At 63.8% G+C, this 104,209-nt stretch carries 110 protein-coding genes; 60 read left to right on the forward strand and 50 right to left on the reverse strand.

The features are described 5' to 3' along the window. The 4 genes from NKG59_RS23860 to NKG59_RS23875 form a co-directional block, all read right to left on the reverse strand. A partial coding sequence (locus tag NKG59_RS23860) for a xanthine dehydrogenase family protein molybdopterin-binding subunit (protein ID WP_253542149.1) occupies window positions 1–1,060 on the reverse strand: 1,060 nt, incomplete at its 3' end. After that, window positions 1,057–2,079, reverse strand: coding sequence for an FAD binding domain-containing protein (locus NKG59_RS23865; RefSeq protein WP_253542152.1), 1,023 nt, complete (start codon window positions 2,077–2,079; stop codon window positions 1,057–1,059). The genes NKG59_RS23860 and NKG59_RS23865, both read right to left, overlap by 4 nt. Before the next feature lie 9 nt (window positions 2,080–2,088). Beyond that, on the reverse strand, window positions 2,089–2,829 hold the full coding sequence (locus NKG59_RS23870) for a 2Fe-2S iron-sulfur cluster-binding protein (RefSeq protein ID WP_253542155.1): 741 nt from the start codon (window positions 2,827–2,829) through the stop codon (window positions 2,089–2,091). Between the two features lie 164 nt (window positions 2,830–2,993). Further along, complete coding sequence (locus NKG59_RS23875) at window positions 2,994–4,304, reverse strand: M20/M25/M40 family metallo-hydrolase (protein ID WP_253542172.1); 1,311 nt, start codon at window positions 4,302–4,304, stop codon at window positions 2,994–2,996. Between the two features lie 183 nt (window positions 4,305–4,487). Here NKG59_RS23875 and NKG59_RS23880 point away from each other — a divergent pair, with 183 nt between their 5' ends. Next, on the forward strand, window positions 4,488–5,282 hold the full coding sequence (locus NKG59_RS23880; protein ID WP_045206643.1) for a DUF1835 domain-containing protein: 795 nt from the start codon (window positions 4,488–4,490) through the stop codon (window positions 5,280–5,282). 101 nt (window positions 5,283–5,383) lie between these two features. Here the strand turns inward: NKG59_RS23880 and kefC are convergent, their stop codons facing one another. Together kefC and kefF are read right to left on the reverse strand one after the other, a co-directional pair. Further along, complete coding sequence (gene kefC / locus NKG59_RS23885) at window positions 5,384–7,324, reverse strand: glutathione-regulated potassium-efflux system protein KefC (protein WP_045206646.1); 1,941 nt, start codon at window positions 7,322–7,324, stop codon at window positions 5,384–5,386. A gap of 23 nt (window positions 7,325–7,347) precedes the next feature. Next, a complete protein-coding gene (gene kefF, locus NKG59_RS23890; protein WP_253542175.1) occupies window positions 7,348–7,905 on the reverse strand; it encodes a glutathione-regulated potassium-efflux system oxidoreductase KefF in 558 nt (185 codons plus the stop codon). A gap of 399 nt (window positions 7,906–8,304) precedes the next feature. Here kefF and NKG59_RS23895 point away from each other — a divergent pair, with 399 nt between their 5' ends. The 9 genes from NKG59_RS23895 (at window position 8,305) to NKG59_RS23935 (ending at window position 15,439) form a co-directional block, all read left to right on the forward strand. Beyond that, a complete protein-coding gene (locus tag NKG59_RS23895) occupies window positions 8,305–9,000 on the forward strand; it encodes a GNAT family N-acetyltransferase (protein ID WP_232041261.1) in 696 nt (231 codons plus the stop codon). A gap of 257 nt (window positions 9,001–9,257) precedes the next feature. Beyond that, window positions 9,258–10,892, forward strand: a complete 1,635-nt coding sequence (locus NKG59_RS23900; protein ID WP_301288256.1) for a methyl-accepting chemotaxis protein — start codon at window positions 9,258–9,260, stop codon at window positions 10,890–10,892. A 16-nt stretch (window positions 10,893–10,908) separates the two neighbouring features. Then, window positions 10,909–11,556, forward strand: coding sequence for an adenylyl-sulfate kinase (cysC, locus tag NKG59_RS23905; RefSeq protein WP_253542178.1), 648 nt, complete (start codon window positions 10,909–10,911; stop codon window positions 11,554–11,556). Continuing rightward, window positions 11,553–12,659: a sulfotransferase family protein gene (locus NKG59_RS23910; RefSeq protein ID WP_253542181.1), complete on the forward strand. Its 1,107-nt coding sequence runs from the start codon at window positions 11,553–11,555 to the stop codon at window positions 12,657–12,659. Before cysC ends, NKG59_RS23910 begins: the two co-directional genes overlap by 4 nt. Window positions 12,660–12,793: 134 nt before the next feature. After that, complete coding sequence (locus tag NKG59_RS23915) at window positions 12,794–13,285, forward strand: cupin domain-containing protein (protein ID WP_253542184.1); 492 nt, start codon at window positions 12,794–12,796, stop codon at window positions 13,283–13,285. A 124-nt stretch (window positions 13,286–13,409) separates the two neighbouring features. Continuing rightward, window positions 13,410–14,153: a LysM peptidoglycan-binding domain-containing protein gene (locus tag NKG59_RS23920; protein WP_253542187.1), complete on the forward strand. Its 744-nt coding sequence runs from the start codon at window positions 13,410–13,412 to the stop codon at window positions 14,151–14,153. After that, entirely contained in the window at window positions 14,144–14,557 is a 414-nt protein-coding gene (locus tag NKG59_RS23925) for a hypothetical protein (RefSeq protein WP_253542190.1), read from the forward strand. Before NKG59_RS23920 ends, NKG59_RS23925 begins: the two co-directional genes overlap by 10 nt. 21 nt (window positions 14,558–14,578) lie before the next feature. Beyond that, entirely contained in the window at window positions 14,579–15,016 is a 438-nt protein-coding gene (locus NKG59_RS23930) for a hypothetical protein (RefSeq protein WP_253542193.1), read from the forward strand. A 36-nt stretch (window positions 15,017–15,052) separates the two neighbouring features. Next, entirely contained in the window at window positions 15,053–15,439 is a 387-nt protein-coding gene (locus tag NKG59_RS23935; RefSeq protein WP_253542196.1) for an SgcJ/EcaC family oxidoreductase, read from the forward strand. A 14-nt stretch (window positions 15,440–15,453) separates the two neighbouring features. Here the strand turns inward: NKG59_RS23935 and NKG59_RS23940 are convergent, their stop codons facing one another. After that, window positions 15,454–15,942, reverse strand: a complete 489-nt coding sequence (locus tag NKG59_RS23940) for an Lrp/AsnC family transcriptional regulator (RefSeq protein ID WP_024977367.1) — start codon at window positions 15,940–15,942, stop codon at window positions 15,454–15,456. Window positions 15,943–16,099: 157 nt separating this feature from the next. On the opposite strand from NKG59_RS23940, the gene hppD reads away from it, so the two are divergent. Then, window positions 16,100–17,206, forward strand: a complete 1,107-nt coding sequence (gene hppD / locus NKG59_RS23945; RefSeq protein WP_045206669.1) for a 4-hydroxyphenylpyruvate dioxygenase — start codon at window positions 16,100–16,102, stop codon at window positions 17,204–17,206. A 219-nt stretch (window positions 17,207–17,425) separates the two neighbouring features. Here hppD and NKG59_RS23950 read toward each other — a convergent pair whose 3' ends face one another. Together NKG59_RS23950 and NKG59_RS23955 are read right to left on the reverse strand one after the other, a co-directional pair. Next, window positions 17,426–18,040 (reverse strand): EF-hand domain-containing protein, encoded by a 615-nt coding sequence (locus NKG59_RS23950; protein WP_253542199.1) that lies wholly within the window; start codon window positions 18,038–18,040, stop codon window positions 17,426–17,428. A gap of 139 nt (window positions 18,041–18,179) precedes the next feature. Then, the gene (locus tag NKG59_RS23955) at window positions 18,180–18,863 is read right to left on the reverse strand and encodes a type II secretion system protein N (protein ID WP_045206674.1); all 684 of its coding nucleotides are present in this window, start codon (window positions 18,861–18,863) and stop codon (window positions 18,180–18,182) included. Window positions 18,864–19,038: 175 nt separating this feature from the next. Between NKG59_RS23955 and gspG the strand changes: the two genes are divergently transcribed. The 11 genes from gspG (at window position 19,039) to gspF (ending at window position 30,529) form a co-directional block, all read left to right on the forward strand. Further along, on the forward strand, window positions 19,039–19,509 hold the full coding sequence (gene gspG / locus NKG59_RS23960) for a type II secretion system major pseudopilin GspG (protein ID WP_024977363.1): 471 nt from the start codon (window positions 19,039–19,041) through the stop codon (window positions 19,507–19,509). Window positions 19,510–19,540: 31 nt separating this feature from the next. Next, window positions 19,541–20,035: a GspH/FimT family pseudopilin gene (locus NKG59_RS23965; protein WP_253542202.1), complete on the forward strand. Its 495-nt coding sequence runs from the start codon at window positions 19,541–19,543 to the stop codon at window positions 20,033–20,035. Beyond that, window positions 20,032–20,430, forward strand: a complete 399-nt coding sequence (gene gspI, locus NKG59_RS23970; protein ID WP_045206679.1) for a type II secretion system minor pseudopilin GspI — start codon at window positions 20,032–20,034, stop codon at window positions 20,428–20,430. The genes NKG59_RS23965 and gspI overlap by 4 nt, the downstream gene beginning before the upstream one ends. Then, window positions 20,411–21,142 carry a PulJ/GspJ family protein gene (locus NKG59_RS23975; protein WP_045206680.1) on the forward strand — a complete coding sequence of 244 codons (732 nt, stop codon included), beginning with the start codon at window positions 20,411–20,413 and terminating at the stop codon, window positions 21,140–21,142. The genes gspI and NKG59_RS23975 overlap by 20 nt, the downstream gene beginning before the upstream one ends. Window position 21,143: 1 nt before the next feature. Next, window positions 21,144–22,229 (forward strand): type II secretion system minor pseudopilin GspK, encoded by a 1,086-nt coding sequence (gene gspK, locus NKG59_RS23980; RefSeq protein WP_253542205.1) that lies wholly within the window; start codon window positions 21,144–21,146, stop codon window positions 22,227–22,229. Between the two features lie 161 nt (window positions 22,230–22,390). After that, window positions 22,391–23,827 (forward strand): type II secretion system protein GspL, encoded by a 1,437-nt coding sequence (gspL, locus tag NKG59_RS23985; RefSeq protein ID WP_253542208.1) that lies wholly within the window; start codon window positions 22,391–22,393, stop codon window positions 23,825–23,827. A gap of 10 nt (window positions 23,828–23,837) precedes the next feature. Continuing rightward, window positions 23,838–24,404, forward strand: a complete 567-nt coding sequence (gene gspM, locus NKG59_RS23990) for a type II secretion system protein GspM (RefSeq protein WP_045206687.1) — start codon at window positions 23,838–23,840, stop codon at window positions 24,402–24,404. Between the two features lie 17 nt (window positions 24,405–24,421). Next, window positions 24,422–25,264: a type II secretion system protein N gene (locus NKG59_RS23995; protein WP_253542211.1), complete on the forward strand. Its 843-nt coding sequence runs from the start codon at window positions 24,422–24,424 to the stop codon at window positions 25,262–25,264. Between the two features lie 37 nt (window positions 25,265–25,301). After that, window positions 25,302–27,722, forward strand: coding sequence for a type II secretion system secretin GspD (gene gspD / locus NKG59_RS24000; RefSeq protein ID WP_253542214.1), 2,421 nt, complete (start codon window positions 25,302–25,304; stop codon window positions 27,720–27,722). Between the two features lie 16 nt (window positions 27,723–27,738). After that, entirely contained in the window at window positions 27,739–29,295 is a 1,557-nt protein-coding gene (gene gspE, locus NKG59_RS24005) for a type II secretion system ATPase GspE (RefSeq protein ID WP_045206770.1), read from the forward strand. 22 nt (window positions 29,296–29,317) lie between these two features. Then, complete coding sequence (gspF, locus tag NKG59_RS24010; protein ID WP_045206694.1) at window positions 29,318–30,529, forward strand: type II secretion system inner membrane protein GspF; 1,212 nt, start codon at window positions 29,318–29,320, stop codon at window positions 30,527–30,529. Window positions 30,530–31,136: 607 nt separating this feature from the next. On the opposite strand, the gene NKG59_RS24015 is transcribed toward gspF, so the two are convergent. Beyond that, window positions 31,137–31,811 carry a pyridoxamine 5'-phosphate oxidase family protein gene (locus NKG59_RS24015; RefSeq protein ID WP_253542217.1) on the reverse strand — a complete coding sequence of 225 codons (675 nt, stop codon included), beginning with the start codon at window positions 31,809–31,811 and terminating at the stop codon, window positions 31,137–31,139. A gap of 93 nt (window positions 31,812–31,904) precedes the next feature. Here NKG59_RS24015 and pdxR point away from each other — a divergent pair, with 93 nt between their 5' ends. Continuing rightward, window positions 31,905–33,374: a MocR-like pyridoxine biosynthesis transcription factor PdxR gene (pdxR, locus tag NKG59_RS24020; protein WP_253542220.1), complete on the forward strand. Its 1,470-nt coding sequence runs from the start codon at window positions 31,905–31,907 to the stop codon at window positions 33,372–33,374. A gap of 3 nt (window positions 33,375–33,377) precedes the next feature. Here pdxR and NKG59_RS24025 read toward each other — a convergent pair whose 3' ends face one another. From NKG59_RS24025 to NKG59_RS24035, 3 genes are all read right to left on the reverse strand, one after another. Then, a complete protein-coding gene (locus NKG59_RS24025; protein WP_253542222.1) occupies window positions 33,378–34,040 on the reverse strand; it encodes an N-acetyltransferase in 663 nt (220 codons plus the stop codon). Continuing rightward, the gene (locus NKG59_RS24030; protein WP_253542225.1) at window positions 34,037–34,900 is read right to left on the reverse strand and encodes a hypothetical protein; all 864 of its coding nucleotides are present in this window, start codon (window positions 34,898–34,900) and stop codon (window positions 34,037–34,039) included. The genes NKG59_RS24025 and NKG59_RS24030 overlap by 4 nt, the downstream gene beginning before the upstream one ends. 155 nt (window positions 34,901–35,055) lie before the next feature. Then, window positions 35,056–35,196 (reverse strand): hypothetical protein, encoded by a 141-nt coding sequence (locus NKG59_RS24035; RefSeq protein ID WP_253542228.1) that lies wholly within the window; start codon window positions 35,194–35,196, stop codon window positions 35,056–35,058. Window positions 35,197–35,557: 361 nt separating this feature from the next. Here NKG59_RS24035 and NKG59_RS24040 point away from each other — a divergent pair, with 361 nt between their 5' ends. Then, on the forward strand, window positions 35,558–39,130 hold the full coding sequence (locus tag NKG59_RS24040) for an indolepyruvate ferredoxin oxidoreductase family protein (RefSeq protein WP_253542229.1): 3,573 nt from the start codon (window positions 35,558–35,560) through the stop codon (window positions 39,128–39,130). Between the two features lie 75 nt (window positions 39,131–39,205). On the opposite strand, the gene sbcB is transcribed toward NKG59_RS24040, so the two are convergent. Continuing rightward, window positions 39,206–40,645, reverse strand: coding sequence for an exodeoxyribonuclease I (gene sbcB / locus NKG59_RS24045; protein WP_253542232.1), 1,440 nt, complete (start codon window positions 40,643–40,645; stop codon window positions 39,206–39,208). A 147-nt stretch (window positions 40,646–40,792) separates the two neighbouring features. Between sbcB and adhP the strand changes: the two genes are divergently transcribed. Further along, the gene (gene adhP, locus NKG59_RS24050) at window positions 40,793–41,815 is read left to right on the forward strand and encodes an alcohol dehydrogenase AdhP (protein ID WP_253542235.1); all 1,023 of its coding nucleotides are present in this window, start codon (window positions 40,793–40,795) and stop codon (window positions 41,813–41,815) included. Window positions 41,816–41,874: 59 nt separating this feature from the next. After that, a complete protein-coding gene (locus tag NKG59_RS24055; RefSeq protein WP_253542238.1) occupies window positions 41,875–42,870 on the forward strand; it encodes a 2-hydroxyacid dehydrogenase in 996 nt (331 codons plus the stop codon). Between the two features lie 9 nt (window positions 42,871–42,879). Here NKG59_RS24055 and NKG59_RS24060 read toward each other — a convergent pair whose 3' ends face one another. Continuing rightward, window positions 42,880–43,509, reverse strand: a complete 630-nt coding sequence (locus NKG59_RS24060; protein WP_045206706.1) for an HD domain-containing protein — start codon at window positions 43,507–43,509, stop codon at window positions 42,880–42,882. Between the two features lie 128 nt (window positions 43,510–43,637). Between NKG59_RS24060 and NKG59_RS24065 the strand changes: the two genes are divergently transcribed. From NKG59_RS24065 to NKG59_RS24075, 3 genes are all read left to right on the forward strand, one after another. Next, window positions 43,638–44,369: a Crp/Fnr family transcriptional regulator gene (locus NKG59_RS24065; RefSeq protein ID WP_253542241.1), complete on the forward strand. Its 732-nt coding sequence runs from the start codon at window positions 43,638–43,640 to the stop codon at window positions 44,367–44,369. A gap of 103 nt (window positions 44,370–44,472) precedes the next feature. Next, window positions 44,473–45,714, forward strand: a complete 1,242-nt coding sequence (locus tag NKG59_RS24070; protein ID WP_413412155.1) for an MFS transporter — start codon at window positions 44,473–44,475, stop codon at window positions 45,712–45,714. 180 nt (window positions 45,715–45,894) lie between these two features. Then, window positions 45,895–46,707 carry a ferritin-like domain-containing protein gene (locus NKG59_RS24075; protein ID WP_253542247.1) on the forward strand — a complete coding sequence of 271 codons (813 nt, stop codon included), beginning with the start codon at window positions 45,895–45,897 and terminating at the stop codon, window positions 46,705–46,707. An 82-nt stretch (window positions 46,708–46,789) separates the two neighbouring features. Here the strand turns inward: NKG59_RS24075 and NKG59_RS24080 are convergent, their stop codons facing one another. The 4 genes from NKG59_RS24080 to NKG59_RS24095 form a co-directional block, all read right to left on the reverse strand. Then, window positions 46,790–48,778 carry a methyl-accepting chemotaxis protein gene (locus NKG59_RS24080; RefSeq protein WP_253542249.1) on the reverse strand — a complete coding sequence of 663 codons (1,989 nt, stop codon included), beginning with the start codon at window positions 48,776–48,778 and terminating at the stop codon, window positions 46,790–46,792. Between the two features lie 120 nt (window positions 48,779–48,898). Beyond that, window positions 48,899–51,658: a bifunctional glycoside hydrolase/polysaccharide deacetylase family protein gene (locus NKG59_RS24085; protein ID WP_253542251.1), complete on the reverse strand. Its 2,760-nt coding sequence runs from the start codon at window positions 51,656–51,658 to the stop codon at window positions 48,899–48,901. 120 nt (window positions 51,659–51,778) lie between these two features. Next, the gene (locus NKG59_RS24090; protein ID WP_253542253.1) at window positions 51,779–52,006 is read right to left on the reverse strand and encodes a hypothetical protein; all 228 of its coding nucleotides are present in this window, start codon (window positions 52,004–52,006) and stop codon (window positions 51,779–51,781) included. A gap of 197 nt (window positions 52,007–52,203) precedes the next feature. Then, window positions 52,204–52,992 (reverse strand): SDR family NAD(P)-dependent oxidoreductase, encoded by a 789-nt coding sequence (locus NKG59_RS24095; RefSeq protein ID WP_253542255.1) that lies wholly within the window; start codon window positions 52,990–52,992, stop codon window positions 52,204–52,206. Window positions 52,993–53,262: 270 nt separating this feature from the next. On the opposite strand from NKG59_RS24095, the gene NKG59_RS24100 reads away from it, so the two are divergent. After that, on the forward strand, window positions 53,263–53,751 hold the full coding sequence (locus tag NKG59_RS24100; RefSeq protein WP_045206711.1) for a MarR family winged helix-turn-helix transcriptional regulator: 489 nt from the start codon (window positions 53,263–53,265) through the stop codon (window positions 53,749–53,751). Window positions 53,752–53,833: 82 nt separating this feature from the next. Here the strand turns inward: NKG59_RS24100 and NKG59_RS24105 are convergent, their stop codons facing one another. The 4 genes from NKG59_RS24105 to NKG59_RS24120 all read right to left on the reverse strand — a co-directional run bounded on the left by NKG59_RS24105 (window position 53,834) and on the right by NKG59_RS24120 (window position 56,942). Continuing rightward, a complete protein-coding gene (locus NKG59_RS24105) occupies window positions 53,834–54,532 on the reverse strand; it encodes a response regulator (RefSeq protein ID WP_045206712.1) in 699 nt (232 codons plus the stop codon). A gap of 144 nt (window positions 54,533–54,676) precedes the next feature. Further along, complete coding sequence (locus tag NKG59_RS24110) at window positions 54,677–55,615, reverse strand: S1C family serine protease (RefSeq protein WP_420804050.1); 939 nt, start codon at window positions 55,613–55,615, stop codon at window positions 54,677–54,679. After that, the gene (locus NKG59_RS24115) at window positions 55,612–56,199 is read right to left on the reverse strand and encodes a hypothetical protein (RefSeq protein ID WP_253542257.1); all 588 of its coding nucleotides are present in this window, start codon (window positions 56,197–56,199) and stop codon (window positions 55,612–55,614) included. The genes NKG59_RS24110 and NKG59_RS24115 overlap by 4 nt, the downstream gene beginning before the upstream one ends. A gap of 134 nt (window positions 56,200–56,333) precedes the next feature. Further along, window positions 56,334–56,942, reverse strand: coding sequence for a TetR/AcrR family transcriptional regulator (locus NKG59_RS24120; RefSeq protein WP_045206714.1), 609 nt, complete (start codon window positions 56,940–56,942; stop codon window positions 56,334–56,336). Window positions 56,943–57,046: 104 nt separating this feature from the next. Between NKG59_RS24120 and NKG59_RS24125 the strand changes: the two genes are divergently transcribed. Continuing rightward, on the forward strand, window positions 57,047–58,513 hold the full coding sequence (locus NKG59_RS24125; RefSeq protein WP_253542260.1) for an MFS transporter: 1,467 nt from the start codon (window positions 57,047–57,049) through the stop codon (window positions 58,511–58,513). A 7-nt stretch (window positions 58,514–58,520) separates the two neighbouring features. On the opposite strand, the gene NKG59_RS24130 is transcribed toward NKG59_RS24125, so the two are convergent. After that, on the reverse strand, window positions 58,521–59,120 hold the full coding sequence (locus tag NKG59_RS24130) for an undecaprenyl-diphosphatase (RefSeq protein ID WP_253542263.1): 600 nt from the start codon (window positions 59,118–59,120) through the stop codon (window positions 58,521–58,523). Between the two features lie 243 nt (window positions 59,121–59,363). On the opposite strand from NKG59_RS24130, the gene NKG59_RS24135 reads away from it, so the two are divergent. Together NKG59_RS24135 and NKG59_RS24140 are read left to right on the forward strand one after the other, a co-directional pair. After that, a complete protein-coding gene (locus NKG59_RS24135) occupies window positions 59,364–60,731 on the forward strand; it encodes a GGDEF domain-containing protein (protein WP_253542265.1) in 1,368 nt (455 codons plus the stop codon). A 24-nt stretch (window positions 60,732–60,755) separates the two neighbouring features. Continuing rightward, window positions 60,756–61,664 (forward strand): dienelactone hydrolase family protein, encoded by a 909-nt coding sequence (locus NKG59_RS24140; RefSeq protein WP_253542267.1) that lies wholly within the window; start codon window positions 60,756–60,758, stop codon window positions 61,662–61,664. A gap of 328 nt (window positions 61,665–61,992) precedes the next feature. Here the strand turns inward: NKG59_RS24140 and NKG59_RS24145 are convergent, their stop codons facing one another. Beyond that, a complete protein-coding gene (locus tag NKG59_RS24145) occupies window positions 61,993–62,910 on the reverse strand; it encodes a LysR family transcriptional regulator (protein ID WP_253542269.1) in 918 nt (305 codons plus the stop codon). Between the two features lie 198 nt (window positions 62,911–63,108). Between NKG59_RS24145 and NKG59_RS24150 the strand changes: the two genes are divergently transcribed. Together NKG59_RS24150 and NKG59_RS24155 are read left to right on the forward strand one after the other, a co-directional pair. Beyond that, window positions 63,109–63,858: an SDR family oxidoreductase gene (locus NKG59_RS24150; protein ID WP_253542271.1), complete on the forward strand. Its 750-nt coding sequence runs from the start codon at window positions 63,109–63,111 to the stop codon at window positions 63,856–63,858. Between the two features lie 248 nt (window positions 63,859–64,106). Next, window positions 64,107–65,228 carry a PAS domain-containing sensor histidine kinase gene (locus tag NKG59_RS24155; protein WP_253542273.1) on the forward strand — a complete coding sequence of 374 codons (1,122 nt, stop codon included), beginning with the start codon at window positions 64,107–64,109 and terminating at the stop codon, window positions 65,226–65,228. A 170-nt stretch (window positions 65,229–65,398) separates the two neighbouring features. On the opposite strand, the gene NKG59_RS24160 is transcribed toward NKG59_RS24155, so the two are convergent. Then, complete coding sequence (locus NKG59_RS24160) at window positions 65,399–65,938, reverse strand: aspartate carbamoyltransferase (protein ID WP_253542275.1); 540 nt, start codon at window positions 65,936–65,938, stop codon at window positions 65,399–65,401. A gap of 237 nt (window positions 65,939–66,175) precedes the next feature. Here NKG59_RS24160 and NKG59_RS24165 point away from each other — a divergent pair, with 237 nt between their 5' ends. Then, window positions 66,176–66,391 (forward strand): DUF2061 domain-containing protein, encoded by a 216-nt coding sequence (locus tag NKG59_RS24165; protein ID WP_232041305.1) that lies wholly within the window; start codon window positions 66,176–66,178, stop codon window positions 66,389–66,391. 306 nt (window positions 66,392–66,697) lie between these two features. Here NKG59_RS24165 and NKG59_RS24170 read toward each other — a convergent pair whose 3' ends face one another. The 3 genes from NKG59_RS24170 to NKG59_RS24180 form a co-directional block, all read right to left on the reverse strand. Continuing rightward, window positions 66,698–68,068, reverse strand: coding sequence for an APC family permease (locus NKG59_RS24170; protein WP_253542277.1), 1,371 nt, complete (start codon window positions 68,066–68,068; stop codon window positions 66,698–66,700). A 209-nt stretch (window positions 68,069–68,277) separates the two neighbouring features. Then, entirely contained in the window at window positions 68,278–68,787 is a 510-nt protein-coding gene (gene lspA / locus NKG59_RS24175; RefSeq protein WP_253542280.1) for a signal peptidase II, read from the reverse strand. Between the two features lie 149 nt (window positions 68,788–68,936). Beyond that, window positions 68,937–69,335, reverse strand: a complete 399-nt coding sequence (locus tag NKG59_RS24180; protein WP_253542283.1) for a nuclear transport factor 2 family protein — start codon at window positions 69,333–69,335, stop codon at window positions 68,937–68,939. 81 nt (window positions 69,336–69,416) lie between these two features. Here NKG59_RS24180 and NKG59_RS24185 point away from each other — a divergent pair, with 81 nt between their 5' ends. After that, window positions 69,417–70,358: a LysR substrate-binding domain-containing protein gene (locus tag NKG59_RS24185; protein ID WP_253542287.1), complete on the forward strand. Its 942-nt coding sequence runs from the start codon at window positions 69,417–69,419 to the stop codon at window positions 70,356–70,358. Window positions 70,359–70,629: 271 nt separating this feature from the next. On the opposite strand, the gene NKG59_RS24190 is transcribed toward NKG59_RS24185, so the two are convergent. After that, window positions 70,630–70,956: an EthD family reductase gene (locus NKG59_RS24190; RefSeq protein ID WP_253542290.1), complete on the reverse strand. Its 327-nt coding sequence runs from the start codon at window positions 70,954–70,956 to the stop codon at window positions 70,630–70,632. A 243-nt stretch (window positions 70,957–71,199) separates the two neighbouring features. On the opposite strand from NKG59_RS24190, the gene NKG59_RS24195 reads away from it, so the two are divergent. The 4 genes from NKG59_RS24195 (at window position 71,200) to NKG59_RS24210 (ending at window position 73,625) form a co-directional block, all read left to right on the forward strand. Then, window positions 71,200–71,529, forward strand: coding sequence for a hypothetical protein (locus NKG59_RS24195; RefSeq protein ID WP_253542292.1), 330 nt, complete (start codon window positions 71,200–71,202; stop codon window positions 71,527–71,529). After that, window positions 71,526–71,987, forward strand: a complete 462-nt coding sequence (locus NKG59_RS24200) for a MarR family winged helix-turn-helix transcriptional regulator (protein WP_253542294.1) — start codon at window positions 71,526–71,528, stop codon at window positions 71,985–71,987. Before NKG59_RS24195 ends, NKG59_RS24200 begins: the two co-directional genes overlap by 4 nt. A gap of 141 nt (window positions 71,988–72,128) precedes the next feature. Further along, complete coding sequence (locus NKG59_RS24205; RefSeq protein ID WP_253542296.1) at window positions 72,129–72,554, forward strand: organic hydroperoxide resistance protein; 426 nt, start codon at window positions 72,129–72,131, stop codon at window positions 72,552–72,554. Between the two features lie 51 nt (window positions 72,555–72,605). Further along, a complete protein-coding gene (locus NKG59_RS24210) occupies window positions 72,606–73,625 on the forward strand; it encodes an alpha/beta hydrolase (RefSeq protein WP_253542298.1) in 1,020 nt (339 codons plus the stop codon). Between the two features lie 73 nt (window positions 73,626–73,698). Here NKG59_RS24210 and NKG59_RS24215 read toward each other — a convergent pair whose 3' ends face one another. Beyond that, on the reverse strand, window positions 73,699–74,124 hold the full coding sequence (locus NKG59_RS24215; protein WP_253542299.1) for a GlcG/HbpS family heme-binding protein: 426 nt from the start codon (window positions 74,122–74,124) through the stop codon (window positions 73,699–73,701). A gap of 24 nt (window positions 74,125–74,148) precedes the next feature. After that, the gene (locus tag NKG59_RS24220; RefSeq protein WP_253542302.1) at window positions 74,149–75,162 is read right to left on the reverse strand and encodes a zinc-binding alcohol dehydrogenase family protein; all 1,014 of its coding nucleotides are present in this window, start codon (window positions 75,160–75,162) and stop codon (window positions 74,149–74,151) included. Window positions 75,163–75,259: 97 nt separating this feature from the next. Here NKG59_RS24220 and NKG59_RS24225 point away from each other — a divergent pair, with 97 nt between their 5' ends. The 3 genes from NKG59_RS24225 to NKG59_RS24235 all read left to right on the forward strand — a co-directional run bounded on the left by NKG59_RS24225 (window position 75,260) and on the right by NKG59_RS24235 (window position 78,455). Beyond that, window positions 75,260–76,189: a LysR family transcriptional regulator gene (locus NKG59_RS24225; RefSeq protein WP_253542394.1), complete on the forward strand. Its 930-nt coding sequence runs from the start codon at window positions 75,260–75,262 to the stop codon at window positions 76,187–76,189. A gap of 265 nt (window positions 76,190–76,454) precedes the next feature. After that, the gene (locus NKG59_RS24230; RefSeq protein WP_045206739.1) at window positions 76,455–77,795 is read left to right on the forward strand and encodes a hypothetical protein; all 1,341 of its coding nucleotides are present in this window, start codon (window positions 76,455–76,457) and stop codon (window positions 77,793–77,795) included. Window positions 77,796–77,834: 39 nt separating this feature from the next. Next, window positions 77,835–78,455: a c-type cytochrome gene (locus NKG59_RS24235; protein WP_253542305.1), complete on the forward strand. Its 621-nt coding sequence runs from the start codon at window positions 77,835–77,837 to the stop codon at window positions 78,453–78,455. A gap of 21 nt (window positions 78,456–78,476) precedes the next feature. On the opposite strand, the gene NKG59_RS24240 is transcribed toward NKG59_RS24235, so the two are convergent. Together NKG59_RS24240 and NKG59_RS24245 are read right to left on the reverse strand one after the other, a co-directional pair. Beyond that, window positions 78,477–78,884 (reverse strand): hypothetical protein, encoded by a 408-nt coding sequence (locus NKG59_RS24240; RefSeq protein WP_253542306.1) that lies wholly within the window; start codon window positions 78,882–78,884, stop codon window positions 78,477–78,479. Continuing rightward, complete coding sequence (locus NKG59_RS24245) at window positions 78,881–79,174, reverse strand: DUF1330 domain-containing protein (protein ID WP_253542308.1); 294 nt, start codon at window positions 79,172–79,174, stop codon at window positions 78,881–78,883. Before NKG59_RS24245 ends, NKG59_RS24240 begins: the two co-directional genes overlap by 4 nt. A gap of 63 nt (window positions 79,175–79,237) precedes the next feature. Here NKG59_RS24245 and NKG59_RS24250 point away from each other — a divergent pair, with 63 nt between their 5' ends. Next, window positions 79,238–79,696, forward strand: a complete 459-nt coding sequence (locus NKG59_RS24250) for a MarR family winged helix-turn-helix transcriptional regulator (protein ID WP_253542310.1) — start codon at window positions 79,238–79,240, stop codon at window positions 79,694–79,696. A gap of 78 nt (window positions 79,697–79,774) precedes the next feature. On the opposite strand, the gene NKG59_RS24255 is transcribed toward NKG59_RS24250, so the two are convergent. Continuing rightward, complete coding sequence (locus tag NKG59_RS24255) at window positions 79,775–80,518, reverse strand: alpha/beta fold hydrolase (RefSeq protein ID WP_253542312.1); 744 nt, start codon at window positions 80,516–80,518, stop codon at window positions 79,775–79,777. Between the two features lie 109 nt (window positions 80,519–80,627). Continuing rightward, entirely contained in the window at window positions 80,628–81,593 is a 966-nt protein-coding gene (locus tag NKG59_RS24260; protein ID WP_253542313.1) for a dienelactone hydrolase family protein, read from the reverse strand. Between the two features lie 339 nt (window positions 81,594–81,932). On the opposite strand from NKG59_RS24260, the gene NKG59_RS24265 reads away from it, so the two are divergent. Further along, window positions 81,933–82,193, forward strand: a complete 261-nt coding sequence (locus tag NKG59_RS24265) for a hypothetical protein (protein ID WP_253542315.1) — start codon at window positions 81,933–81,935, stop codon at window positions 82,191–82,193. Between the two features lie 14 nt (window positions 82,194–82,207). Here NKG59_RS24265 and NKG59_RS24270 read toward each other — a convergent pair whose 3' ends face one another. The 3 genes from NKG59_RS24270 to NKG59_RS24280 all read right to left on the reverse strand — a co-directional run bounded on the left by NKG59_RS24270 (window position 82,208) and on the right by NKG59_RS24280 (window position 84,286). Next, the gene (locus NKG59_RS24270; protein ID WP_253542317.1) at window positions 82,208–83,068 is read right to left on the reverse strand and encodes a transglutaminase-like domain-containing protein; all 861 of its coding nucleotides are present in this window, start codon (window positions 83,066–83,068) and stop codon (window positions 82,208–82,210) included. A 99-nt stretch (window positions 83,069–83,167) separates the two neighbouring features. Further along, the gene (locus NKG59_RS24275; protein ID WP_024977305.1) at window positions 83,168–83,452 is read right to left on the reverse strand and encodes a hypothetical protein; all 285 of its coding nucleotides are present in this window, start codon (window positions 83,450–83,452) and stop codon (window positions 83,168–83,170) included. Window positions 83,453–83,902: 450 nt separating this feature from the next. Further along, window positions 83,903–84,286, reverse strand: a complete 384-nt coding sequence (locus NKG59_RS24280; RefSeq protein WP_253542320.1) for a c-type cytochrome — start codon at window positions 84,284–84,286, stop codon at window positions 83,903–83,905. A gap of 256 nt (window positions 84,287–84,542) precedes the next feature. Here NKG59_RS24280 and NKG59_RS24285 point away from each other — a divergent pair, with 256 nt between their 5' ends. Beyond that, window positions 84,543–85,058, forward strand: coding sequence for a GNAT family N-acetyltransferase (locus NKG59_RS24285; protein WP_052672892.1), 516 nt, complete (start codon window positions 84,543–84,545; stop codon window positions 85,056–85,058). Window positions 85,059–85,210: 152 nt separating this feature from the next. Here NKG59_RS24285 and NKG59_RS24290 read toward each other — a convergent pair whose 3' ends face one another. The 3 genes from NKG59_RS24290 to NKG59_RS24300 form a co-directional block, all read right to left on the reverse strand. Continuing rightward, the gene (locus NKG59_RS24290) at window positions 85,211–86,170 is read right to left on the reverse strand and encodes an alpha/beta hydrolase (RefSeq protein ID WP_253542323.1); all 960 of its coding nucleotides are present in this window, start codon (window positions 86,168–86,170) and stop codon (window positions 85,211–85,213) included. A gap of 96 nt (window positions 86,171–86,266) precedes the next feature. Beyond that, window positions 86,267–86,995 carry a cytochrome c biogenesis CcdA family protein gene (locus NKG59_RS24295; RefSeq protein ID WP_253542326.1) on the reverse strand — a complete coding sequence of 243 codons (729 nt, stop codon included), beginning with the start codon at window positions 86,993–86,995 and terminating at the stop codon, window positions 86,267–86,269. A 42-nt stretch (window positions 86,996–87,037) separates the two neighbouring features. Continuing rightward, window positions 87,038–87,424, reverse strand: coding sequence for a thioredoxin family protein (locus NKG59_RS24300; protein WP_253542329.1), 387 nt, complete (start codon window positions 87,422–87,424; stop codon window positions 87,038–87,040). A 210-nt stretch (window positions 87,425–87,634) separates the two neighbouring features. Here NKG59_RS24300 and NKG59_RS24305 point away from each other — a divergent pair, with 210 nt between their 5' ends. Both NKG59_RS24305 and NKG59_RS24310 read left to right on the forward strand, forming a co-directional pair. Next, on the forward strand, window positions 87,635–88,315 hold the full coding sequence (locus tag NKG59_RS24305) for a response regulator transcription factor (RefSeq protein WP_253542332.1): 681 nt from the start codon (window positions 87,635–87,637) through the stop codon (window positions 88,313–88,315). After that, window positions 88,315–89,682, forward strand: a complete 1,368-nt coding sequence (locus NKG59_RS24310; RefSeq protein WP_253542335.1) for a sensor histidine kinase — start codon at window positions 88,315–88,317, stop codon at window positions 89,680–89,682. The genes NKG59_RS24305 and NKG59_RS24310 overlap by 1 nt, the downstream gene beginning before the upstream one ends. A gap of 195 nt (window positions 89,683–89,877) precedes the next feature. On the opposite strand, the gene NKG59_RS24315 is transcribed toward NKG59_RS24310, so the two are convergent. Together NKG59_RS24315 and NKG59_RS24320 are read right to left on the reverse strand one after the other, a co-directional pair. After that, on the reverse strand, window positions 89,878–90,411 hold the full coding sequence (locus tag NKG59_RS24315) for a DUF2867 domain-containing protein (RefSeq protein WP_253542338.1): 534 nt from the start codon (window positions 90,409–90,411) through the stop codon (window positions 89,878–89,880). A 560-nt stretch (window positions 90,412–90,971) separates the two neighbouring features. After that, window positions 90,972–91,274, reverse strand: coding sequence for a hypothetical protein (locus tag NKG59_RS24320; RefSeq protein WP_253542396.1), 303 nt, complete (start codon window positions 91,272–91,274; stop codon window positions 90,972–90,974). 170 nt (window positions 91,275–91,444) lie between these two features. On the opposite strand from NKG59_RS24320, the gene NKG59_RS24325 reads away from it, so the two are divergent. The 9 genes from NKG59_RS24325 to NKG59_RS24365 all read left to right on the forward strand — a co-directional run bounded on the left by NKG59_RS24325 (window position 91,445) and on the right by NKG59_RS24365 (window position 98,869). Continuing rightward, window positions 91,445–92,407, forward strand: coding sequence for a chromate resistance protein ChrB domain-containing protein (locus tag NKG59_RS24325; protein WP_253542341.1), 963 nt, complete (start codon window positions 91,445–91,447; stop codon window positions 92,405–92,407). Window positions 92,408–92,429: 22 nt separating this feature from the next. Further along, on the forward strand, window positions 92,430–93,626 hold the full coding sequence (locus NKG59_RS24330) for a chromate transporter (RefSeq protein ID WP_253542344.1): 1,197 nt from the start codon (window positions 92,430–92,432) through the stop codon (window positions 93,624–93,626). An 18-nt stretch (window positions 93,627–93,644) separates the two neighbouring features. After that, complete coding sequence (locus NKG59_RS24335; RefSeq protein ID WP_253542347.1) at window positions 93,645–94,235, forward strand: superoxide dismutase; 591 nt, start codon at window positions 93,645–93,647, stop codon at window positions 94,233–94,235. 39 nt (window positions 94,236–94,274) lie between these two features. Beyond that, on the forward strand, window positions 94,275–94,736 hold the full coding sequence (locus tag NKG59_RS24340) for a chromate resistance protein ChrB domain-containing protein (protein WP_253542350.1): 462 nt from the start codon (window positions 94,275–94,277) through the stop codon (window positions 94,734–94,736). Window positions 94,737–94,758: 22 nt separating this feature from the next. Then, on the forward strand, window positions 94,759–95,160 hold the full coding sequence (locus tag NKG59_RS24345) for a hypothetical protein (protein ID WP_253542353.1): 402 nt from the start codon (window positions 94,759–94,761) through the stop codon (window positions 95,158–95,160). A 16-nt stretch (window positions 95,161–95,176) separates the two neighbouring features. Then, the gene (locus NKG59_RS24350) at window positions 95,177–95,482 is read left to right on the forward strand and encodes a hypothetical protein (protein WP_253542356.1); all 306 of its coding nucleotides are present in this window, start codon (window positions 95,177–95,179) and stop codon (window positions 95,480–95,482) included. A 230-nt stretch (window positions 95,483–95,712) separates the two neighbouring features. Beyond that, window positions 95,713–96,636 carry a DUF1259 domain-containing protein gene (locus tag NKG59_RS24355; protein ID WP_253542359.1) on the forward strand — a complete coding sequence of 308 codons (924 nt, stop codon included), beginning with the start codon at window positions 95,713–95,715 and terminating at the stop codon, window positions 96,634–96,636. A gap of 82 nt (window positions 96,637–96,718) precedes the next feature. Next, entirely contained in the window at window positions 96,719–97,759 is a 1,041-nt protein-coding gene (locus NKG59_RS24360) for a YncE family protein (protein ID WP_420804051.1), read from the forward strand. A gap of 51 nt (window positions 97,760–97,810) precedes the next feature. Beyond that, window positions 97,811–98,869 carry a DMT family transporter gene (locus NKG59_RS24365; RefSeq protein ID WP_253542365.1) on the forward strand — a complete coding sequence of 353 codons (1,059 nt, stop codon included), beginning with the start codon at window positions 97,811–97,813 and terminating at the stop codon, window positions 98,867–98,869. A gap of 249 nt (window positions 98,870–99,118) precedes the next feature. Here NKG59_RS24365 and NKG59_RS24370 read toward each other — a convergent pair whose 3' ends face one another. From NKG59_RS24370 to NKG59_RS24385, 4 genes are all read right to left on the reverse strand, one after another. Further along, window positions 99,119–99,487 carry a hypothetical protein gene (locus NKG59_RS24370; protein WP_253542368.1) on the reverse strand — a complete coding sequence of 123 codons (369 nt, stop codon included), beginning with the start codon at window positions 99,485–99,487 and terminating at the stop codon, window positions 99,119–99,121. A gap of 296 nt (window positions 99,488–99,783) precedes the next feature. Continuing rightward, window positions 99,784–100,017 (reverse strand): barstar family protein, encoded by a 234-nt coding sequence (locus NKG59_RS24375; protein ID WP_315862612.1) that lies wholly within the window; start codon window positions 100,015–100,017, stop codon window positions 99,784–99,786. Window positions 100,018–100,071: 54 nt separating this feature from the next. Then, window positions 100,072–100,425, reverse strand: coding sequence for a cyclophilin-like fold protein (locus NKG59_RS24380; protein ID WP_253542381.1), 354 nt, complete (start codon window positions 100,423–100,425; stop codon window positions 100,072–100,074). Window positions 100,426–100,463: 38 nt separating this feature from the next. Next, window positions 100,464–100,925 carry a (R)-mandelonitrile lyase gene (locus NKG59_RS24385; RefSeq protein WP_253542383.1) on the reverse strand — a complete coding sequence of 154 codons (462 nt, stop codon included), beginning with the start codon at window positions 100,923–100,925 and terminating at the stop codon, window positions 100,464–100,466. A gap of 184 nt (window positions 100,926–101,109) precedes the next feature. Between NKG59_RS24385 and NKG59_RS24390 the strand changes: the two genes are divergently transcribed. After that, window positions 101,110–102,009 carry a LysR family transcriptional regulator gene (locus NKG59_RS24390; RefSeq protein ID WP_253542386.1) on the forward strand — a complete coding sequence of 300 codons (900 nt, stop codon included), beginning with the start codon at window positions 101,110–101,112 and terminating at the stop codon, window positions 102,007–102,009. Window positions 102,010–102,191: 182 nt separating this feature from the next. Then, a complete protein-coding gene (locus NKG59_RS24395; protein ID WP_253542399.1) occupies window positions 102,192–102,935 on the forward strand; it encodes an SDR family oxidoreductase in 744 nt (247 codons plus the stop codon). Window positions 102,936–103,150: 215 nt separating this feature from the next. On the opposite strand, the gene NKG59_RS24400 is transcribed toward NKG59_RS24395, so the two are convergent. Both NKG59_RS24400 and NKG59_RS24405 read right to left on the reverse strand, forming a co-directional pair. Next, on the reverse strand, window positions 103,151–103,516 hold the full coding sequence (locus tag NKG59_RS24400) for a hypothetical protein (RefSeq protein WP_253542389.1): 366 nt from the start codon (window positions 103,514–103,516) through the stop codon (window positions 103,151–103,153). Window positions 103,517–104,100: 584 nt separating this feature from the next. After that, window positions 104,101–104,209 (reverse strand): IS3 family transposase (locus NKG59_RS24405; RefSeq protein WP_248137186.1); only part of this gene is annotated, 109 nt, incomplete at its 5' end.

Raw genomic sequence — 104,209 nt, forward strand, 5'->3', positions numbered from 1 at the left:
CGCCTGGGGCGCCCCCGGGCGCGCGCTTCCCGGGGGGGGGGCCGCGTTTCATGCGCGCGAGCCGATGCGTGGTCCGCTGGTTGGGCGTGTCATAAAGCATGCGGGTAACGATGGCGCACGGCTCGGTCCAGTCTTCGATCATCGACGTGGTGGTCAGCGAGTCATGCGAGATGGCGGTGAAGCGGCCATCGCTGGCGGCGCCCACGGCGATGCGCTGCTCGGTGCGCGGGCGCCCGCCGACCGGGCCGAACATCTGCGGGCGTTCCAACACCAGCTTGACGGGCCGCCCCGCCTGGCGCGCGGCCATCGCCGCCAGCACCACGTGCGACCACACCGAGCCCTTGCAGCCGAATCCGCCGCCCACGAACGGGCACACCACACGCAGCTTGTCGGGCGACAAGCCGAGCGTCTTGGCAACGGTGCGGCGCACGCCCGAGACGTATTGCGTGCTGTCGTATAGCGTGAGCGAATCGCCCTCCCACACGGCGATGGTGGCGTGCGGCTCCATGGGGTTGTGCGTCTCCATGGGCGTCCCGTAGACGGCCTCGACGCGCTGCGCCGCCTGGGCCATGCCGGCAGCCATGTCGCCGCGCGCGGTGTCGGCCGATTGCGTCTGCACCTTGCCGGGCGAGTGCGCATCGGTGCGGGCGGTTTCGAAATCGAGCCGCGCGGGCTGCTGGGCAACCTCCACGCGAACCATGCGGGCTGCAGCCTGGGCGTGTTCCAGCGTGTCGCCCACCACCAGCGCAATGGGCTGGCCGTTGTAGTGCACCTGATCGTCCTGCAGCAAAGAAAGAGCGCGTCCGGCCGGTGGTTCCAGCGCCGGCTTGCCGCCGTTGGGCAGGCGCGGGGCGTTCTCGTGCGTCATCACCAGCAGCACGCCGGGCATGGCCTGCGCGACGTGCGTATCGACCCGCGTGATGCGTCCGGCGGGCACTGTGCTTTGTACCAGCACGGCATGCGCCAGGCGCGGCACCTGGAACTCGGCGGAGTAGCGCGCCTGGCCCGTGACTTTGAGCAGACCGTCTGTGCGGTCCAGCGGTTGGCCCACGTTGCTCATGCCACACCCCCAGTCGGATTGGTGGGATTGGTCGGATTGGAAGCCACCGTCAGCGCGCGTGCCACCGCCCGCTGTGCGAGAGGCACCTTGAAGCCGTTGTCGCGCAGCGGCTGTGCGCCCTGCACGGCCAACGCGCCGGCCTGGGCAAACAACTGCGCGTCCAGCACCTGCCCCGCCAGCATCTGTTCTGCCGCATGCGCGCGCCAAGGCTTGTGTGCCACACCGCCCAGCGCAATGCGCGCCTCCCGGATCGTCCGCCCATCCGTCTGCAACGCCAGCGCCGCCGCCACCGACACCAGCGCAAACGCATAGCTCGCGCGGTCGCGCACCTTCAGGTAATGCACCTGCGTGCCGAACACTGGCGGCGGCAAGTCGATAGCGACGATCAGCTCGCCGGGTCCGAGTGTCGTGTCGATTTCGGGGTGCGCTTCCGGCAATCGATGGAACGCTTCGATCGGGATACGCCGCTCACCGTGCATGCCGTGCACAACCACCGTGGCATCCAGCGCGGCGAGCGCGACGGCCATGTCCGACGGCTGCGTCGCCACGCACGCGTCGCTCGCACCCAGGATGGCGTGCATACGGTTGAAGCCCTCGCGCGCCGCACAGCCGGAGCCGGGCTGCCGCTTGTTGCACTCCGGGTACGCCGTGTCGTAGAAGTAATGGCAGCGCGTGCGCTGCATCAGGTTACCGCCGTTGGTGGCCATGTTGCGCAACTGGCCCGACGCGCCCGACACAATCGCTTCGCTCAGCAGCGGATACCGCGAGCGCACCAGCGGATGCGCCGCCGTATCGGCATTGCGCGCCATCGCGCCCAGGCGCAGGCCACCGTCAGGCAACGCGCGAATCTGCGCCAGCGGCAGGCGGCTTATGTCCACCAGCCGCTGGGGCTGCTCGACGCCCCCCTTCATCAGGTCCAGCAGGTTCGTGCCGCCGCCGATATAGCGCGCGCCCGGCTCATGGCCCAGGCGCACGGCAGCTTCGACGGAGGACGCACGATCATAGGCAATCGATTGCATGGCGGTTCCTCAGGCAGCGTTGCCAGACTTGGCAGCCACCACGCGAATCGCCGCCACGATGTTGGGGTACGCACCGCAGCGGCAGATGTTGCCGCTCATGCGTTCGCGTATTTCATCTTCGGTCAGCGCGACGGGGCCTTCATTGCCCAGTGCCGCGGGCGACGTGACCGTGCTGGGCATACCGTGGCGCGCCTCCTCCAGCACCGCCACCGCCGAGCAGATCTGCCCCGGCGTGCAATATCCGCACTGAAACGCGTCGTGCTCGAGAAACGCGGCCTGCACCGGATGCAGCGCCGCGCGGTCGACCAGGCCGTCTTGCGCGTGCGCCAACCCTTCGACGGTGGTGATGGTGTCGCCCTCGTGCATGATCGCCAGCGTCAGGCAACTGTTGACGCGCCGGCCGTTCACGAGGACGGTGCACGCGCCGCACTGGCCACGGTCGCAGCCTTTCTTGGTGCCTGTCAGACCCAGCACTTCGCGCAGCGCATCGAGCAACGTCACACGCGGCTCGAGCGACAACGCATACGGCTTGCCGTTGATATTGAGCGATACCGGCCGCGCAGGCGCCAACGCAGCGGGACGTGCCGGGGCCGACGCAGAAGTGCGCGCGCCGACCGACTCGTGCGGCAGCGCAAACGCCGACGCCGCAGCTGCCGCGCCCTGCAGAAAGCCGCGCCGGCTCGGGCGCGCGGGTGACCCATCCGGTTCGTCGGCGGGGTCATTCGATGCTGGAAAGGGATGTTCAGACATGGCGCACGCTCCACCGGCCGGTGGCGGCCGTAGCTGGGGACATGCGTCAGGGGAAAGCAAGCGGAATACCCGGCACCCGGGCGTTGGGGAGTCGCTGAGCAGCGGCTTCGCGGAGGGGAATTGCTGCGGCACGTGTAAGGCTTACGCGCCGCGTTGCAGTGCGGTTACCTGGCCGGGCCGACGCGATCGCGCGACACATCCATGACCATGCGCGTTAGCAGGTACAGGCGCGGCACGATGGAATTCAGGTCGACATATTCGGCGTCATTCGAGTGCGCGCCGAAGCTCGCCAGACCGAAGCGCTCGATCACGGGCGCCTTGGTTTTCGAGGCGGCAAACGCGGCATCGGTGCCGCCGCCTTCGGCCTTGTCGTCAATCTCCAGCGTCTTGCCGAGTTCGCCGTAGATCTTCTGGGCGTGCTCGGCCAGCGCGCGCGACGCCGGCGTGGCTTCCAGCGGCGGGCGGCGGCGCTCGAACCGGGCCGAGACCTGGGTATCCGGAATCAGCTTGTTCCTGATGCGCTCGTTGACGGTCTCTTCCAGCTTGTCGGCATCGGCCGCGCGCAGCAGCCGCACATCGGCCTGGGCGCTGGCCACGGCCGGGATCACGTTGCGGTTGGTACCGGCCTGCGCCACCGTCCAGTTCACCTTCAGGCCGGTTTCGGGCTTGGACAGATCGCGCATCTGCAGCACCTGGTGCGACAGTTCGTACAGCGCGTTGCGGCCCTGCTCCGGCGCGCCGCCCGCGTGCGAAGCCTTGCCCTTCACATCCAGCAGGATCGCGCCGATGCCGCTGGTGGCCAGCGACAGCTTGTCGGACGTCACGCGCGTGCCTTCGCACGAGAACACGGCGTCCTGCTCGGCGCCCAGCTTGGCCTGCATGGCCCGCGCGCCCGGCGAGCTGATCTCTTCATCGCCATTGATCAGCACCGTGAGCGTGCCGTACTGCTTGAAGTTGACGGCCTGCAGAATCGATACCGTGTGCAGGATGACCGCCACGCCGTTCTTGTCGTCGGCAATGCCCAGGCCGTAGGCGCGCTCACCGTCGATGCGGAATGGCTGGTGCGCAAGCATGCCCTTCAAGTACACGGTATCCATGTGCGCGATCAGCATGATGTTGCGCTTGCCCTCGCCCTTGAAGCGCGCAAGCACCATCTTGCCGATCTTCTCGGGCGTGTCGGCCATGCGGTAGGCGTGGTCGCTGGGGTCGATGAGCTTCACGTCGCCGCCCATGCCGCGCAGGCGCTCGGCGATCACGCCGGCAATCTTGTCCAGGCCTTCGATATCCTTGCTGCCCGATTCGATCGAGACCAATGTCTTCATGGTGTCGATCAGCGCCGGTTTTTCCTGCTGGGCGCGCTTGTAGATTTCAGCCGGCGGCACGGCGGCGGCATGGCCGGCAGCCAGCACACTCACCATTGCGATGACGGCCAGCAGTGCCGGGCGCATGCCCTTGGGCAACAACGGGGCTCTCATGAATGTTTCCTCACCTGTTCTTAGTTATGGTCTGCAACAAAACGGCGATTTTCGCACGCCCACCTGAGCGTTGCCCGAGGGCTATCCCCCCTTTGGATAGACGCATGACACCGCGCAAAGGAATACTGATAGAGATGCGTAAAACGAAAGCGCCGGGCTAACACTCTCGCTACAATTGCTGCCATGCAATACATCCATGTCGTCAACGGCGATGTTGCCGGCGCCACGCTCAAGCAGGCGCTCGCACAGGCTGGCCGCCCCGATTCCGTAGTCGTACTGCGCGACGATCTCGCCGTCGGGCCGCTGGTCGACGTCGATAGCGTCGCCATGGCGCGCTCCGGCTTCTGGCAGCGCGTGGCGCCCAACAGCAATATCGACTTCGCCGCCGAGATGCGCGACGCCCTTGCGTCGCTCGCCGATCTGCGCGATGCCACTACCGAAGTCGCCATCTGGCACGGCCAAAGCGCGTCGGACCAGCTCATGCTGCGCCGGGTGGCGTTCCACCTGCACCAAGCGCCCCAGCGCATCAATGAAGTCGGCATGGATGTGCGCGAACTTGAGGCGCCCAACGGTCAAGGCCCGCTGACGACCATCGGCATGTACTCGGGCGCCCGGCTGGCGCGGCGGTTTTCGACCATCGCGCCGGTGTCGGTGCTGCGCATCGGCCGCCTGGCCTACGAATGGCAGCAGACCGTGCGCGAGAACGCCGATACGCGGCTGTGGAAAGGCAACACGCTGGTACCGGTGTCGTACGGCACGGTGGATGAAGTGATCCTGGAGCACGTTCCCAGCGACTGGGCCAGCGCCCGCGACGTGGTCGGCAGCATCATGGGCGCCATCGACGGGCTGCTCGCCAGCGACTGGTTCGTCTTCTGGCGCTGCCGCGAACTGGTCGGCAACGGCCAGTTGCTGCTGCGCGGCGAGGCCGATTCGCTCAGCACCTGCGAACTGCGTCGCAATGTGAGCGTGGCCGTGTAAGCGCCGCCCGAAACCTGGATCTGCCCCGAGGAGCGCCGAAAGCGCTCCTTTTTATTTGTTCGCGCTGCTTGCGCCTGAACCGCGTTTGTAACCGGCGCGAATTAGCCGTCTCGACGGAGGCCTGCGCGCGCGGGACAATCGATCGGGGTTTCGGCGTCACTGCCGTCGACCTCGTTGGCGAGATCGGTATCAGGCTGCGTGCCTTCCACGTCGCTATGGACGTCGCCTTCGCCCCATGGCATGCCGGATTCGCGCAGGCGCTTGCGCTGGGTGCGGTCGCGCTGAAACATTTCCGCCAGTTCGTCGCGCCCCTGCTGTGCCAGTGACACAAGCTTCTTCTGGTCGCGGTAAACCGGGTAGACCTGCTCCATTGAATTGAGCGTGTGGCGGCGGAACGTCTGCGCGATGCGGTGCGCTTCGTACGGCTCCTTGCCCAGCCCCTCCAGCACACGGCGGCTGAGCATGAGCGAGCCCTCGAACATCTCGCGCTCGATTACTTCCACGCCGCGGTCGCGCAGTTGGTACACGTGTGACACGTTGCGCGCCCGCACATACAGCTTCAGATGCGGAAAGCGCTCGCGCACACGGTCGACCACTTCCAGGTTGGTTTCCATGTCATCGATGGCGACGACCATCATGCTGGCCTTGTCGGCGCCGGCGGTTTCCAGCAGGTCCATGCGCGTGGCGTCGCCGTAGAAGACCTTGAAGCCGAAGCGGCGCAGCATGTCGATCTGGTCCGGGTCATGATCGAGCACGGTAGCGCTGTAGCCCTGGCTGTAGAGCATGCGACCGACAATCTGCCCAAAACGGCCGAAGCCGGCGATGATGACCTGGTTGTCCTGGGGCTCGATGGCGTCGGGCGCGCGCTTCTTGCCATCCATCAGGCGCGGTACCAGCACTTTGTCGTGCAGCAGCAGGAGCAATGGCGTGGCGGCCATCGACAGCGCCACCACGAGGTTGAGCGCAGCGGCCGTCTCCGCCCCGAGCACATTGCCGGCGACGCCGGGGCCGAATACCACGAACGCAAATTCACCGCCCTGCGAGAGCAGGAACGCAAACAGCCACGCCTGCCCGCGCGCAATGCCAAAGCGTGTGGCCAGCAGGCGCAGCGCGCCAATCTTCACCGCCAGGAACACCGCAACGAGCCCGATCACGGCGACCGGCTGGCGCATCAGCACGCCAAAGTCGATCGACATGCCGACCGCCAGGAAAAACAGGCCGAGCAGCAGGCCCTTGAACGGCTCGATGTCGGTTTCGAGCGCGTGACGGTATTCGGAATCGGCCAGCAGCACCCCGGCAATGAAGGCGCCCAGCGCCATCGACAGGCCCACGCTGTGCATCAGCAGCGCAATGCCCACCACCAACAGCAGCGAGAACGAGGTGAACATCTCGCGCATGTTGGTGCGGGCAATGGCGCGCAGCACCGGCCGCAACACCGTGCGCCCGCCAAAAATGACTGCCGCCACCACGCCCACCGCCTTGGCCGCAGCCACCCAGCTATGGCCGCCGGATGCGTCGCTTGCATCGGTCGCCAGCAGCGGCAGCAGCGCAATCATCGGGATGGCCGCAATGTCCTGGAACAGCAGGATGCCGAAGCTGGCCGTGCCAGCGGGCGTGCGCATGAGGTTGCGCTCGGAAAGCGTGGCCAGCGCAATCGCCGTGGACGACAGCGCCAGCCCCAGCCCCGCCACCACAGCCGCGCGCCACGGATGGCCCACCGCCATGACCGCCAACCCCACGGCCAGCGCGCACACCACAATCTGCAGCCCGCCGTAACCGAAGATGCTGCGCCGCAGCGACCACAGCCGCGCCGGCTCCAGTTCCAGGCCAATCACAAACATCATCAGCACGACGCCGAATTCTGAGAAATCCAGAATCGACTGCACGTTGGTGATGAGCCGCAAGCCCCACGGCCCCACGATCACCCCGGCCAGCAAATAGCCAAGCACCGAGCCCAGCCCCAGCCGACGCGCCAACGGCACTGCCGCCACGGCCGCGGCTAGGTAGATGACGAAATTGACGAGCAGATCGTGCGATTGCATGGGCAAGGAGGAGATCGGAAACCTCAGGCGGCGGAATCCGCGTCGGTCGGGAGCCAGGGATGCAGCGCGGCGCGCACCTCGGCGATATGGGCGTCGATGACGTCGGCAGGTACGTCGTCAGCGTCGTGCAGCACGTGCGGCGGCTGCCATTGCATGCCGCACAGCGCGGCGGTCTGCTGCAGCGGCAGCAGGAACATGTCGAACGTGTGGCCGTGGATGCCATCCGGGTTGTAGGAATGCGCGCGGCCGCCGGTGGTGGCCAGCACCATCAGATGCTTGCCGCGCAAGGCGGTGCCGCCCGGCCCGTAGGCCCAGCCCATCTCCAGAACCACGTCGATCCACTCCTTGAGCAGCGATGGCGTGGCGTACCACTGCACCGGAAACTGGAAGACGATCAGCTCCGCCGCTTCCACCGCATCCTGCTCGACGCGCACGTCGATGTCGAAATCGGGGTAATGCCAGTAAAGGTCGTGCATGGCCACGCCAGGCAAGCTGGCCAGCGCACGCGCGAGCGGCTTGTTGGCGCGCGAACGGCGCGGCGCAGGATGCGCGTAGATCACAAGAATGCGCGAGGGCGTCATGGAAAATCAGGAGGCTGGGGCGTCTTGATGGCGCATCTTCGCACGGCTATTGTTGAGCAGCGTTACGGGCGGGGATCGCGCTTCGAGTGGCGATGTAACGCGCGCAGCACCTGAAAAGCGTGCCTTCCCTCGTTTTTGCGCGACGCAGCATTTGCGTTGTTGCCGCACCACACCGCTGGAAGCCGTGCTCGGATGCGCTAAATCAATGATTTATCGGGAAATCCGGCGGAAAGTCTGACACCAGACTTACGGGGAAACCCTGATTGCACTACAATAGCATGGTGCATTGCACAACACTCAGTTGCACCCGATTGAGTGCCCCGGAGGTGCCATCCGCGCCTCCGATTCATCACTTCGTTGCCTTCCACTGAAGCGCGCGATCAGAACAGGAACCGTGTCGTGAACCCGCTCGAACTGAGCAAGGCCATCGGCGTCGTCACCCAGGACGACATCGACAAAACGGAAGCAGCGCAAGGCGCGCCGCGTTCCACCGTGCTGGTGCGCGAGCTTGCTGCGCACCACCGGTCGCGCCTGCTCAAACACCTGCTCGCCCTGGGCGAGGAAGACCGCCTGCTGCGATTCGGCCAGGTGGTGCGGGATCACGTCATCGAGGCGTACGTCGACAGCATCGATTTCGACCACGACAAGGTCTTTGGCGTCTACGACGAGCGCCTTGAACTGACCGGCGTGGGCCACCTCGCCTACCTGCGCGACAACCCGCAAGGGCGCGTGGCGGAGTTCGGCGTGTCAGTGTCGGAATCTGCGCGCGGCAAGGGCGTGGGCAGTGCGCTGTTCCAACGTGCCGCCATGCATGGCCAGAACACCAAGGTGCGTACGCTGTACATGCACTGCCTGTCGCGCAATGCGGCCATGATGCACATTGCCAAGAAGGCCGGCATGCGTGTGCAGTACGCCTATGGCGAAGCCGATGCCTACCTCGAATTGCCGCCCGCCGACACGATGAGCCTGCTGACGGAAGCCATCGACGAACAAGTGGCCGACCTGGACTACATGCTCAAGCGCAACCTGCGCGATGTGCGCCGGTTCGGACAGCGCTTCTGGCGCTCGCTGGTGCCGCAAAAGCGCACTGTGTAACTGCTTCGCGCAATAAGAAACGCCCGGTTCCCGCCGGGCGTTTTTGTTTTGCATGGCGCTTTTGAATTGCTCGCAATTTAATGCAAGTCATTTCAATAAAATAATATCTGCAAAAAGCGCCGTCGATATTCCCTGCCTTATTTTGTGATGCCAGTCCGACGTGCCATTACCCATATTGAGTAATTTTATTTAAATCACTCAAGCTCCCGCCATACCGCTCGATAGTGCATTCGTTATCGATTATGACGGGGACAATCATGCGCTTCTCGAAAATGAAGGTAGCCACCCAACTGGCGTGGGGTTTTGGCTTGACGATGGGGCTGCTCGTGCTGCTCATGGCATTCAGCCTGCAGCGCATGTCAGATTTTCGGCGGCTGCTGGAAGACACCACGGAAATCAACGCCGTGGAAGCCAAGCTCGCCGCAAAAATGTATTCGAGCGTCACTGAACGGGCATTGGCTTATCGGAATATCGTGCTGCTGGAACAGCATGACGAAATTCAGCTCGAACTGAGCCGTATTGAAAAGCAGGAGGCCCTGTACAGCGAGGCCGACCGCAAGCTCGGCCGCATGTTCGACACGTTGCCCGACACCACCACCGAAGAAAAAACGCTGCTTGCGCAAATCCGGCAGCAGACTGAAATGGCCGCGCCGTTCGCAACGCGCGTCAAGGCGCTGATTGCCGCCGGCCACAAGGAAGACGCGTACAAGGTGCTGCGCTTCGAATTCCGCCCCGTGCAGCGCGCTTGGTGGGACCTGCTCGGCAAGCTGCAGGCGTTTGAAGAAAAGCTCAACGACGAAAACACCGCCAAGGCCAAGTCGAGCTATGTCGACAGCCGCAACTGGCTGCTGTCCCTGAGTGTGCTGGCGCTCCTGGTGAGCCTCGCGGCCAGCGCGCTCATCACGCGCGGGTTGCTGCGCAAGCTCGGCGGCGAGCCAGGCACCGTGGCCGAGATTGCCAGCCAGATCGCCGGCGGCAACCTGGCCGTGGTCATCGACACGCGTCACGACAATCCGGCAAGCCTCATGCACGCCATGAAGCGCATGCGCGACAGCCTCGCGACGATTGCCGAACAGGTACACACCAGCACCGACACACTGGCCACGGCATCTGAGCAGATCGCCACCGGCAACTTCGATCTGTCCACCCGCACGCAGGAACAGGCCTCGGCGCTGGAGGAATGCGCCGCGTCGATGGAAGAGCTCAACGCCACCGTCAAGCAAAACGCCGATCACGCGCGGCACGCCAACCAGCTCGCCGCCACGGCTGCCGAGGTGGCTACGCGAGGCGGCACGGTGGTGGCGCGCGTGGTGGACACGATGGGCGCGATCAGCGAATCGGCACGCAAGGTGAGCGAGATCATCGGCGTGATCGACAGCATTGCTTTCCAGACCAACATCCTCGCGCTCAACGCAGCCGTGGAAGCAGCCCGGGCCGGCGAGCAGGGGCGCGGCTTTGCGGTGGTCGCTAGCGAGGTGCGCGGACTCGCGCAACGCTCTGCTGCAGCAGCCAAGGAAATCAAGTTGCTGATCAACGACTCCGCCAACCATGTCGACGCCGGCAGCACGCTGGTGGAACAAGCCGGCACCACGATGCAGGATGTCGTGACCAGCATCCACCGCGTGACCGCCATCGTGACCGAGATCATGGGCGCGACCGACGAGCAGGCCAGCGGCATCGACCAGATCCACCGCGCCATCACGCAGATGGACGAAGTCACCCAGCAGAACGCCGCGCTGGTTGAAGAAGCGGCCGCAGCGGCGGAATCGATGCGCGAGCAGTCGAGCCGACTGGTGGGTGTGGTGAGCGTGTTCAAGCTGACAAACCAGGCGAAAGCCGCAGCCCCCGCAGCGCGCATCGGCTATCACCAACCCGCCCTGTTGCCGGCCTGAGCCGGAGGACGCCGCGATGAAATCTGCCCTGTCTTCCTGCGCCGGCCCCGCTGCACGCAACGTCTACTGGCATGCCGGCTCCGTGGCTGACGAAGCCCGCGCGCATCAGTTCGGCCATGCGCCGCTCACGTTGTGGCTCACGGGCTTGAGCGGCGCGGGCAAGTCCACCCTCGCCTATGCGCTGGAAAAGCGCTTGTACGAAACATGCCAGCGCTGCGCCGTGCTCGACGGCGACAACCTGCGCCATCACCTGAACCACGATCTCGGCTTTACCGAAGCCGATCGCACGGAAAACCTGCGCCGCGCCGCAGAGGTGGCGCGGCTCATGAACGACGTCGGCCTGATCGTCGTGACGGCGTTCATCTCGCCGCTGCGCTCCGATCGCGAGATGGCGCGCGAGATCATCGGCGCAGACCGGTTCGTGGAAGTGCACGTGTGCACCACGCTCGATGTGTGCGAGGCGCGCGACCCAAAGGGGCTATACGCCCGGGCGCGAGGCGGGCAGATCCCGCAGTTCACCGGCGTTTCGTCCCCGTATGAGGCACCGGAGGCGCCGTCGCTGCGGCTTGATACCGGCGCCATGCCATTGCTGACGGCCACCGCCGCGCTGCACGCTCACTTGTCCGCCTGGCTGGACACCCGTCAACCGGAGACCGTTCGATGACCGCCCTGCCACGCCCCGTCCTGATGGTTCCGCTGCGCCGCTGCGGCAGCCATGCGCTGCGCCTGCGCCTGAACTTCAACCCGGCGTTCTACGCGCCGTATCCGCTGCACATCGTCGACTTCATGCCGCTGGTGCCGCTGTACGGCAACCTGGAGGACGATCGCGCCTACTTCCGCCTCGTGACCGACGTGATCGGCCTGCAGGCAGCGAGCATGGTGAAATGGCCCGGCATGGTGTTTGATCCGGTGGAGGTGTTCGAAACCCTGCGCGACCAACCGCGCAGCGTGCATCGCGTGGTGTGGGAACTGCTGCTACGGGCGGGCGCACAGCACGGCGCCCGGGTGGTCATGGACAAGTCGCTCGACAGCGTGCACTACGCCGCCGAGCTGATGACGCTCTTCCCGGACATGCGCTTTCTGAACGTGGTGCGAGACCCGCGCGCGCAGGTCGCGTCAATGAACCGCGCGATCATCCACGACTTCGACACGCTGCTGAACACGCAGACCTGGGTGGCCGCGCACCGCGCCGCAAATGCACTCATCGCCCGGTATCCGGAGCGCACGTGCACCATCCGCTATGAAGATTTCCTGGTCGATCAGGAAAGCACGTTGCGCCGCGTATGCAGTTTCCTGGAGATCGATTTTCTGCCGCAGATGCTGGATGTCTCGCGCTCGGCCGAAGCGCGGCAGATTTCGCGGTTGTCAGCGTTGTGGACGTCCAATTGTTTTGCGCCCATCACGGGCAATATCGACAAATTCCACCAGCAGTTGTCGATGGACGAAATCACGATCATCGAAACCCTGGCACGCGACGACATGGCGCGCTACGGCTATGCCCCGCTGACCGCCGCCAACGCCCACATCGAAACGCGCGAACTGGAGGCTGCGCGCATGCGCTCTGAAGCCGACCGCCAGACGGCGTGGCGCGCGCTGGAAGCCGACAACTACCGCGATTTTGTCTTGCGCCGCCACCGCGCTGATTTTCTGGGCAGCGTGCGCGAGCGGCTCATGCTGCAGGCGATGACGGCGGCGGCCGTCAAACCCGCGGCACCGCATCGGCTGGAGGCGCTGGCCGACCCGGCTGCGTTTGAAGTCGCGGACTAGCCCGTCTAGGGCAATTGCGTGCTTGTCAGCCGCGCGGGTGCTTTCCCTACGATTGGGGTGAGGCACCTCTCGCTCTCCAGTGGCGGCCATCTGCGTCGCCCGCGAGCCGATGCCGAGGCAAGAAGGAGACGACGATGAAGACACCATCTGCGCAATTGATACTGCTGACAGCGGCCATGCTGCTCTGCCTGGGCGCCACGCCCGCTGCGGCACAGGACGCGGCCATGGGCGACATGACGATGATCAACCCATCCGCCCTGAAGTGGGTCGACGCGCCGCCGGGCCTGCCCAGGGGCGCCAAGCTGGCCGTGCTTTACGGCGACCCCGGCAAAGATGGCCCCTACGTCATCCGCCTGAAAGCGCCGGGCGGCTACAAGGTGCCGCCGCACTGGCACACCCAAACCGAGAACCTCACGGTGATCTCGGGCACGCTCTACCTGGGCAGCGGCGACGCCATGGACATGAGCGCCGCACACCCACTCAAGACCGGCGGTTTCCACAACCTGCCCGGAGGCATGCATCACTACGCCTTCACCAGGACGACGACGGTGGTGCAGATTCATGGCACGGGGCCGCTGGACGTCAAATACGTCAACCCGCAGGACGATCCGTCGCCCAAGCAGTGAAGGCTGACGCGCCACCGTGGGCAATCGCCAGCCACCGGCAAGGTACATAAACAGCCGTTAACACGCGGCTGGCGTGCGCTGGCTACCATGCCCCTCCACAGGTCACGCAACCACGGAGGGGCACATGGTCACCAAGGCCCAGGTCAAACCGAAAACCGATTTCGAGCGCTGGCAGGATTACATCAACACCTCCACCCAGCACCCCGACCGCTGGAACGGCTACGACTGCGATATCCAGTCTGCCGTGGGGGAATACAACCGCTACCTGATGGGCAATGCGGGTTATCTGCCGCTGGACTGGCAGATCGTCAAGGCGATGGTGTGGGTTGAAACCGGGGCAGATTCAGAAGCGTGGCAGACCAAGCCGATGCAGATCGGCAACTTGGGGGACCCTGGGCTGAATACCCTGCTGCGCGGCGAAGAAGGCAGCGACCTGATCGTCCCTCCGGCCATCCGCACACGGTTGAACGCGGGCCTAGCCCGAACGGTGCCAGCTTGGAACATTCGCGCCGGCATCGGCTACCTGCTCACGCGCATGGCGAAGTTCGACGTCCGGAGCGTGCGCGACACCGACGACAAGGTTTATGAGGTCGCCGTCAAGGCGGGCGACAGCCTCGACAAGATCGCCCGCGCGCAAGGCTCAACCCTGACGGAGATGCGCGCGCTCAACCCGAATGCCGCAACACTCAAGCCCGGACAAGTGGTCAAATACCGCAAAGCCGCCATGCGCAAGGTGATCAGCGGCTGGCGGCCGGTGACGACGCAAAACATTGCCGTGCTGTACAACCACGGCGATGCCGCGTACATCCGGAAACTCGATTACGTGCTCACGCTCATTCCGAAGATCGGAACCGCCGCATGCAAGTAGGTCGCCTCTTCATCGCCGTGTCGCTGCTGGCCGCGCAATCGGCCATGGCCGCAGATACCCTGACCGGAACCTTCCGCGGTGATGGCCGTGCGTGCCACGGCGCGCTGTTCGTCCGGCCGAAGACCATCGAGTGGAATGCCAGCTTCTTCAAGTGCGGCCCAACGCGCTACAAGGTGATCGAGCAAGACTTGTCGGGCGACCACCCTCACGCGGCCTTCAAGATTGACGACCACCGCAAGCGCTGCGGCCTTGCCGTCATCGAGGTCTCGCGCTACAGCGAGTTCTCTTGGAGCGTAAAGGGCTACCAGACCGTGGAGGCTTACCAGAAGCGCGAAGAACCCGGCTGGATGGATTCCGCCGACCCCGCGCGCCAAGTCGCCTTGTGCGGCATGCGCAAGGAATAGCGCGCGCACCGCGCCGCGGTCATGCAGCCGCTCCAACGCTTCGCTCTGGAGAAACACAGCGGCCCGTATGAGCGGTGGCCCATGCGCACGCGTGTGATCGTCGACGGCACGTCGCACCCCACGCTCACCATCCCGGGCTACGAGTTGCTACGGCAATACCAGACCGATCTCGGCTTCGTCCTGATCACGAGCTACGACTGCCCGTTTGAAGAGGCGGTCTCCGTCACACTCGTTGCTCCGGACCTCTCGCGCGCCATCAGCACCGGCACCATCGGCGCGGCGTATTACACGTTCTGGCTGGATGACGTCGAATGGCTCGACGCGAACCACTTTCGCCTCACGTGTGAAGGCGCCGTGGGCGATTGGCTGATCACGCTGCGCGCCCGGCATATCCCGGTGTTATCCCCGGCCGTCTTCATCAAGCGCCGCGTGGCACCGCCGGTCGAACCCGCGGTGTAGAGTGAATGCCGCCCTTTCACCGACACCCGCACCGCCATGACCGACGACGAACGCGCCATCCGCAACGTAGTGGACACCTGGCTCGCCGCCAGCAGAAGCGGCGATCTGGCCACCGTGCTCAGCCTGATGACCGACGACGTGCTGTTTCTCACGCCCGGCCAAGCGCCATTCGGCAAGGAAGCCTTCGCCAAGATGTCCGAAGGCGTGAAGGACGTGCACGTCGACGGCACGAGCGATATTCAAGAGGTGCAGGTGTTTGGCGACATCGCGTATCTGCGAAATGCGCTGCACATCGTCATCACGATGCCGGATGGGAAGGTGGCGCGGCGCTCAGGGCAGACGTTGACGATTCTGCGCAAAGAGGCGGATGGGAAGTGGCGGTTGGTACGGGATGCGAATCTTGTGATGGCGGACGCTGCCTGATACGGGCGAACATCTCAAACCACCACCGGCAACGCCGTCGTATCTTTAATCCGCTCCAGCGCAAAACTGCTCTTCACATCGATCACCGCCGGGTGCGCCAGAAGTTGGTCGCGTATGAAACGCGCGAAGTGCTCCATGTCTTCCACGAACACCTTGAGCAGGTAATCCATTTCGCCGGTCATGGCGTAGCACGTGACCACCTCGGGCCACGTCGCCACAGCCGCGCGAAAATTGTCGGACGGGCCTTTCCCTTTGGGCGCACCGCCCTGCTTTTCCAACCGCACGTTGATGTAGGCCGACAGCCCCAGCCCGATCTTGGTCGGGTCGAGCAGCGCGGCGTATTGGCGGATGACGCCGGACTCCTCCAGGCGGCGGATGCGTCGCAGACACGGGCTGGGCGACAGATTCACCCGCTCGGCGACTTCCAGATTGGTGAGGCGGCCGTTGTTCTGCAGGACTTCCAGGATCTTGCGGTCGATCTTGTCGAGTTCCACTTTATTCATTTTGTTGCTCCGCACCAATTAATTCGGCAATTTTCTTGCGCAAATTTAGCAAGACGGGCACAACTTCGCAATTTTTGCTTGGATCGACACTCCTACACTGCGAGGATCGTCAAAGACCTGAGCGCTGTCACAGCGCCCGCCCCGCAGGAGACTCACCATGCAATTCACGCCTTGGGAAAACCCGATGGGCACCGCCGGTTTCGAATTCATCGAATACGCCGCGCCGGACCCTGTTGCCATGGGCAAGCTGTTCGAGAACATGGGCTTTACCGCCATCGCGAAGCACCGTCACAAGAACGTGACGCTGTACCGCCAGGGCGAGATCAACTTCATCATCAACGCCGAGCCGGATTCGTTCGCGCAGCGCTTTGCGCGTCTGCACGGCCCGTCGATCTGCGCGATCGCGTTTCGCGTGCAGGATGCAGCGTTCGCCTACAAGCGCGCGCTGGAACTGGGCGCCTGGGGCTTCGACACGCACAGCGGCCCGATGGAGCTGAACATTCCGGCCATCAAGGGCATCGGCGATTCGCTCATCTACCTGGTGGACCGCTGGACCGGCAAGAACGACGCCAAGGCCGGCGACATCGGCAACATCAGCATCTATGACGTCGATTTCGTACCCATCGCGGGCGCCAACCCGAACCCCACCGGGCACGGCCTGACCTACATCGACCACCTGACGCACAACGTCTACCGTGGCCGGATGAAGGAATGGGCCGAGTTTTACGAACGCTTCTTCAACTTCCGTGAAGTGCGCTACTTCGACATCGAAGGCCAGGTCACGGGCGTGAAGAGCAAGGCGATGACGAGCCCGTGCGGCAACATCCGCATCCCCATCAACGAGGAAGGGACGGAGAAGGCCGGTCAGATCCAGGAGTATCTGGACATGTACCACGGCGAGGGCATTCAGCACATTGCGCTGGGCTCGACCAACCTGGCCAACACGGTGGATGCACTGCGCAGCAACGGCATCACGCTGCTCGACACCATCGACACGTATTACGAACTGGTCGACAAGCGCATCCCTGGCCATGGCGAGGACGTGGCGGAACTGAAGAAGCGCAAGATCCTGATCGACGGCGCCCCGGGTGATCTGCTGCTGCAGATCTTCTCCGAGAACCAGCTTGGCCCGATCTTCTTCGAGTTCATCCAACGCAAGGGCAACCAAGGTTTTGGCGAGGGCAACTTCAAGGCGCTGTTCGAGTCGATCGAACTCGACCAGATGCGCCGCGGCGTGCTCAAGGCCGACGATCAGCCAGCCTGAAAACCCTCAAACTTCAGGCGTGCTGTACCCGCACCCCGGTGGTTCGCCATCGGGGTGTTTTTTTTGGGCGTGAGCTGCAGCGGCGCATGCGGCACTGACATGGCCCAGTAGCCAAATCGACCCACACCCGCCTTGCGCCTCATTGAGGATGCGGATTGGCGTGGGCAATAAAAACGGCGCCCGAAGGCGCCGCTTGCGTGCGGAGACTTAGGCGAAGCGTCACTCGCCCTTGGTGGCCGACGGGCCGCCCGGCATGGCGGCCCCTGCAGGCGTGTTCTTCTGCGCCTTGCGGGCATCGTGACGGGCCTTCATGTAGGCGCGGATTTCGTCTTCGGTGATCTTGCCGTCGTGGTTCGCGTCGATCTGGTCGAAGCTCTTGGCAAGGCGCGGCATGCCGGCCTGCACTTCGTCCTTGCTCAGGGAGCCGTCGTTATCCTTGTCGGCAGCCTTGAACTTGGCGTCGAAGCGTTGCGCCATTTTTTCGTGCATCGCGCCCTTGTGGGCCTTGTGCCAGGCGGCCAGCTCGTCCTTGCTGAGTTGGCCGTCGTGGTTGGTATCGATCTGGTCGAAGTTCTTCTCAAGCCAGGTGTGACCCTTGGCTTCGTCGCGCGAGATCTGGCCGTCGCCGTTGGTGTCGAGGGCCTTCAGGCCGCCGCCGTGACGGGCCGGCTTGCCGGCAGGGGCATTGGCTTGCGGCGCAGCGGGCATTGTTGCGGGCGCCTGTGCGCTGGCTGCTGGGGCGCTGGCATCCTGGGCGCGGGCGTTCATGCCCGACATGGCCAGGAACAGGGCCGAGGTAGCGAGGAAGGCTTGGACAGCACGTTTGTTGGTCATGGTCAGCTCCTTTTCACATGGACTGTGTAGCGGATTAGAACCCGACAATGCCGACGCGTTGCCGGCTTTTACACGCTGTTACCCCGATGACATGCGCTGTAATATGCGCCCGCCACCGCACGGCGGGGCCGTTCAATGCCTATTGGTTGGCACCCGGCTGGGGGTTATCGCCCTTGCGTGCGGCCGCAGCCGCGCGGTGGCGCGGGCCGACGATACCGCCGCCCTGGCTGGCAGGCTCGTCACCCGTGTTGATCTGAGCGGGCGCAATGGGCAGCATGGCGCCCGGCATGGCGGTATTGGCCGGGTTGTTGGCAACCGGCGGAGCGGGTGGCATAGCGGGCGTCGATAGCGGAGCTGCAGCGCCTGCAGGCGGTAGCGGCAGGGACGGCGCATGGCGATTGGCCGGCGACACGCCCGCCACGGCGCTGGCCGGCAGCGGAATCTCCTGGCGCGTGCCATTGCGCTCGATCACCACCGAGCGCGCCTTGATTTCCACCAGCTTGAGGTTGGACGACAGCGACTTGCCGGCCCGCACGGCCTGCGGCGCACCGCCATCCACCGACACGATGGCTGCGCCTGAACCATCCGCCAGATCGGCCACCACGCCCATCACCTGCACATCGCGCGGGCCGTTCTGTGGGCCGCCGCCAAAGAGCGTGACGGCCGCGCCGGTCTCCAGCGCGTCGGTCTGGGCCACACGTGCCTCGCGCGGCGTACCCAGCGAGCGCAGCGAAGACAGCGTCAGCACCCAGTGCGTCAGGAGCGCACACAGGGCAGCAAACAGTACAAGACTGAGCAGACGGGACGACTGTCGAGCGTTCATGAAATGAGGCGAGGCACCGTAGGAATACGCCGATTCTATCCGCCCTTCATGCCAGTTCGGTGAACAGCTTGGAGGTGCGGCTCTAGAGCCAACGCAGCATGACCTTCCCATGCAATATATGGTCATATGTCACGGATATACTGTGTCTCTTCCCCTTATTGCCAACTCTGTCGCCATGATGCAAGGCCAACTTCGCTCTTCCTTCCGCCAGCGCGCCCTCGCCCGACAAGCAGCGCGTGGCTTCACCCTGATCGAAATCATGGTGGTGGTGGTGATCCTGGGCATCCTCGCCGCGCTGGTGGTGCCGAAGATCATGAGCCGTCCTGACGAGGCGCGCATCATCGCCGCCAAACAGGACATCGCGTCCATTTCGCAGGCGCTCAAGCTCTATCGTCTGGACAACGGCCGCTATCCGACCACCGAGCAGGGCATTGGGGCGCTGGTCGCCAAGCCGACCACCGAGCCGATTCCCAACAACTGGAAAGGCGGCGGCTATCTGGAACGCCTGCCCAAAGACCCGTGGGGCCACCCGTACCAATATCTGAACCCGGGCGTGCGCGGCGAAGTGGACGTTTTCAGCTTCGGCGCAGACGGCCAGGCCGGCGGCACGGGCAACGACGCCGACATCGGCAACTGGGACAACTAAGCCAGCGCCGTCCCCCAGCCACCCGCTCACCATGCTCGGCCACCCACACCGCCGCCGGCAGGCTCTCGGCTTTACGCTGCTGGAGTTGCTGGTGGTGGTGGTCATCATCGGCATCGTGCTGGCCGTGGTGGCCGTCAACGCCACGCCCAACCGGCGTTCGCAACTGGCCGACGATGCGCAGAAGCTGGCCCGCCTGATCGAGCTCGCACAGGAAGAGGCGCAGCTCACCTCGCGCCCCGTGGCTTGGGAAGGCGATGCGCAGGGCTGGCGCTTCTACGAATCGACTCCGAATGGCTGGCGCTTGCTCAACCGGGACGTGCTCGCACCGGGCCACTGGCGCCAAGGCATGGACAACGTACAGATCGTCGCCGGTGCCGCTGCGGTGCCAGGCGCGCCGCAGCGCCTCGTGTTCGGCCGTGAGGCGATTGGTTTGCCTTGGCGCGTGGCACTGACCTCGCAGGGCTCGCGCGTCGACGTGGTATCCGACGGCGGCCCGCGCGTGCTGACGGAGACGCAAACGCAATGACGCGCAGCCACCGTCCAACGCGCACGCGCGGCTTCACCCTGCTCGAAGTGCTGGTGGCGCTGACCATCGTGGCCGTGGCGCTGACCGCCACCATGCGCGCCATGGGCAGCATGACCACCGCAAGCGACTCCCTGCAGACGCGCATGATCGCCACCTGGAGCGCTGAAAACCACCTCGCCAACCTGCGCCTGGCACGCGTCTTCCCAGACCCCGGCGCGCGCGGTTTTGCCTGCCCGCAAGGCGATACGCAACTGTGGTGCGAAGAGACCATCGCCACCACGCCCAACCCGGTGTTCCGCCGTGTGGAGGTGTCCGTCTATCCGGACGCGTCCAAATCCGTGCGACTGGCCTGGCTCGTGACTCTATTGCCGAACGATGCGCGCAATGTCTTCTAACCGTTCGGCGCGCGGCTTCACCCTGCTCGAACTGCTGGTGGCGATCACGCTGCTGGCCATCCTGGCCGTGATCGCCTGGCGCGGGCTGGACAGCATGACCCGCACGCACGAGGCGCTGGCCCAACGCGACGAACGCATCGAAGCACTCAAAACGGCTTACGCCCAGTTCGACGCCGATTGCACCCAGCTGGCCGATCCGAACACGTTGTCGCGCTCACCGGTGGAGGTGGACGCCAACCGCGTGCTGATGGTGCGCGACCGCCGCGACGACGGCCAGCCGCCCGCGTGGCAAGTGGTGCTCTACCGCATCGTCGACGGCCGGCTCGAACGCCTCCAGACCCAACCGATCACCAACCGCGGCGACCTGCGCAACGCGCTGGACAACCTGCGCCAGGGCGGTGTGGGTGCTGCGCGCTACCTGCTCGCCACCAACGTCGACAGCATCAGCGCGCGCGCGTGGGTCGAACCCGGCGGCTGGATGGACAACACGGGAGCGCTGTCTGCGGCGCTGTTCCCGGCCGGCAGCAATACCACCACCCTCACCGGCTTGCCGTCGGCTTCCACGCCCAGCGCGTCGGCGCCGCCGGCCAACAGCCCGGGCGTGGTGGTGCCGGCCGCCTCGGTGCGCGCGGTGGAACTGGCATTGCTCGTGCGCATGACGCCGCAGGGCACGCCGCAGCGCTTCACGCGCATCTGCATGACGGGGCTTTGACATGGCGCGATGCTCCCGTCGACTTGCTCAACGTCATCCGCATGCCGGGCGCCAGCGCGGCGCGGCCATCATCACGGCGCTGCTGGTCGTCACGCTGGCCGTGGTGATTGTGTCGGGCATGCTGTGGCGGCAGCAGGTGGAGATCCGCGCAGTGGAAAACCAGCGCCTGAAAGCGCAGGCCACGTGGATCGCGCGAGCCGGCATCGACTGGGCGCGCCTCATCCTGCGCGATGACCAGCGCCGCACCGGCGCGGTGGACCATCTGGGCGAAATCTGGGCCGTGCCGATCCAGGAAACCAAGCTGTCGGACTTCCTCGGCAGCTCGCTGCGCACGGATACGGCCGGCGAGGAGTCGTACCTGTCGGGCCGCATCTTCGATGCCCAGGCACGCTTCAACCTGATGAACCTGCTGACGGCGCAAACGCTCGGTGCGCGCACCATCATTACTGGCCGCGACAAAGACGCCATCAAGGCTTACGGCCTGCTGCTGCAGTCGCTCAGCATCGACCCCAGCCTGGCCAATGTCACGGCGACGTACCTGGCGCAGATGCTGGGCGGCTTCCAGTCGATCGAAGGCATGCAGGGCGGCCAGCAAGGCGCCGAAGACAGCGGCGGCGGGAGCGGCGGCAGCAACAGCAACGGCCCGCGACCGCTCGACGACGTGGCCAGCCTGCTGACGATCCCCGGCTACACGGCGGACATGATCGCCAAGCTGCGCCCCTACGTGATCGTGCTGCCCACCCGCACACAGATCAACGCCAACACGGCCAGCGCCGAAGTGCTGGCCGCCGTCATCCCGAACCTGAGCCTGGACCGCGCCCGCTCGCTGGTGCTGGCGCGCGACCGCGCTTACTTCCGCAACATCGGCGATGTCACGAACCAGTTGCGCGGCATCGCGCCCGGCGTCGACACCACCGCCGCGGCCAATCTGCTGGACGTGCAGACCCACTATTTTCTGGTCTACGGCATGGCCCGCCACGAGCGCGCCCGAATCGGAGAAGTGGCGCTTGTTTCACGTGGCGATCCGATCAACAATAACGCGACCCGCATCGTCTGGGTCCGCCGCATCGACGAGATTCCGTCATGACGGCGGCGCAACACCCCTCTACGTGCGTACGCGCCGCTTGTAGACAGACCCTAGCCTTCGCCGTATTGTCATCCGCATCGTTCAGCATCGCGGGTTTTGCGCAATCCGGCGCTTCCGTTGGCAGTTCGCATTCACACTCTCAAGATCAATAGAGGAGCGGTTTGACGACCTCCCTGTACGTGCGCCTGCCGCACCGGCCCATTCAATCGCCCGAACGCTGGTCGGCGGGCGCGCTTGCCTCCGTACCCTTCGCGCTGGTGCGTGAAGAGGGCGCACAAGGGCCGCAACGTGTTCAGCGCGAAGGCACGTCGCGCACCGACGAACTGCCCGCGGCTGACCGCCTGATCCTTCTGCTGCCCGCCGCCGACGTGCTGCTGGTGCCGGCCAACGTGCCGCCGCTGGCGCTGCCCAAGCTGCGCCTGGCCTTGCCCAACCTGGTGGAAGAGCGCCTCGTGCAGGACGCGCAGCAGTGCCATATCGCCCTCGGGCCCCGCCTGGGTGATGCCCCTGCGCGTGGCTGGCGCGCGCCCCGCGAGCCGCAGTCGCGCGCGTTGATGATTGCCGACCGCGCGTGGGTCCGCTTCATCCTCGATACCTTTGCCGGCCACAAGCATCGCACCTGCCATCTGCTGCCCGCGCAGCTTTGCGTGCCGTTTGAAACGCCTGCCGCAGCCGCAGTGCCGATTGCAGGATCGGCAAATGCCGTCGAACGCTCGGAACCATCGCTCGACGCTTCCGCTGCCGCTGAACCCGCAGTCGACGCGCCTGCTGCTGAAACCGTGGCCGCGGTCACCCCGGCAACCATCGCGCTCGATGCGGCACCGCCGTCTGACCCAGACGCGCCCGTCGCCATCGACATCACCGTACGCACCGGCCGCGCCGAGGGCTACGGCCTGCGCGTGCTGCCGGCCAACCTCGGCAACTGGCTGGGCATTGCTCCCACGCCGGCCACGCTGATGGTCTCGCCCGCGCTGCGCGAGTTGGCGCCCGCTCTGTCGGCCGACCCCGCCGCCGCCACGCTGGACTGGTCCACATGGGCCGCCGGCGCACGCGACGCCCTGGCTTCGGGAGAAGCCGACCTCTGCCAGTTCGACTTTGCCCGCGGCGGCGTGGCCGGCATGGACTGGAGCCTCTGGCGCCTGCCGATCGCGCTGGCCGCGCTGCTGGTGGTCGTGCAGCTCATCGGCATGAACGCGCGCTGGCTCACGCTGCGTGCCGAACAGAAGCGGCTCGATACCGCCATGCGCGCGCAATTGCAGACGGCATTCCCGAATACGCCGGTGATCCTCGATCCGCCCGCGCAGATGCGCCGCCAGGTCGAACAACTGCGCTTGGCCGCCGGCAAATCGGCGCCGGAAGACTTCCTGCCGCTGGCCGATCGCTTTGCCCAGGCTGCCACGGGGCTCGCGCCCGATGCGCTGCTCGCACTCGATTACCACGGCCGCGCGCTCACGGTCACGCTCAAGGACGGCACCGACACCGCCAGCCTGCGCACCGCCGCCCGCAATGTCGGCCTGAACATGGACACCGCCGAGGCCCCGCGCGGCGCAGAAGCCACCGTAACCGGCTCGCGCTGGACGGTCTCCATCGCCCAATAACGATTCCTCCATGGCGACTTCCTCCTCTTCTTCCCGATCGTCATCCCGCCGGCTGCCGCGCATTGGCGTGCCAGACTCGGTGCGCGATGCGGCCACGACCTTCTGGATGCAGCGCGATCCGCGCGAACGCCGCATCCTGGCCGGCGGCGGCGTGGTGCTGTTGCTCGTGATCGTCTACCTGGTGTTGTGGGAGCCGGCCTTTGAAGGCCAGCGCCGCATCGAGAAAGCCCTGCCGCAGATGCGTACCCAACTCGCCGAGATGGAAACGCTCGGCCAGGAAGCCCGCGGCCTGTCTGCCATTGCCGCTGCACCCGTGCCGCGGGGCGCGGAACTGCAGCAGGCGCTCAACACGAGCCTGACCAACCACGGCCTGAAGGCCACGCGGATGGCGATGTCGGGCGAGAGCGTGCAGGTGCAACTGGACAAGGTGCCCTTTGGCGCCGTCGCCGAATGGCTGCAGGAGGTGCGGCAGGCGCAGCGCATGAAGGTGATCGACACGAACATCAAATACGTGGGCGCAACGGCCCTGGTCAACGTGACGGCGACGCTGCAAGGCCCTGCCGCCGCGGGCCACTGACGGGTCCGATCGTGCCGATGGGGATTGAATCGCTACCGCCGCTGCGCCTGCGCCGCCGTGCCGAGTCCGACGAGCGCACGAGCCTCGGCTGGCGCGTGCTGTGGTGTGGCGTGGCGCTGCTGGCCGTGGGCTTGACCGTGGTGGCGCAGTATCCAGCCGCGTGGGCCGCCGAGCGCGTGGCCGCGGCCACGGGGCACCGTGTGTTGCTGGCTGACAGCCAGGGCAGTATCTGGCACGGCAGCGCAACGCTGGCGCTGACCGCCGGCAACGGCGGCGCCGACGCGACCGTGCTGCCCGGCCGGCTGTCCTGGTCGATCGACATGCTGCCGCTGCTGACCGGCACGCTGCGCGCGCACCTGACGCACGATCGCGCGCTGGAGAAACCGGTCACGCTGACGGTCACGCCGGGGCATTGGGACGCAGAGGCTGGCACGGTTGCATTGCCGGCATCGTTGCTGGAAGGCATTGGCGCGCCGTTCAACACGCTCAAGCTGGATGGCCGACTGCGGGCGCAGTGGACGCCGCTCTCGGGCCAATTCGGCAGTAAAAAGGGCCAGCCGAACACCGCTCAGGGCGCGCTGACTGTCACGCTTGAGCAGGTATCATCCAGCCTCAGCCGGGTGCGGCCGCTGGGCAGTTACCAGGCCGTGGTGTCGTTTGGCGGCGTGAGCGGTGCGCCGATGCAGTTGTCGCTGTCAACGCTGGCCGGGCCGCTCACCCTGCAGGGCCAGGGCACCCTTGGGTCCAACGCACATTTTGACGGGGTGGCCAGTGCCACGCCGGAGTCGGAACCGCAATTGATTGGCCTGTTGAGTCTGCTGGGCCCGCGTGACGGGTCACATCATCGACTCCGCTTTTGATCCTCAAGCCGGCGCGCGAGCCAGCGTGCCGACAACCATGAACGAGACCATGTACAACGCCTCTTCCCGACTCACCGTTCGCGCCATCGTCCTGGCATGCTGCGCAACAATGGTGGCCGGCTCGATGCCAGTCTTTGCCGCCCCGCCGAGCGCGGCATCCGCCCAGAACGGCGCCGTCGGCAACCCCGGGGATGAGGTCTCGCTGAATTTCGTCAACGCGGATCTGGACTCGGTGGTCAAGGCCGTGGGCCAGGCCACGGGCAAGAACTTCATCGTCGACCCGCGCGTGAAGGGCACCGTCAACCTCGTCACCGAAAAGCCGGTGACGCGCTCTCAGGCGCTCGAATCGCTGGGCTCGATCCTGCGCATGCAGGGTTACGCGATTGTCGAAGGCAACGGTTTCACCAAGGTCGTGCCGGAAGCCGACGCCAAGCTGCAGGGCTCGCCCACGAGCGTGGGCGCGGCAGGCTCGCGCGGCGGCGAGCAGGTCGTCACGCAGGTCTTCCGCCTGCAGCATGAATCGGCCAACAACCTGGTGCCGGTGCTGCGCCCGATGATCGCGCCCAACAACACGATCACCGCATACCCGGCCAACAACACGCTGGTCATTACCGATTACGCCGACAACCTGCGCCGCATCGGCCGCATCATCGCCTCCATCGACACGCCCGTGGCCGGCGAGACCGAACTGATTCCGCTGAAGAACGCCGTGGCCATCGACGTGGCGGCTACGCTGCAGAAGCTGCTCGACCCGTCGGCCGGTGGCGCAGGCGGTGCGGGCGCCGGCGCGGCACTGTCGGACCCGAGCCTGCGCACGTCAGTCGTGGCTGAGCCCCGTTCGAACAGCGTGATGGTGCGTGCGTCGAGTGCGGCACGCCTTGCGCAAGCCAAACAACTGATCGCCAAGCTGGACGTGCCGAATGCGCGCCCGGGCAACATCTGGGTGGTGCCGCTCAAGAACGCCAACGCGGTGCAGCTGGCCACCACGCTGCGCGCGATCGTGGCGGCCGACGCCACGCTGTCGGCCTCGGCATCGACCGGGCCCGGCGGCCAGAGCGCCGCCCAAGGCGCGACCTCGCAGCCGGCCGGCGGCGTGAACACCTCGCAGAACCAGAACACGCAGAACACCAATTACGGCAGCGGCTCGGGTTCGGGCAGTGGCTCGGGCAGCGGCAGCTCTTCGTTCCGCGCCTCGTTTGGGCAGAACAACACGCCGACCACCGGCGGCATCATCCAGGCCGATCCGGCCACCAACGCGCTCATCATCACCGCCAGCGAGCCGGTCTATCGGAACCTGCGCGCCGTGATCGACGACCTCGACGCGCGACGCGCGCAGGTCTACATCGAATCGATGATCGTGGAAGTGACGGCCACCAAGGCGTCGCAGTTGGGCATCCAATGGATGGCCGGCGCGGGCGGCCCGACCACCTTTTTTGGCGGTGGCACCAACTTCGGCAGCGGCGCCAATAACCTGATCAACCTCGCGGGCACGATTGCCACGATCACCAGTGGCGGCATCGGCAGTACGGCCGCGCAGACTGCCGTCGGCACGCTCTCAAACAGCGTTGGCCAACTCAACGGCGGCAACTTCGGGGTGTTCAACAGGGGCAGCGGTTTGGGCGCCATCCTCAGCGCGCTGGGCTCGGATGGTTCGGTCAACGTGCTCTCCACCCCGAACCTGATCACGCTCGACAACGAAGAGGCCAAGATCCTGATCGGCCAGAACGTGCCGATCACGACCGGCTCATATGCGCAGACCGGCGGCGCGGCTTCGGTCACGCCGTTCCAGACGTTCGACCGCAAGGACGTCGGCATCACGCTGCGCGTCAAGCCGCAGATCACCGACGGCGGGCTGGTGAAGATGCAGATCTTCCAGGAGTCGTCTGCCGTGGTGCCGGGCACGCAGAATGCGGCGCAGGGCCCGACCACCAACGTGCGCTCGATCGAAACCAATGTGCTCGCTAACGACGGCCAGGTGGTCGTGCTGGGCGGCCTGCTCGAAGACAACTACCAGGACGGCGAGCAGAAGGTGCCGGGCCTGGGCGACATCCCCATCCTGGGCGCGCTGTTCCGCTCGGAAAACAAGACGCGCGTGAAGACCAATCTGCTGGTGTTTCTGCGCCCGATCATTCTGCGCACGGCCGATGCTACGGGCGCGCTGTCGGACAACCGCTACAACTACATGCGCGACACGCAGCAGGGCTTTGTCTCGCCGAACATGCTGCCGACCACGTCGGACAAGGACACGCCGGTACTGCCCACGCCCAGCGCCATGCGCCCGGCTGACAATTACGGCGATGTGTCGATCGTGCCGAAGGGCCCGGCCGGCACGCAGGTGCCCCCGGGCGCCCCGATGCCGATGCCGCAAGGCACCACGCGCAGCCAGCCGCGCCTGCAGAACTTCGCGGCGCCCACTTCGGGCGGCTACGACGGCAACGCGCCGCGCAATGGTGGCTGACAACGGACAACGAACCATGGCAACGCAAGCTTCCACCACCGACGTCAGCACGCTCGAGCCGCCCTCGCAGTCCGCCGTGCGGCTGGTGCCGTATGCGTTTGCGCGCGACGCCAAGCTGCTCGTCGCCCGCCAGGACGTCGACACGCTGGAAGTGTGGGTCTGCCCTGAAACCTCGCGTACGGCGCTGGCTGAACTCGGCCGCGTGTTCGGCGCGCTGCAGTTGGTGACGCTTAGCGCGGCGGCGCTGTCCACCGCCACACAAACGGCCTACAACGCCCAAGACGGCAGCGCAGCCCAGGTGGTGGGCGAAGTGGAAGGCGAAGTCGACCTCTCGCGCCTGATGCAGGACATCCCTGCCGTGGAAGACCTGCTCGAATCCGAAGACGACGCGCCGATCATCCGCATGATCAACGCGCTGCTCACGCAGGCCGCGCGCGAAGGCGCCTCGGATATCCACATCGAGCCGTTCGAGAATGCCTCAGTGGTGCGCTTCCGGGTGGACGGCACGCTGCGCGACGTCGTGCGTCCCAAGAAGGCGCTGCACGGCGCACTCATCTCGCGCATCAAGATCATGGCGCAGCTCGACATTGCCGAGAAACGCCTGCCGCAGGACGGCCGCATCACGCTGCGCGTGGGCGGTCGCCCGGTGGACGTGCGTGTGAGCACACTGCCCACCGGCCACGGCGAGCGCGCGGTGCTGCGTCTGCTCGACAAGGAAGCCGGCCGCCTGGATCTGAGCAAGCTCGGCATGGGCGCCGGCACGCTGGCGCGCTTTGACCACCTGATCAACCAGCCGCACGGCATCGTGCTCGTCACCGGCCCGACGGGTTCAGGTAAGACGACCACGCTGTACGCGGCACTGTCGCGGCTCGATTCCGCTTCCACCAACATCATGACGGTGGAAGACCCGATCGAATACGACCTCGACGGCATTGGCCAGACGCAGGTCAACCCGAAGATCGACATGACGTTCGCCAAGGCCCTGCGCGCCATCCTGCGCCAGGACCCGGACGTGGTGATGATCGGCGAAATCCGCGATCTGGAAACCGCGCAGATTGCCGTGCAGGCCTCACTCACGGGCCACCTGGTGCTGGCGACGTTGCACACGAACGATTCGGCCTCCGCCGTGACGCGCTTGATTGACATGGGGATCGAGCCGTTCCTGCTGTCCTCATCGTTGCTGGGTGTGCTGGCGCAGCGGCTGGTCCGCCGCCTGTGCGTGCATTGCCGCCGCGAAGAAGTGCTCGAACTCACGCCTGCGGAAGTGGAAGCCGTGGCCGGCACGCCGGTTGCAGATGGCGTGGCACCCGCCGCACCGGCACGCAAATCGGTGTGGCATCACGTCGGCTGCGACCGTTGCAGCAACTCCGGCTACCAGGGCCGAACCGGCGTCTATGAACTGCTGACCGTCACACCTGAAATTCAGACGATGATCCACCGCCAGGCCGCTGAATCCGAGATCAAGGCGTTCGCCATTGGCCAGGGCATGCAGACCATGCGCATGGATGCACAGCGCTGGATCGACACGGGCGCCACGTCGCTGGAAGAAGTGCTGCGTGTCACACGCGACTAAGGCGCGATCAAACGAATAGCGCATGCCAGCCTTCCGCTACGAAGCCGCCGACGCCACCGGCAAGACCGACAAGGGTGTCATCGAAGCCGACAGTGCACGCCAGGCGCGCACGCTGCTGCGCGCACGCGGGCTGACGCCGCTGGTGGTCGACGCGCTGGGTGCGCAGGCCACAAAGCGCGGCGGGTCGAGCTTCGGCAAGCGGCTCTCGGCGCAGGAAAACGCGCTCGTCACGCGCCAACTCGCGAGCCTCTTGGTGGCAGGTCTGCCGCTCGATGAGGCGCTGGCCGCGCTGGCCGATCAGGCCGAACGTGCATACGTCGGCGAACTGCTCGCTGCCATCCGCGCGGAAGTGGTGGGCGGCAGCTCACTCTCGGTGGCGCTGGCGCAGCATCCGAAAGATTTTCCGGACATCTACCGCGCCCTCGTTTCAGCGGGCGAGCACTCGGGCAATCTTGGCCTCGTGCTCTCGCGCCTGGCCGACTACATCGAGAGCCGCAACGCGCTCACCTCCAAGATCAAGCTGGCATTCACGTATCCGGCCATCGTCACGGTGGTGGCGTTTGCGATCGTGATCTTCCTGCTCTCATACGTGGTGCCGCAGGTGGTGAGCGTATTTGCCAACACCAAGCAGAAGCTGCCGACACTCACGATCATCATGCTGTGGCTGTCCGATTTTGTGCGGAACTGGGGCTGGCTGGCAGCGATCGTTCTGGTGGCGATCGGCGCGCTGATCCGCAATCTGCTCAAGCAGCCGGCATTGCGGCTGTCGTGGCATAAGTGGCTGCTGACAGCGCCGCTGTTCGGCAAGCTTGTTCGCGGCTATAACACGGCGCGGTTTGCCAGCACGCTGGCGATTCTGACCAGTGCCGGCGTGCCGATCTTGCGGGGCTTGCAGGCCGCGGGGGAGACGTTGAACAACGTCGCGCTCAAGACCAATGTGGAGGATGCGTCCACTCGGGTGCGGGAAGGAACTTCGCTGGCGCGGGCGTTGGCGGCGCAGAATCAGTTTCCGCCAGTGCTGGTGCATTTGATTCGCTCGGGTGAGGCGACGGGCAATCTGCCGGCGATGCTTGAACGGGCTGCGCAGGGTGAGGCGCAGGAGTTGGAGCGTCGCACATTGTTTCTGACTGGCTTGCTGGAGCCGGCGCTGATTTTGACGATGGGCGTGGTGGTGTTGTTGATCGTGTTGGCGGTGTTGATGCCGATTATTGAGATTAACCAGTTGGTGCACTGAGTTTTTTTGTTGGTGGTCCATCCCTTGTTTCATCCCCTGCCGGGGCTGACTCACTTTCTTTGGTCTTGCCCAAAGAAAGTAAGCAAAGAAATGCGCGCCCGAGATGGCGACCCATTCCTTGAATTTCTGTCGCAGGGAGGGAGGGGAGGCAAACTCGCTGCGCTCAGACAGGCCTCCCCTCCTTTTCCTCCCTGCAACAGAAATTCAAGGCGCCATCTAGGGCAGGAAAGTCAAAGAACAAAACCCAAACCCTAGGGGCGCCAGCCAAAACGACAAGGCCAACCGCGCGATGGGTTGGCCTTTCTCTTTTGACGTTAGGCCCTTGATGGCGCCTTGAATTTTCGTAAGCGGGCGGAAAAAAGGCGGGGAACTGTCTGAGCGCAGCGAGTTTTCCCCGCCTCCGCCCGGTTACGCAAATTCAAGGAATCTTTCGCCATCTCGGGCGCGCCTTTCTTTTGCTTACTTTTCTTTGGCAAGACAAAGAAAAGTGAGTCGTGCCCGGCAGGGTACGAAAGGGAGGCAGACCACCACGGTCAAAACAGAACTACCTTGCTGACCAGCCGGTTGATGCCTCACACCAACTGCACCGAAAGCACCCCTCACGACATCACCGCATCCCCACCGACGCACGTGCACTGTCCTTCCACTCCTGCACATAGTCGGGCGTACCTGCCGGCGCCGCGTCCACCACAGGCGGCAGCGGCAACAGCGCCATCGGCAGCACGCCGGCCCACACCGGCAAGTCGAGGTCTTCAGCATCGTCCTTCGGACCACCCGTGCGCACTTTGCACGCGGCCTCATCCAGCGGAATGCGCAGCACCGTCGTGGCGGCGAGTTCCTTGGCATTGCCGGGCCGTACCTCTTGTGAACGGCTCGGCGCGAAGACTTCCATGAAGGTATCGAGCACCGCCGATTTCTGCTCATCGGGCACGACTTCGAAGGCGCCGTAGATGACCGCCGAGCGGTAATTCATGGAATGGTTGAACGCCGAGCGTGCCAGCACCAGCCCGTCGATGTGCGTGATGGTCACGCAGACCTGCGCCCCACTGCCCGCCAGCTTCAGCATGCGACTGCCGTTTGAGCCGTGAATGTAAAGGTGGTCGCCCTCGCGCCAGCACGCAGTCGGGATGCAATGCACACCATGCTCGTCGGCGAAGGCGATGTGGCAGACGTAGGCCTCGTCGAGGATGGCATGCAGCGTGGTGCGGTCGTAATGGCCGCGGTGCGCGACGCGACGTACACGGGTGCGCGCGGTGGGCGATGTGGGTTCTGTGCTCGACATGCAAGGCTCCGAAATCGTCAATCGATGTGCCGACGATAAAAAAACCGTGGCACCATGCATAGACCCACCAAAATGCAAAGTCTTGGAGCCACGATGGATTACGGCGTCCTGCTGTCGAACTACGAACGCACCGCGATGCACGGCGAGGGCGTGGCCCGCCCATCACAGCAGCATCGGCTATATGCCTGTCTGCGTGCAGCCATCCTCAGTGGACAGATCGAGGAAGGTACGCGCCTGGCGCCCTCGCGCACGCTGGCCGAAGAGCTGGGCATCGCGCGCAACTCGGTGCTCTACGCCTACGAACAACTCGCCACAGAGGGCTTCGTGCTCAGCCGACGGCAAGGCACAGTGGTAGCGCGCGTCGGCCTGCAGCAGACGCCCGCGCAGGCGCCCGAAGCCCCGGCCCAGCTGTCGCGCCGCGTGAAAGACCTCGAACGCCCGCGCGGCGGCATGGACGACCTGCTGCCCTTCTTGCCCGGCACGCCCGCACTGGATGAGTTCCCGCTGGCGCAATGGCGCCGCTGCATGGAACGCGGATGGCGCCGCATCGGTCCTGGCCAGATGGGCTACGGCCCGGTCGAAGGCAATGTTGCTCTGCGCCAGGCCGTGGCGGAATACCTTCGCGTTTCGCGCGGCGTGCGCTGCGACGCGTCGCAGGTGTTCATCACCGACGGCACACAGAACAGCCTCGACATGTGCGCCCGTACGCTCGCCGATGCGGGCGATACCGCGTGGATCGAAAACCCCGGCTACTACGGTGCGCGCGCCGCCTTGCAGGCCGCAGACATGCGATTGGTACCGATCAGCGTCGACGCCGATAGCCTCGCCCCGCGCGAGGAAGACTGGCGCGACACGCCGCCCAAGCTCATCTACATCACGCCGTCGCACCAATACCCGCTGGGCGCGGTGATGAGTCTGGAGCGTCGTCTCGCGCTCATCCAGCACGCACGCGCAGCCGGCGCGTGGATCATCGAAGACGATTACGACAGCGAGTTCCGCCACACGGGCGCGCCGCTATCCGCCGTGCAGGGCCTGACGGAGGATGCGCCGGTCATCTATCTCGGCACGTTCAGCAAGATGCTGTTCCCGGCGCTGCGCCTGGGCTATATGGTGGTGCCGCCCACGCTGGTGCCCGTGCTGAAAAAGACGGCAGGTGCGCTGATGTTGCGCGGGCGCGTAGCCGAGCAGCTCGCGCTGGCCGAGTTCATCGAGGCGGGACATTTCACGCGGCACCTGCGGCGCATGCGTCGTCTGTATGGCGAGCGCCGCGATGCGCTGCAGGCTGCGATCGAGCGACACCTGGACGGCATCGTCACCGTATCGGGCGGTGCTGGCGGCATGCATCTCTCTACGCGGCTCGATGCGCCGGTGCGCGACACCGAAGTCAGCCGCGCCGCCCGTGAGCAGGGAATGGTGTTGCGGCCGCTGTCGCGCTTCTGCCTGCCCGGCACGCTGACCGCGCAATACAACGGCCTCGTGCTCGGCTACGGCAACGTGCCGGCCGAAGCGATGGATGGATTGGTGATTCGCATGCGCGACGTGATCCAGAGCGTCGCGAGCTGATCATCAGGTGGCCATCTTCGTGGCAGCCGCCAACGCTGCCATGGTCCAACCTGCGCCCAGCAAAACGCGGCGCGTGTGCAAGGCGTCCCGCACATCGCCGTCAATCGCATCGCCCAGATAGCGCAGGCGCTTGTCGCACACCTCCACGTAGCCCGATGCATACTGCGCCGCCAGCGATTGCCAGAGCGCATGCGCGCCGGCCGACTGCCGCGCCCCGCTCATCAGGCACATGCCGCCATCCAGCGCGTGCCGATACACCGCCGACGCCAACCCGCGCCGCTGATACCCCGCCGCATATTTCGAATGCGGTGCGCGCAGGATGCGGTCTGCACGCTTGTCGAGCTCAATCAGCCGGTTGAACACCGTGACCCCCGCAAAGCGCCGCGCGGCCACATCTTCAACGTAGACGTAAATTTCGCCATCCGCCTCGCGCGTGTGCAGGCGGAAGCCCGGCAAGGTGCCGTCGTCGAATGTCATGCCGTGCAGCGGCGTGCCGGGCGTGTGCATGCGCTCGTACAGCGTGTCGAGTTCGCGCTCGATGTCATCGCTGCCGTGCTCGACATCGATGCGCAGGCCGAGCGGCGCAAGCCAGCGCCACAGCGGCCGCAAGACACAAGACAGCGTCGTCCAATCGATGGGCGGCGGGATGGACAGCGCGCAGCTCATCGCGCCCCCCAATGTCCGCTGACCAGACCTTCAGGACGCGCGAGCGCCTGCACGCGTGCGCTGACGGGCCAGTCGGCCATGCGCACCGCCAGCCCGGCATAAACCCCGTAGCCGAACCCGGCCGCGATCGTGCCGCCGGCCTCCACGCCCTCACCCGCGCGGATGGCGCCGCCAGCCTCGATGTCGCCGCCGGCCCGGATGCCCCAACCCGCTTCGAGATGCGTATCGGCGCAGAGGTCGCCGCCGGCGAAGATGCCGTTTGCGCTCACGATGCTGGCCTCGCTGATCACCTCGCCGCCAGCGCGCAAGCCCTTGCCGCAACGCACGTTGCCGCGCGCCGCCAGTGCCTCGCCGATGAGCAAATCCGCGGCCGTATCGATGTCGGCATCGCAATGCAGGTCGCGATGCACGCGCACGAGGCCGCCGCAACGTAGCGCGCCGGCGGCGGTCAGGCTCCAGCCCACGCGCACGTCGCCGCCAACATGCACGGCGCCGTCGCAGTAAAGGCCGGCCTTGGCTTCCACATCACCGCCCGCGGTGATCGACTCGCCTGCACGTACGCCGCCGCCCGCGCGGATGGCCTGGCCGGCGCGCAACACGCCATCGACGTGAATGCCGCCGCGCACGACGATCGTGCCGGCAAAGACGAGCGCATCGGCCTCGATGTCATCGGCTTCGAGCACGGCGTCGGTCGGGCCGAAGTTGTCGAGCAGCCAGATCGCATCGGTAATCCGGCCTTCGCGCACGAGGCTGTCGATCAGGTGTTGGTAATCGGTGCCGCTGTGGCGGTTGCGGATGTACCAGCGGTAGCCATCCGCGCAAGGCCGCTTGGCCTTGACGAAGTTCTGCGTAAGTTCCATGGCGGTTCCTGCGCCCGTCCCGCCGGGTTGTATCAGGCGAAGGCAGGCGTACCGGCGCCGGCGCGTGTCAGCGCCGGGCCGGGATGAAAAAGAAGCGGGAGCGGAGCGGGCCGTGCGGGGCAGGTGCGCCAGCTTGTGGCGACACCCCGCACGGCTTACGAAAGCCGGGCGAGCAGGAAGTGCCGGATGGCCGCGTGCGTGCTGAATCGATCGTGCGAGGTGTCGCCGCGCAGGCGTGCACCGGCCGTCGGCAGCGTATGCCGAGGTTGGGCAGAGGCGAAGGCGGTAGCGTTCACGATCGTGGTTTGAGGAATTCGGGCGGAACTGCGCAGGATGGCGGCGCGGCTTCCGAAAGTCCAGGCGTTGCGTGACTTTGCCGCGGCTTCTTTACCGAAGTTTGCCGATTTCGCCGCAAACGTTGCATGCACCGCACAACCGGTGCAACCCCGTCGTCCAGCGCTGTACATGCGTGCACCGGACACCACAACCAAGGGAAAACCCACCCCCATTCTTGCTGCGTTGCACGGTGTTCGGAATGTCACGCGATGCTACGATGCCTCGACCCACGGCTGCATGCCAGTTTCCACAAGAAGCGGCGCAGGCAGCACCAAAAGAGACCTGCTGTCGGTGATCCCGACACACCCACCCGGAGCACGCATGAATGCCCCTCTGAACGACGCGCTACGCCGCGCGCTCGAAACCGTTTCCCTGGACGACAAGTACACGCTTGAGCGTGGCCGCATCTACATCAGCGGCACGCAGGCTCTGGTGCGTCTGCCGATGCTGCAGCAGGAGCGCGACCGCGCCGCTGGGCTGAACACGGCGGGCTTCATCTCCGGCTACCGCGGCTCGCCGCTGGGGGCGCTGGACCAAGCCCTGTGGAAAGCCAAAAAGCATCTGGCGGGGCACAACATCGTCTTCCAGGCGGGGCTCAACGAAGACCTGGCCGCCACGGCGGTCTGGGGCTCGCAGCAGGTCAATCTGTATCCGAACGCCAAGTTCAGCGGCGTGTTCGGCATGTGGTACGGCAAGGGGCCGGGCGTGGACCGCACGATCGACGTGTTCAAGCACGCCAATTCGGCAGGCTCGTCCGCGCATGGCGGCGTGCTGGTGCTGGCGGGCGATGACCACGCCGCCAAGTCGTCCACGCTGGCGCATCAGTCCGAGCACGTCTTCAAGGCCGCCGGCATTCCGGTGCTGTATCCGTCCAACGTGCAGGAATATCTCGACTATGGCCTGCACGGCTGGGCGATGAGCCGCTACTCCGGCCTGTGGGTGTCGATGAAGTGCGTGACGGACGTGGTGGAATCGTCTGCTTCAGTGGATGTCGATCCGCATCGCGCGCAGATCATCCTGCCGGAAGACTTCGTCATGCCGCAGGGCGGGCTGAACATCCGCTGGCCCGATCCGCCGCTGGTGCAGGAAGCGCGCCTGCTCGACTACAAGTGGTACGCCGGCCTGTCTTACGTGCGTGCCAACAAGCTCGACCGCGTGGTGCTCGATTCGCCGCAGGCACGCTTCGGCATCATGACGGCCGGCAAGGCGTACCTCGACGTGCGTCAGGCGCTGGTCGACCTCGGCCTCGACGAGGAAACCTGCCGCCGCATCGGCATCCGCCTATATAAGGTCGGTTGCGTGTGGCCGCTGGAAGCCCACGGCGCGCGTGCCTTTGCCGAAGGGCTGCAAGAGATCCTGGTGGTGGAAGAGAAGCGCCAGATCCTCGAATACCAGCTCAAGGAAGAGCTGTACAACTACCGCGACGACGTGCGCCCCCGCGTGTACGGCAAGTTTGACGAACGTGACAATGCCGGCGGCGAATGGTCCGTGCCGATGGCCAACTGGCTGCTGCCGGCGCACTACGAGCTGTCGCCTGCGCTGATCGCCCGCGCCATCGCCACGCGTCTGGAAAAATTCGAGCTGCCATCGGACGTGCGTGCCCGCATTGCCTCGCGCATCGCCATCATCGACGCCAAAGAGAAGGCGCTCGCCAAGCCGCGCGTCACTGCAGAGCGCAAGCCGTGGTTCTGCTCGGGCTGCCCGCACAACACGTCGACCAACGTGCCGGAAGGCTCGCGCGCGCTGGCCGGCATCGGCTGCCACTACATGACCGTGTGGATGGACCGCCGCACCGACACCTTCAGCCAGATGGGCGGCGAAGGTGTGGCGTGGATCGGCCAGATGCCGTTCTCGGGCGACAAGCACGTGTTCGCCAACCTGGGCGACGGCACGTATTACCACTCGGGCCTGCTGGCGATTCGCGCCTCGATCGCGGCCAAGGTGAACATCACCTACAAGATCCTCTACAACGACGCCGTGGCCATGACGGGCGGCCAGCCGGTCGACGGCCCGCTGTCGGTGCCGCAGATTGCCGCGCAGGTGCATGCGGAAGGCACATCGCGCATCGTCATCGTCACGGACGAGCCCGAGAAGTACAACGCCGCCGCATCTGGAAAAATCGAGCTGCCAGAGGGCGTGACGGTGCACCACCGCGATCGCCTCGACGCGATTCAACGCGAGCTGCGCGAGGTGCAAGGCACCAGCGTGCTGATCTACGACCAGACCTGCGCAACCGAAAAGCGCCGCCGCCGCAAGCGCGGCACGATGGTCGATCCGGCACGCCGCGCGTTCATCAACGATGCGGTGTGCGAAGGCTGCGGCGATTGCTCGGTCAAGTCGAACTGCCTGTCGGTCGAACCGCTGGACACGGAGCTGGGCACCAAGCGCAAGATCAACCAGTCTTCGTGCAACAAGGATTTCTCGTGCGTGAACGGCTTCTGCCCGAGCTTCGTAACGGCCGAAGGCGCGCAGGTGCGCAAGCCCGAGTCGCACGGCGTGTCGATGGAAGGGCTGCCGCTGCTGCCGCATCCTGAGCTGCCGGCCATCCAGCGCGCGTACGGCGTGCTGGTGACGGGCGTGGGCGGCACGGGCGTGGTCACCATCGGTGGCCTGCTCGGCATGGCCGCGCACATCGAAGGCAAGGGCGTGACCGTGCTCGACATGGCGGGCCTGGCGCAGAAAGGCGGCGCCGTGCTCTCGCACGTGCAGATCGGCGAGCGTCCGGATTCGATTCACGCCACGCGCATCGCCATGGGCGAGGCGGATCTGGTGATCGGCTGCGACGCGATTGTCTCGGCATCAGACGAAGTGCTGTCGAAGGTGCAGCACGGACAGACGCGCGCCATCGTCAACAGCACCGCATCGCCCACGGCCGATTTCATCAAGAACCCGAACTGGCGCTTCCCGGGCAGCTCGGCGGAGGCGGATATTCGTGCGGCCATCGGCGATGCCTGCGCGTTTGAAGACGCCAACACGCTGGCCGTGCGCCTGCTGGGCGACGCCATCTACACCAATCCGCTCGTGCTGGGCTTTGCGTGGCAGAAAGGCTGGCTTCCGCTGACGCACGACGCGCTCATCCGCGCGATCGAACTCAACGGCGTGGCCGTCGAGAAGAACAAGACCGCGTTCGAATGGGGCCGCCACCTCGCGCAAGACCGCGATGCGGTGCTCAAGCTCGCCGACGATGCGCCGCGTGCCAAAGCCGACGTCATCGCCCTGCCCTCGCTGGACACGCTGATCGCCCGCCGTGTTGATCTGCTGACCGCGTACCAGAACGCAGCGTATGCCGCTGAGTTCCGCGCAGTGGTGGAACGCGTGCGTGCAGCGGAAGCTGCCGTGGTGGGCGCCGGCCAGCCGCTGGCGTTCACGGAAGCGGTGGCGCGCAACCTGTCGAAGCTGATGGCGTACAAGGACGAATACGAAGTCGCTCGCCTGTACACCGACCCGGCATTCCTCGACAAGCTACGCGCGCAATTCGAAGGCGAGCCCGGCCGCGATTACCAGCTCAACTTCTGGCTTGCGCCGCCCATGATTGCCAAGCGTGACGAGAAGGGCCACCTGGTCAAGCAGCGCTTCGGTCCGAACACGATGCGCATCTTCAAGCTGCTCGCCAAGTTCAAGGGCCTGCGCGGCACGGCATTCGACCTCTTCGGCAAGACCGAAGAGCGCCGCACCGAGCGCGCGCTGATCGGCGAATACCGCGCGCTGGTGGATGAACTCGCGCGGGGGCTGACGGCACAGAAGCTGGGGCAGGCCGTGGAACTGGCTCGCCTGCCGGAGGACATCCGCGGCTTCGGCCATGTGAAAGAAGCCAACCTGGCGGCGGCGCGTATCCGCTGGAACAAGCTGCTGGCACAGTGGCGCGATCCGGCAGCGGCGCAGCAGGCGGCCTGATCCGCGCCGCTTTAGGCATCGCCATGAAAAAACGGAGGCTTCGGCCTCCGTTTTTCTTTGCGCGTGTCCGCTTCGTCAGCCCGGTGCGATCTGCTGTGCGTAGTCGTACAGATCCTGCAGGATGTTCTGCGCGCGCGCGTCGCCTTTTTCCGTGGCTTCCGCGCCCAATTGTTGAAGCCGTTCGCCGAAGACCTCGAAGGTCAGATAGCCATCGCGGCCTTCGAACAGGCGCTCGGCGCGCAGTTGCTCCCACTGCTCGTATTCCTCTTCGTTCAACGTATCGGGGAAATTGCGTGCGCGGTAGCGGAACAGCAGCTCAGGCAGGCGCGCATCGGCAAAATCCGCATGCAGGCGCGCGAGTTGCTCGCCGCTGAGCGTGCGCAGCTCGTTGAGCATGCGGCGGTCGTCGTTGCCGACAAATCCGCCGTAGAGGTTCTGGTCAACGTCTTCGATCGGCTCCAGCTCGCGGGCGTACACCTGACGCCACGTATCACGCATGTCCGGCGCACCCTGCGCGATGGCGGCGTGGCGTTCAATGGTGGCGAAGTCGATGCCCCAGCGTTCTGCCTGCGCGGGTTGCAGCGTCTTCATGTTGCTGATGACGATGGGCGACTTGTTGATGTGGATCGACTTGATCGGCAGCCGCGTGGTGCCTTCGGCCAGGTCAGCCGTGCGCGTGAACATGCGCTCGCGGATCGTCGCGACATCCATGTGGAACAGCTCCGACGGGTCGAACGCCAGGTCCCACACAATCAACTCGTTCTTGTTGGTCGGGTGACCGCCCAGCGGCCACACCACGGCCATGCAGCCGCGCTCCACGCCGTACATGCCGGAAATATGCAGCAACGGCCGCGGCGCATCGCCGATCTCGGCCACCACGCGGTCTTTCTTGCGCAGCGCCAGACAAAAATCGAACAGGCGCGGCTGCGCGTTGCGAATGAGGCGCGCCAGCGCAATCGTCGCGCGCACATCGGACACCGCATCGTGCGCTGCCTCGTGCACCAGACCGTTGGCCTTAGAGAGATGCTCCAGCTTGAAGCTCGGCCGGCCGTCTTCGTGCTTTGGCCATTGGATGCCTTCTGGGCGGAGCGCCCAGGTGGTGCGCACCACGTCGAGCAGATCCCAGCGCCCGCATTCGTTCTGCCACTCGCGTGCGTACGGGTCGATCAGGTTGCGCCAGAACAAGTGGCGCGTGACCTCGTCATCAAAGCGGATGGTGTTGTAGCCGACGCCGATGGTGCCGGGCGTGCCCAGTTCGCGCTCGATGGCCTGGGCGAAGCGGTACTCCGGAACGCCCTGCCTGGCGCACTGCTGCGGCGTGATGCCGGTGATGAGGCACGACACCGGATCGGGCAGCCAATCGTTGGACGGCTGGCAGAACAATTCGACAGGCTCGCCGATCTCGTTCAGCTCGGCATCGGTGCGGATGCCCGCAAACTGGGCCGGACGATCACGGCGCGGCACGGCGCCGAAGGTTTCGTAGTCGTGCCAGAGAAAGGTGGGAGTGACGGGCAAGGCAGCAGCTCGTTGGAAAGACTGAAGATGCCGGCATGCTAACAGTGTTGACGGCCCCGCTCGCTCGCCCTGGCGGTTGACTCACATCAACCCGCTCCGGGCAGGCGTCGACCAGACTGGTATCTCCCCCCAACCAGGAGATGTCTCATGGCCCAGTCGATGAAAGCTGCGGTTGTCCATGCGTTTGGCGAGCCCTTGCGCATTGAAGAAGTGCCGGTTCCCACACCTGGGCGCGGGCAGATTCTTGTCAAGATCGCGGCCTCGGGCGTCTGCCACACAGACCTGCACGCTGCCGATGGCGACTGGCCCGTCAAACCCAGCTTGCCGTTCATCCCCGGGCACGAAGGGGTCGGCTATGTGGCGGCGGTGGGCGAAGGCGTGACCGCCGTCAAGGAAGGCGACCGCGTGGGTGTGCCCTGGCTCTACACCGCCTGTGGCCACTGCGAGCACTGCCTGAGCGGCTGGGAAACCCTCTGCCACGAGCAGCAGAACACCGGCTACTCCGTCAACGGCGGCTATGCCGAATACGTACTGGCCGATCCGAACTACGTCGGCCACCTGCCCGCGCAGGTCAGCTTTGAAGAGATCGCACCGATCCTCTGCGCGGGGGTGACGGTCTACAAGGGCATCCGCATGACGGATACGCGGCCCGGCCAGTGGATCGCCATTTCCGGCATTGGCGGGCTGGGACACGTGGCGGTGCAGTATGCGATCGCCATGGGCCTGCATGTGGTGGCCGTGGACGTGGCGCCGGACAAGCTCGCGCTGGCACGCGAGTTGGGGGCCAAGCTCGTCGTCGATGCCTCGCAGCAGGACCCCGCAGCCGTGATTCAGAAAGAGATCGGCGGTGTGCACGGCGTGCTCGTGACGGCGGTGTCGCGCAGTGCCTTTGCACAAGCGCTGGGCATGGTGCGGCGCGGCGGGACGATCTCGCTCAATGGGCTGCCGCCCGGCGATTTTCCGCTGCCGATCTTCTCCACGGTGCTCAATGGCATCACGGTGCGCGGCTCGATCGTCGGCACGCGGCGTGATCTGCAAGAGTCCCTGGAGTTTGCCGCCGAGGGGCTGGTGCGCGCCCATATTCACCGCGACAAGCTCGACAACATCAACCAGGTGTTGGCCGATCTGAAGGCCGGCAAGGTGGATGGCCGCATCGTCCTGACGCTCTGAGTGCCGCCACCCGGCGGTGCGAGTAAGCTGCGGGCATCACATCCGCTTGCCCCACCGCCATGCGTATCCTCTTTTTCAGCAGCCACCGTTACGACGAAGACAGCTTCCGCGCCTCACTCGCGCGCGGCGGTCACAGCTTCGACCTCGTTTTCCAGCGCGCGCACCTTGACGCGCAAACGGCGTGCCTCGCAGCGGGCTTTGAAGCGGTGTGCCCGTTCGTGAATGATTGCCTCGATGCGGAAGTGCTCGAAGCGCTGGCAGCGGGCGGCACGCGCCTGATTGCGCTGCGCTCGGCAGGCTTCAACCACGTCGATCTGCCGGCCGCGCAGCGCCTGGGGCTGACGGTGGTACGCGTGCCGGCCTATTCGCCGCACGCGGTGGCCGAACATGCGGCCGGCATGATCCTCACGCTCAACCGGCGGCTGCACCGTGCCTGCAATCGGACGCGCGAAGGCGATTTCTCATTGGATGGATTGCTGGGCTTCGACCTGGCGGGCAAGACCGTCGGCGTGGTCGGCACCGGGCAGATCGGGCAGGTGTTCGCGCGGATCATGGCGGGCTTCGGCTGCCAGTTGCTGGCATTCGATCCGTTTCCGCAGGCCTCTCTGACGGCGCTGGGCGTGCGCTACGTGCCGCTGCCGGAATTGCTGGCGCAGGCCGATATCGTCAGCCTGCACTGTCCGCTCAACGCTGGCACACATCACCTGATCGACGCCAGCGCGCTCGCCAGCATGAAGCCGGGCGCGATGCTCATCAACACGAGCCGCGGCGGCCTGGTCGACAGCCCCGCCCTGATCGACGCCCTCAAGACCGGCCAGCTCGGCCACCTCGGGCTGGACGTGTACGAAGAAGAGGCGGATCTGTTCTTCGAAGACCGCTCCGCCGACGTGCTGCAGGACGACGTGCTGGCACGGCTGCTGAGCTTTCCCAACGTCATCGTGACCGCGCATCAGGCGTTCTTCACGCGCGAGGCGCTGGCGGGCATTGCCGACACCACGCTCGCCAACGTGGCGGCCTGGGCGGCCGGCGCACCCGTCAATGTGGTGAAGGCCTAGACCCGCAAATCAAGCTGCCTTGGCTTTCGGCTGGGACAGCTCGCTTTCGCCTTCCTTCACGTAAATGGAGTTGCGTGGCTTGGCCAGCACGCGTCGCACCATCGGCTCGAAGAACGAGAGCGGCAGGTTGTCGTAATCGGCCATGAAGGCGGCGGCGTCGTATTTGGCGCAGAACTCGGCCGTGCGCTCGAACAGCTCGGGCTGGCTGCGGTACTGCTCGCGCAGGTTGCGGTCGAGCCCCAGATGGTGGAAGAAGTAGTAGCCCTGGAAGATGCCGTGCTTCTCGACCATCCACAGGTTTTCCGGGCTCACGAACGGCTTGAGGATGGCCGCGGCGATGTCCGGGTGGTTGAAGCTGCCCAGCGTGTCGCCAATGTCGTGCAGCAGCGCGCAGACCACGTATTCCTCGTCGCGGCCGTCGCGGTGGGCCAGCGTTGCGGTTTGCAGCGAGTGCGCGAGACGATCGATCGGGAAGCCGCCGCAATCGCCGTCGAGCAGCTTCAGGTGCGCGAGCACGCGGTCGGGCAATGCGCGGGCATAGGGCATGAACTCGGCCGAGATGGCGGCCCAGTCCTCGCGGGTGCCGTGCTCCATGTGGGAAAACGTTGCGCGCGGGGCGGTGTGCTTCGGATCGGTCATTGGGGGTGTCTCCTTCGTCGCCGGAATGGTCGCGTCGGTGCCGCGTCGTATTGTCGTATTGAATGGCTGCGCGGCTGATGGGGCATTCTCTGCCCGGCGCTTGCATGCAGACTGTCAAGCGTTTGACAATGATCGGACTGCCTTCGCCGCATCCTGCCGCCATGCCCGCAGACGCCTCCCATACCGCCCCGGCTCCCACGCCCTCGCAGCTCGCGCAGGGCTGGCTGCGCGACGCCCCCGCCGATCTGCTGGCCGAGATCGCGCCCACCGCGCGCCTGGTCACCTACCCTGACGGCGAATGCATCCACCCGCACGGCGGCCCGGCGCAGGGCATGTTCCTGATCGTGCGCGGCCGCGTGCGCATCAGCCGAACGACCGACGGCGGCAGCGAACTCGTCTACGGCGTGCTGCGCGCCGGCGAATGGTTTGGCGAGATCGCACTCATTGACGGCGGTGGCCGCACGCACAGCGCCCATGCGCAGGGGCCCACCACGCTCGTCCTGCTTGGCAGCGCGGCGTTTGCGCGCGTGGTGTCTGCCTACCCGGCCGGCATGTGGGCGTTGATGCAGCAGCTCTGCCAGCGCATCCGCTTGATCTTCGACGAGTTCGAGCACGCCAGCGAAATGCCCGCCGATGCGCGGCTCGCCCAACGGCTGCTGCAGCTCGCCCGCGCCGGCGATGGCCGCACCGTCGCCGCCAGCAATGAAGAGCTGGGCCGGATGCTGGCACGCTCGCGGCAGACGATTTCCAAGTACCTGCAGGCTTGGCAGCGCGCAGGCTGGATCCGCTGCCATTACCGCACAGTCGAGGTCGTCGACACGGCAGCTTTGCGGCGGCTGATCGACGGTCACGCTTCCTGAGCTTGCCCTGCGCATGGGGCACGCGCGCCGCAACTTGCACCCATAGAATGAATTTTTTGCCGCGAGTCTGCTTGCCGCCACCGCACCCATCTCCATGAATCCCATGTTCTTGCCGGCCTCGCCCGAGGGCCGGCGCCTTGTGTTGCTGCTCGGCCTCGCGCAGATGGTCTCGTGGGGCACGCTGTACTTCAGCTTCACCGTGTTTCTGGCGCCGATGCACGACACGCTCGGGTGGGCCCGGCCGTTTCTGGCGGGCGGGTTTTCACTCGGCCTGCTGGTGTGGGCGCTGTGCTCGTTCTGGGTTGGGCGCGCGCTGGACCGCTGGCCTGCGCGCCGCGTGATGGGTGCAGGCACCGTGCTCGCGGCGGGCGGCCTGCTGGCGTGGTCCTTCGTCTCGAATGAGACCACCTTCCTGCTGCTTTGGCTGCCGATGGGCCTGGCGATGTCCACTACGCTCTACGACCCGGCCTTCGTCGTGCTTCGCCAGGCGTTTGGCGATGCGTATCAGCGCCCGATCATTGGTCTCACGCTGATTGCAGGGTTCTCCAGCACGCTGTGCATTCCGCTCGCGCAATGGGGCGTGGAACACCTCGGCTGGCGGCACACGCTGCAGCTTTTTGCGCTGGCCCATGTGCTGATCTGCCTGCCGATCCATGCCCGCCTGCACGTGCGGCCGCCCATGCTCGCCCCTGCAGCAGCGCTTGACCCGGCAGCAGCGGTGCATGCCTCGGCATGGCGCATGGTGTTGCGCTTGCCGGTGTTCTGGGCGGTGGTGCTGGCCTTCGTGGCCACCAGCCTGATCGCCACCGTGCTCGGCGCGCACCTGATTCCGCTGCTGACGGAGAAAGGCGTGCCGACCAGTCGCCAGTTGCTGATCGCCGCGCTCATCGGCCCCGCCCAGGTGCTCGGGCGGCTGGCCATGATGCGGTCGCGCCCGGCGCACCCGGTGCGCATTGCACCGTGGACGTACGGCGCCATGGCCGCAGCGCTCTCGTTGCTCGCGCTGTCCAGCGGGCCGCTGCTGATCGTGTTCGCGCTGGTCTATGGTGCAGCCAACGGCATCAACACGATGGTCCGCGCGATTGCGATGCCGGAGCTGGTTTCGCCCAACCAGTACGCCACGCTCAACGGCCTGATGATGACGCCCGTGCTGTTGGCGCAGGCCAGCGCCCCATGGCTGGGCGCCCTGCTCTGGCGAGCCAGCGGCGGCTATGCAGCAGTCGAATGGGCGATGGTTGGAGCCGCCATCGTCGCGCTCGTAGCCTTCGCCTATGGCTTGCGGCACGCGCAAAAACGCCACGTACCTACCGCTGCGTCGCGTACAGGGGTGACGCAATCGTCATGACGCATTCACCACTTTGAGCGCAGGAGATTGCTTTTAGGAACCTTTGGAAGCGCACATCTGTCTTGAAACATGGGACGTGATGTTTCATTCTCATAGCAAGGGCGGTCCGCTTTTTGCGAGATTGCCGACGGAGGAAGCGCCTTGTCACAGGTTCATGTGGAAACATCTGAGAGCGAGCGCATGCCGTGGTCGGTCCAGGAGATCGCTTACGACAGCATCGACGTGGCACGCGTACGCGAAAACGGCACGCTGTTCTACCTTGTTGCCAGTGCGTCGTTTGTGGAGAGCGGCTCCGACCTCTATGCCGGCAACCTCGCCCAGTACTACGCCGACCGCCCCGAAACCGCGCACTGGCTGATCCACCATTGGGAACGCGAAGAGCTTCAGCACGGCCTTGCCCTGCGCCGCTACGTTGAAACCGTATGGCCCGAGTTCGACTGGGAGCGCGGCTACGCCCGCTTCTTCGAGGAATACTCGGTCACCTGTTCGGTCGACCAGTTCGAGCCCACGCAGGCGTTGGAAATGGTCGCGCGCTGCGTCGTCGAAATGGGCACCGCCACTTTCTATCGGGCCATCGCCCAAGCCGCGGCTGAGGCCGATGAACCGGTGCTGCGCGACCTCGCCAGCCGCATCTCGGCCGATGAAGTCCGACATTACAAACACTTCCTGCGTTTCTTCAACGAGTGCAACGCGAGCGAGGGCGTAGGCCGCGCGCGCGTGCTCAAGGCGCTCGCCTCACGCCTGCGTGAAATCAAGAACGAAGATTCGATGATCGCCCTGCGCAATGTGCTGCGTATCGAGCGCAGCCAGGAAGATGTGCCCGAGGCCGATGTTCGCGCGCTGAACTCGCGCGTCAGCGCGCTGGTGCGCTCTTATCTGCCGCTGGATATGGCGGCCAAGATGTTGCTCAAGCCGTTGCGCCTGCGCCCGGGGTTCGAGCGCTCGATTCGGCCGCCCCTGGTGGCCGTGGTGCGGCGGGTGATCCTGCATTAGACCGCCGCGCACGACGGTTGCGCCAACAAAAAAACCCGGGTTGAAGCCCGGGTTTTTCTTATCCAGCCGACCACGCGCCGCTTCAGGCCAACCGGAACACATCCACAGCGCCGCGCAACTCCTGGGCCTGTTGGCGCAGGCTTTCAGCGGCGGCAGCCGCTTCTTCAACCAGCGCAGCGTTCTGCTGCGTCACCTCGTCCATCGACGTGACCGCATGGTTGACCTCTTCGATGCCTTGCGACTGCTCGCGCGAGGCGTGGCTGATCTCGCCCATCAGACCGGCGATGCGTTCCACGCGCGTCACGATGTCTTGCATGGCATCACCGGCGCCGCGTGCGGCCTGGTTGCCGGCCTGCACTTCTTCAACCGAGCGATTGATCAATTCCTTGATCTCCTTGGCAGCGGCTGCGCTGCGCTGGGCGAGGCTGCGCACCTCGCCGGCCACAACGGCAAAGCCCCGACCCTGTTCGCCTGCGCGGGCGGCTTCCACGGCGGCGTTCAGCGCCAGGATGTTCGTCTGGAAAGCGATGCCATCGATGATGCCGGTGATGTCGGCAATCTTCTGCGCCGTGGCGTGGATGCCCGACATGGTGCCGACCAGCCGCTCGACCGTCTGCCCGCCGGCATTGGCCGCCTCGCTGGCGGACTGCACCATGTCGTGCGCGTGGTGGGCGCTCTCGGCGTTCTGGCGCACGGTGGCGGCCAGTTGTTCGATGCTCGACGCAGTGCGTTCCAGATTGCCGGCCTGCGCTTCGGTGCGGGCGGAAAGATCCGCATTGCCGGCCGCGATCTGACCGGTGCTTGATGCGATGGTGGAGGCGCTGGCGCGCACCTTGTCGACGATGCCCGAAAGGCCGTCGCCGACGCCGTTGACGGCGCGCATCACCTGGCCGATTTCATCGCGGCGGGTGGTGGGCAGGCGGTGCGTGAGATCGCCCGCAGCCACACGCTGGGCCGCGTCTACCACCTCGGCCAGCGGCGTGCTCACAGTACGGCGCAGCATCCAGTACAGCCCGCCGGCCAGCAGCGCACCGAGTGCCAGACCCAGCAGCAGGAAGCGATTGCGGGCGGCCACCAGATCGGCGTTGAGTTCATCTACGTAGGCCGTGCCGGCAATCACCAGTTGCCAATCCGGGTATTGCGTGAAGACCGTCAGGCGCTCACGCGCGGTGCCACCTTCCGTGTCGGCCAGGGTATGACGCAGCGTGCCGTCCTTGCGCGCGATCATCTCGCGCACCCAGGCTTGGCCGGCGGCGTCCTTGGCGTCGAGCAGGTTCTTGCCTTCGCGGTCTTGCGTGTGGTCGATCAGCACCTTGCCCTGATCGGCGCCGGGCTTCCCGTCGATGACGAAATAGCCACCCGTCTTGCCGATGCCGTGCGAGCGAATCTTGTCCTTGAGCAGCGCCAGTTCCGAGCGCACGTCCACACCCACATACAGCGCGCCGATCACCTTGCCCGACGCATCGCGCACGGGTTCGTACTTGCTCATGTAAGGCACGCCAAACAGCCACGCCAGGCCGCGGAACGACTCGCCGGCCATCAGCGCTTTGTAGCTGGGGTGGGCGCGATCGAGAAGCGTACCAATCGCACGTTCGCCGTTTTCCTTCTTGAGCGACGTCGTCACGCGCACGAAGTCGTCGCCGGTGCGGGCGAACACGGTGGCGATGGTGCCGCCGGTGCGCGCGAAGAACTTGTCCGGCACGGTGAAGTTGAGGTTCAGGACCGTGTCACTGCTTTTGAAGGTAGGCGTCGGCTTGCCCGCCACTTGCACGGTCTGCGCCGGGTCCACGCTGTAGGGGCCGGGCGCGGCGTCGGCAAAGGCGGTCAGAAAGCGGTCGGCCTCGGTGCGCATGGTGCCGTCGAACAGGCCGATCATGTCGCGCATGGCGGCCTCCTGGTTGCGCATGGCCGATTGGGTATTGGCCTCCAGCATGCGCAGGCTCGATTGCGAGTTCGCCAGCGCAAACATGCCGAACACCGCCACCAGGGCGATCAGACCAATCACGGCCAGGCGGGTACCGAGGCTGGTTGGGGGTTGTGAAACTTCAGAAAGGGGCGCAGACGCTCTCATGCTTTTTTCCTGGGGGTCGTCAGTCGGGTTAACAACGGATCAACCGGGAAAAGCTTGAGAGCAAACGTTTTACAGGCGGCTATGTCCGGCAAAGCAGACATGCGTCTGCATTTCCGGACGTCATTTATCGCAAGTTAGCTCAACGTGTTGGGGCGTGAGCTGAGCGGGGTTGCCCGCACCCAGGTCGATGCGCCAGTCAGCGCCATGTGATGCACTCACTTCGCGGCCGTCCACGGTCGCCCGGCAACGGGTTGCATTGGCAAAGCGGATGAACGGTCGCGTATAGCCGGCAACGTCGACCGACAGCGAGCGGCCATCCGCACTGCGTTGCCAGTTCGACAGCCTGCCGCTGGCATCGCGCACGTAGGGCTGCGTTGGCGCGGCGGTGCTCAGGGTGAAGCGCGCCGAGCCGCTGGTCAGGTGGATGTAGGTGCCGCCCGGGCCTGCAGCGTAGCCGGCCACATCGCGTGCATCGGCAAGGCGCGGCACGCCCGGCCCCGCCCAGCGCACGGTCCGCAGATCGCCATTGCCGCGCACGACCCAGGCATCGCCGTCACGCGCGACAGCCATGGCGCGGAAGTCGAGCACCTTGCGGATGTAGTCCGACGCGTAGATCGGCATGACCGGCTGCGCGACAGCCCAGTCATACACCTGCCGCAAGGCGGTAAGCGAGGCCAGCTTGGTGCCGGAATACATGTGGTAGTAAATGCCGATCGGCTTGAAGCGATAAGGTTTTTCGGTCAGTTCGAACGTTTCGATGGCGCGCGAAAAGCCGTAATACGGGCCGTGCCAGAGGTTGGTGTAGATGTTCTCGTTCTGGTCGGGCGCAAATACCTGGAAGAGGCCATCGCCTTTGTCCACGCCAAGCGGCGCGACGGCCGTCCAGCTCGGGTTGGAGCGCGTGATGTAGGTATCGCCACCGTTCATGTTCAGCACACCGGCCTCGACGGTCTTCTGCACGGCAATCGGTGGCACCTGGCCGTTGCCGCTCCACAGCAGCACCTTCACGCGCTTGCCCGGAGGGGCCAGTTTGGTGTTGATGTAATGGATGGAGCCCGCGATCTCGCGGTCGAAACTGAAGCGGTAATTGGGAATGTTCAACGAGAAGGCGGTGTCGGTGCCTTCGGGCGTTTCGGCAGAAGTCGGGTCGGGCGGGTTGGTGGTACGCAGCCAGTTGAACGGGTGCGAGAACGTGTGGCTAGCCAGTTCCACATAGGGCTGCGCAAAGATGCTGCGCGCGATCGGCTCAAGCTGCGGCGTGAGCTTCGGGTACACACCGTCGGCCGCCACTTCGCCCTCGATGATCGACACGGTAGTCGGCACCTTGTAGCGATCCAGAATGTCGCGCAGCAAGGCCTGGCCGGAGAACTCGCCGGGCGGGAACTCGGTGCGGGAGGCGAATCCGTCGCCGTCGATATGCACGGTCATCAGCCGTCGGCCGTTCTCCGTGGTGGTGTCAGGCACCGGCATGGTGGGCAGTTGCAGCGCGCGGCGCAGAAAATCCAGTGGCTGGATCACCCAGCGCGCCTGGTCGACATCGGGCATGCGAAACACACCGAAGGGCTGCAGCACGTAGCCACCCCACGGCATGATGGCCGCCGCATCGTAGGTGTAGCTGCCGGCCGAGAGCCGCAATAGCGATTGCGCTCCCGCCACGCCAGGGTCCACCTGCACGCCCACGGCCATGCGCCGATCAGGGTGGGGCTGCAGCTCGAAGCCCATCATCGGATCATGCGAGACGATGGCAAGGGGCCCAGCCGGGGTGCCAGGCATCATTTTCAGATTCAGCATCTGCGCCGTAGGGGCATCCATGTTCAGCCCGAACTGGTTGAACATCGCCACACGCACGCCGGCGCTCATCGTGCGCCTGAGCCACGACGCCCACGCGCCAGGCCGCGGTGCGTTGCTGTCGAACCAGGTGACAACGCCGGCATAGCGGTCGGGCGTGACCGTCGGCAACGGCTTGTTGGCGTCGGCAAATTCGGTGCGATAGCCCAGATAGTTGATAGGCATGGCCAGATAGAGCACCGACGGGGCGGTGTTGCGGCTGGTGCCGGGCTCCTGGGGTTCGACCAGCAGTACACGGCGTGGCATCACTTCCAGCCGGCCGATGCCGATGAAGTCCGCGCCCGATGTGGTGGCGTAGCTGGTGACGCCCGCAGCGCGCGCCACGTTGGCGGTCTCCCGCAGACAGGTGCGGTTGTAGTTGACGCAGTAATCGAGCGCGACCGCCGGCAAGTGATACTGCGCCCCGATGTTGCGCAGCGTAGCAATGCGCGCGTTGCGCTCGGCATCGGGCACATCGCGCAGACCTTCGCCTCCTGCGCGCTCACGCACCAGACCCGCCGTCACGACGCCGGACAACTGCGGCGCCAGCGTCTCGAGCCAGGCCGTGCCGCCAGCCAGCAGCTTCGTCTGCGGTGCGCGCGCATGCAACGCCTGAACCAGCACCGCAATGGCATTGGCGGCATCGGGGGCGCTGCGTTGAAGTGTGTCCAGCCCATCGAGCAGGAAGCCTTGGTAGCCTTGCGCAAGCAACGGCGCAAAGACCTGGTCGATCACATTGGCAGGCCAGGCGCTCGAGCGCATCGCATCGGTCTGTTGTGTCAGGTCGACGCGAGCGAACCAGAGCGTGGACGATGGCTGTTTCGGATCGAAACTGCCGGCCGTTGCCGGGTCCAGCACAACCCAGTCGAAGGCTTGCAGTTCAGCGACGGGCACATCGCGGCCGTAGTAAAAGGCCATCTGCGGATCTGCAGGCGCAGGCGTTACCGGCTGCTGTGCGCGCGCGGCCGCAACGCCGAACGCCAACGTAACGGCACCCAGCCACGCCGTCCGCCACCACAAACCCATGCTGCCCACAGCTCGCTTGCCCTGCATCCCAATCCTCAAAAGTCAGTCCGACTTTTATTGTGACGGGCTGCAGGCCGATTGCAATGTTTGTGGCTTAGGGGGACGTGCCCGCCCCGCTGCCCTGGGGCACGTGGCGGGGCAAGCGGCTCAGTAACCGACCACCGTGTACTGCGGAAATTCAGCTTCGAACGCCTTTTCCAGGTCGTCGACGCTGGCGACTGCGGAAGTGTAGACAGCGGTTGTCGTGCCGCTGTTGTACGCGAGCGTGACAGCCCAGGCCGCGTGCGCCTGGTTGACGCGATCGCGTGCAGCCTGGGCCGCCAGTTGGCCGGGGCCGTTGTCAGGTTTGGTTCCGTAGACTTTGCAGTGGGACATGGCAATCACTCCGAAGATGTGGAAGGAATGCCGCCAGCGCACGGGCGAGGACACGCTCGGTCTGGCTGGTCTGCGATCTCGACGATACGGGCGAACAGACGCGCTGCCGGCTTGTCCCGCCGGCATGCACCAGCGACACGGCCAGCGTAAAAGCCGAGGCCGCGCGCCGGAATGGTGCGTTCGTCAGGGCTGGCGTTCTAGAACGCCGACTTCACCACGCCGCCGTCCACGCGCAGCGCGGCGCCCGTGGTGGCAGATGACAACGGGCTCGCCACATAGGCAACCAGGTTGGCCACCTCCTGCGTGCTGGCAAAGCGCTTGATGAGCGAGGTCGGCCGCGCTGTCTCGAAGAACGTCTTCTCGAACGCTTCGAAGCTCTGGCCGCCGGAGAGCTTCTCGACAAACTCATCCACGCCTTCGGAGCGCGTCGGCCCCGGCAGCACGGCATTCACGGTGATGGCCGTGCCGGCGGTCAACTCGGCCAAGCCGCGCGAGAGGCCCAGCAGCGCGGTCTTCGTGACACCGTAGTGGATCATCTCCACCGGGATCTGTACGCCGCTCTCGCTGCTGATGAACACGATGCGGCCCCAGTTCTGGGCGCGCATTCCGGGCAGATACGCGCGGGACAGACGCGCGCCGCTCAGCACGTTCACGTTGAAGAAGTGCTGCCATTCGGCGTCGTCGATTTCCTCAAACGGTTTGGGGTCGAAGATGCCGAGGTTGTTGATAAGGATGTCGACCTTGGGAAAGCGGGTGACCAACGCGTCAGCCTGCGCCGGGTTGGACAGGTCACCGGCAAAGCCCTCGACCTGGGCGTCGGGCACCTCGGTGCGCAGGCGCGAAATTGCGTCCTCAACGGACGCTTCCGTACGGCCGTTGACGATCACGCGGGCGCCTTCGGCGGCCAGTGCTACAGCAATGGCATGACCGATGCCTTTGGTAGAGCCGGTCACGAGCGCGAGCTTGTTCTGAAGGTGGAGGTTCATGGCGTTCAAAAAAGGAATATGGAGGAGGACGAGCACGCCGCGCCACATGCGTCGGCTGCCACGTTTCAACCATGATACGAACCACCCCACCCCTTGGCAGCCGCAATCGTTTTGCAGCGATATCCAACGAGATTTGACGATCCGCGTTGGTATCGATCCCGGCTTGACGGCCTGGGCAAGCGACGATTAGTGTGCAATGAAGCACGCCAGCGTTACGGGAACGCGGCGCGCCCTACAAGCCGGATCACCGGCAGAACGGGGAGCACCACCATGAGCATCGACGTACAAACACCTGAGGCCGCCGACACCAGCACCAGTGAAGGCGCCTACCAGCTTGACACCATGGACCGCGATACCAACATCGGTCGGCTCGTGCATCGGGTCCGACACGCGTTGGTGACGCACATCGACAGTGCCCTGGCATCGCTGGACCTGACGGCCGCGCAGTGGACGGTCGTCATCTACCTGGCCGAAGACCTGGCCACCACCCCGGCCGAACTCTCTCGCGCGCTGCACTACGATCCGGGTGCGATGACGCGGCTGATCGATCGGCTGGAGAAGAAGAACATCGTCAAGCGCGCCCCCAGTGATGCGGATCGCCGCTCAGTGGTGGTCTCGCTCACCGAGCAAGGCCGCGCGCTGTATCCGGAAATCCGGCCGCTGATCATCGATGTGCTGAACCACCTGCTGCGCGGGTTTTCGCAGGCCGAGGTCAAGCAGTTGGAGAACCTGCTGCTGCGCGTGCTGCATAACGCCTGACCGGTTCAGGCGTTCGCGGTTCGGTCATCTGAACCGACGGCGTTGCCGGCGTGCAGGGCATGGCTTGGGCGCCTCTCAGCGCTCACTGCCCCTCAAGCTCGTGCTTGATCTTGAACAGCTCGGTATCGGTGCGAATACCCAGCTTGCGATAGGCAGATTGCTTCTGCGAGCTGATGGTCTTGATGCTGCGCGCGAATTTCTCGGCAATGTCCGTAACCGACATGCCGTCAAGGCAGCAGCGCAGCACTTCGCGCTCGCGCGGGCTGAGCTCGGAGCGGTCGAGCAGTGCAGAGAGCTTGCTGCCATTCGCGGTGGGCGGGGGCGCATCGGCAGAAAGGGCGTCGCTCTCCATCTCGGCAGCCAGCGCGGCGTTCAGGCGCTTGCCGCCCGTAGCCACGGTGCGAATGGCACGCACCAGTTCCGACAGCTCCTCTTCCTTGCCGACAAACCCGCGCGCGCCGGCATGCATGACCATGCCAACCGTCGCCTTGTTGTGATGCGCCGAGGCCACCAGAATCTTCAACTCCGGATAGCGCACGCGAATCAGGCGGATCAGGTTCAGTCCGTCGATCTCAGTGGGCCCCAGCGAATAGTCCATCAGCAGGACATCCACCTCGAAGGTGTTGTCCTTGAGTGCCCGCACGATTTCGCGGCCTGACGCAAACATGCCGGCGACCTCGATATCAGCCTCTTGCTTCAGGCGCGCCGCCAGACCATGGCGAACCACCGCATGATCATCCAGCACGACCACGCGGATCGGTCGGGTCGCGGTCCAATTCATGTTCGCAGGTTCCTATTCGACTTGTTTTGCATGACTGCGCAGGCTCGCTCGAACGGGCACCGCACAGCCAAACGTGTCACATATTAATGTCTTCATGCCCCGACCTGAACCTGGCTGAATCGAGGTCAAGGGTTGCGAGGACAATTATTTGGCTTCGACGACCGTGTCGTCGCGGGCATAGATCGAGCAGTTCTGATAACGCTCCTTGCACGACGACACCGCACGGAATTCAGCGTTCTGGCCCCACTCGTAGACGAATTGATCGCCGTCGGCGGCCACGAAGATCTTGGGCCACGGCTTGCGCAAGTACGCACCAAAGGCGGCTTGCGATTTCGGGCCCAGTTCACCGGGCTTGCGCAGCTGTGGAGCAGTGGCCGCTGCAGGCGTCGTATTGGCTGCCACCGACGACGCTGCTGCAGCGCGCTCGGCCAGCGCTTTTTGCGCACGGGCGGGAACATCGTTGATCCACTCGGCGGGCGCTGCAAAGTTCAGGTTCTGTCCGTAGACGGCGGCCACCATGCGCGACGTGATGCCGACCAGCCGCGCGTTGCTGTCGAACAGGCCGCCGCCGCTGGAGCCCTGCGAGATCGCTGCCGACGTCTGGATCGCCTTGAGCTCGCCGTTTTCGTCATGCCGCAGCGACGAGATCAACCCCTCGCTGATCGTCAGGTCAAACCCCAGCGGATTGCCGATTGCGTAGACCTTCTGCCCCGTCACCAGCGTGCTGCTCGGGACAATGGTGACGGCGGGGTAGTGGAAATCGGCAACGCGCAGCTGGCACAGGTCACGCTGCACGTCGGGATACAGCAGGCGTGCGCCAAAGCTGGCGTTGCCGCGCTTGAGGCTGACCTGCTTGCCGCCGCGCAGCACGTGGCAGTTGGTCACGGCCAGCCCGTCGCCAATCACCACCGCGCTGCCGATGGCCAGCGGCTGGCCGGCAGCGTTGGATACGCGCACCTCCCAGATGCTGGGCGCGACCTTGGCGAACACTTCGGCCGGCTCCAGCGCAGCCGCCGGCAACGCTGCCAGTGCCGATGCAGTGGCCAGGAACGTGTGGATCATGAAGGCGGTGCGGCGGGTCATTGCGGCGTCAGCAAATCGGAAAGGTCGCTCAGCGTGGTGGAGCCGTCTTCGGAGCGCGTCTTGTCACGCATGAAGGCGACGTCGGCGTCGGTCAGGCCGGGGCAGCTTCCAGTGCCCCACGACGGGTTGATGCGGTAGGTGCGATAGCGCGCGTTGATGGCATGCCACGACCGGCCGTCGTCAGACTCAACCACGCCGGCGCGGCACACATGGGCGTTGGTGGGGTAGCTGGCCGTCATCTTGTACTGCTTGCCCGCCTGCGGCACGAACGTCGCCGACACACCGCAGCGATAGATGAGCGTGCCCGAGGTGCGGACGAAGCTGGCGCCCAGCGCGGTCGGCACACCGGCCAGCACGCGGATCGGCCGCGTCGCATCCGCCGGCTTGAGCGCGGTGCGCGGGTTGCCGCAATACTTTGCGTCGTCAAACGCGAGGATGGTGGCGTTGGTGCTGGTCAGCGGGCGGACGAAATCCACCGTGGCCGTGTTGGCGCCGGCAGGCGGCTCCGCATAAGGCGCTGCGCAGCCCGTCAGCCACAGCGCGCCCCCGATTCCGATGGCCGCAGCAATCGTTCGGCTCGTCATACCCAATCCCCCCGCGAGTCTTGTGTTTGGTGTGTTTGTGCGACTGCGCACAAGTGTAACCAAAGGTGGTGCGAGGGGACGGCCGCGGCGGCGCACAGGCGTTGCTTGCGCGCGTCGCGTGTTGGGAAGTCCGCTCAGGCAAGCGCCGCATCGATGCGCGCCCGCGTGCTGCGGCGCGCGCGCTCGAATACCGCCATGTCGCCCATCAGAAACGCCACGTTGGCGTTGGAACGAAACGATTCGATTTCGAAGACGAGCTGATCGACCTCGACATCGGCGCGCAATTCACCGGCCGCCTGTGCCGCGGTAATCGTCTCGCGAAAGCGGGCGCGCATCTCCTCCCGATGCCCGCGCACACGGTCCTGGATGGCGCCTGGCCGCGCGCGGTATTCGTAGCTGGCCGCGCAGACAAAGCAGCCACCCGGCGACGCCCCACTGGCCACGTAGTCGAACCAGCCTTCGGTTAGCGCACGCAGGCGGGCAAGCGGGCTTTCCAGCGCCAGCGCCGGTTCAACGACCATCTCGCGGTAATGCACGACGCCCGCGTCCAGCGTGGCCAGTTGCAGCGTTTCCTTGTCGCCGAACAGCACCTGGATATTGCCCTTGCCCACGCCCGCATCCGTGGCCACGCGACCGATGGTCAAACCCTCCAGCCCGTCGGTGGAAGCGATGGCGGTGGCGTGCTCGAGCACCTGGGCGCGCGCACGTTCACCACGCTGGCGGCGGCCGTCGGTTTCGTTCATGGCAATGCCCTATCGATGAGTGGGGACAACGCAATCGGCGCTTGACGTGGACCGATCGCTCCCTAGTATACGTACGACCGTATATTAATAAACCGAGATCCCCCATGTCAACGGAATCCCTTTCTGCCGATGGCGTTGCCTCGCCAGCCAAACGGCACTGGCCGGCGCTGGCGGCGCTGCTGACCGGCAACTTCGTCACCATTCTCGACCTGTTCATCGTCAATGTGGCGATTCCGGACATCCGTGCCGGTCTACACACCAGTTTTGCCGAAATCCAGCTCGTGATGGTCGGCTACAGCGCGGCGTATGCGGTGTTCCTGCTCAACGGCGCCCGCCTGGGCGACCTGTTCGGGCGCAAGCGCATGTTTCTGGTGGGCATGGCGTTGTTCACGCTGGCATCCGCGCTGTGCGGTCTGGCGACAACGCCGTGGATGTTGATTGCCATGCGAGTCGGCCAGGGCCTGGGGGCAGCCATTCTGATGCCACAGGTTATGGCTTCGCTGCGCGTGCTGTTTGACGGCGACGCGCGGCGGCGCGCATTCGGCACCATGGGCGCGGTGCAGGGCGTGGCGGCGTCGGTCTCGCAGATCATCGGCGGCTGGTTGATTGCGCATCCGCTGGCGGCTGACGTGTCGGGCTGGCGCGCGGTGTTCTTGGTGAATGTGCCGATCGGCATTGCCGCGCTCTTGGCTGCGCGCGCCTTCGTGGCGGAATCGCGTGCGCCGGTGGCGGCGCGGCTGGACGTGCATGGCGCCGTGGCAGGCGCGGTGGCGCTGGCGATGCTGCTGGTGCCGATCATGCAGGGCCGCGAGTCCGGCTGGCCGTGGTGGTCGTGGGCGGTGCCGCTGGCCTCGCTGCTGGTGTTCCGCCACTTTGTGCGCGTAGAGCAGGCGCTGTCGGCCGCGGGCCGCGTCCCCATCATCGAGATGGCGCTGTTCCGCAACCGCAGCTTTGTGTTGGGTGTGCTGGCGATCTTCATGTTCTACACGGCCATCAGCTCGTACTTCCTGGCGCTGACGATCCTGCTGCAGTTCGGGCGCGGCTTGTCGGCGCTGGCAGCGGGGTTGGTGTTCACGCCGGCGGCCATCGCGTTCTTTACCGGCTCGCTCACAGCGCCCCGCCTGGCTGAACGCATCGGGCAGCGCGCCCTGCTGCTGGGCGTGGCGATCTTCGCCGTGGGCATGGTGGTGCTGGCGGCAATGGCGCAACTGGGCGCGGGCACCGCTTGGCTGATCCTGCCGCTGATGCTCAACGGCTTTGGGCAAGGCATGGTGATTCCGCTGTCGCTCAACACCATCCTGAGCGGCGTGGAAACAGCCCAGGCCGGCATGGGCGCCGGCACCGTCACGACCATGCAGGCCGTCGGCAACGCGGTGGGCGTAACGGTGGTGGGCGTGCTGCTGTTCTCGCTGCTCGGCCAGGTGGATGGGGCAGATGGTGCGGTGGCGATGGACGCCGCCACGCACGCCGCGCACTACGGCCACGCGTTTGCACTGGCGACGCTCTACAACGTGGGTGCGACGATACTGTCTTTCGTGCTCTTCTGGCGCGCATGGCGCCGGCACGCCTGAGCCACGCTTACTTGCGCACCCAGCCGCGACGCACGCACGGTGCCAGCACCACACCATGCAACGCCAGCCCCAGACGATGCAGCGGCTCCGACAGCGTATGCGCCACGCGCCCGCTGCACAGCCAGGCGCTCAAGGCCGACACGGCCGCCGCGCCCAGCATGTCGAACGGATAGTGCACGCCCAGGTAGATGCGCGCCCATGCCATGGGCAAGCCTAATAGCGCCAGCAACACGCCCACGCGCCGCAGGCGTGCGTTCCACATCAGGCTGAACGCCACAGTCCACATCGCGGTCAGGTGGTCGCTCGGGAACGACGAATCCGGCGCGTGCGGCAGCAGATTGGTGCCCAGCGCAATTGCAAACGGCCTCGGGTGATACCACGCGAGACTGAAGCCAACGTTGATCGACAACGCCAGCGCAGCAGCCACACCGGTCTGCAGTGCCTGGCGCCGCGTGGTCGGCTCGCCCCAGAGCCAAGCGGCCACGAGCGTCAGTGGCACCAGCCAGATCGCGTATTCGGCAAAGGCCATCGCCAGCCAGACAGTCGTGGCTGAAGCGTCGGCCGGCGCGTTGATCCAAAGAAACAGCGTGTGATTGAGTGCTTCCATACAGCGTCGGCCAACGGCCCGAGTGATTCAACAACGGCGTGAGACCCGGCCCACACTACGGAAGGTTCCCTTCAATTCCCTTGGAACCGGCCTGTGGATAAGCCTAGGCCACCTGACTTAGGCCAGCCGTAGCGATGCTCCCGATCCTTGCCTAGGCTTTTCCCGCCGCCAGGCGCTGCCTATGATGTAGGCACACCGACACGCAAGCAGGCCGGATACACAATCTCGAACCCCGGGGGGTGGATGGAAAGTTTTCTGATTCAGCGAGCCACAGGCCGGCAAGCGATGGTTGCCGGTGCGATCGCGCTGCTGATCCTGTTGACGCTGGCTGTGGCCGCACCACGTGCAGGCCTGCAATGGCCGGCGATCAACCCGTTCATGCCGATGTGCGCCTTGACGGTATTCACCACCGCCGGCATTGCCGCGTTTCTGCTGGGCGCGCAGTTCACCGTGACGCGGCAGCCGATGCTTGGCGCGCTTGGCGGTGCCTATGCCTTTACCGCGCTGGCCGTGGCGCTGCAATTGCTGACCTTCCCGGGCGTGTTCTCGCCCACGGGGCTGTTTGGCGCCCGCCCCACCACTGCAGCATGGATGTGGGTGTTCTGGCACGGCGGCTTTCCGGTGTTCGTGATCCTGGCGGTGCTCCTGCGCGATCGGCTCTCGCGCGATGCCGTTGCTGACGGGCGCGTCGGCCGGTGGGCCTCGCTGCTGATCGGCGGGCCGGCGGTGGTGGGTGGGCTGCTGTGCAGCTTTGCGGTGCTGACCAACCTGCCGCCGCCGCTGCGCGCCAGCAATGGCAACAACCCTGTCGCGGTCGTCCTGTGGGCCATCAACGCGGTTGCCGTGCTCGCGGTGGTGGCCAGCGGCCGCTTGCGCGCTGCGCTCGACGTTTGGCTGGCCATTGCCGCGCTGGCCTGCCTGACGGACACCACACTCAACCTGCTGAGCACAGACCGCTTTACCGTGGGCTGGTACGTCGCGCGCCTGTTCAGCATGTTCGCGCCTGGGGTGCTGGTCTGCTTGCTGGTGTGGGAAGTGACCACGCTGTACCGGCGCCTGTTCGAGGCGCATGTCTCGCTGCAGCAGGCGTCCATGCGCGATGCGCTGACGGGCCTGTACAACCGTACCTACTTCAACGAGCGGGTCGACAGCCTGATCAGCACAGCCCAGCGCAGCGGACAGCCGCTTTCCCTGGTGATGGTCGATGTCGACCACTTCAAGCGTTACAACGATGCCTTCGGCCACCTCAAGGGCGACGCGTGCCTTGCCGCCGTGGCCCATGCACTGGCCGGCGTCGTGCGCCGCACTGCAGATTTCATCGCACGCTATGGCGGCGAGGAATTCGTCGTCGTCCTGCCAGAAACCGATGCCAATGAAGCGCAGGCCCTTGCCGAGCGCGCGCGTGAAGCTGTGCTGCGTCTACGCATCGAAGCCACTGCGCCGTCGCGCTACGTGACGGTCAGCGCCGGTTGCGCCACGTCGGTGCCGGGTAACGGTGCCCTCTCCATCGACACGCTGGTCGAGACCGCTGATGCCGCGCTCTACCGCGCCAAGGCGGCCGGACGCAATATGGTGATGAGTGCGCAGCCGCTGCCGGCCGCGCTCACGTAACGCACGTCAAACGAAGAGGCGGCCATGACGTTCATCCATCGTTGCGCCCTTGCCATTGCGCTGGCGCTGCCACTGCTGGCCCACGCGCAAATCGACACGCAGACGCTGCGCGCCGGCGCTTCGCGCGCGCCGGATCTGACTTTTCCCGACAAGGTGAGCGAACTCGGCATGCTCACCACGCCGGCCATGGCGCTCTACAAACCCGCCGGTGATGGCCCCTTCCCTGCGCTCGTGCTGCAGCATCAGTGCAGCGGCCTGGGTCATGGCAAGCGGCAGAACCAGGCCATGCTCGAATGGGCCCGCCGCGCGGTAAGCCACGGCTATGTGGCATTGCTGATCGACAGCCTCGGCCCACGCGGGGTTGAGTCGGTGTGCATGGGCCCGCAAGGCGGCGTGACGCCCATGCGTGGCGTGCGAGATGCGCTGCAGGCAGCCGCGTATCTCCGTCAATTCGATTTCGTCGACAAGGCCCGCATTGCCCACGCCGGCTATTCCTGGGGCGCGATGATGGGCCTCGGGCTGAGCAGCAAGCACTGGGCAGAAGCGCTGGGAGACGGCACGCGCTTCGCAGCCGCCGTCGCGTTCTACCCCGTGTGCTCGGGTCTCAAGCTGCGCAACGGCACTCCGCTCGACATCCTCAACCCCGACATCGACCGCCCCCTGCTCGTGCTGATGGGTGAAGCCGACACCGAAGGCCCCGCCGCAGAGTGCGTCTCCAGGTTGCAGGCCGCCAAGGATGCCGGTGCGCCCGTGCAGTGGTACGTCTATCCCGACACCACGCACTGCTGGGACTGCCAGCGCCTGAACAACTTCAGCAAGACCGACGTGCGTGGCCATCAGGTCGTCTATCACTACAGCCCGCAAGCCACGGAAGACTCAGAACGCCGTATGTTCGAGTTTCTCGATCAAGCCCTGCAGATCAAGCGCCCATGAGCATTTGGTTCGCCCGTCTTTGCTGTCTTCTTTATTTCTTCTGTATATAAAAATAGTAGTAGTAGATAACGGTGGATGGTTTCTGTGGATAGCTGCAGAAAACGCTTTCGCATCAACTGCTTGCGAAATGCACAACCCATCGGACAGCGTGTGCCGTGGCGTGGATGACTCGTGCAGAGTGCGCCCCACCCTCCTGGCAGACACCAAAGTTATTCCCGTGCTGTGGACAACCTGACCCCGGACAGCCAACACAGTTGTCCCTGAAGTTCTTCACGTGTTTATCCACATATCCACATGTCCACAGCGACAAAGGCGACCATGCGCCGGATTACCGCTTCGGTGCCCGCTCAAGACGCGTCGGGAACGCCTCCACCAGCCAGTCAATGAACACTCGCAGCCGATGCGTGACATGGCGCGTCTGCGGATAGACGACGTGAAACGGATAAGGCGCCGGCCGCCACGGCTTCAGGATTTCCACCAGCGCGCCGTCGTTGATCGGCGCTTGCGCCGCATAGCCGAAGGTCTGCACGATGCCCAGGCCCGCAAGGCAGGCGGCCAGATGCGCATTGCTCTCGTTCACGCCGATGCGATGCTCGACCTTGATCTCAGTCTTTTCGCCGTCGCGCTCGAAGCGGAATGGAACCGACCGCCCCGTCTGGCTGAACACGTAGCTCACCAGCCGGTGGCCATTCTTGAGTTCATCGGGATAAGCCGGCGTGCCGTATTGCTTGAGGTATCCCGGGGTGGCGCACGTGACCAGCGGCGCGTTGCCCAGATGGCGTGCGACCAGGGACGAGTTGTCCAGCGGGCCACCACGAATGACGCAGTCGACGTTGTCCGCAATCAGATCCACCGAGCGGTCTGACACGCCCAGGTCGATCCTGATCTCTGGATAGCGCGCCGCGAATTCCGGCAGCAGGGGAATGAGTACATCGCGCGCCGTCGAGCCGCCTACATCGATGCGCAAGGACCCGCGCGGCCGCCCGCTTGCGAGGCTGAACGAGGCATCGATGTCTTCCAGGTCGCGCAGGATGCGCGTGCTCTTGGCGTAGTAATCCTGCCCTTCCGGCGTCACCGTCACGCGCCGTGTCGTTCGCTGCAGCAGGCGCACACCAAGGTGCGCCTCCAGTTCCTGCACCTGCTTGCTGACGGTGGCAATGGGCATGTCGAGCGAATCGGCCGCCCGCGTAAAGCTGCCAGCCTCCACCACGCGGGCAAAGGAACGCATTGCCATTAGTTGATCCATTCGAGTGCCCCCTGTGCTGCGTGTGCAGCCGCCAATTATCCACAATTGTGGATAGTAATTCTGTTTGCAGCGCTTTTTAGAAAAGTTTCTGGGCCCTACAGTGCCTCCATGCCCAACGCGACGGGGCAAACGCAGAACAAGGCAGCACCCGGCGCGAGGTCATTCATCCAAACCTGAAATCACGACATGGAGCACATCATGAGCAAGCAACTGGAAGGCAAGATCGCCCTCGTCACGGGTGGCAGCAGCGGCATCGGCCTTGGCGCCGCCAAGGAACTCGCGGCCCAAGGCGCGCGCGTGTTTATCACCGGCCGCCGTCAGGCTGAACTTGATGCCGCCGTCGCAGAGATCGGCGCTGGGGCCACCGCATTGCGGGCCGATGCGTCGGTGCTGTCGGACCTCGACGCCGTCTATGCCCAGATCGCCAAAGTGGCCGGCAAGCTCGACATCCTGTTCGCCAATGCCGGCGGCGGCGACATGATGCCGCTGGGCGCCATCACCGAAGAGCATTTCGACCGGATTTTCGGCACCAACGTGCGCGGCGTGCTGTTCACGGTGCAGAAGGCACTGCCGCTGCTGACCGACGGCGCATCGATCATCCTCACGTCGTCGACGGTCTCTGTTCAGGGCACGGCCAACTTCAGCGTCTACAGCGCCAGCAAGGCGGCGGTGCGCAACTTCGCCCGCTCGTGGGTGATGGATCTGAAGGATCGAGGTATTCGCGTGAATGTGGTGAGCCCCGGCCCGATTCGCACGCCGGGCCTTGGCGGCCTCGCATCAGATGAAACGCGCCAGGGCCTGTTCGACTTCCTTGCCGCTCAGGTGCCGCTGGGCCGCCTGGGGGAGCCGGCCGAAGTGGGCAAGGCCGTCGCGTTTCTTGCCTCGGATTCGGCAAGCTTTATCAATGGCATCGAGTTGTTTGTTGACGGCGGGATGGCTCAGGTTTGAGCGTCGGTAGCCGGAAGCGGCTACCAACCTCCAGGCCGCCTGCGCACATATTGCAAAGCGAATGCTGAACAGCATGCAATGCGTGCGGGCAGCCAATCCTTGGCCAGGCATTTTCTGGCGCCTCATCGCAGTGGCCGTGCCTGCTTTGATTGCCGTCGCCGGGCAGCATATTCTTATGCAGATGCACGGGAAGCGACTTCCAACAGGTTTGCCTTGGGCGCTCGAACCCGTTGCGATGAGGGCTTGGTATGGATACCAACGCAGGCAGATTGCGAAGACTGGGAAGCGATGCAGCAATCGCTCACGTGCCCGTGGAGGAGCGTTATCGCACCTTGGTGGACGCGATACAGGACTATGCAATCTTCCTGCTGGATCCGACAGGTCACATTGCCAGTTGGAATGCCGGTGCCGAACGCATCAAGGGCTATCGCGCCGATGAAGTCATCGGCCAGCACTTCTCGGTCTTCTATCCTGCCGAGGCAATTGCGCAGAACTATCCAAGCGAAGAGCTCAAGCGTGCCGTCGCCCTTGGCCGCTGGGAAGACGAGGGGTGGCGCGTACGCAAAGACGGCTCGCGTTTCTGGGCCAACGTGGTAATCACCGCTCTGCGGGATGAAGACGGCGAGCTGATCGGCTTTGCCAAAGTCACCCGAGATCTCACGGAGCGTGAGCGGCTCAAGCAACTTGAATACGCGAGCGAGCTGGCAGCCCGCGTCGAGGCCACTCGCGAAGAAGAAAAGAAGCGTATTGCACGCGAGCTTCATGATGACCTCGGCCAGCAATTGACGGCGCTGAAGATGATCATCACCGGCCTGCTTGCCGATGAAGGCACCACGCCAGAAGGCCAGGCGTATGCGCGCGAAAGAACACAGACAATGAGCCATGCCATCGACCACGCGCTCGCGTCGGTCCGCCGTCTTGCCGCCGGCCTGCGGCCGACCATGCTCGACGACCTGGGGCTGCTCCCCGCGCTCGACTGGCTTGTCACCGATTTCGGACGACATACCGGATTGCGGGTCGCGCTGAATTGCAACACGCATATGGTGGCGTTCAACGACGCCGCCTCCACCGCGCTGTTCAGGATCGTGCAAGAAGGTCTGACCAATGTTGCCCGGCATGCGACGTCGGCAACGGAAGTGGTGATCGATCTCCGATGCGACCGGTCGAGTTGCGAGCTCACGATTCGCAACGATGGAGCTGTTGTCACGCGCTCAGCCGAATCGGTCGCCGGGCGGCCGCCGTCATCAGGTATCGCGGGCATTCGTGACCGCGTGCGCCGCCTGGGCGGGACTTTCGCAGCGGGACCGCTTTCACAAGGCGGGTACCGCATCCAACTTTCGATTCCGCGAAAAGCGGTTGAACTCGAATAGAAAGCCCCGGTTATGAGCGAGGCTTCGTCGCAATGATATTGCGCGCTGCACAGGTTCGCTTTGACGACGGAGTTGCCCGCTCGGCGGTCTGCAATGTAATGGACTCACCGCCCGCTTCGTCACGCTGCAGCAACACGCTGCCTCCAGGCAGCTTCTTGGCCACGGCAGTGTTACTCGGGCTTTTCCGCGCCGATCGCGTGGTGATGCATTGAACCGGAGTCGTGCCCCGCCATGGCGTCATGGCCGTGATCGGCCAATTGGGCGTCAAACCATTGGTGCAGCGCGGTAACGAGGGGGCGCTGATCGCTCTGATAGATGATCTCGGCGCCGTTGGACAGCTCGCGATAGCTTATTTTGAGCTCACCAGGCTTCGCGGCGCGCAGTGCCGCCAACCCGGGCATGGCATTGCCATGGATATGCTCCGGCCCTTCGAAGTCGCCGGCGGAGAATTGCCGGGCGATCATTGCCAAGTGCTGGCGGATCAGCGCGGCCTGGCCGGGATCGTCCCGCTTGGTCACGACCTGCTGGACACCGCCGTTGGCCGTCTTGGTAAAAATGTGGGTGGTTGCCGAGAGGGAGAATGGCATGACGTCCGCCCCCCGCTGAGCGACCTCCTTCTGACGCGCCGGCGTGTCGGCAATCGCGGGGGAAGACAGTATTCCTGCGGTCAGCAATGCGGCGAGTAGATAAGCCACTGATGTGCGCGGCATGAATGTCTCCCGTGTCGGATACAGCGCAGTCTAGCGTTACCGTCTGCCGCGCACTATGACTGGAATCATATCGTGCGGTTTGGCGCCGGCGGCGCGCATTCATGGCATTGCCGCGGCAGCCATCAGCGGCGACGCAATGTTCGGCACCGCTTCCCGAGACCGTGCGGTACCAAAGCCGGAAGGCATTCATCGATCGGCGCCACCAGGCATCGATGCGCGCAAGCAGGAGAGAACATCATGGTGCGAACCGTCAGCGCTCGTCGTTCTGTGATCAAGGCCGCGACATACCGGATCGTGATCATGTGCCTGGACTTCGGCACCCTTTATCTGCTTACCGGCACGGTTCACCTGGCAGTCGGTTTCATGATCGCCAGCAATATCTACACGTCGATCGCCTACTTTGCCCACGAACGCATATGGGCTCGCATCAAGTGGGGAGTCTTCGAAACATAGATGAGCGGCCGTCCTTCGACAGAAGCAGAGAACAGCGACGGATTCGCATATACGAACCCCATGGGCAGTGCGACGCAGAATGCCCGCGCCGCCCGCACAGCGTGCAATAGTCGTCCATGACAATGACCTTTATCGAGAGCCGGGTGCCACCAGGTTCAGTATCGGAGGGCCACCCGGCCGCCGCTATCAGAGGACGCCAATTGTCTTGTCCGGGCGTGCCCTTGTTTCTGTAGGTCAATCCCGCAGGCGCTGTCAGTGCAGGCTGACAGCATCCGGTGCCGCAGATTGTCGTGTGCGCAGTGCCGCTCAGGCTCTGGAAGCCACCCAGATCTTTTTACGGTTCAGCAGCAGCGGAATCACGCCGATGACGATGCCGCCCATCCCCACGACATTGGTGACCCAGTCGAAGGTCGGGATGCTGTAGAGCGCAATGAAAAACAGGAACAGCCCGCTCGCTACCGGCCAGATGACATGGGTGATGGCGACCCACGGGCCCTGCATCAGCACCTTGCGGTAGTACCAGCCGCAGGCGAGCCCGGTAAGCCCAAGGTAGAAGCAAATCTGGAAGCCGATGGCGGTAATTGAATCCTGCAGGATGACGTTGATCGTCGGCAGATAGGACGACACGAACAGCAGAACGAGCCCCGTGATCCAGATGAAGAAGATGGCGATGTGGGGCGTGCGCCAAACCGGATGCAGCCGCGCATAGCGCGCGTGGAGTGCGCCGTCGCGGCTTTTGGCAAACAGCGTGCGCGTGAACTGCAGCATCTGGGTTTCGACCGTTCCCACCGTGCTCAGCAATACCGCGACGATCGCGACGTAGCCCCAGGTCGGCCCAAACAACTTCTCTGCGATGGCGAAAATGATGTTCGTGTTGTAGTGCTGGATCTCGGCATCGGACAGGCCAAGCTGCGTAATGACGATGAAGATGAGGAAAAACGCCATCAAGAACACCATCGACCAGAACGCGGCCCGACCGGGGGTGTGGTTGGCGTCCCGTGTCTCTTCGCTGAGGTTCATCGTCACGTCCCAGCCGTAAAAGAAGAAGATCGCTACCAACGCGCCGTTGGCGAACATCTTGGGCGTGAACGCGAAAGGCCAGAACCAGACCCACGAGAACGGATGCGCTGGCGTATGCGGGAACACGATGAAACTCGCGACGATGATCACGAGCAGGATGATGCCCTCGACGATCGTCATCAGCACCTGCACGTAACTGGTGAGCTTGATGCCCTTGACGACCACCGCGCTGACAATGGTGAGCCATGCTGCAGCGATCAACGTCACGTAGTGCACGTTGTTCATCATGGGCCGATCAAAGATGAGCAGCGTGGCATTTGCCGCCGGAATCATGGCAGACACCATGAACACACAGCACAGCACCAGAAGCGCCCAGCCAGCAAGGAAGCCGAGCGCACGCCCGAATACCATGCTCACCCACGAATATGAGGTGCCGGCGCTCGCCAGGGCGCGATTCATATTGATGAACGCGTAGGCGATGCCAAACATGATCAACCCGCACACCAGAATGCTCGCCGGTGACTGCGTGCCAGCCGTCCCGATGATGGTGGAAGTCGTAATCTCGATGCTGTAGGCCGGTGCAGTGCCGGCAATGCCCATGATCACCGATTCGACGACGCCCAAGGAATCGGCATTGAGCTTGGCTGGTTGGTCCATGGGGTAGGCGACTCCGGGTCGACATTGGGCAATAGACCGATTTTTACCCTGTGCCACATGTGCCGGCAATAGGGGCCTCTCTGGACCGGTCTCTGTCTTTGGCGGGGGCTGGCCGCTCGGTGCTCCAAGCCCTCGACGCCGTCGATCGTTGGTAGCACGGCAGATTCGCGGGCAACAGAACAACTGGCCCCGCTGGGGGCCTGCATTCTTCAGGCCGTCGAGGCCCCTGGCAGAGTACGCCCGCGCTTGACACCACGGAAGAGAATGAGCGCCACGCCGAGCATGATGCCAATGTCTGCGACGTTGAATACACCCGTTCGCAACTGCCCGATGCCTATGTTCAGAAAATCAAAAACCCGGCCATCGTAGACGCAACGATCGAACAGGTTGCTGAGCCCTCCACCCAGAATGCAAGCTGCCGCAATGACTTCGGTACGGCCGAGCCTGGATGAACGCAGCAGCCACACGAACAGGCCGACCAGAATCGCCAGAACGCCGTAGACGAAAACGATATTGCGAGTCGCATCGGACATTCCCGCCCCGAGGCTTAGGAACGCGCCGTGGTTATAGGTGGGTAGAACGAGAAGGCTTCCTGAAAGCAATGACACGACTTCGCCGGGCGTCAGGATTTGCTTGAATATGGCCTTCGTCGCCTGGTCGATGATGATCCAGGCGAGCGCGCCAAACAGCGCTGTAGCAACTCTTTGTTTCGTCGTCATTCGAGAGGTCATCGCTAGGCGGGCCCCCATTCTAGTCAGAGTTGGGCGCCGCGAGCCGGTGCTCGGAGGTTGTCAACGACCGCAATGACGGTATCGACCCGGCCGCCTTTTGCCGCTAGCGGCCGCCATTTCCGAACGACTTAGATTGGCTACGCATATTTGTCGCCCACCGTACTGCGAATCGGATGGGTGTCATAGACGATGATCATTCGCTCGATGAGCCCGTTGTCGTCAAATTCAAAAACATCGACGCACTCAAAGCGCACCGCCGTCCCATCTTTGAGCCCCCAGTCATAGATGAAGTAACCGGTCGCACGTCGGGCGCCCATCGTGCTGACGCAGATGTCGATTGGCGTGATTTTGCTTTCACCAGATGCCGCTTCGACCTTCGCAAAGAATGGCGCGGGATGCATCCACCCGAGAAACGGCGAGAAGATCTGGGCATCCGGCGTGAACAACGCACAGATCGCCGCGACATCGCCGCGCTCCAATTCCTTGAGATAGTTGCGAACCTGCCGCGTGTATAGTGCATCGGGCGATGTGGCCATGTTCATTCTCCGGTCATTCGTTGACAACTCCGCACGCTCGTGCGGACGCGCGCCAGATGCACGCACGATATCGATGCACCGATGTCCGAACAATCGAAAAATCCGCAACCCGGGTATGCGGCCCATGCATACCCCTTGGCCGATCTGACGCGGGCACTCCCGCCGCTGGCAGCGTTCCAGTCGTTCGTCGCCGCGGCGCAACTCGGGAGCATCAGCAAAGCCGCAGATCATCTGTGTCGAACACAGGGCGCGGTGAGCCGTCAGATCCAGCAACTGGAATCGCACTACCGGTGCGCAGTTTTTGTGCGCCACCCATCAGGGCTCACGCTGACGGCGGAAGGAAGCGAACTACTGACCGTAGCCGTCAGCATCCTCACGCAACTGGTTCAACACGCAGACATTCACGCCAAGACAGCGTCCGTCGTCACTCTGCGGGTGCCATCCACGTTTGCGATTCGTTGGTTGCTGCCGCGGCTGGCAGACATCAATGACGCCTTGCCTGGAACAGAACTGCGCATCTCCACATCGGCGGACGACACGCCGGATTTCACTACGCCCGACGTCGACGCCATCGTCGTTCGGGGAACCGGCCAGTGGGCGGGTATGGATGCGGTTCCGTTGTTTGCCGAGCAACTCACACCGATGTGCACGCGCGAAATGGCCGCATCGCTTGGATCGCCAGCCGATCTTGCTCATGTCACCTTGCTCCATCCCGGACAGAGCCATGAGGAGTGGCAATGCTGGCTGAAAAGCGTTGGGGCACCGCACATTGACGCGGATCGTGGGCTCGTTTTCGATACCCTCGAGTTGACGCTCACCGCTGCGGCGGAGGGGCATGGCGTTGCAATAGGTGATCCGCGGATGGCGAGAGACCGCCTGCGGGCCGGGACACTGGTCACGCCTTTTGTCGACGTGGCGCAAAACGGCTTGTCGTACTTCGTCGTCTATCCATCACAACGAGCTGCCCAGTCCAAGATTCGCGCCCTCGCTGACGCCTTGTCTCGGCTTGCGCAAGAAGACTGATTGCTGTCGAGGAATGCAGCCCGTACTGCGACGTGCCGTTGCTGCTGCAACAACATGCCGTCTGACAAAAAAAGGCCCCGGCCGGGACGGGTGGCCGAGGCGAGCTAGGACTGCATGGACGACCAGGGAGAGGGAGGAGCCTCCCCTTAATTTTCCAGGGGCGGAGTCTATGGAAGGGGCCCTGCCGAGGCAATTCAACAATTCTCAGCGGTAACGTCCCTCCCCGGAAACGCGTAATCCATTGTTATTGGTTGTAGCGCCGTCTGGGCGCTCAACGATCCGACCGCTCGACCACGACTTCGCTCACCTGCACCATCGGCACGATATCGGTGTAGTTGGGGATATCGCCCAGGATTTCGGCGCGGTGCGGTTGAATGGCGGCCTCGTAGGCTTCGATCGATTCACAGATGAACGCGCACATCGCCACGTAGGTAGGAGGCTCACCGGGTGCTCTGCCAGCCAAACCCTTGTCGACGGTGTAGTACGCGCAGGCATTGCCCAACCTCGCCTTCACCAGGGGCATGTGGCGTTCGCGGTAGTAGTCGTGGTCGAAGCGCGCGCCTTCGGCGTAGGGGTACATCACCGTCACTTTGATCATGCGCTTCTCCTTGTCGTGAGCTAAGGCTTGAAGAATAGCGTGACTGCGGTGGGGCAGAATCGAGCGCCATCTTGGTGGCCTGCGACGCAAACGGTACTGCTGTGGCAACTCAAAGTGAGGCGTTGGACAATCTGTTTTCAGCAACAGCAGAGGTCGACGCCACGGTCTGCGCCCGGCCACAAGCGGTCGGCCGGCAATGGTCAACATCGCCCGCGACCATCCGGTTTCGCAAAAGGATTCCGCATGCCCGTTCACAAAGGCCCTACGTTCGATGCCCGAGATGTTTACATCGACGATCCCTTTGAGGAGGTGATGTTTCGATGGGAGCATCAGACAAGGAAGATTTGCGTTTGCTTCTATGGGGACCGTGAATCCTCTGAACCCGTGCTGCATGACAATCGCCTCTTTAACGATGCGCTGCTGTACGGCGACGAAATTGGGCGTCTGCAATACGGGCTGAAGGAGCGCGGGGGCAAGTTGGACCCCGCCCCAATCACGGCGTCCGCCCACGCAACAGCACCAAAAAAAATAGCTTGCAATTCAATAGCGCGCTATCTATATTGCCACCCATGAACACACGCAAGCCTTCCTCCGCACGCCGCGACCTCGCCCTGGACGAGCAGCTCTGCTTTGCGCTGTACTCGACCATGATCGGGATTAACAAGGCGTACCGGCCGCTGCTCAAGGCGTTGGACCTGACCTACTCGCAGTACCTCGTGATGCTGGTGCTGTGGGAGCAGGATGCGCAGACGGTGTCGGAGATTGGTGATCGGCTGTTCCTCGACTCCGCCACGCTCACCCCGCTGCTGAAGCGGCTGGAAGCATCCGGGCTGATCGAGCGGCAGCGCTCGGCGGAAGATGAGCGCCGGGTGATCATCTCGCTCACGGCCGCCGGCAAGGCGCTGGAGAAGCGTGCCGAGAAAGTGCCGGCATGCATGGCTGCGGCCATGGAGTGCGCGCCAGGCGAGCTGGAAGAACTGCGCACACAGTTGAATGCATTGCGAGGACGGCTCTTCAAGAACGCCGCCTGAGCGCACACGTATCGCCCGCGGGCGCTTGATCGCGTCCGTTTTTTTAAACCAATTGAATAGCACGCTATTTAATAGCAAGCAATGTTGCATGGCCTCGACAGCCGATGCACGCACCTCCACCCCTCTCAAAGGAGAACCACCATGTCGATCGAAAACGTCCTCTACCGTGCCAATGCTCGTGCCACCGGCGGCCGCGACGGCCGCGCCATTACCGACGATGGCCGGCTCGAAGTCCGTCTGACCACGCCGACCGAACTCGGCGGTGCGGGTGGCGAAGGGACCAACCCCGAGCAGCTGTTTGCTGCGGGCTACAGCGCGTGTTTCCTGGGCGCAATGAAGTTCGTTGGCGCGCGCGACAAGATCCGCGTGCCAGCAGATGTGTCCGTGCAGGGCAGCGTTGGCATCGGCGCCATTCCAAACGGCTTTGGCATTGAAGTGGATCTGAAGATCAGCCTGCCCGGCATGGACCGCGCCGAAGCGCAAACGCTGATCGACCGCGCGCACATCGTCTGCCCGTATTCCAACGCGACGCGCGGCAACATCAACGTGCGCCTGAGCCTGATCTGACCGGCACGTCCATTCACACCATTCCCCCATCAATCGATTGGAAGCACTGCCATGAATCGCATGACCAGATTTGCCGCCGGCACCCTTCTCTCTTTGGCAGCAAGCGTCGCGCTTGCTGCGGGCAGCCCGGGCGTGGAACGCAACACCCAGGCTTTCCTTGACGCCTTGGCCGCAGGCGGCGGCAAGCCGCTGGAGACGCAGTCACCGGCCGACGCTCGCGCCGTGCTGGTGGGCGCGCAAGCCGCCGCAAAGGTGTCGCTGCCGCCCGCCGACGTCAGCCAGAAAACCATCACCGTGGATGGCAAGCCGATCAGCCTGACGATCGTGCGCCCCGCCGGCGCAAAAGGTACGTTGCCCGGCTTCATCTTCGTGCATGGCGGGGGCTGGATACTGGGCGACTTCCCCACACACGAACGCTTTGTGCGCGATCTGGTGGCTGACTCCGGCGCCGTCGCCGTCTTCGTCAATTACACGCCGTCGCCCGAGGCGCGTTATCCGGTGGCAATCAACCAGATCTACGCCGCCACCAAATGGGTGGCTGAAAACGGCGCGCAGATTGGCGTAGACGGCAAGCGGCTGGCCATTGCCGGCAACAGCGTGGGCGGCAACATGGCGACCGTGGTGGCGCTGATGGCCAAGGCGCACGGCACGCCCGCACTGCGCGCGCAAGTGCTGTTCTGGCCGGTCACGAATGCCAGCTTCGAGAACGCGTCGTACGACGAGTTTGCGCAGGGGCACTTCCTGACGAAGCCGATGATGCAGTGGTTCTGGAACGCCTACACGACCGAGCCGGCGCAGCGTCAGCAAATCTACGCATCGCCACTGCTGGCAACGCCCGATCAGTTGAAGGGGCTACCGCCCACGCTGGTGATCACGGCCGAGAAGGATGTGTTGCGCGATGAGGGCGAAGCCTACGCACGCAAGCTCGATGCGGCGGGCGTGGACGTCACGGCTACGCGCTACAACGGCATGATCCACGACTTCGGCCTGCTCAATGCGCTTGCCGGCGTGCCGGCAACGCGTGCAGCGCTGCATCAGGCCAGCGAAGAACTGAAGGCGCGGTTGAAGTAACCGGCTGAGCGGGACGTCACCGCCCACGCCTCATTGCAATCGCCGAGGAAGAGCGCGTAGGCAGGCTCGCAGCTCAAGACAGAAACCCTGCCTTGCGCAATGCTTCCTCGGCCGCCTCGTGGTCCTGGGCAGCGCTGCCCCCAGAGATACCGATGCCGCCCACCAAACGCCCTTCGTAAAAGATCGGCACGCCGCCGCCCACCGGCATCAGGCGCGGATGGTGCGCCAGCGGGGCAACGGCGGGCTCAGCCATGTACTGGTTCCATTGATGCGTGGCCATGCCAAACGAGGCTGCCGTCCATGCCTTGTTGATGGCGACGTCAGCGGTCAGGAAAGGCGCAGCGTCCGCACGCTCGAACGCGCGCAGGTGCCCTCCTGCATCGGTAATGGCGATGGTCGCGGCAAACCCGCGTGCGGCACAGGCGCCGCGTGCCTCTGCCAGCAAGGCTTGGGCGGCTTCCAGGCTGATCGTTGCCGTAGGGACGATGGGGGATGTCATGGTGAGGCTCCTTGCCAGAACGGCTTAAGCGTTGGCGACAACGACTTTGCCGATCATGTTTCCGGCTTCGACCAGCGCATGCGCCTTGATCAAGTTCGCAGCGTTGATGCCATCGATGCGCTGCGTCAGGGTGTGCTTGATATCGCCGCGATCGACCAGTTCGGCCACACGGCGCAGCAACGCGTGTTGTCGGGCGATGGTGGCGGTGGTGAACATGGCGCGGGTGAACATCAGTTCCCAGTGAATCGAAATGGATTTCCCCTTGAACGGGCCGATGTCCAGATCCGCCGGGTCGTCGATCAGGGCGAATTGCCCCTCGGGGCGCAGCACAGCCGCGATCTGCGGCACGTGAGCGGCGCTCTGGTTCAGCCCGGCCACATGCGTGACGTGCGCAATACCAAGCGCTGCCAATTGCGGCGCCCACGGTTGACGGTGATCGATGACGTGGTGCGCGCCGTGCGCCAGCACCCATTCGCGTGTTTCAGGCCGCGAAGCCGTGCCGATCACGGTCATCCCCGTCAGCGCGCGCGCCAGCTGGGTCAGGATGGAGCCGACGCCGCCGGCTGCCCCCGTCACCAGCAGCACGCTGTTCTCGGTCGGGTCGGCCGCCTGGACGCGCAGACGATCAAACAGCAGTTCCCACGCAGTGATGGCTGTCAGCGGCAGCGACGCGGCTTGCGCAAAATCCAGCGATGCCGGCATGGGGCCCACGATGCGTTCGTCCACCGCATGCAGTTCGCTGTTGGTGCCGGGCCGCGTGATGTCGCCGGCGTACCAGACACGGTCACCTGGCTTGAAGCGCGTGGCCAACGGGCCGGCCGCGCGGACGATGCCCGCTGCGTCCCAGCCGGCAATGCGGGCTTGCCCTTCTGGGATGTCTCCGCCTCGCCGGATCTTGGTATCGACCGGGTTGACGGACACCGCTTTGACTTCCACCAGCAGGTCGTGGTCGCGAAGTTCAGGCGTCGGCAACTCGATGTCTTGCAGCGCCTGGGGATGGCTGATGGGGTGGTTCTGATAGAAACCGATGGCTTTCATGCACGTTCTCCAGGAAGTGAATGAGGGCCATGCTATCTTTCAGCGATATGCGGATAAACGGGCCGCACGCCCAAACACTTTCGGCATTTCAATGAAAATCATCCGCCTCGATGACGTGCAAATCTTCGTGCACACGGCTGACGCCGGCAGCTTCTCAGAGGCGGCACGCCAACTGAACATCGCCCCCGCGCAGGCAAGCGCGTCTGTGCAGCGGCTGGAAAAGGCGCTGGATGCTCGCCTGTTCACACGGTCCACGCGCAGCATGCAACTGTCAGAGGCCGGAGAGCGCTACCTGCCGCATGCGCGCGTCATGCTGGGCGCGCGGGAGCAAGGCGAACAGGCGCTGGCCGGCGGCCGGGAAGCACTCTCCGGCCCGCTGCGGCTGTCTGCTCCGTCCGATTTCGGGAGAAACCTGCTCCTGCCGTGGCTCGACGATTTTCAGCACCAGCACCCCGGTTTATCGGTGCACCTGAAACTGAGCGACCGGTCAGCCGACCTCATCCGCCAGCCGCTGGACTTTGCCGTGCGCTACGGGGCGCTGCCAGATTCATCCCTGCTGGCCATCAAACTGCTCGACAACAACCGGCGTGCGTTGTGCGCGGCACCGTCGTACATCGAACAACATGGCGCACCGGCCAAGGTGGACGACCTGCGGCGCCACAACTGCCTTCGGTATATCTGGAGCGAGCAAGTCCATGAACGCTGGCGCTTCACGCTACCCAGCGGCGAACGCACGGTGGCGGTCACAGGAAATCGCGTGAGCGACGATGCCGATGCGGTGCGCCGCTGGGCCATCGCAGGCGAAGGGCTGCTCTATAAATCGCGACTGGACCTCATCGACGATTTGAAGGCCGGCCGGTTGGTCGAGATCTTTCCGCAGGAATATGGCGAGCCCGCGCCGCTGCATTTGATTTGCGCCCACCGTGCGCAACTGACCCCCGCCATCAAGGCACTGAGTGCTTTCCTGCGGGAGCGCTGTATGGCCCTGGTCGCCAGCTACTCGCCGCAAGGTTCGCCAGCCGAGTAACGCGGTGGCAACCGACTCTGGCTGAATCCTCTTCAACCCGATCGACCTGATCGACTGGTCCGCCGCCCACCCCTCTTTGAGCGCGCAAACGTACAACCGTTGCGCCGCTTCTCTTTGCAGGCAAGCCCGTGTCTTGTGGCGCTCAAAAAATGTTGATCCGCATCAGGCGAATGCCCCCGGAAGGTTTGACAGCTGCGGCCATAGCGCCTTTCATGGTCGTACGTGCTGGTGAAAAAACCGAAGAAAAACATTGGGGAGGGACACCATGCGACGTCTCATTACTGCGCTCCGTGCGCTCACGGGGCTGCTGATCGGTGCGCTTTTGGCGTGGTCGGGACAAGCCAGTGCGGTACCGGCTTTTGCCCGTCAGACCGGGATGGCATGCATGGCGTGCCACGTCAGCTTTCCTGAACTGACACCCTTCGGCCGCTTCTTCAAGATGACCGGCTATACGCTGGCCAACAACAAGACGATTCCGCTCTCGGGCATGGTGCAGATTTCGCGCACCAACACGCGGACGATCGATCAGGAAAACTTCGACTTCGTTCGCAACGGAGACACGGTTCCGCAGCAGGTGAGCCTGTTCTACGCTGGACGCATTGCGGGGCCCGTGGGTGCCTTCGCTCAGTGGACGTACGACGGTATTGCGCACCACAGCGCGCTGGACAACACCGATATCCGCGCTGCATGGCACCTCACGCGCGAGGACGTCGAGTTCATCTACGGCGTCACGGTCAACAACAACCCGACGGTGTCTGACGTGTGGAACAGCACGCCGGCCTTCGGGTATCCCTATGCGGCGCCCAGCATCGGCGTGCCTCCCCTGGCGGGCACCCTTGTCGACGGCGCCCTGGCGCAGCAGGTGGTAGGCGCCAGCGCATACGCATTCTGGCAACGCCATATCTACGCAGAACTGGGCGCCTATCGGACTGCCGATCAGGCCTTCTCTGTGTTCCGTGCCGGGCAGGACACCGCAACCCCGGGCGGCGTTGCGCGCTTGAGCGGCGCGAACCCGTACTGGCGTCTGGCATACAACCAGGAGTGGGGCTCGCATTCGGTCATGTTCGGCACATTCGGCTTGCTGGCCAACCGGTATCCCGACAACACCATGCCGGGCACACCGACCGATCGCTTCAAAGACTATGCGCTCGACGCGCAGTACCAGTACTTGACCATGACCCATGCGTTCACGGCGCAGATGGCATGGATCCACGAGCAACAGAACTGGCGGGCGAGCTTCCCGAGCGGTGGCATCGGCGCGGGCCCCACTCCGGCCAACCCAACCGATCATCTCGATACCTTCAAAGCCAAAGCGTCGTACTACTACCAGCGCAAGTACGGGGGGTCGGTCGCGTACTTTTCAACAACAGGCAACGCAGACCCCGGCCTGTACGCCCAAGCGCCTGTGACGGGCAGCGCCAACGGGCGACCAGACACACAAGGCGTGATCCTGGAACTGGACTATTTACCGCATCCGCAGATCAGGCTCGCGTTGCAGTACACGTGGTTCCTAAAGTTCAACGGCGCCCATGCCAATTACGACGGCAACGGCAGAAACGCGGTCGACAACAACACGATTTACCTGCTTGGCTGGTTCATGTTCTAGCCGTAGGTCACGCGCGAAGATGCGAGGGGGGAGAACGCCATGAAAGGATTCCATCAGCCCAGGCGAGTCTGGCTGACCGCGCTGGCAGCGTTGGCGATGATCGGCTGGTCGAACATGGCGGGTGCGCAAGATGGCGAGAAGCTTGCCGCGCAGCTGTGTTCTTCGTGCCATGGGGTGCACTGCAAGAGCGAAGCGCCGATGTTCCCGCGCCTGGACGCACAGATGCCGCAGTACCTGGAAGCGCAGTTGAAAGGCTTCCGCACCCGTGGCCGGGGTGAGACCGATGCACAGGCCTTCATGTGGGGTATCGCATCGCAGCTGGACGACGCAACCATTGCATCCTTGGCCGAATACTATGCGCGGCAGACAGCACCTGCCGGCCCTGCAGGTGACCCTGCACTGATGGCGCGCGGCAAAGAGATTTTCGAGCACGGCCTGCCTGCGGACGGCGTACCAGCATGCGCGTCGTGCCACGGGGCCCAAGCGCAGGGCAACGCAACCTTCCCGAGGCTGGCGGGCCAGCATGACGCCTATCTCTTACGGCAGATTACGGTGTTCAAGAACGGCACGCGCGCCAACGCTCCCGTGATGAGCGCCGTTGCACACACGCTGTCAGACGACCAGGCGAAAGCGGTTGCTGCGTTTTTGCAGGCTCAGTAGCGGGGTGCAGAACCAACCGGCTTAGGTACTCAGCAGCCGGTTGCCCGCCTGCAGCGAAATCTCGTTGGCCACGATCTGCTCAAGCTCCGGCCAAGTCACGGGCAACCGTACAAACACACTGTTATTGTTGTCCGACGAGACGCACAGCTTGATGTGGCTGACCTGGTTGTTCACCCCGCACCCCACATGAAGGATGCGTGTGGTCGCCGACGGGTGCCACACCACGTTGCCGAGAAAGTATGTGTGAGCGCTGCCCCGCTCCACTGGGTCGGTGACCAAATCGAACGTGCTGCTCAAGAATGAGTGAAGCTCGTCGATCGTCATGTTTGAGCGTAGCCCCAGCAGTTCGCCAGCATCCTTCCTCCGCAGTGGTTTGCATTTTTCGAGCGTACCGGGAACGTACGTTTCTGGCCGGAAGCCGTCAATCACGACAGCGTTTCGACAACGAACATCCGCGATTCCTGGGCTTCCTGCCGATCGGCCTTGATCGGCGCATAGGTCTCGGAATTGTAGAAAGCTAGCGCTTGGGCCAGCGTCGGGAACTCGAACACACCGGCCATCGGCAACGGCGCTTCATCGCCCTCCAGAACCTGCGCGACAGGGCCGAAATGCAAGATTCGCCCACCCGCCTCTTGCAGCGCAGCTTGAAAGCGCGGAGCAAGCGCCGCCTGCTTGGCAGAGTCGATGATGCGTAGATTGACGTGTACGTATGCCGGCATTGTGCCTCCTAAATAATGCATATACATTATTAAGGGAAGGCAGGATTGTCAAACGGGGTAGGCATGAAGGGTTTTGATCCAGAGGCTTTGAAGAACGTTGCTGCGGAGTGTCCGGGCTTCCAGGCACGCGCAACGGCGCGCGCACTCACGCGCTACTACAACGCCTGTTTCAAGCCGCTCGGGCTAACGGCGGAGCAGTTCAGCCTGTTGGTTGGTATCGGTGAAGCCGAGGGGACGACGCTGGTTGAGCTAGCGGATAAAGCCGGAGTCGACCCCACTACCCTCAGCCGATCTGTCCAGAATCTGGAAAGCCGGGATTTGGTCCACGCCACTGGCGGACGCGGCCGAGCTGGAAAGCAGTTGACCCTCACGACATCCGGGCGTCGACTCGTGGCGAATGCGCTCCCGGTGTGGAGTTCAGCCAAAGCAGAACTTGCCGGTCAGATGGGCGATAAGGAGCTTCGTTCAGCAACGCAGGCAATGGCGAAACTGGCCAACGCCGCAGAGTCCTCGCGGGCGTAAGGGCTTCCCGCCTGTTCACGGCGCAACATCGCGTCGACGCCGCGCTGGGTGCACCTCAGTTTCTAACCCGCCGACGCTCTAGTGCTGCGCGTCCTTCGCGGCACGATCGATCAGATTGGCCACCACGGCGGGGTGTGAGACCAACGACATATGGCTCGACTTCACTGTCGTCACGCGGGCTCCGATCTGATGGGCCAACGTGCGCTGCACTGGCGTCTTGAGCGCATGGTCTTCTTCAGTCACGAGATACCACGTTGGCTTGTCGTGCCAAGCCGCATGAGAGACTTTGCCTGCAAAGGCAGATACGGAAATAGGGACCTGCGTAGCAGCAAGAATGCGCGCACGGGGCTCGGGCACATCGCCCGCCATGACGTCGCGATAGGCTGCCGGGTCGTCGAGCCAGATGAAGCCTTCATTGTCGGGCTTCAGGCCATCCATGGGCGCCTTCAGGCGCGTCAGCAGATCGGACACGGATTCTCCGCTGTCCGGTACCAGCGCAGAGAGGTAGACGATGCTTTTGACGTTGTCTGCGTTCCCCGCTTCAGTCACCACGGCACCGGCATACGAGTGCCCCACCAGAATGACGTCTCCCGACTGCCGGGCAAGAACGCGGCGGGTGGCAGAAACGTCGTCTGCCAGAGAGGTGAGCGGGTTCTGAACAGCGGTCACGTGATAGCCCTTGCGCTGCAGTGCTGCGATGACCTCAGACCAACTGGATCCGTCAGCAAACGCACCATGTACCAGGACAACGTTCTTGATGGAGTGCTGCACTTCCTTTGCCTCGCTGGTTGCGGTGAATAGACTGGCCGTCAGTCCGAACATGATGACTGCAGCTTCTAGCCATCGCAAAGCGGCCTTGGAGCGTGGGGATGCCTTCATAGACGGGTCTCGCACGGTGGAAGCGGAAAAAAGGTGATGCAGATGCCTGAATCTACTGCCGTGAGAAGAGCGTGCTCAGATACGCACGAACGTCACGGATGGCAGCTTCGCGTGCCTGGGCGTTGGCTCCGACATGCGGGCCCAATTGAACGCATGCATCCTTGAACGTGAACTCGGATTGCGTGGCGAGGTTGATCAATATCCCCTTCTCGTCTTCAGCAATCTCGCACGCGCGCACGGTTTGCGAGCCCTTGGCAACTGTGGGTGCCATGTCTAACGGCAGATCGAATGCGTGAGGCGCATCGGGGTACACCGTCATGGCGACGTCGTTACCGGCCTTGCGCAGGCGCTCCACGTAAGCCGCGCATTTTTGGGGCGGGTCGTAATCGTCCGCAGCGCCATGAAACTCCCGGATGGGGGCATCGACGTCGGTGTCGTCGCGATAGCGCGTCATGCAGTCGGGATAAAACGGAATGTATGCCTGGAAGCGCGCACCGCTGGTATTCCACAGCCGGTGAAGCCTGCGCATTGACGCATACAGCGTGGCCTGCCCGCCTCGCGAAAAGCCCATCAGCACGATCCTTTTGGAATCGATTCTCGGATGCTGCGCCAGCACGGAAAGCGCACCATATGCATCGATGATGAGATTCAGCCGACCCAGTTGGCTTTGGTCACGACTGGTCGAAACAATGCCTCGCCCAGTGAAGCCGTCGATGGCGAAGGTGGCGATGCCCATGGCATTGAATATGCGCTCCCACATCTCGATGTTGGGGCCAATGCCGCTGGAGCCGTGAATGAGCACCACCGCCGGCTGGCGGCCACTCGCCTGGGCCAGGCGCAGCACGCCGCCCACCATCACGGGCTTTCCATCTTTGCTGCCGGTCAAGACCTGAGTGTCCGACAGCGTGAACGACGGAATCGCATGCACTTCAACATGCGCTGCAATATCACCGCTTTGCGCGTGCGATGCGGTGGCCCAGCAGCACAGGGCAAGGGCGAAAACAGTCAACCACTTCATTGCCTATCCTCCTGGCGTCAGCCTTCGGTTTTGAGCGTACCGCGCGAAATCGGATCTCGCTCCGACGATTCGAATAATGCCCTGAAGTCGCCTTCTCAGCGTGCTGACGAAATAAGTCCCAAGCCCGACCGCAATGCGCGTAGATTGGGCATCAGGCGCTGGCCCTGTCGGCGCACTCGGCAGTCAGTGCAGAGCCTTCGATGCCGACCTTGCCGTTCTTCGCTGCGTTCGCAGCAGGAACGATAAGAGCCTAAGGCGGTTCACCCCTTTACGGCGGGACGTGTTCTGAAGCTAGGGCTGAGAACCTGGCGCAAGGAAATAGCGCACCCCGGAGGCAATATGACACGCACCACCGAGTATCGCGGCTTTCAGATTCATGTGGATCTCGTTGAGACGTCTGAAGACATGTTTGATCTGTGGTTCCGGATCGAAGGACCCATTGAGACCGCTGGCGTGATAGCGCTGGGCAAGCGGATCAAGATTCATGGGGGACCCTTTTCCAAGCGTTGGGCGCACTTGGTAGGAGAGGTGGCAGGGCGCGCCGCGGTGGACGTCATTCTTGGCCCCGAGGATGTTCCTCCGGCCGCGCAGGAATGGTAGGCAGCGCAGGTGCCTTACCAAGTGCAGATTGCTTGGTCAGTCGCCATTGGCATATCGGCCTTCGGCTCAGCGCTAGTGAGCGCTTGAACCTCGACGCGAGGACGGGTCGGCTCAACATCGCCAAAGATCATGGCGATGGGCACTTCAGTAGCATCGCGCCCGGTACCAATCCGCAGGAGCCCCATGGGCATCGATCCGTTTGATGGATCGAGCAGATTCCACTGGTTGCCCAGGTACACCTCTACAAATGCGTGGAAATCATTTGGGCCGAGAGCAGGGTCGGCTCCGTAGTTGACGCTCGTCGCAAAACGGGCCGGAATGCTTAGCGCGCGACACAACGCGATCATCAGATGGGCGTAGTCCCGGCATACGCCATGCCGATCCACCAATGTGTCCACCGCAGAGGTTTGCTCGCTCGTGGATAGCGGGATGAACTGCACATATCGGCAGACCCAATCCCGAATCGCAAGGACAAGCGCATACCCGCGCTGATACCCGCCAAACTCCCGGCGCGCAAATGCCATGAGGCGGTCGGATTCGCAATAGCGGCTGGGCGCCAGGAAGGGAATAACATCCAGCGGCAAATCCGCAATACGAACCTCAAACAGTGACTGCGGTGGCGTGAGCAGGTGGCGCATATCAACGGTGGCCACATAGTTGATGGCGAGATGGCCGCGCGGTGCTCGCACCCGTAGATGACGATTCAGTAAGGTCGATTCCGTCTGAAGCGTGGTCGGAATTGCAGGGGTCAGTTGCAGCGATTCAGCAACGATTGTCTGGCGCGCGGTCTGCGCCGCGTGAAAATTGAAGATGAAGTCTGCGGCCTGATCGCGAATCTCATAAGCCAGGCAGATTGAGTACTGCATTCGAACCATTCGAACTCCTGACGCCCGGCATGGCTGGGTCGCTTGCGTAGACGGTGGCCCTTGAGAGCGCCACCGGACAGACCTTCGGATTTGACCTCATAGGACGGTCTACTCGCCAGCCATAGATTGGCCCGGCACAAGCCCATTGATGATGTCCTCTGCGCCCTGCGTGGCCGCGCGCTTCGCAGCGCCTACGTTGTCCCATGGCTCGCCTCTTAGACGAAAGACGCGGGAGCGCTCATCGTCCATCGTCTCGCCTTCAAGACAGATGACGACCGAGACGCTGTACGCGCGGTCGGGGCGTTTCTCGTGCCACTCGCGCGGTGGGTTGAACGGGTAAATCAGGGGGTAAATCGCGAACCCTTTGTAAAAGGATGTCGGGTAGGTGTCCATGGTGGATCTCCCATAGGAAAAGCGAGCGGGCCGGGCTACGCCCTTGGTGCTCTGATGGCAAGGCGAGAATGCCCGGGGGCGGGTGAAGTGCGAGCCGTGCTGGAAAAACGACTCGGAGAGGCAGCTTGGGAGGCTGGATCGAGGTAGAACGTCCGCGACGCGTCGATCAGAGGCGAGGCAAATTTCTCTTGTGCCGGGGCCGACAATGCGCCCCGCTGATATCCGTACCCCACTCTACTCCGATATCGGGATCGTGGGCCCGGGTATTTCTTGAGGCGCCGCGCGTCGCATTGCGCGCTGTGATGCTGCGGGTTGCCAAGTCAGCAATGCAAGTCGTTCATCCGCCCGCGCGTTGAACGAGTTGGCAGGGCGCACTCACCGGCCCCGGACCCCGGCAAGCGCAGCACGCGGTATGCCTGTCGCGAGCATGTGCCGACGGTCAATACGCAATCATCGGCTTTTGGAAATCACGTCACTCATATATTGGTTCAAATCGCGAAAATCCTGAACGGTCCAGGAGTGCGGCGCCAGCTTTACGCCGTTCTCCCTCAAGGTTCTCGGAATCAGGTCTCCGTTCGGGCGAAGTATTACGGATGAGACGATGACGCCCGGATAATCATTGAGTCGCTTTTTGAACGCAGCGGTCGTGAGGTCAGGCGTGGGGGGATTGCTTTTCTTGGCCAGTGGCCCCGTGCCCTTGATATCTGCGCCGTGGCACATCGCGCATCTCTGTGCGTAGAGATTCTTCCCGTTGATGTTTTGCGCGAAGGATAGTGATGGTTGAGTCAACGCCAACGCTCCTAGCAAAACGATGAACAGTTCTCTTGCTTTCATTTGGTCTTGTCGTATCACGCAGATTGCCGGGCCCGGGAGTATAGACTCGTAGGCGCGGAATGGCCGTTGTTGGCTGCGGATTCAACCGGTCGATGCAACAAATTGATGGAATCGTTCCGCAGGTTCCAATGGAACGCCAATAGGCATGTGGGCGTTGTCCGTGCTCACCGACTACCGCTGATTAACCTCTTCGCGAAATCCTGGCACGCCCCTTCGAGGGGGAGACAGCCGTACCTTAAATTTATGGAGTCCTTGTATGACCGAATTAGGCGCGCACGCCGCCAGCGTCAACGTCGAGCTCTTCAATGCGACGCAACAGCAACAGGTCATCGACACCATCCTTTACGTGCAAAACGTTGAGTTCAAGGTGGGGCTTTCACTTGAGGACCAACCAGACCTCTTGGACATCGAGACGCACTACGTCGCGACTGGCGGGCAATTCTGGGTCGCCCTGGCGCAGGACGGCCGAGTTGTCGGCACCATTGGCCTGCAGGCAAAACCGAATGGCATCGGCATTCTCAAAAAGCTATTCGTGCTGGCGGACTACAGAGGCAAGCAAACGCAGTGTGCGGCGAAGTTGTTTAACGCCGTCATCGAGTTCGCTCGCTCGTCTGGCATCGTTTCCATTGTGCTCGACACGCCGTCGATCGCAACGCGCTCTCATGCTTTTTACAAAGCAAATGGATTTCGGGAGATCCCTCAGACTGAGGTGCCAGTGAAGTACGACTACGTGGACCGGAACTCGCTCTTCTTCCGCCTCGATCTCATCTGACGCTGTGGAACCGGATCTCGGGGAAGGCATTGTCTACAAGTCGGGCTCGCCCAGTTCACGCTTGCCCAGCATGGGATAGCGTCCGTTCCGTGACCCCACGCGGCTAGCTAAGAGCCGCTAACAAAACCGGGGCCCCGCGCAGATTAGCGGCTCTAGTTCGATGCGGATTGGGTCGGAGCGGTACCACTGCCGCGTATGAAAGCAAGAACGGCATCGGCGACAGACTCGTCCGTCGTATTGAACGAGAACACGGTCGACAGATGGTCATGCCCCGCCAAGCGGACAAACGAGGCGCAGCGGTCCAGCCGGCAACGTGCGTTCTGCAACTGCAGCGCCTGGCGCTCGAAGGGCGGCGGCTCCAGCGCGCTCACAGCCACCAGCATGGGCAGGCGGGTCCGCACAAGACCCTGGAAGCTGGAGCGCTCAGCATAGCGGTGGGGGTCATCACCGAAGTACGCCTTAAGTGGGGCGCTCGGCTCCGCGGTGGTTGGATCGAGGATGCCGGCCGACAAGAGGATGACCCCGGCTAGCCCGATTTCAGACTGCCCGTGAAATTGCTGTTGCCCAACGTACGACGCGACCAACGTGCCACCCGCTGAGTGCCCGAGTAGGTAGACGCGTTGTGGGTCGCCACCGTGCACAGCGATGTTCTCCTGTACCCAGCGCGTGGCCAGCCCCACATCTTCGGCGCCGACCGGCCACGGGTTCTTCGGCGCCAAGCGATAGTTGATGTTGACGCCGACCATGCCGTGGTGTGCGGCCCACAGCATCACGTTGTCGTAGAAGGGGCTGTCGGCAGTGTGCTTGTCCCCCGAGACGAAACCGCCACCATGCACGAAGATCAGCACGGGGCGTGGTGTGGTGGCGGGCGTGTCTGGCGCGAACACGTCGAGCCTTTGCGCGGCATCTTTGCCGTAGCTCACCTCGCGCGTGACGCGCGTGCCCACGTACGACTGATGCTTGAGAGTGGGTGCGTACAACGCGGTCACAGCCGGTAGGTCGACGGCGTGACCGATGGCGTTGAGCTTGCCGCCGATCTCGGGCGGAACTTGGGCCACCGCGTGCAGGGCAACAAGCGAAAGGCTACAGGCGAAGGTGTGGCGGATAGACATTCTGAATTCCGGTGAACTGATTTTGCGCAAAGGGTGCAGTGTCGAGAACCGCGCGAGATTCGACGCCTCCACGTAGAGACCATCGGAGACCGATTCCTAGAAGCGCGTGGTCAGATCCACCGCCCAGGCCGGCAACCAGTTCACCACCCAGGTTTCCAGATGCTGGTCGGCCCGAGTCAACGTCATCACACCAAGCACCATGAGGATGACGCCAAGCACCGGCTTGCCCAGTCTGCCCGCAGACAGCAACCGCCCGCGCAGCTTCGCCAAGGTGGCGTTTGACAGCGTACCGAGCAGCATCAGGGGGGTGCCGGCTCCCAGGCCGAACACGATCATCAGCAGCACGATCTTGCCAAGGTCGCGCCCCTGCGCGGCCAACGCGATTGCGGCCCCCAGCGTCGGCCCCGCGCAGGGACTCCAGATGGTGCCCAGTACCAGGCCCACAAAGAACTGCCCGCGCAGCCCGCCCACGTCGAGGCCAGACAACCAGCTCTGTCCAACATTGGCAACACCGGCAGTGGCCATCACAAAGCGCCGCTGCAGAGCGGGCAGCAATAACATGCCGCCCGCCGCCACCAGCAGCCATGCCGAAATGCGCTGTAGCACCTCTGCATCCAGCCCGATCGTGACTCCAACCGTGGCAACAAACATTCCCATCGCTGTGAACGACAGCACCAGGCCCGCCGTCAGCGCAGTTGCGCCCCAGCGATGCGCTGATGCCGCGCCCGCCAACACGATGGGGAGTAGCGGCAGCACGCAAGGGGACAGGGTCGACAAGACTCCGGCCACATAGCCCAGGCCATAGGTTCCCAGTCCGAATTCCATGTCGTTCCTGTCTATCGGTTGCGGGTTGCGGTCATGGCGGCGTTACTGCAGCGGTTTAGCCAGCAGCGCGGCAATGGAATCAGGGTTGGTGTCCCCCACAGAGCGGCCGAGCTCGGTCTCGCCCTTGAAGGCGATGAGGGTGCTGCGGGAGGTGACCTTGAGCGCAGCCTGCACGGCTTTCTCCGTGTCGAAATCGACGCGCATCACCGTCAGGCTCTTGAATCGGTCTTCGGATTCCAGCGCAGAAATCACCTGCGCCTGCTTCTTGCACACCGGGCACCAGGGCGCATGCACATGCACCACAACTGGCTTGCCTGCTGCACGCAGGTCGTCAAACGACTTCTGGTCAAAGGCCTGCTCGCCAGCATGGGCAAAGACACCAGACAGCAGCAAAACAAACGCAACAAGGCTCCGAGTAATCAAGGCCATCGTGTACTCCAGTGGTTGAACTATCGTGATTGGAATGCCGCTGCGGCAGCGCGAGGGGCTTGCATGCCTAGTCGACGGACGCATCGTAGAAGGGCCCACCAACGCCTCACAACTGAAGCTTTTCTGACGAAGAATTCAGGAAGAGGCTGAGGCCTCGCAAGGTAGAATCCGCCGACCAGGCAATGCCCCGGGGGCTCGGCAAAAAACACCATGCGCATCCTTGTCGTTGAAGACGAAAAAAAGCTGGCCCAGGCGATTCAGGAACACCTTGAAAGCGAGCGATACGACGTGCGCGTGGCCAGCACGGGAGAGGAAGGCTTCTTCCTGCTGGGCACCGAGCCGTTTGATCTGGTGGTGCTCGACCTGATGCTGCCAGGGCGAGGCGGTATCGAAATCCTCTCGACGCTGCGCGCACGCGATGCAGCCACGCCGGTGATCATCATCACGGCGCGCGACACGGTAGAAGACCGCGTGCACGGCCTGGACAGCGGCGCAGACGACTACCTGGTCAAGCCCTTCGCACTGCCGGAACTGCTCGCGCGGGTACGCGCACTGTTGCGGCGGGGAGCGGCCGAGCCCGCACTCAAGCTCAAGTACGCGGGGCTCGAAATGGACCTGGTGACGCGCGAGGTAGCGCGCGACGGTCGGCTGCTGGACCTGACCGCGAAGGAGTTCGAGATTCTCGAATGTCTGGTGCGCCATCGCGGCAGCACGGTCACGCGCGCCATGATCGTGCGCGACATCTGGCAGGACGTGCCGCGAGCGGCGCCGCTGGACAACGTAATTGATGTGCACATTGCCCGCCTGCGCAAGAAAGTTGATACCGGGTTCGATCACCCGCTCCTGCACACCATTCGCGGCGTGGGTTTCATCCTGCGCCACGCCAGCTGATGCGAGTCGGCGCTGGTAGCGTGCGGCAGCGCCTGACGCTCTGGTACGCGGTCTCGCTCACGCTGATCTGCCTGGTGTTTTCTGGTTGCGTCTTCCTGCTCACGCGTGCGAGCAATATGGTGCTGCTGCGCACACAGGTAGACCGAGACGTCGAGCAAGTCGAGCAAATGCTGCGTGAAGAAGGCGGCCTGCACAGCGCGGGCTTGCGCGATACCGGAATACTCGCGCGCATCGCAGCATCTGGGCAGCCGGCGCAGGCCACGCGTGCCTGGCAGGTAAGCACGTTGAACGCCAGATCCTCAGACCCCAGCAACCCCTACTGTGTCGAGAAAGCCTCCAATGGCCGCCACTACTACCTGCGCACTGCCATGACCCAGCACGCGGGCGTGGCATACCGGGTGACCGTGGCGCAAGACATGGAACAAACCTATGTCATCGAGCGCAAGCTCATTCTGATGACCTGGGTGGGCTTGCCGTTTGCACTGTTGATCAGTCTCGTTGGCGGATACATCCTCGCCGGGCGGGCGATTGCTCCGGTTGGCAAGATGGCGCGCATGGCGGGTGAAATATCGGCTGACAACCTGTCGCAGCGTTTGCCCGCCGATGGCCCTGACGACGAGTTCAATCGCTTGGCCACGGCCTTCAACGACACGTTGGAACGTCTGGAAGATGCGTTTGCGCGCTTGCGCCGCTTTACCGCGGATGCTTCGCATGAACTGCGCACGCCACTGACGGTGATTCGTAGCGTTGGCGAGAACGCGCTGCAGCACCCGCAAGATGCCGCGCGACAGGCCGACGCCATGAGCAGCATCCTGGAAGAAACAGACCGCCTGGTTCGCCTGCTCGACGGGCTGTTGATGCTCACGCGTGCTGAAGCCGGAGCATTGCCGTTGCAGCGAACCTTGTGCGATCTCACCGCGTTGACCGCCGGTGTAGCCGATCATCTGCGGGTGCTGGCCGAAGAGAGGCAACAAACGCTCGTGTGCTCAAGCACAAAGCGGGTCGAAGCGATGGTGGATCCGGCGACGCTTCAGCAGGCGCTGTTCAACCTGATCAGCAACGCGATCCGCTACACCCAGCATGGGGGCCGTATTGAGGCGAGTGTTGATGCCATGCCGGACTGCGCGGTGATTGAGATCCGTGACAACGGCCCAGGTATTGCCGCTGAGCATCACCTCCGCGTTTTCGAGCGCTTTTATCGCATCGATGCAGACCGCTCGCGAGAAACCGGCGGTGCAGGCCTGGGGTTGGCCATAGCAAAGTGGGCGGTCGAGCTCAACAACGGCATCATCGAACTGGAATCAGGGGATGGCCAAGGAAGCTTGTTCCGCGTGCGGCTTGGATGCGCACGGTACAGGTCCTGCTGATAGCTGTTCTGCTCGCGCGCAGTAGCCGACCGGCAGACTGTCCGTTGTCGGCTGCGGATTCAACCGGTCGATGATGGCACTGCCTACGGCCGTCCACTTCCGACCCAAAGGAGCCGGTGGACGTGGTGAATCGCCTGCCCGAAACCGGACGTTCGTGATCCGCTAAAGCAACCTGCCGCTACCGCCACTGCGTGCTCAAGTCCTCATTTCTCTTACTGCCCGTTCCAAATTCGCCCGCACAATCACGCGATGAAACGGCGCAATCGTCGCAAGATAGAGACGCCCCAGTCTGTTGTGGCAATGCACCACCGTCCCCGCGAGCAGCTCGCGCCCATTTGCCGCATCGGCGCGAAGTTGGATGGTGGCGCGGAAATCGAGATGCCGGTCATCCGCGCCCACTATCAACTCCGTCGCGCTCTTTGACAGCAGCGGTAAGTAACCGATAACCGGCCCACGCGCCGCTCCGGCAAGACCGACGGCGCGAGACGATTTGACGCCGACTGTCGCCATCGCCACATCGCGGACACGCGTGAGCGCACGAATCCACCACGCCTGCCGCTCGAACGCGGCGCGTGCCAATACCTCCAGATCATCGCTGGCCTCCGCCGGCAGTCGAATTGCGAAGGCATCCAAAAGGTCCGCGCCCGCATAAAGCGGCGCTAGCACGCTGTTGCTCGGCATGGGCACGGCGCGCGCTTTGGTCGAGGTCGTGTTCCGGGGTAGGTTCATGGTGTCCAGCAGTCTAGTCGTGCCAGCGGCATCATCGATGCGGGCGGCTGTCGTCAGAGTGTGTGCTGCGGTCGGTGGCCGTATCTCGATCAATGGCTTGCCGAGAGTCTGCCCGAAAACGGACGGCCACCGCAGGCTGCTGATGGCCGATTGCCGCCCGACGACCGCGGCGCTTGTTGGCTCAGAGGAGCCCTTCGTGCGCCAAGTACTCCCTTCGGAACGTGCTCTTTCTCGGCGCCGCAGGATTCTTTATAGGCGCAATCGGTGCCAGACATTGAACCGAAGTTGTTTCGGTTCCCACGGCTTTGGCAGATTTGTTTCTCGGTGCTTGGCCGCGTACTTGTCGCAGTACATCTGCACGTAGGAGCACTCGGCTATTCCATCGCCGTGTTCGTGGGCATAACGCTTGGCTATCTGCCGCCTTTTTGGATTGAGTACGTTTCAATTCCATGACTGATGTCTAGGGCTCTGGCGGCCACTCATGGCCGAAGGCGAGCAAATCCAGCAGCGAATGCACTACTCGGCATTCCCGCCCGTCACGGGAATGCGTCAATCTGTTTTTATTGGCCGTAGCCTCGCCGCTCTACGGCAGCTAATACATCCCGCGTTTGCGGATCGACATCGCGGCCCCCGAGCGACATCGATACGTCCGCATCAATCGCGTCCACAAAGCCTTTGATGAAGGCCGGCGGGAACGCGTGCGCGGACAGATGTTGAAGCTGTTGGCGCAGCATGCCCGGGCGGCATTGGCCGTGTGTGCACATGGCGGTGCGCGTGCGCTTGAGATACGCCTGCGCTGCGATGGCGCTAATCTCGCCAATCGACTTCCCCTTTCCAGATTCAGATTGAAGGTCGGATCTCAGTCTGGGTGCTTCGACACCGTTGCTGGAAGGTGGGAAGCGTACCTGCGAAGACCAGCAAAGCAACAACGTTCGAGCAAGCGAATCCACAAAGCAAGCTGGGTAACGAGACAGCACTTTGTAGCGATCTCTACAGCGTTGCAGTGGTCCGTACGGCTGCCTATGCTGCCGTCATGGTTCCTAATCCTGAATCCTGGCTTCTGTTCGTTGTCAGCCTGCCGACGGCTGGCGCCACGGTGCGCATGCGCGTATGGCGCGCGGTCAAGGCCCTTGGCTGCGCGGCCCTGCGCGACGGTGCCTACCTGCTGCCAGCACACACAGAACAAGCTGCGCAGTTGCGTGAACTTGCAGACGAAGTTGTGCAAGAGGACGGTCAAGCGTGGTTGCTTCATGTCCAAGCGCAGGGCGTGGGCGAGGCAATGGCTTATCAAGCGTTGTTCGATCGCTCCGCTGACTACACCGACTGGCTCGCTGAACTGGCCGAAGCGCGCAAGACACTGCCAAATCTAGCCGCAGCCGAGCTCAATCGACTGCAGCGGCGTCACGCACGTGCGTACGAGGCAATTCGTCAGATCGACTTCTTCCCCAATGAAGCGTCCACCCTTGCTGCCGCGCAATGGCGGGATTTTGCGGCCGCCATTGAAGCAATCCAATCGCCTGGCGAGCCGCAGGCCAGTGGCGGCAACATTCCAAGACGCGACCCAGCTCAGTACCAGGGCCGGTTGTGGGCGACACGCCAGCACCTGTGGGTCGACCGGGTAGCCAGCGCCTGGCTGATCCAGCGCTTCATCGACCCGCATGCCCGGTTCGTCTGGCTCGAAAGCCCGGCCGACTGCCCGGCCGATGCGCTGGGCTTCGACTTCGACGGTGCGACATTCACCCATGTCGGCGACAAGGTGTCGTTCGAGGTACTCCTGGCCAGCTTTGGCTTGCACGACGATCGCGGACTCGCGCGCTTGGGCGCCATGGTGCACGCACTGGACGTGGGCGGCGTGCCAGCACCGGAAGCCGCGGGCTTCGAGGCTGTCCTGGCAGGTGCGCGCAAGCGCCTGGCCGACGACGATGCGTTGCTCGCTGAGGTCGGCACCGTGCTCGATTCCCTCTATATGCATTTCTCCTCTGCACGCAAACCGTAATCCCGCTCATCTGGAACCGACGATGACCACACCCCAATCAATTGAGGCTGCGCCCCAAGCAGATCGGCCCAGCTACACGCTCTTGCAACTGGTGCTCTACTTCCTGCGCCTCGGCACTCTGGGCTTTGGCGGCCCAGTTGCACTCGCCGGCTACATGCGCCGCGATCTGGTGGATACGCGCCAGTGGATCACCGAGGGCGACTACAAGGAAGGCCTCGCGCTCGCCCAGCTCGCCCCAGGGCCGCTTGCCGCACAACTGGCGATCTATCTCGGCTATGTGCACTACCGAATCGTGGGTGCCACACTGATCGGCATCGCGTTCGTGATGCCCTCCTTCCTGATGGTGGTGGCGCTCGGCTGGGCCTACACACGCTTCGGCGGCCTGACGTGGATGCAGTCGGTGTTCTATGGAGTCGGTGCGGCCGTGATCGGCATCATCGCCATCAGCGCCTACAAGCTGACCACTAAGAGCGTCGGCAAAGACAAGCTGTTGTGGTTCGTCTACCTGGTACTGGCAGCGGTGACGGTCATCACCGAATCGGAAGTCGCGTGGCTGTTCCTGGCGGGTGGCGTGCTTGTCTGGTTCTGGCGTGCACCGCCCAAGTGGCTGCGTCAAGGCCGGCTGAACGCCATCGCGGCGGCGCCCATCCCTGCCGCAAGCGGCATCGTTAGCGCGATCGATTGGCCTGTGCTGTCGCAAATCGGCGTGTTCTTCGCCAAGGCCGGCGCGTTCGTCTTCGGCTCCGGCCTCGCCATCGTGCCGTTCCTGTATGGCGGCGTGGTCACCGAGCACCACTGGCTCAACGACAAACAGTTCGTCGATGCCGTCGCGGTGGCAATGATCACACCGGGCCCTGTCGTCATCACCGTGGGTTTTATTGGCTTCCTGATCGCAGGGTTGCCGGGCGCTTGCGTGGCCGCCGCAGCCACCTTCCTGCCCTGCTACCTGTTCACCATCTTGCCCGCACCGTACTTCAAGAAGTACGGCAAGCTGCCCGGCATCCTGGCGTTCGTTGATGGCGTGACGGCAGCCGCCGTGGGCGCCATCACCGGCGCGGTGATCGTGCTGGCCAAGCGCTCGATCGTCGATGTGCCGACGGTGTTGCTGGCACTCATCACGGTCGTGCTGCTGCTCAAGTTCAAGAAGCTGACGGAGCCAGTCATCGTGGCAAGCGCCGCCCTGATTGGCCTGGCGGTGTATCCGCTACTCCATCACTAAGTCATCCAGGGGGCTCTCATGACCTACCAAGTGAAGCCGCTGGCATGCGATCCGACCAGGCTGTCTGGGTTGTCGGAGAAGCTGATCGTCAGCCACTACGAGAACAACTACGGCGGTGCGGTGAAACGGCTGAACGCCATCACGGCGGACGTTGCTGCGCTTGATGTGGCGACTGCTCCAGTGTTCGTGCTCAACGGCCTGAAGCGTGAGGAGTTGATTGCGACGAACTCGATGATCCTGCACGAGGTGTACTTCGACAGCCTCGGCGATGGCGGGCCACTGGACGGTGGCCTGAAAGAAACCATCGCGCGCGATTTCGGTTCAGTTGAACGCTGGCAAGCCGAGTTCACGGCGATGGGCAAGGCGCTTGGCGGCGGCTCGGGCTGGGTATTGCTGACCTACTCGCCGCGCGACGGCCGGCTCGTCAACCAGTGGGCGTCGGACCACGCGCACACCTTGGCGGGTGGCACGCCCATCCTGGCCCTCGACATGTACGAACACTCGTATCACATGGACTACGGTGCCAAGGCCGCTGCCTATGTCGACGCCTTCATGCAGAACGTGCATTGGGCGCGCGTTGCCGAACGCCTGGCGGCCGTACAGCGCTAGCCCTTCGTTTTCGATCAACGAAACACTGCGGAGGTTGTCATGCAATGGATCACGCGGGAGCGCCCGAAAATCGACCGCATTGCCTGCCCCTGGCTAATCGCCCGCTTCATCGACGAGACGCCGGAGTTCTTGTACGTGCCGTCCGGTGACGTCGTGCGCATCGCCAACGAAACCGGCGCGATTCCGTACGACATTCCCGGCGTTGAGCTTACCCATGTCGGCGAGCTGTGTAGCTTCGATGCGTTTCTCGGCAAATACCACCTTGGCGATGATCCAGCGCTGCAGCAGCTGGCGGGCATCGTTCGCGGCGCGGACACGTCAAGGCTCGATCTGACGCCGCAGTCCAGCGGTCTGTACGCCATCTCGCTCGGACTGTCACAGATGTTTGCCGATGACCACGAGATGCTGGAGCACGGCTTGGTGATGTACGACGCGCTCTATGCATGGTGTCGACACTGCCAAGCGGAAACGCACAAATGGCCGCCCAAGATGCCTGCCTGAGCGAGCCGAAGGAATGATATTCATGAAGCGAATCATGCTGACCTTGAAGCGCGGCCAGTTGCAAAGCGCCGGCATCAGCGCGGCGATCACGATGCTATGCACAACGACTCCGGTCTTGGCCGAAGAAGGCTTCAAGCACCTGAGCGGCGCTGAACTCAAGAAGGCGATCGTTGGCAAGACCATCACAGATGGCACGCACTGGTCCGATAAGTTCAAGCCCGACGGCACCGTCGAGTCCGTCATGCACGGACAGGTCCTGGGCGGCCGCTGGCACGTGCGTGACGGCGACCTGTGCATTGGCGATTCAAACGGCAAGGGCAAGCCGCAGGCCGAGGACTGCTTCGAAGTCTGGCGCCATGGCCACGCAATCGAATATCGGCGCAATGGAAACGGCTTTGCGCAGGGGGATTTGGTCAACAGATGACGTATCGGAGCATGCCATGTCCACTCGAACCCGGCTCCTCTTCGCAACCTTTCTCGTATGTTCGGTCAGTCTCACGATCGCCGGCTGTAAAAAGAACCCTTTTGGAGAGCGCAGCACCGAGGTGGTCAGCGTCGCGCAGGTGCCCGCCGCTGTCAAAGCGACGATTGACCAGCAAGCCGGTGGCCGTGCAATCGGCGAAATCGAGAAACAAACGATAAACGGCCACGTCCGCTACGAGGTCACGCTTGGCAGCGGAAGCGACAAATCAACGGTTGTCATTGGTGACGACGGCAAGCAGGTCGCCGATGACGACGATGACTGAGACCGTTCGTCACAACCCACCACCCCTGCTGTGGCTGCCGCTCGGCGTTGGTTCGCGCGCGCTCTATCCCCCCGAGCATCAATGCCGGCGCGTTGCCGCTACTCGTAGGCCGGGCGTTGCCCGGCTTCTGCGACGGGTACGCAGCCGTGCTATTGCCCATGCACGGATTCCTCCACGTCCAACCACTCAACTGACCGAAACCTTCCCCGCCCCAACCCCCGGAGTGTCAGATGTCATTGCTCAACCGTACCGCGCTCGCTCTTGCCGCAGCCCTCTGTGCTTGCACGATTGCCAGCGCAGCGCCGCCGGATTCACACGCGGCTCTGGATACCGCTCGCATTGAGCAGATCACCGGCCTGAAAGGAACCTTCTCCGAACGCGAAAACGTCTTCAAGGTGTCGAAGCCGCGCACCGATGTGCCAATCCAAGTCGACGGTCTCGCCATGCCGCCGTTCATGGGCCTGACCTCCTGGGCAGCATTCACCCCGGCGCGCGGCGGCCATGTCATGTTGATGGGCGACACCGTCGTGTTCGAGGATGAAGTGAACCCTGCGATGAGTGCCGCCCTCGATGCCGGCCTGGAAGTGACGGCGCTGCATAACCACTTCTTCTTCGACCGGCCCAAGGTGTATTTCATGCACATCGGCGGTATGGGCGACGCGGCACAACTGGCTGCAGGCGTGAAAAAGGTCTACGACAAGATCGCCGAGATTCGTGCTGCGAATGCTGCCCCGGCCACGAACTTCCCCGGCAAGATCGGTGCGGAAAACAAGATCACGTCGGCACCCCTCGAAACCATCCTGGGTACGAAAGGGCAAGCCAGCAACGGCATGTTGAAGGTGGTGATTGGCGCTCGCGGGACTATGCAAGGCACGCCGATCGGCAACGAAATGGGCGTCAATACCTGGGCTGCGTTTGCCGGCACGGACAAGGAAGCCGTCGTCGATGGCGACTTTGTGATGCGGGAAGACGAGCTGCAGCCCGTGCTGAAGGCAATGCGCGCCGACGGCATCAACATCGTCGCCATCCATCAGCACATGACCCACGAGCAACCGCGCTACATGTTCCTGCACTACTGGGGCAAAGGCGAAGCAGCCGATCTGGCCAAGAGCGTGAAGAAGGCTCTGGACGCGCAGGCCGGCGTACGCAAGTAGCGCGATGCCGCGAGCGCGGGCACAAGCGTTGAGTTGCGTTGAGTTCGCCCGCGCTTCGTTACGATCACAACGGTCAAAAACCATGCATGCCCAACCGCTGTCGCACAGGTGCCGCCCCTTGTCCAGGTGGGTTCTCGCGCTTCTCTCGATGACGTTCGGCTTAGCACTCTGCGCCGATGCGGCAACGCAAGGGCAACCCGGAACGTTGCCCTTACGACATGTGGGCGACTACCCGCTACCCGGCACCACAACGCGATGGGATTACCTCAGCCTGGACCCCACCCGATCACGGCTGTTTGTCGCGCATCTCGGGGATAGCACGGTGGTCGTCGTGGACACCAAAACCAAAGCCGTGCTGGCCACGATCGGCAACATCCGTCATGTCCATGGCACGTTGGCCGTGCCGGAACTCGGCCGCGTGTATGCCTCCGCGACTGGAACCGACGAAATCGTGGCAATCGACGCCACCACCCTGAAAATCGTCGCCCGCATCCCTGGAGGCGTTTATCCGGATGGCATTGCTTACGCGCCAGAGGTCAGCAAGCTGTATGTCTCCGACGAGACCGGCAACACGGAAACGGTGATCGACGCCCGCACCAACCAGCGAATCGCGACCATCGAGCTGGGTGGTGCGGTGGGGAATACGCAATACGACCCGGTTTCGAAGCACATTTTTGTCAACGTCCAGGGACGCGGGATGTTGGTCGAGATTGACCCGCGCACCGACAAGATCATTGATCGCATTCCGTTGCCCGGGGCCGACGGAAACCATGGACTGCTGATCGAGCCCAAGCTGCGGCTCGCGTTTATCGCTTGCGAGGATAACGACCGCTTGCTCGTCCTCAATCTGAAGACCAAGCGGCTCACTGCAAGCTTCGATGCCAAAGGAACGCCTGACGTATTGGGCTACGACCCCGATCTCGGCCAGCTCTACGTGGCCGGTGAATCTGGCGTGGTGTCAATCTTCCGTGTCGCCGCAACAGGTGTGACGAAAACCGGCGAAGGCTTCGTGGGGCCGAATGCGCATAGTTTGGCGATCGACCCCGCAACGCATGAGATTTACTTTCCTTTGAAGGATGTTGATCGTCACCCCGTGATGCGCGTCATGAAACCTGGCGCCTGACACGCCGCGAACGCGCGACAATGAGCGCATTCGATCAATCAGACAGTCGTCATGTCCCTCCGCTCCGCCAGCCCCGCCTTGGCCGCCGCGCTGCTGTTCGGTGCCAGCACACCTCTAGCCAAAACGCTGACAGGCTCGATTTCTCCGATCTTGCTTGCGGGTCTGCTCTACCTCGGCAGTGGTCTTGGCCTGGCTGGAGTCCTGCTGGCACGGCGGCTGTTCTGGAAATCCGCTGAGACCGCGCAAGCTGGTCCGGCTATCCCACGCCGCGAGATTCCGTGGCTGCTCGGTGCCATCCTTGCAGGCGGGGTGGCGGGCCCCGCACTGTTGATGACGGGGCTGGCGCACACGGCCGCTGCGCCCGCCTCTCTTCTGCTTAACGTGGAAGGCGTTTTTACCGCACTCATCGCGTGGATCGTATTCAAGGAAAACGCCGATCAGCAGATCGTGCTCGGGATGGTTGCCATCGTGGCGGGCGGGGTCCTGCTGTCGTGGCAGCCAGACGCAGCGAGCTTATCGCCGAGCGCACTGCTGATCGTGGCCGCCTGCGCATGCTGGGCGATCGACAACAATTTGACGCGCAATGTCTCGTCCAACGACGCAGTGTTGATCGCGTGCCTGAAGGGCCTTGTCGCCGGCGCCTGCAATACCGGTTTTGCGCTGGCGGCTGGCAATGCACTACCTGCGGCGGTACCACTCATCTCGGCAATGCTTGTCGGCTTTGCCGGGTATGGCATCAGCCTGGCGCTATTTGTGGTGGCGCTGCGGCACCTTGGCACCGCGCGCACGGGGGCGTATTTCTCCGTCGCACCGCTGTTTGGCGTGGTAATTGCCTTCCTGATCTGGCCAGAGATACCTGGGTTCCTGTTCTGGCTGGCTTCAGCCTTCATGGGGTTCGGTGTCTGGCTCCATCTGCGGGAACGGCACGAGCATGAGCACGTGCACGAGCCGATGGAGCACACACATGCACATCGGCATGATGAACATCACCAGCACCAGCACGACTTCCAGTGGGATGGAAAAGAGCCGCACGTGCATGCCCACCGGCACGAACCGTTGGTGCACAAACATCCGCATTACCCGGATATTCACCACCGTCATTCGCACTAGGTCGCAATGTCAGATCTGCAGTCACCTAAGAACGGCTAACCGCAACAACACGCCTCTCAGCTATGCCAAAGGCCGCTTCTGGCCGATTGCCGCCCGACAATCGCAGCGCTTGTCGACTTTGAGGACCCCGTCGTACGCCAACTACTCCCTTCGGAACGTGCTCTTTCTCGGCGCCGCAGCGAACGCCCAACTGTCACCCCGACTCTGCCCCGGCATTCCCGCCCGTCACGGGAATGCGTCAATCCATTGTTATTGGCTGTAGCCACGCCGCTCTATGGCGGCTAACACGTCCCACGTTTGCGGATCGACATCGCGGCCCCCGAGCGACATCGATACGTAAGCATCAATCGCATCCACAAAGCCTTTGATGAACGCCGGCGGAAATGCGTGCGCGGAAAACTGCTGAAGCTGTTCGCGCAGCATGCCCGGGCGGCATTGGCCGTGTGTGCACATGGCGGTGCGCGTGCGCTTGAGATACGCCTGCGCTGCGATTGCGCCGTTCAGGTAGGTGCGGTTTTTGGTGAGCCTGCCTGTGTCGGATGGCGTGGGCGGTGGGCTGGGCGACGGTACTGGAGGGGATGGGTACGACGCTGGGCGCGTCTCGTCTGCAATAGGCATAGGAGCCTCCTTGGGATTGAAGGAGCCCCGCCATCTCGGCGCTAAACGAGGGTGGCGGGCCTGACGATGGTGTTAGCGACCCGGTCCCAAGGAAACCGGTAGACCCGAAGGTCTCACCATCCGGCCCGCCAAAGTAGGCGCGAACGGAAGCAGCAGTGCGACTGCATGCAGCAATCGTCCGCCTTGGTGTTTCAGGTCGCTAAACCAGGCTGCCGTTGGTGCGGCAGCGGGGCAATTATAGCGATGGGGGCAGCGCCAAAAGTTGGATTATTGATTCACTACATGGTCGGCGTCGGTCATACACGCTCATTCTGCGCAGCGAGCGAAGGGAACTGCTTCTCCATGTCGCTCAAGCAATCTGCCATCAACTTCGCATCGCGAGGAAATCTGCGCTCAAATGCAGGCCTATTTTTGAGCCGAAGGACGCGCGGCATTTCTACAAGCGCCACGATTGCGTCCCAGAATGCATCCCAGTTTTTTCCGTACCAACCTGGAAACTGTAATTGGTCCATCAGCCGCTCATGCAACAACTGACGGGCTGAAAGGCTGAGGGGCGTGAATGGAGCGCGGCAACTAAGTGCGCTTTACTCGGCGATCAACTCGACGGTCACAACGCCTTCACGTTGCTGGCCAAGCGTGCCAATCGCGCCATCGATGCGCCCGAGGTGGACCAGCCCCGGCGCGTAGGGCGCATTCTTGTAGAACAGGGCCAAGTTGCCCCACGGGGCGTAGTAAGCCAAATCACCTACTACGGCGTCGGTGCCCGCTGGCGCGCTATCGACATTGAGCTTGTTGGGCAAGTAAGCGATCTTCTCTGCCGAAGCGAAGTCACTCACCTCCAGACGTAGGGGCAACATGGCTACCAACTCGTACGCCGCTGGCTGGTCGACAAGGGTGGCGATGAACTCATCGGCAGGAAACCGAAAGCGAATCTTCATGAGCGCTACTTCCTGAGTGCGTTGCAGGTCCGGCCATATCACGCCGCGTACTGGCCATCGTTGACGTGCTCCATCCATTGGGCGGCCGTTCCGTCACGCAGCTCTTGGATGGCGATGTGCGCCATGGAGTGCGTGGCAGAAGCGCCATGCCAATGCTTCACACCCGGTGGAATCCACGCCACGTCACCGGGGTGGAGGGCGCGCCGCTCCTCGCCCCAGGCCTGAATCCAACCCTGGCCTGCAGTGACGATCAGAATCTGGCCAACCGGGTGCGCATGCCAGGCTGTCCGGGCACCGGGCGTGAAGGTGACCAGAGCGCCCGACCCCATTGAATGTGAGTTCGGCCCGAACATCCCGTCCACGACGACGGTGCCGGTGAACAGTTCAGCCGCGCCGAGGGCCGATGGTCGCGCGCCGACCGGTGTGACCTGAATGGTCGGCTGGCGGGTCTGCGCGTCTGAGGGCGTCGAGCCAGCGCTGTTGGCGGATTGGTCATCCATATAAGTGCTCCTGAGGCATGAGGCCCGACGAAGGCCGCGGCTTCCCGCCGGCTCGCCCTCGTCTATAACGGCCGCGATTGCAGTTCGTTGTTTCGCCCTTCCGGGCCTTGAAACGACTGTAGCGGCCATGCCCATTCAGCACTAGACTGCACAATCGGCATGGACTTATGGCTCGTTTCGATCAATGGACAGCGAGAACCTCAACGACCTGTATGCATTCCTCGCTGTTGCGCAGGAGCGCAGCTTCACCAAAGCCGCTGCCAAGCTGGGGCTGTCGCAATCTACCTTGAGCCATACCGTCCGGGGACTCGAAACACGGCTGGGCGTGCGGCTGCTGACACGGACGACGCGAAGCGTGGCGCCCACCGAAGCCGGTGAGCAGTTGCTGCAAAGCGTGAGGCCCAAGCTCGAGGAGATCGCCGCCGACCTCGCGGCCGTGCGTGAATACCGAGACAAGCCGTCCGGCACCATCCGCATCACCGCCATCGACATCGCAGCCGATCTGTACGTGTGGCCCCGGCTGCGGCCGTTGCTCAAGAGCTATCCGGAGCTGCGGATCGAGATCGCCACCGACTACCGACTGGTGGACGTCGTGACCGAGCGCTTCGACGTCGGCATCCGCATGGGCGATCAGGTCGCAAAGGACATGGTCGCCGTACGCATCAGCCCAAACATGCGCGCAGCGATCGCCGCTTCGCCGGCGTACTTGGCAGAGCACGGAACGCCACGGACCATCGACGACCTAGCCCAACACCAGTGCATCACTCTGCGGCTGAGCAACGGCGCCATCTACGCCTGGGAATTGATAGACGACGGCAAGGACCTCACCGTCAAGGTCGACGGGCAGGCCACCTTTAGCGGCGCCTACCAGATGATGCAGGCCGCCATCGATGGTTGCGGCCTCGTGTTCGTGACCGAAGATGCGCTCAAGCCCCACGTCGACGCAGGGCGCCTGGTATGGGTGATGGAGGACCACTGGCCGACTTGGCCCGGTTGGCATGCCTACTACCCGAGCCGACGCGAATCGTCCCGCGCGCTCAAGCTCGTAATCGAAGCCCTGCGCAGTCCGGCGCCGCCAGGTTGAGCCGGCACTACGCGCCACCGAGCGACGGACCATTGATCGCCTAGCAACAATGGTTGCGCCTGATTCATGCGTCGTCTCGATAAGTTCATGCGATCTGCGGCGTCTAGTGCTGGGTGCCTTGCGGCCCTAATCTTCTGATTGACCTTGGGATAGAGCCCGGGGACACACATCAGGAGCAAGGAATCGTGGAAGGCAAAGTCATCATCATTACGGGCGCCTCGTCTGGCATCGGCGCTGCCACCGCTAAGCTCGTGGCATCCAAAGGAGCGAAGGTCGTGCTGGGCGCACGGCGGCAGGACAAGCTCGAGGCGCTGGCCGACGAGATCCGTGCCGCAGGTGGCGAGGCCGCCTACCAAGTGCTGGACGTCACGAAACAGGCCGACAACGACGCCATCGTCAACCTGGCGAAGGAAACCTTCGGAAAGGTCGACGTGATCTTCCTGAACGCCGGGATCATGCCGAGTTCACCGCTGTCGGCGCTGAAGACGGACGACTGGCACGAGATGGTCGATATCAACATCAAGGGCGTGCTCAATGGCGTGGCAGCAGTGCTGCCCACCTTTACCGCTCAGAAGTCTGGGCAGGTGATCGCCACGTCGTCGGTCGCAGGCCTGAAGGCATATCCTGGCAGCGCTGTGTACGGTGGAACGAAATGGTTCGTGCGCGACTTCATGGAGGTGTTGCGCATCGAATCGGCCATGGAAGGCACACACATCCGTACCGCTACCATCTACCCCGCCGCAATCAACACGGAACTGTTGAATACGATCAGCGACAAGGCGACTTCGACCGGCATGCACGCGCTGTACGAGGCCCACGGCATTTCGCCCGATCGTATCGCCAATGTCGTGGCGTTCGCGATCGAGCAACCAGCGGACACGACCGTAAGCGAGTTCACTGTCGGTCCCACCACGCAACCCTGGTAAGACGACTCTGAGTGCCGAGCACCTCGCCGCCGGATCTGTCGACTAGATGGATGGTCCGCTGCAACAGCGTTGGCTGATGTTGAGCGGGCGAGCATCGCGCACCCCAGGATTCTTCGGCAACGGGCGCTTTTGGCCGGAAGCAGGCAAATCCAACAACCCAAGCCCAACTGCCACCCAAGCATTCCCGCCCGTCACGGGAATGCGTCAATCTGTTTTTATTGGCCGTAGCCTCGCCGCTCTACGGCAGCTAATACATCCCACGTTTGCGGATCAACATCGCGGCCCCCGAGCGACATCGATACGTAAGCGTCAATCGCATCCACAAAGCCTTTGATGAAGGCCGGCGGGAAGGCGTGTGCCGAAAACTGTTGAAGCTGCTCGCGCAGCATGCCTGGCCGGCATTGGCCGTGCGTGCACATGGCGGTGCGTGTGCGCTTGAGATACGCCTGCGCTGCGATTGCGCCGTTCAGGTAGGTGCGGTTTTTGGTGAGCCTGCCTGTGTCGGATGACGTGGGCGGTGGGGGTTGCGATGTTGGCGGAGATGGATACGACGCTGGGCGCGTCTCGTCTGCAATAGGCATGGGAGCCTCCGTGAGTGTTGACTGGAGGTCCGCCTTCTCGTCGCCAGACGAAGGTGGCGGGCCTGACGGCGGGGCTGGCGAACCGGTACTCACGGCAACCGGCAGACCTTGCGGTCTCCCCACCCGGCCCGCCATAGGAGGCATGCGCGAGTGTGCCCGAGCGTATCCGCCAAGCGGACGCTCGTTGTGAGTATGTCGAGTCGCCAAACCCGACTGCCGTTGGTGCGGCAGCGGGATGGATTATAGCGATGGGGGCAGCGGCGAAAGTTGGATTCTTGGTTCGTCGGGAGCGACGGTCGGAAGGTCACGCTCCAGCCTCAAACAGTGGCGCTTCACCCCCAGAGAGTGGAACGCGAGAGTCAAACACTGGCGTTTCACTGTTTGAGGGTCGAGCGGCAGTGTCAAAGAGTCGAACTCGACCCCTTGAGGGTCGCGTTTGAGCCTCAAACACTCGAACTTCACTGTCTGAGGGTCACGTTCCACTGTCTGAGGGTCGAGCGTCAGTGCCAAAGAGTCGAATTCGACCCTCTGAGGGTCGCGTTTGAGCCTCAAAACACTCGAACTTGTGAATCGCCCCGGCTTTCCTAGACACCCGCGAGCCGTTGGGAATGGCGTTGTTCGAACTCTACCGGTGATAGACCGTTGGCGCTCGAATGACGCCGTGTTGGGTTGTAAAACATCTCGATGTAGTTG

Origin of the sequence: Ralstonia chuxiongensis (genome assembly GCF_024158925.1) — a bacterium.
GTDB lineage: Bacteria > Pseudomonadota > Gammaproteobacteria > Burkholderiales > Burkholderiaceae > Ralstonia > Ralstonia chuxiongensis.

Excerpts from the sequence above, each read along its gene's own strand:
- NKG59_RS23865 (WP_253542152.1), bottom strand. The coding sequence starts at position 2,079 with ATGCAATCGATTGCCTATGATCGTGCGTCCTCCGTCGAAGCTGCCGTG.
- NKG59_RS23870 (WP_253542155.1), bottom strand. The coding sequence starts at position 2,829 with ATGTCTGAACATCCCTTTCCAGCATCGAATGACCCCGCCGACGAACCG.
- NKG59_RS23875 (WP_253542172.1), bottom strand. The coding sequence starts at position 4,304 with ATGAGAGCCCCGTTGTTGCCCAAGGGCATGCGCCCGGCACTGCTGGCC.
- NKG59_RS23880 (WP_045206643.1), top strand. The coding sequence starts at position 4,488 with ATGCAATACATCCATGTCGTCAACGGCGATGTTGCCGGCGCCACGCTC.
- kefC (WP_045206646.1), bottom strand. The coding sequence starts at position 7,324 with ATGCAATCGCACGATCTGCTCGTCAATTTCGTCATCTACCTAGCCGCG.
- kefF (WP_253542175.1), bottom strand. The coding sequence starts at position 7,905 with ATGACGCCCTCGCGCATTCTTGTGATCTACGCGCATCCTGCGCCGCGC.
- NKG59_RS23900 (WP_301288256.1), top strand. The coding sequence starts at position 9,258 with ATGCGCTTCTCGAAAATGAAGGTAGCCACCCAACTGGCGTGGGGTTTT.
- cysC (WP_253542178.1), top strand. The coding sequence starts at position 10,909 with ATGAAATCTGCCCTGTCTTCCTGCGCCGGCCCCGCTGCACGCAACGTC.
- NKG59_RS23910 (WP_253542181.1), top strand. The coding sequence starts at position 11,553 with ATGACCGCCCTGCCACGCCCCGTCCTGATGGTTCCGCTGCGCCGCTGC.
- NKG59_RS23915 (WP_253542184.1), top strand. The coding sequence starts at position 12,794 with ATGAAGACACCATCTGCGCAATTGATACTGCTGACAGCGGCCATGCTG.
- NKG59_RS23920 (WP_253542187.1), top strand. The coding sequence starts at position 13,410 with ATGGTCACCAAGGCCCAGGTCAAACCGAAAACCGATTTCGAGCGCTGG.
- NKG59_RS23925 (WP_253542190.1), top strand. The coding sequence starts at position 14,144 with ATGCAAGTAGGTCGCCTCTTCATCGCCGTGTCGCTGCTGGCCGCGCAA.
- NKG59_RS23930 (WP_253542193.1), top strand. The coding sequence starts at position 14,579 with ATGCAGCCGCTCCAACGCTTCGCTCTGGAGAAACACAGCGGCCCGTAT.
- NKG59_RS23935 (WP_253542196.1), top strand. The coding sequence starts at position 15,053 with ATGACCGACGACGAACGCGCCATCCGCAACGTAGTGGACACCTGGCTC.
- NKG59_RS23940 (WP_024977367.1), bottom strand. The coding sequence starts at position 15,942 with ATGAATAAAGTGGAACTCGACAAGATCGACCGCAAGATCCTGGAAGTC.
- hppD (WP_045206669.1), top strand. The coding sequence starts at position 16,100 with ATGCAATTCACGCCTTGGGAAAACCCGATGGGCACCGCCGGTTTCGAA.
- NKG59_RS23950 (WP_253542199.1), bottom strand. The coding sequence starts at position 18,040 with ATGACCAACAAACGTGCTGTCCAAGCCTTCCTCGCTACCTCGGCCCTG.
- NKG59_RS23955 (WP_045206674.1), bottom strand. The coding sequence starts at position 18,863 with ATGAACGCTCGACAGTCGTCCCGTCTGCTCAGTCTTGTACTGTTTGCT.
- gspG (WP_024977363.1), top strand. The coding sequence starts at position 19,039 with ATGATGCAAGGCCAACTTCGCTCTTCCTTCCGCCAGCGCGCCCTCGCC.
- NKG59_RS23965 (WP_253542202.1), top strand. The coding sequence starts at position 19,541 with ATGCTCGGCCACCCACACCGCCGCCGGCAGGCTCTCGGCTTTACGCTG.
- gspI (WP_045206679.1), top strand. The coding sequence starts at position 20,032 with ATGACGCGCAGCCACCGTCCAACGCGCACGCGCGGCTTCACCCTGCTC.
- NKG59_RS23975 (WP_045206680.1), top strand. The coding sequence starts at position 20,411 with ATGCGCGCAATGTCTTCTAACCGTTCGGCGCGCGGCTTCACCCTGCTC.
- gspK (WP_253542205.1), top strand. The coding sequence starts at position 21,144 with ATGGCGCGATGCTCCCGTCGACTTGCTCAACGTCATCCGCATGCCGGG.
- gspM (WP_045206687.1), top strand. The coding sequence starts at position 23,838 with ATGGCGACTTCCTCCTCTTCTTCCCGATCGTCATCCCGCCGGCTGCCG.
- NKG59_RS23995 (WP_253542211.1), top strand. The coding sequence starts at position 24,422 with ATGGGGATTGAATCGCTACCGCCGCTGCGCCTGCGCCGCCGTGCCGAG.
- gspD (WP_253542214.1), top strand. The coding sequence starts at position 25,302 with ATGAACGAGACCATGTACAACGCCTCTTCCCGACTCACCGTTCGCGCC.
- gspE (WP_045206770.1), top strand. The coding sequence starts at position 27,739 with ATGGCAACGCAAGCTTCCACCACCGACGTCAGCACGCTCGAGCCGCCC.
- gspF (WP_045206694.1), top strand. The coding sequence starts at position 29,318 with ATGCCAGCCTTCCGCTACGAAGCCGCCGACGCCACCGGCAAGACCGAC.
- NKG59_RS24015 (WP_253542217.1), bottom strand. The coding sequence starts at position 31,811 with ATGTCGAGCACAGAACCCACATCGCCCACCGCGCGCACCCGTGTACGT.
- pdxR (WP_253542220.1), top strand. The coding sequence starts at position 31,905 with ATGGATTACGGCGTCCTGCTGTCGAACTACGAACGCACCGCGATGCAC.
- NKG59_RS24025 (WP_253542222.1), bottom strand. The coding sequence starts at position 34,040 with ATGAGCTGCGCGCTGTCCATCCCGCCGCCCATCGATTGGACGACGCTG.
- NKG59_RS24030 (WP_253542225.1), bottom strand. The coding sequence starts at position 34,900 with ATGGAACTTACGCAGAACTTCGTCAAGGCCAAGCGGCCTTGCGCGGAT.
- NKG59_RS24040 (WP_253542229.1), top strand. The coding sequence starts at position 35,558 with ATGAATGCCCCTCTGAACGACGCGCTACGCCGCGCGCTCGAAACCGTT.
- adhP (WP_253542235.1), top strand. The coding sequence starts at position 40,793 with ATGGCCCAGTCGATGAAAGCTGCGGTTGTCCATGCGTTTGGCGAGCCC.
- NKG59_RS24055 (WP_253542238.1), top strand. The coding sequence starts at position 41,875 with ATGCGTATCCTCTTTTTCAGCAGCCACCGTTACGACGAAGACAGCTTC.
- NKG59_RS24060 (WP_045206706.1), bottom strand. The coding sequence starts at position 43,509 with ATGACCGATCCGAAGCACACCGCCCCGCGCGCAACGTTTTCCCACATG.
- NKG59_RS24065 (WP_253542241.1), top strand. The coding sequence starts at position 43,638 with ATGATCGGACTGCCTTCGCCGCATCCTGCCGCCATGCCCGCAGACGCC.
- NKG59_RS24070 (WP_413412155.1), top strand. The coding sequence starts at position 44,473 with ATGTTCTTGCCGGCCTCGCCCGAGGGCCGGCGCCTTGTGTTGCTGCTC.
- NKG59_RS24075 (WP_253542247.1), top strand. The coding sequence starts at position 45,895 with ATGCCGTGGTCGGTCCAGGAGATCGCTTACGACAGCATCGACGTGGCA.
- NKG59_RS24080 (WP_253542249.1), bottom strand. The coding sequence starts at position 48,778 with ATGAGAGCGTCTGCGCCCCTTTCTGAAGTTTCACAACCCCCAACCAGC.
- NKG59_RS24085 (WP_253542251.1), bottom strand. The coding sequence starts at position 51,658 with ATGCAGGGCAAGCGAGCTGTGGGCAGCATGGGTTTGTGGTGGCGGACG.
- NKG59_RS24090 (WP_253542253.1), bottom strand. The coding sequence starts at position 52,006 with ATGTCCCACTGCAAAGTCTACGGAACCAAACCTGACAACGGCCCCGGC.
- NKG59_RS24095 (WP_253542255.1), bottom strand. The coding sequence starts at position 52,992 with ATGAACCTCCACCTTCAGAACAAGCTCGCGCTCGTGACCGGCTCTACC.
- NKG59_RS24100 (WP_045206711.1), top strand. The coding sequence starts at position 53,263 with ATGAGCATCGACGTACAAACACCTGAGGCCGCCGACACCAGCACCAGT.
- NKG59_RS24105 (WP_045206712.1), bottom strand. The coding sequence starts at position 54,532 with ATGAATTGGACCGCGACCCGACCGATCCGCGTGGTCGTGCTGGATGAT.
- NKG59_RS24110 (WP_420804050.1), bottom strand. The coding sequence starts at position 55,615 with ATGACCCGCCGCACCGCCTTCATGATCCACACGTTCCTGGCCACTGCA.
- NKG59_RS24115 (WP_253542257.1), bottom strand. The coding sequence starts at position 56,199 with ATGACGAGCCGAACGATTGCTGCGGCCATCGGAATCGGGGGCGCGCTG.
- NKG59_RS24120 (WP_045206714.1), bottom strand. The coding sequence starts at position 56,942 with ATGAACGAAACCGACGGCCGCCGCCAGCGTGGTGAACGTGCGCGCGCC.
- NKG59_RS24125 (WP_253542260.1), top strand. The coding sequence starts at position 57,047 with ATGTCAACGGAATCCCTTTCTGCCGATGGCGTTGCCTCGCCAGCCAAA.
- NKG59_RS24130 (WP_253542263.1), bottom strand. The coding sequence starts at position 59,120 with ATGGAAGCACTCAATCACACGCTGTTTCTTTGGATCAACGCGCCGGCC.
- NKG59_RS24135 (WP_253542265.1), top strand. The coding sequence starts at position 59,364 with ATGGAAAGTTTTCTGATTCAGCGAGCCACAGGCCGGCAAGCGATGGTT.
- NKG59_RS24140 (WP_253542267.1), top strand. The coding sequence starts at position 60,756 with ATGACGTTCATCCATCGTTGCGCCCTTGCCATTGCGCTGGCGCTGCCA.
- NKG59_RS24145 (WP_253542269.1), bottom strand. The coding sequence starts at position 62,910 with ATGGATCAACTAATGGCAATGCGTTCCTTTGCCCGCGTGGTGGAGGCT.
- NKG59_RS24150 (WP_253542271.1), top strand. The coding sequence starts at position 63,109 with ATGAGCAAGCAACTGGAAGGCAAGATCGCCCTCGTCACGGGTGGCAGC.
- NKG59_RS24155 (WP_253542273.1), top strand. The coding sequence starts at position 64,107 with ATGGATACCAACGCAGGCAGATTGCGAAGACTGGGAAGCGATGCAGCA.
- NKG59_RS24160 (WP_253542275.1), bottom strand. The coding sequence starts at position 65,938 with ATGCCGCGCACATCAGTGGCTTATCTACTCGCCGCATTGCTGACCGCA.
- NKG59_RS24165 (WP_232041305.1), top strand. The coding sequence starts at position 66,176 with ATGGTGCGAACCGTCAGCGCTCGTCGTTCTGTGATCAAGGCCGCGACA.
- NKG59_RS24170 (WP_253542277.1), bottom strand. The coding sequence starts at position 68,068 with ATGGACCAACCAGCCAAGCTCAATGCCGATTCCTTGGGCGTCGTCGAA.
- lspA (WP_253542280.1), bottom strand. The coding sequence starts at position 68,787 with ATGACGACGAAACAAAGAGTTGCTACAGCGCTGTTTGGCGCGCTCGCC.
- NKG59_RS24180 (WP_253542283.1), bottom strand. The coding sequence starts at position 69,335 with ATGGCCACATCGCCCGATGCACTATACACGCGGCAGGTTCGCAACTAT.
- NKG59_RS24185 (WP_253542287.1), top strand. The coding sequence starts at position 69,417 with ATGTCCGAACAATCGAAAAATCCGCAACCCGGGTATGCGGCCCATGCA.
- NKG59_RS24190 (WP_253542290.1), bottom strand. The coding sequence starts at position 70,956 with ATGATCAAAGTGACGGTGATGTACCCCTACGCCGAAGGCGCGCGCTTC.
- NKG59_RS24195 (WP_253542292.1), top strand. The coding sequence starts at position 71,200 with ATGCCCGTTCACAAAGGCCCTACGTTCGATGCCCGAGATGTTTACATC.
- NKG59_RS24200 (WP_253542294.1), top strand. The coding sequence starts at position 71,526 with ATGAACACACGCAAGCCTTCCTCCGCACGCCGCGACCTCGCCCTGGAC.
- NKG59_RS24205 (WP_253542296.1), top strand. The coding sequence starts at position 72,129 with ATGTCGATCGAAAACGTCCTCTACCGTGCCAATGCTCGTGCCACCGGC.
- NKG59_RS24210 (WP_253542298.1), top strand. The coding sequence starts at position 72,606 with ATGAATCGCATGACCAGATTTGCCGCCGGCACCCTTCTCTCTTTGGCA.
- NKG59_RS24215 (WP_253542299.1), bottom strand. The coding sequence starts at position 74,124 with ATGACATCCCCCATCGTCCCTACGGCAACGATCAGCCTGGAAGCCGCC.
- NKG59_RS24220 (WP_253542302.1), bottom strand. The coding sequence starts at position 75,162 with ATGAAAGCCATCGGTTTCTATCAGAACCACCCCATCAGCCATCCCCAG.
- NKG59_RS24230 (WP_045206739.1), top strand. The coding sequence starts at position 76,455 with ATGCGACGTCTCATTACTGCGCTCCGTGCGCTCACGGGGCTGCTGATC.
- NKG59_RS24235 (WP_253542305.1), top strand. The coding sequence starts at position 77,835 with ATGAAAGGATTCCATCAGCCCAGGCGAGTCTGGCTGACCGCGCTGGCA.
- NKG59_RS24245 (WP_253542308.1), bottom strand. The coding sequence starts at position 79,174 with ATGCCGGCATACGTACACGTCAATCTACGCATCATCGACTCTGCCAAG.
- NKG59_RS24250 (WP_253542310.1), top strand. The coding sequence starts at position 79,238 with ATGAAGGGTTTTGATCCAGAGGCTTTGAAGAACGTTGCTGCGGAGTGT.
- NKG59_RS24255 (WP_253542312.1), bottom strand. The coding sequence starts at position 80,518 with ATGTTCGGACTGACGGCCAGTCTATTCACCGCAACCAGCGAGGCAAAG.
- NKG59_RS24260 (WP_253542313.1), bottom strand. The coding sequence starts at position 81,593 with ATGAAGTGGTTGACTGTTTTCGCCCTTGCCCTGTGCTGCTGGGCCACC.
- NKG59_RS24265 (WP_253542315.1), top strand. The coding sequence starts at position 81,933 with ATGACACGCACCACCGAGTATCGCGGCTTTCAGATTCATGTGGATCTC.
- NKG59_RS24270 (WP_253542317.1), bottom strand. The coding sequence starts at position 83,068 with ATGGTTCGAATGCAGTACTCAATCTGCCTGGCTTATGAGATTCGCGAT.
- NKG59_RS24275 (WP_024977305.1), bottom strand. The coding sequence starts at position 83,452 with ATGGACACCTACCCGACATCCTTTTACAAAGGGTTCGCGATTTACCCC.
- NKG59_RS24280 (WP_253542320.1), bottom strand. The coding sequence starts at position 84,286 with ATGAAAGCAAGAGAACTGTTCATCGTTTTGCTAGGAGCGTTGGCGTTG.
- NKG59_RS24285 (WP_052672892.1), top strand. The coding sequence starts at position 84,543 with ATGACCGAATTAGGCGCGCACGCCGCCAGCGTCAACGTCGAGCTCTTC.
- NKG59_RS24290 (WP_253542323.1), bottom strand. The coding sequence starts at position 86,170 with ATGTCTATCCGCCACACCTTCGCCTGTAGCCTTTCGCTTGTTGCCCTG.
- NKG59_RS24295 (WP_253542326.1), bottom strand. The coding sequence starts at position 86,995 with ATGGAATTCGGACTGGGAACCTATGGCCTGGGCTATGTGGCCGGAGTC.
- NKG59_RS24300 (WP_253542329.1), bottom strand. The coding sequence starts at position 87,424 with ATGGCCTTGATTACTCGGAGCCTTGTTGCGTTTGTTTTGCTGCTGTCT.
- NKG59_RS24305 (WP_253542332.1), top strand. The coding sequence starts at position 87,635 with ATGCGCATCCTTGTCGTTGAAGACGAAAAAAAGCTGGCCCAGGCGATT.
- NKG59_RS24310 (WP_253542335.1), top strand. The coding sequence starts at position 88,315 with ATGCGAGTCGGCGCTGGTAGCGTGCGGCAGCGCCTGACGCTCTGGTAC.
- NKG59_RS24315 (WP_253542338.1), bottom strand. The coding sequence starts at position 90,411 with ATGAACCTACCCCGGAACACGACCTCGACCAAAGCGCGCGCCGTGCCC.
- NKG59_RS24325 (WP_253542341.1), top strand. The coding sequence starts at position 91,445 with ATGGTTCCTAATCCTGAATCCTGGCTTCTGTTCGTTGTCAGCCTGCCG.
- NKG59_RS24330 (WP_253542344.1), top strand. The coding sequence starts at position 92,430 with ATGACCACACCCCAATCAATTGAGGCTGCGCCCCAAGCAGATCGGCCC.
- NKG59_RS24335 (WP_253542347.1), top strand. The coding sequence starts at position 93,645 with ATGACCTACCAAGTGAAGCCGCTGGCATGCGATCCGACCAGGCTGTCT.
- NKG59_RS24340 (WP_253542350.1), top strand. The coding sequence starts at position 94,275 with ATGCAATGGATCACGCGGGAGCGCCCGAAAATCGACCGCATTGCCTGC.
- NKG59_RS24345 (WP_253542353.1), top strand. The coding sequence starts at position 94,759 with ATGAAGCGAATCATGCTGACCTTGAAGCGCGGCCAGTTGCAAAGCGCC.
- NKG59_RS24350 (WP_253542356.1), top strand. The coding sequence starts at position 95,177 with ATGTCCACTCGAACCCGGCTCCTCTTCGCAACCTTTCTCGTATGTTCG.
- NKG59_RS24355 (WP_253542359.1), top strand. The coding sequence starts at position 95,713 with ATGTCATTGCTCAACCGTACCGCGCTCGCTCTTGCCGCAGCCCTCTGT.
- NKG59_RS24360 (WP_420804051.1), top strand. The coding sequence starts at position 96,719 with ATGCATGCCCAACCGCTGTCGCACAGGTGCCGCCCCTTGTCCAGGTGG.
- NKG59_RS24365 (WP_253542365.1), top strand. The coding sequence starts at position 97,811 with ATGTCCCTCCGCTCCGCCAGCCCCGCCTTGGCCGCCGCGCTGCTGTTC.
- NKG59_RS24370 (WP_253542368.1), bottom strand. The coding sequence starts at position 99,487 with ATGCCTATTGCAGACGAGACGCGCCCAGCGTCGTACCCATCCCCTCCA.
- NKG59_RS24380 (WP_253542381.1), bottom strand. The coding sequence starts at position 100,425 with ATGAAGATTCGCTTTCGGTTTCCTGCCGATGAGTTCATCGCCACCCTT.
- NKG59_RS24385 (WP_253542383.1), bottom strand. The coding sequence starts at position 100,925 with ATGGATGACCAATCCGCCAACAGCGCTGGCTCGACGCCCTCAGACGCG.
- NKG59_RS24390 (WP_253542386.1), top strand. The coding sequence starts at position 101,110 with ATGGACAGCGAGAACCTCAACGACCTGTATGCATTCCTCGCTGTTGCG.
- NKG59_RS24400 (WP_253542389.1), bottom strand. The coding sequence starts at position 103,516 with ATGCCTATTGCAGACGAGACGCGCCCAGCGTCGTATCCATCTCCGCCA.